Origin of the sequence: Guyparkeria hydrothermalis, from assembly GCF_023555375.1 — a bacterium.
Taxonomy (GTDB): Bacteria; Pseudomonadota; Gammaproteobacteria; order Halothiobacillales; family Halothiobacillaceae; genus Guyparkeria; species Guyparkeria hydrothermalis.
The window spans coordinates 265,001-378,648 of the sequence record NZ_JAJSEE010000002.1 but is presented as its reverse complement, the minus strand read 5'-3'; the positions used below and the strand labels follow the sequence as shown (position 1 = coordinate 378,648).

At 65.2% G+C, this 113,648-nt stretch carries 108 protein-coding genes, 8 tRNA genes and 2 rRNA genes (1 of these 118 cut by a window edge); 30 read left to right on the top strand and 88 right to left on the bottom strand.

The genetic code is table 11. The annotated features are described in order from the left end of the window. Positions 1 to 762: the 5' portion of a 23S rRNA pseudouridine(1911/1915/1917) synthase RluD gene (gene rluD / locus LV475_RS04385; RefSeq protein WP_250105818.1), read on the bottom strand. It extends 231 nt beyond the left edge of the window; the window shows 762 of its 993 coding nt (coding positions 1-762); its start codon is at positions 760 to 762; its stop codon lies beyond the left edge, outside the window. A gap of 220 nt (positions 763 to 982) precedes the next feature. Between rluD and LV475_RS04380 the strand changes: the two genes are divergently transcribed. Continuing rightward, positions 983 to 1,804 carry an outer membrane protein assembly factor BamD gene (locus tag LV475_RS04380; RefSeq protein WP_136867758.1) on the top strand — a complete coding sequence of 274 codons (822 nt, stop codon included), beginning with the start codon at positions 983 to 985 and terminating at the stop codon, positions 1,802 to 1,804. Between the two features lie 253 nt (positions 1,805 to 2,057). Further along, on the top strand, positions 2,058 to 3,344 hold the full coding sequence (locus tag LV475_RS04375; protein ID WP_250105817.1) for a peptidoglycan-binding protein: 1,287 nt from the start codon (positions 2,058 to 2,060) through the stop codon (positions 3,342 to 3,344). 253 nt (positions 3,345 to 3,597) lie between these two features. On the opposite strand, the gene rpsI is transcribed toward LV475_RS04375, so the two are convergent. Both rpsI and rplM read right to left on the bottom strand, forming a co-directional pair. Continuing rightward, on the bottom strand, positions 3,598 to 3,990 hold the full coding sequence (rpsI, locus tag LV475_RS04370) for a 30S ribosomal protein S9 (RefSeq protein ID WP_136867756.1): 393 nt from the start codon (positions 3,988 to 3,990) through the stop codon (positions 3,598 to 3,600). A gap of 12 nt (positions 3,991 to 4,002) precedes the next feature. Further along, positions 4,003 to 4,431, bottom strand: coding sequence for a 50S ribosomal protein L13 (gene rplM / locus LV475_RS04365; protein WP_136867755.1), 429 nt, complete (start codon positions 4,429 to 4,431; stop codon positions 4,003 to 4,005). 441 nt (positions 4,432 to 4,872) lie between these two features. Here rplM and LV475_RS04360 point away from each other — a divergent pair, with 441 nt between their 5' ends. Next, positions 4,873 to 6,117 (top strand): (Fe-S)-binding protein, encoded by a 1,245-nt coding sequence (locus LV475_RS04360; protein ID WP_250105816.1) that lies wholly within the window; start codon positions 4,873 to 4,875, stop codon positions 6,115 to 6,117. A gap of 11 nt (positions 6,118 to 6,128) precedes the next feature. On the opposite strand, the gene speD is transcribed toward LV475_RS04360, so the two are convergent. From speD to LV475_RS04335, 5 genes are all read right to left on the bottom strand, one after another. Beyond that, entirely contained in the window at positions 6,129 to 6,965 is an 837-nt protein-coding gene (gene speD, locus LV475_RS04355) for an adenosylmethionine decarboxylase (protein ID WP_250105815.1), read from the bottom strand. 231 nt (positions 6,966 to 7,196) lie between these two features. Next, on the bottom strand, positions 7,197 to 7,619 hold the full coding sequence (locus LV475_RS04350; RefSeq protein WP_136867524.1) for an OsmC family protein: 423 nt from the start codon (positions 7,617 to 7,619) through the stop codon (positions 7,197 to 7,199). A 10-nt stretch (positions 7,620 to 7,629) separates the two neighbouring features. After that, a complete protein-coding gene (gene trpC, locus LV475_RS04345) occupies positions 7,630 to 8,439 on the bottom strand; it encodes an indole-3-glycerol phosphate synthase TrpC (protein WP_136867523.1) in 810 nt (269 codons plus the stop codon). A gap of 78 nt (positions 8,440 to 8,517) precedes the next feature. Next, positions 8,518 to 9,540: an anthranilate phosphoribosyltransferase gene (trpD, locus tag LV475_RS04340; RefSeq protein ID WP_136867522.1), complete on the bottom strand. Its 1,023-nt coding sequence runs from the start codon at positions 9,538 to 9,540 to the stop codon at positions 8,518 to 8,520. 193 nt (positions 9,541 to 9,733) lie between these two features. After that, the gene (locus tag LV475_RS04335; protein ID WP_250105814.1) at positions 9,734 to 10,519 is read right to left on the bottom strand and encodes a DUF3427 domain-containing protein; all 786 of its coding nucleotides are present in this window, start codon (positions 10,517 to 10,519) and stop codon (positions 9,734 to 9,736) included. Positions 10,520 to 11,043: 524 nt separating this feature from the next. On the opposite strand from LV475_RS04335, the gene glyQ reads away from it, so the two are divergent. The 6 genes from glyQ to LV475_RS04305 all read left to right on the top strand — a co-directional run bounded on the left by glyQ (position 11,044) and on the right by LV475_RS04305 (position 17,903). After that, on the top strand, positions 11,044 to 11,970 hold the full coding sequence (glyQ, locus tag LV475_RS04330) for a glycine--tRNA ligase subunit alpha (RefSeq protein ID WP_250105813.1): 927 nt from the start codon (positions 11,044 to 11,046) through the stop codon (positions 11,968 to 11,970). Between the two features lie 73 nt (positions 11,971 to 12,043). Beyond that, positions 12,044 to 14,122 carry a glycine--tRNA ligase subunit beta gene (glyS, locus tag LV475_RS04325; RefSeq protein WP_250105812.1) on the top strand — a complete coding sequence of 693 codons (2,079 nt, stop codon included), beginning with the start codon at positions 12,044 to 12,046 and terminating at the stop codon, positions 14,120 to 14,122. 7 nt (positions 14,123 to 14,129) lie between these two features. Beyond that, positions 14,130 to 14,879, top strand: a complete 750-nt coding sequence (locus LV475_RS04320) for a lysophospholipid acyltransferase family protein (RefSeq protein ID WP_136867518.1) — start codon at positions 14,130 to 14,132, stop codon at positions 14,877 to 14,879. Further along, entirely contained in the window at positions 14,845 to 15,771 is a 927-nt protein-coding gene (locus LV475_RS04315) for a fructosamine kinase family protein (RefSeq protein WP_169303649.1), read from the top strand. Before LV475_RS04320 ends, LV475_RS04315 begins: the two co-directional genes overlap by 35 nt. A gap of 69 nt (positions 15,772 to 15,840) precedes the next feature. Further along, positions 15,841 to 17,142 (top strand): sensor domain-containing diguanylate cyclase, encoded by a 1,302-nt coding sequence (locus LV475_RS04310; protein WP_136867516.1) that lies wholly within the window; start codon positions 15,841 to 15,843, stop codon positions 17,140 to 17,142. Beyond that, the gene (locus tag LV475_RS04305; protein WP_136867515.1) at positions 17,139 to 17,903 is read left to right on the top strand and encodes an SDR family NAD(P)-dependent oxidoreductase; all 765 of its coding nucleotides are present in this window, start codon (positions 17,139 to 17,141) and stop codon (positions 17,901 to 17,903) included. Before LV475_RS04310 ends, LV475_RS04305 begins: the two co-directional genes overlap by 4 nt. Positions 17,904 to 17,962: 59 nt before the next feature. On the opposite strand, the gene LV475_RS04300 is transcribed toward LV475_RS04305, so the two are convergent. The 9 genes from LV475_RS04300 to rnr all read right to left on the bottom strand — a co-directional run bounded on the left by LV475_RS04300 (position 17,963) and on the right by rnr (position 28,765). Continuing rightward, positions 17,963 to 18,055: transfer RNA gene (locus tag LV475_RS04300), tRNA-Ser, on the bottom strand. A 184-nt stretch (positions 18,056 to 18,239) separates the two neighbouring features. Further along, positions 18,240 to 18,437, bottom strand: coding sequence for a carbon storage regulator CsrA (gene csrA / locus LV475_RS04295; protein ID WP_136867514.1), 198 nt, complete (start codon positions 18,435 to 18,437; stop codon positions 18,240 to 18,242). Between the two features lie 80 nt (positions 18,438 to 18,517). Continuing rightward, positions 18,518 to 19,750, bottom strand: a complete 1,233-nt coding sequence (locus LV475_RS04290; RefSeq protein ID WP_136867513.1) for an aspartate kinase — start codon at positions 19,748 to 19,750, stop codon at positions 18,518 to 18,520. 148 nt (positions 19,751 to 19,898) lie between these two features. Further along, positions 19,899 to 22,514, bottom strand: coding sequence for an alanine--tRNA ligase (alaS, locus tag LV475_RS04285; protein WP_136867512.1), 2,616 nt, complete (start codon positions 22,512 to 22,514; stop codon positions 19,899 to 19,901). An 80-nt stretch (positions 22,515 to 22,594) separates the two neighbouring features. Further along, complete coding sequence (locus LV475_RS04280) at positions 22,595 to 23,077, bottom strand: regulatory protein RecX (RefSeq protein WP_136867511.1); 483 nt, start codon at positions 23,075 to 23,077, stop codon at positions 22,595 to 22,597. Between the two features lie 15 nt (positions 23,078 to 23,092). Continuing rightward, on the bottom strand, positions 23,093 to 24,139 hold the full coding sequence (gene recA, locus LV475_RS04275) for a recombinase RecA (protein ID WP_136867510.1): 1,047 nt from the start codon (positions 24,137 to 24,139) through the stop codon (positions 23,093 to 23,095). Between the two features lie 89 nt (positions 24,140 to 24,228). Beyond that, positions 24,229 to 25,410: a pyridoxal phosphate-dependent aminotransferase gene (locus tag LV475_RS04270; RefSeq protein ID WP_136867509.1), complete on the bottom strand. Its 1,182-nt coding sequence runs from the start codon at positions 25,408 to 25,410 to the stop codon at positions 24,229 to 24,231. A gap of 152 nt (positions 25,411 to 25,562) precedes the next feature. Then, the gene (gene rlmB, locus LV475_RS04265; RefSeq protein WP_136867508.1) at positions 25,563 to 26,333 is read right to left on the bottom strand and encodes a 23S rRNA (guanosine(2251)-2'-O)-methyltransferase RlmB; all 771 of its coding nucleotides are present in this window, start codon (positions 26,331 to 26,333) and stop codon (positions 25,563 to 25,565) included. 11 nt (positions 26,334 to 26,344) lie between these two features. Next, on the bottom strand, positions 26,345 to 28,765 hold the full coding sequence (gene rnr, locus LV475_RS04260) for a ribonuclease R (RefSeq protein WP_136867507.1): 2,421 nt from the start codon (positions 28,763 to 28,765) through the stop codon (positions 26,345 to 26,347). A gap of 477 nt (positions 28,766 to 29,242) precedes the next feature. Between rnr and uvrB the strand changes: the two genes are divergently transcribed. Beyond that, positions 29,243 to 31,291: an excinuclease ABC subunit UvrB gene (uvrB, locus tag LV475_RS04255; protein ID WP_136867506.1), complete on the top strand. Its 2,049-nt coding sequence runs from the start codon at positions 29,243 to 29,245 to the stop codon at positions 31,289 to 31,291. Positions 31,292 to 31,380: 89 nt separating this feature from the next. Here the strand turns inward: uvrB and LV475_RS04250 are convergent, their stop codons facing one another. Beyond that, on the bottom strand, positions 31,381 to 32,007 hold the full coding sequence (locus LV475_RS04250) for a hypothetical protein (RefSeq protein ID WP_136867505.1): 627 nt from the start codon (positions 32,005 to 32,007) through the stop codon (positions 31,381 to 31,383). A 250-nt stretch (positions 32,008 to 32,257) separates the two neighbouring features. On the opposite strand from LV475_RS04250, the gene LV475_RS04245 reads away from it, so the two are divergent. After that, positions 32,258 to 32,647, top strand: coding sequence for a DUF302 domain-containing protein (locus LV475_RS04245; protein WP_136867504.1), 390 nt, complete (start codon positions 32,258 to 32,260; stop codon positions 32,645 to 32,647). A 97-nt stretch (positions 32,648 to 32,744) separates the two neighbouring features. Here the strand turns inward: LV475_RS04245 and rplQ are convergent, their stop codons facing one another. The 47 genes from rplQ to LV475_RS04010 form a co-directional block, all read right to left on the bottom strand. Then, entirely contained in the window at positions 32,745 to 33,143 is a 399-nt protein-coding gene (gene rplQ / locus LV475_RS04240) for a 50S ribosomal protein L17 (protein WP_136867503.1), read from the bottom strand. A 24-nt stretch (positions 33,144 to 33,167) separates the two neighbouring features. Beyond that, on the bottom strand, positions 33,168 to 34,163 hold the full coding sequence (locus LV475_RS04235) for a DNA-directed RNA polymerase subunit alpha (protein WP_136867502.1): 996 nt from the start codon (positions 34,161 to 34,163) through the stop codon (positions 33,168 to 33,170). A gap of 20 nt (positions 34,164 to 34,183) precedes the next feature. Next, complete coding sequence (gene rpsD / locus LV475_RS04230) at positions 34,184 to 34,807, bottom strand: 30S ribosomal protein S4 (protein ID WP_136867501.1); 624 nt, start codon at positions 34,805 to 34,807, stop codon at positions 34,184 to 34,186. A 28-nt stretch (positions 34,808 to 34,835) separates the two neighbouring features. After that, positions 34,836 to 35,225 (bottom strand): 30S ribosomal protein S11, encoded by a 390-nt coding sequence (gene rpsK, locus LV475_RS04225; RefSeq protein ID WP_136867500.1) that lies wholly within the window; start codon positions 35,223 to 35,225, stop codon positions 34,836 to 34,838. A 34-nt stretch (positions 35,226 to 35,259) separates the two neighbouring features. Further along, positions 35,260 to 35,616, bottom strand: coding sequence for a 30S ribosomal protein S13 (rpsM, locus tag LV475_RS04220; protein WP_136867499.1), 357 nt, complete (start codon positions 35,614 to 35,616; stop codon positions 35,260 to 35,262). Between the two features lie 79 nt (positions 35,617 to 35,695). Further along, positions 35,696 to 37,030, bottom strand: coding sequence for a preprotein translocase subunit SecY (gene secY / locus LV475_RS04215; RefSeq protein ID WP_136867498.1), 1,335 nt, complete (start codon positions 37,028 to 37,030; stop codon positions 35,696 to 35,698). A 3-nt stretch (positions 37,031 to 37,033) separates the two neighbouring features. Continuing rightward, a complete protein-coding gene (rplO, locus tag LV475_RS04210; protein ID WP_136867497.1) occupies positions 37,034 to 37,462 on the bottom strand; it encodes a 50S ribosomal protein L15 in 429 nt (142 codons plus the stop codon). Next, positions 37,462 to 37,659, bottom strand: coding sequence for a 50S ribosomal protein L30 (gene rpmD / locus LV475_RS04205; protein WP_136867496.1), 198 nt, complete (start codon positions 37,657 to 37,659; stop codon positions 37,462 to 37,464). Before rpmD ends, rplO begins: the two co-directional genes overlap by 1 nt. Continuing rightward, positions 37,656 to 38,171 (bottom strand): 30S ribosomal protein S5, encoded by a 516-nt coding sequence (gene rpsE, locus LV475_RS04200; protein ID WP_136867495.1) that lies wholly within the window; start codon positions 38,169 to 38,171, stop codon positions 37,656 to 37,658. The genes rpmD and rpsE overlap by 4 nt, the downstream gene beginning before the upstream one ends. 13 nt (positions 38,172 to 38,184) lie before the next feature. Then, positions 38,185 to 38,538, bottom strand: coding sequence for a 50S ribosomal protein L18 (rplR, locus tag LV475_RS04195; protein ID WP_136867494.1), 354 nt, complete (start codon positions 38,536 to 38,538; stop codon positions 38,185 to 38,187). A gap of 14 nt (positions 38,539 to 38,552) precedes the next feature. Next, positions 38,553 to 39,080: a 50S ribosomal protein L6 gene (gene rplF, locus LV475_RS04190; RefSeq protein ID WP_136867493.1), complete on the bottom strand. Its 528-nt coding sequence runs from the start codon at positions 39,078 to 39,080 to the stop codon at positions 38,553 to 38,555. 15 nt (positions 39,081 to 39,095) lie between these two features. Beyond that, positions 39,096 to 39,488: a 30S ribosomal protein S8 gene (gene rpsH / locus LV475_RS04185; protein ID WP_136867492.1), complete on the bottom strand. Its 393-nt coding sequence runs from the start codon at positions 39,486 to 39,488 to the stop codon at positions 39,096 to 39,098. Between the two features lie 12 nt (positions 39,489 to 39,500). Continuing rightward, complete coding sequence (rpsN, locus tag LV475_RS04180; RefSeq protein WP_136867491.1) at positions 39,501 to 39,806, bottom strand: 30S ribosomal protein S14; 306 nt, start codon at positions 39,804 to 39,806, stop codon at positions 39,501 to 39,503. Between the two features lie 18 nt (positions 39,807 to 39,824). Beyond that, positions 39,825 to 40,364, bottom strand: coding sequence for a 50S ribosomal protein L5 (gene rplE / locus LV475_RS04175; protein WP_136867490.1), 540 nt, complete (start codon positions 40,362 to 40,364; stop codon positions 39,825 to 39,827). A gap of 14 nt (positions 40,365 to 40,378) precedes the next feature. Continuing rightward, on the bottom strand, positions 40,379 to 40,699 hold the full coding sequence (rplX, locus tag LV475_RS04170) for a 50S ribosomal protein L24 (RefSeq protein WP_136867489.1): 321 nt from the start codon (positions 40,697 to 40,699) through the stop codon (positions 40,379 to 40,381). Positions 40,700 to 40,711: 12 nt separating this feature from the next. Then, complete coding sequence (gene rplN, locus LV475_RS04165) at positions 40,712 to 41,080, bottom strand: 50S ribosomal protein L14 (protein ID WP_058574709.1); 369 nt, start codon at positions 41,078 to 41,080, stop codon at positions 40,712 to 40,714. 11 nt (positions 41,081 to 41,091) lie between these two features. Then, the gene (rpsQ, locus tag LV475_RS04160) at positions 41,092 to 41,361 is read right to left on the bottom strand and encodes a 30S ribosomal protein S17 (RefSeq protein WP_136867488.1); all 270 of its coding nucleotides are present in this window, start codon (positions 41,359 to 41,361) and stop codon (positions 41,092 to 41,094) included. Between the two features lies 1 nt (position 41,362). Beyond that, entirely contained in the window at positions 41,363 to 41,554 is a 192-nt protein-coding gene (gene rpmC / locus LV475_RS04155; protein ID WP_136867487.1) for a 50S ribosomal protein L29, read from the bottom strand. Further along, the gene (gene rplP / locus LV475_RS04150; RefSeq protein WP_125199279.1) at positions 41,554 to 41,967 is read right to left on the bottom strand and encodes a 50S ribosomal protein L16; all 414 of its coding nucleotides are present in this window, start codon (positions 41,965 to 41,967) and stop codon (positions 41,554 to 41,556) included. The genes rpmC and rplP overlap by 1 nt, the downstream gene beginning before the upstream one ends. A 28-nt stretch (positions 41,968 to 41,995) precedes the next feature. Next, entirely contained in the window at positions 41,996 to 42,667 is a 672-nt protein-coding gene (gene rpsC, locus LV475_RS04145) for a 30S ribosomal protein S3 (protein ID WP_136867486.1), read from the bottom strand. A 9-nt stretch (positions 42,668 to 42,676) separates the two neighbouring features. Beyond that, positions 42,677 to 43,009, bottom strand: coding sequence for a 50S ribosomal protein L22 (gene rplV / locus LV475_RS04140; protein ID WP_136867485.1), 333 nt, complete (start codon positions 43,007 to 43,009; stop codon positions 42,677 to 42,679). Positions 43,010 to 43,021: 12 nt separating this feature from the next. Beyond that, entirely contained in the window at positions 43,022 to 43,297 is a 276-nt protein-coding gene (rpsS, locus tag LV475_RS04135) for a 30S ribosomal protein S19 (RefSeq protein WP_136867484.1), read from the bottom strand. A gap of 20 nt (positions 43,298 to 43,317) precedes the next feature. Continuing rightward, positions 43,318 to 44,145 carry a 50S ribosomal protein L2 gene (rplB, locus tag LV475_RS04130; protein ID WP_136867483.1) on the bottom strand — a complete coding sequence of 276 codons (828 nt, stop codon included), beginning with the start codon at positions 44,143 to 44,145 and terminating at the stop codon, positions 43,318 to 43,320. 19 nt (positions 44,146 to 44,164) lie between these two features. After that, entirely contained in the window at positions 44,165 to 44,458 is a 294-nt protein-coding gene (locus tag LV475_RS04125) for a 50S ribosomal protein L23 (RefSeq protein WP_136867482.1), read from the bottom strand. Then, on the bottom strand, positions 44,455 to 45,063 hold the full coding sequence (gene rplD, locus LV475_RS04120) for a 50S ribosomal protein L4 (RefSeq protein ID WP_136867481.1): 609 nt from the start codon (positions 45,061 to 45,063) through the stop codon (positions 44,455 to 44,457). Before rplD ends, LV475_RS04125 begins: the two co-directional genes overlap by 4 nt. Positions 45,064 to 45,074: 11 nt before the next feature. Then, positions 45,075 to 45,719: a 50S ribosomal protein L3 gene (gene rplC / locus LV475_RS04115; RefSeq protein ID WP_136867480.1), complete on the bottom strand. Its 645-nt coding sequence runs from the start codon at positions 45,717 to 45,719 to the stop codon at positions 45,075 to 45,077. A gap of 175 nt (positions 45,720 to 45,894) precedes the next feature. Beyond that, the gene (gene rpsJ, locus LV475_RS04110) at positions 45,895 to 46,206 is read right to left on the bottom strand and encodes a 30S ribosomal protein S10 (protein WP_125199271.1); all 312 of its coding nucleotides are present in this window, start codon (positions 46,204 to 46,206) and stop codon (positions 45,895 to 45,897) included. A 6-nt stretch (positions 46,207 to 46,212) separates the two neighbouring features. After that, positions 46,213 to 47,403, bottom strand: coding sequence for an elongation factor Tu (tuf, locus tag LV475_RS04105; RefSeq protein ID WP_156574942.1), 1,191 nt, complete (start codon positions 47,401 to 47,403; stop codon positions 46,213 to 46,215). 45 nt (positions 47,404 to 47,448) lie between these two features. Then, positions 47,449 to 49,545 carry an elongation factor G gene (gene fusA, locus LV475_RS04100; protein WP_136867911.1) on the bottom strand — a complete coding sequence of 699 codons (2,097 nt, stop codon included), beginning with the start codon at positions 49,543 to 49,545 and terminating at the stop codon, positions 47,449 to 47,451. Between the two features lie 29 nt (positions 49,546 to 49,574). After that, positions 49,575 to 50,045 carry a 30S ribosomal protein S7 gene (rpsG, locus tag LV475_RS04095; protein WP_136867910.1) on the bottom strand — a complete coding sequence of 157 codons (471 nt, stop codon included), beginning with the start codon at positions 50,043 to 50,045 and terminating at the stop codon, positions 49,575 to 49,577. Between the two features lie 18 nt (positions 50,046 to 50,063). Continuing rightward, positions 50,064 to 50,438: a 30S ribosomal protein S12 gene (rpsL, locus tag LV475_RS04090; protein ID WP_125199268.1), complete on the bottom strand. Its 375-nt coding sequence runs from the start codon at positions 50,436 to 50,438 to the stop codon at positions 50,064 to 50,066. A gap of 100 nt (positions 50,439 to 50,538) precedes the next feature. Beyond that, positions 50,539 to 54,753: a DNA-directed RNA polymerase subunit beta' gene (gene rpoC, locus LV475_RS04085; RefSeq protein ID WP_136867909.1), complete on the bottom strand. Its 4,215-nt coding sequence runs from the start codon at positions 54,751 to 54,753 to the stop codon at positions 50,539 to 50,541. A 75-nt stretch (positions 54,754 to 54,828) separates the two neighbouring features. Further along, positions 54,829 to 58,995 (bottom strand): DNA-directed RNA polymerase subunit beta, encoded by a 4,167-nt coding sequence (rpoB, locus tag LV475_RS04080; RefSeq protein WP_136867908.1) that lies wholly within the window; start codon positions 58,993 to 58,995, stop codon positions 54,829 to 54,831. Positions 58,996 to 59,232: 237 nt separating this feature from the next. Further along, the gene (gene rplL / locus LV475_RS04075) at positions 59,233 to 59,613 is read right to left on the bottom strand and encodes a 50S ribosomal protein L7/L12 (RefSeq protein ID WP_136867907.1); all 381 of its coding nucleotides are present in this window, start codon (positions 59,611 to 59,613) and stop codon (positions 59,233 to 59,235) included. A gap of 30 nt (positions 59,614 to 59,643) precedes the next feature. Then, positions 59,644 to 60,171 (bottom strand): 50S ribosomal protein L10, encoded by a 528-nt coding sequence (rplJ, locus tag LV475_RS04070; protein ID WP_136867906.1) that lies wholly within the window; start codon positions 60,169 to 60,171, stop codon positions 59,644 to 59,646. Positions 60,172 to 60,436: 265 nt separating this feature from the next. Further along, positions 60,437 to 61,132, bottom strand: coding sequence for a 50S ribosomal protein L1 (gene rplA / locus LV475_RS04065; protein WP_136867905.1), 696 nt, complete (start codon positions 61,130 to 61,132; stop codon positions 60,437 to 60,439). A 1-nt stretch (position 61,133) separates the two neighbouring features. Continuing rightward, the gene (rplK, locus tag LV475_RS04060) at positions 61,134 to 61,565 is read right to left on the bottom strand and encodes a 50S ribosomal protein L11 (RefSeq protein WP_136867904.1); all 432 of its coding nucleotides are present in this window, start codon (positions 61,563 to 61,565) and stop codon (positions 61,134 to 61,136) included. Positions 61,566 to 61,627: 62 nt separating this feature from the next. Then, complete coding sequence (gene nusG / locus LV475_RS04055) at positions 61,628 to 62,161, bottom strand: transcription termination/antitermination protein NusG (protein WP_156574952.1); 534 nt, start codon at positions 62,159 to 62,161, stop codon at positions 61,628 to 61,630. Positions 62,162 to 62,172: 11 nt separating this feature from the next. Then, entirely contained in the window at positions 62,173 to 62,544 is a 372-nt protein-coding gene (gene secE, locus LV475_RS04050; RefSeq protein ID WP_136867902.1) for a preprotein translocase subunit SecE, read from the bottom strand. Positions 62,545 to 62,619: 75 nt separating this feature from the next. After that, a tRNA-Trp gene (locus LV475_RS04045) sits at positions 62,620 to 62,695 on the bottom strand. A gap of 73 nt (positions 62,696 to 62,768) precedes the next feature. Next, positions 62,769 to 63,959, bottom strand: coding sequence for an elongation factor Tu (tuf, locus tag LV475_RS04040; RefSeq protein WP_156574942.1), 1,191 nt, complete (start codon positions 63,957 to 63,959; stop codon positions 62,769 to 62,771). Positions 63,960 to 63,996: 37 nt separating this feature from the next. Then, positions 63,997 to 64,072 (bottom strand) — tRNA-Thr (locus tag LV475_RS04035). Positions 64,073 to 64,185: 113 nt separating this feature from the next. Beyond that, positions 64,186 to 64,259 (bottom strand) — tRNA-Gly (locus LV475_RS04030). A 43-nt stretch (positions 64,260 to 64,302) separates the two neighbouring features. Next, positions 64,303 to 64,387, bottom strand: a tRNA-Tyr gene (locus LV475_RS04025). A 134-nt stretch (positions 64,388 to 64,521) separates the two neighbouring features. Further along, positions 64,522 to 64,597: transfer RNA gene (locus tag LV475_RS04020), tRNA-Thr, on the bottom strand. Positions 64,598 to 64,671: 74 nt separating this feature from the next. Then, positions 64,672 to 65,514, bottom strand: a complete 843-nt coding sequence (locus tag LV475_RS04015) for a type III pantothenate kinase (RefSeq protein ID WP_156574954.1) — start codon at positions 65,512 to 65,514, stop codon at positions 64,672 to 64,674. Positions 65,515 to 65,555: 41 nt separating this feature from the next. Continuing rightward, entirely contained in the window at positions 65,556 to 66,365 is an 810-nt protein-coding gene (locus LV475_RS04010) for a biotin--[acetyl-CoA-carboxylase] ligase (protein ID WP_169303643.1), read from the bottom strand. Between the two features lie 218 nt (positions 66,366 to 66,583). Here LV475_RS04010 and LV475_RS04005 point away from each other — a divergent pair, with 218 nt between their 5' ends. Together LV475_RS04005 and LV475_RS04000 are read left to right on the top strand one after the other, a co-directional pair. Then, positions 66,584 to 67,339 carry a MotA/TolQ/ExbB proton channel family protein gene (locus LV475_RS04005; RefSeq protein WP_136867374.1) on the top strand — a complete coding sequence of 252 codons (756 nt, stop codon included), beginning with the start codon at positions 66,584 to 66,586 and terminating at the stop codon, positions 67,337 to 67,339. Between the two features lie 3 nt (positions 67,340 to 67,342). Beyond that, positions 67,343 to 68,182: a flagellar motor protein MotB gene (locus tag LV475_RS04000; protein WP_136867373.1), complete on the top strand. Its 840-nt coding sequence runs from the start codon at positions 67,343 to 67,345 to the stop codon at positions 68,180 to 68,182. A gap of 8 nt (positions 68,183 to 68,190) precedes the next feature. Here the strand turns inward: LV475_RS04000 and LV475_RS03995 are convergent, their stop codons facing one another. The 11 genes from LV475_RS03995 to msrP all read right to left on the bottom strand — a co-directional run bounded on the left by LV475_RS03995 (position 68,191) and on the right by msrP (position 78,286). Further along, on the bottom strand, positions 68,191 to 69,996 hold the full coding sequence (locus tag LV475_RS03995; RefSeq protein ID WP_250105811.1) for a M61 family metallopeptidase: 1,806 nt from the start codon (positions 69,994 to 69,996) through the stop codon (positions 68,191 to 68,193). Then, positions 69,996 to 70,556 (bottom strand): FKBP-type peptidyl-prolyl cis-trans isomerase, encoded by a 561-nt coding sequence (locus LV475_RS03990; protein ID WP_156574961.1) that lies wholly within the window; start codon positions 70,554 to 70,556, stop codon positions 69,996 to 69,998. The genes LV475_RS03995 and LV475_RS03990 overlap by 1 nt, the downstream gene beginning before the upstream one ends. A gap of 190 nt (positions 70,557 to 70,746) precedes the next feature. Next, positions 70,747 to 71,661: an AEC family transporter gene (locus LV475_RS03985; protein WP_136867370.1), complete on the bottom strand. Its 915-nt coding sequence runs from the start codon at positions 71,659 to 71,661 to the stop codon at positions 70,747 to 70,749. A gap of 55 nt (positions 71,662 to 71,716) precedes the next feature. Further along, a complete protein-coding gene (gene trxA, locus LV475_RS03980) occupies positions 71,717 to 72,094 on the bottom strand; it encodes a thioredoxin (RefSeq protein WP_125199620.1) in 378 nt (125 codons plus the stop codon). Between the two features lie 103 nt (positions 72,095 to 72,197). Next, the gene (locus LV475_RS03975) at positions 72,198 to 72,815 is read right to left on the bottom strand and encodes an LON peptidase substrate-binding domain-containing protein (protein WP_250105810.1); all 618 of its coding nucleotides are present in this window, start codon (positions 72,813 to 72,815) and stop codon (positions 72,198 to 72,200) included. Beyond that, positions 72,805 to 73,434: a flavin prenyltransferase UbiX gene (locus tag LV475_RS03970; RefSeq protein WP_250105809.1), complete on the bottom strand. Its 630-nt coding sequence runs from the start codon at positions 73,432 to 73,434 to the stop codon at positions 72,805 to 72,807. The genes LV475_RS03975 and LV475_RS03970 overlap by 11 nt, the downstream gene beginning before the upstream one ends. Then, positions 73,431 to 74,795, bottom strand: coding sequence for a UDP-N-acetylmuramate:L-alanyl-gamma-D-glutamyl-meso-diaminopimelate ligase (gene mpl, locus LV475_RS03965; protein WP_347709472.1), 1,365 nt, complete (start codon positions 74,793 to 74,795; stop codon positions 73,431 to 73,433). The genes LV475_RS03970 and mpl overlap by 4 nt, the downstream gene beginning before the upstream one ends. Positions 74,796 to 74,802: 7 nt before the next feature. After that, entirely contained in the window at positions 74,803 to 75,375 is a 573-nt protein-coding gene (locus LV475_RS03960; protein ID WP_250105808.1) for a hypothetical protein, read from the bottom strand. 146 nt (positions 75,376 to 75,521) lie between these two features. Beyond that, complete coding sequence (locus LV475_RS03955; RefSeq protein WP_250105807.1) at positions 75,522 to 76,649, bottom strand: NAD(P)/FAD-dependent oxidoreductase; 1,128 nt, start codon at positions 76,647 to 76,649, stop codon at positions 75,522 to 75,524. A 78-nt stretch (positions 76,650 to 76,727) separates the two neighbouring features. Then, positions 76,728 to 77,345, bottom strand: a complete 618-nt coding sequence (gene msrQ, locus LV475_RS03950) for a protein-methionine-sulfoxide reductase heme-binding subunit MsrQ (protein WP_250105806.1) — start codon at positions 77,343 to 77,345, stop codon at positions 76,728 to 76,730. After that, positions 77,345 to 78,286 carry a protein-methionine-sulfoxide reductase catalytic subunit MsrP gene (gene msrP, locus LV475_RS03945; protein ID WP_250105805.1) on the bottom strand — a complete coding sequence of 314 codons (942 nt, stop codon included), beginning with the start codon at positions 78,284 to 78,286 and terminating at the stop codon, positions 77,345 to 77,347. Before msrP ends, msrQ begins: the two co-directional genes overlap by 1 nt. Before the next feature lie 164 nt (positions 78,287 to 78,450). Between msrP and LV475_RS03940 the strand changes: the two genes are divergently transcribed. Further along, positions 78,451 to 79,473, top strand: a complete 1,023-nt coding sequence (locus LV475_RS03940; RefSeq protein WP_250105804.1) for an aminoglycoside phosphotransferase family protein — start codon at positions 78,451 to 78,453, stop codon at positions 79,471 to 79,473. Next, complete coding sequence (murU, locus tag LV475_RS03935) at positions 79,470 to 80,186, top strand: N-acetylmuramate alpha-1-phosphate uridylyltransferase MurU (protein WP_231505766.1); 717 nt, start codon at positions 79,470 to 79,472, stop codon at positions 80,184 to 80,186. Before LV475_RS03940 ends, murU begins: the two co-directional genes overlap by 4 nt. Before the next feature lie 255 nt (positions 80,187 to 80,441). On the opposite strand, the gene LV475_RS03930 is transcribed toward murU, so the two are convergent. Beyond that, a complete protein-coding gene (locus LV475_RS03930) occupies positions 80,442 to 81,725 on the bottom strand; it encodes a TRAP transporter large permease (protein ID WP_136867361.1) in 1,284 nt (427 codons plus the stop codon). After that, positions 81,725 to 82,357, bottom strand: coding sequence for a TRAP transporter small permease (locus LV475_RS03925; protein ID WP_250105803.1), 633 nt, complete (start codon positions 82,355 to 82,357; stop codon positions 81,725 to 81,727). Before LV475_RS03925 ends, LV475_RS03930 begins: the two co-directional genes overlap by 1 nt. A 462-nt stretch (positions 82,358 to 82,819) precedes the next feature. On the opposite strand from LV475_RS03925, the gene dctP reads away from it, so the two are divergent. The 3 genes from dctP to LV475_RS03910 all read left to right on the top strand — a co-directional run bounded on the left by dctP (position 82,820) and on the right by LV475_RS03910 (position 87,679). Then, on the top strand, positions 82,820 to 83,887 hold the full coding sequence (dctP, locus tag LV475_RS03920; RefSeq protein WP_250105802.1) for a TRAP transporter substrate-binding protein DctP: 1,068 nt from the start codon (positions 82,820 to 82,822) through the stop codon (positions 83,885 to 83,887). Positions 83,888 to 84,069: 182 nt separating this feature from the next. Continuing rightward, positions 84,070 to 85,218: an acetate/propionate family kinase gene (locus LV475_RS03915; RefSeq protein WP_250105801.1), complete on the top strand. Its 1,149-nt coding sequence runs from the start codon at positions 84,070 to 84,072 to the stop codon at positions 85,216 to 85,218. 82 nt (positions 85,219 to 85,300) lie between these two features. Continuing rightward, complete coding sequence (locus LV475_RS03910; protein ID WP_250105800.1) at positions 85,301 to 87,679, top strand: phosphoketolase family protein; 2,379 nt, start codon at positions 85,301 to 85,303, stop codon at positions 87,677 to 87,679. A 63-nt stretch (positions 87,680 to 87,742) separates the two neighbouring features. Here the strand turns inward: LV475_RS03910 and LV475_RS03905 are convergent, their stop codons facing one another. The 3 genes from LV475_RS03905 to ppx form a co-directional block, all read right to left on the bottom strand. Next, complete coding sequence (locus LV475_RS03905; protein ID WP_250105799.1) at positions 87,743 to 88,273, bottom strand: DsrE family protein; 531 nt, start codon at positions 88,271 to 88,273, stop codon at positions 87,743 to 87,745. 66 nt (positions 88,274 to 88,339) lie between these two features. Beyond that, on the bottom strand, positions 88,340 to 88,747 hold the full coding sequence (locus LV475_RS03900; protein ID WP_250105798.1) for a hypothetical protein: 408 nt from the start codon (positions 88,745 to 88,747) through the stop codon (positions 88,340 to 88,342). 12 nt (positions 88,748 to 88,759) lie between these two features. After that, positions 88,760 to 90,271 carry an exopolyphosphatase gene (gene ppx, locus LV475_RS03895; protein ID WP_250105797.1) on the bottom strand — a complete coding sequence of 504 codons (1,512 nt, stop codon included), beginning with the start codon at positions 90,269 to 90,271 and terminating at the stop codon, positions 88,760 to 88,762. Between the two features lie 256 nt (positions 90,272 to 90,527). Between ppx and LV475_RS03890 the strand changes: the two genes are divergently transcribed. The 12 genes from LV475_RS03890 to LV475_RS03835 all read left to right on the top strand — a co-directional run bounded on the left by LV475_RS03890 (position 90,528) and on the right by LV475_RS03835 (position 106,634). Continuing rightward, positions 90,528 to 92,201, top strand: coding sequence for a ShlB/FhaC/HecB family hemolysin secretion/activation protein (locus LV475_RS03890; RefSeq protein ID WP_250105796.1), 1,674 nt, complete (start codon positions 90,528 to 90,530; stop codon positions 92,199 to 92,201). A gap of 32 nt (positions 92,202 to 92,233) precedes the next feature. Further along, a complete protein-coding gene (locus LV475_RS03885; RefSeq protein WP_250105795.1) occupies positions 92,234 to 98,386 on the top strand; it encodes a hemagglutinin repeat-containing protein in 6,153 nt (2,050 codons plus the stop codon). Between the two features lie 543 nt (positions 98,387 to 98,929). Then, entirely contained in the window at positions 98,930 to 99,199 is a 270-nt protein-coding gene (locus tag LV475_RS03880; RefSeq protein ID WP_250105794.1) for a hypothetical protein, read from the top strand. 38 nt (positions 99,200 to 99,237) lie between these two features. Next, a complete protein-coding gene (locus LV475_RS03875; protein WP_250105793.1) occupies positions 99,238 to 99,684 on the top strand; it encodes a hypothetical protein in 447 nt (148 codons plus the stop codon). A gap of 135 nt (positions 99,685 to 99,819) precedes the next feature. Continuing rightward, complete coding sequence (locus LV475_RS03870; protein WP_250105792.1) at positions 99,820 to 100,521, top strand: outer membrane protein; 702 nt, start codon at positions 99,820 to 99,822, stop codon at positions 100,519 to 100,521. 97 nt (positions 100,522 to 100,618) lie between these two features. Further along, on the top strand, positions 100,619 to 101,323 hold the full coding sequence (locus LV475_RS03865; RefSeq protein WP_156574993.1) for a hypothetical protein: 705 nt from the start codon (positions 100,619 to 100,621) through the stop codon (positions 101,321 to 101,323). Positions 101,324 to 101,384: 61 nt separating this feature from the next. After that, positions 101,385 to 101,966, top strand: coding sequence for a hypothetical protein (locus tag LV475_RS03860; RefSeq protein WP_231505767.1), 582 nt, complete (start codon positions 101,385 to 101,387; stop codon positions 101,964 to 101,966). Next, on the top strand, positions 101,963 to 103,198 hold the full coding sequence (locus LV475_RS03855; protein ID WP_250105791.1) for an AmpG family muropeptide MFS transporter: 1,236 nt from the start codon (positions 101,963 to 101,965) through the stop codon (positions 103,196 to 103,198). Before LV475_RS03860 ends, LV475_RS03855 begins: the two co-directional genes overlap by 4 nt. Before the next feature lie 88 nt (positions 103,199 to 103,286). After that, complete coding sequence (locus LV475_RS03850) at positions 103,287 to 103,769, top strand: hypothetical protein (protein WP_250105790.1); 483 nt, start codon at positions 103,287 to 103,289, stop codon at positions 103,767 to 103,769. A 225-nt stretch (positions 103,770 to 103,994) separates the two neighbouring features. Beyond that, positions 103,995 to 104,894 (top strand): ProQ/FINO family protein, encoded by a 900-nt coding sequence (locus tag LV475_RS03845; protein WP_250105789.1) that lies wholly within the window; start codon positions 103,995 to 103,997, stop codon positions 104,892 to 104,894. Between the two features lie 527 nt (positions 104,895 to 105,421). After that, positions 105,422 to 106,144 (top strand): monofunctional biosynthetic peptidoglycan transglycosylase, encoded by a 723-nt coding sequence (gene mtgA, locus LV475_RS03840; RefSeq protein ID WP_250105788.1) that lies wholly within the window; start codon positions 105,422 to 105,424, stop codon positions 106,142 to 106,144. 79 nt (positions 106,145 to 106,223) lie between these two features. Beyond that, a complete protein-coding gene (locus tag LV475_RS03835; protein ID WP_284047201.1) occupies positions 106,224 to 106,634 on the top strand; it encodes a transglycosylase domain-containing protein in 411 nt (136 codons plus the stop codon). Positions 106,635 to 106,762: 128 nt separating this feature from the next. Here the strand turns inward: LV475_RS03835 and LV475_RS03830 are convergent, their stop codons facing one another. From LV475_RS03830 to LV475_RS03795, 7 genes are all read right to left on the bottom strand, one after another. After that, positions 106,763 to 108,751: an O-antigen ligase family protein gene (locus tag LV475_RS03830; RefSeq protein WP_250105786.1), complete on the bottom strand. Its 1,989-nt coding sequence runs from the start codon at positions 108,749 to 108,751 to the stop codon at positions 106,763 to 106,765. Between the two features lie 36 nt (positions 108,752 to 108,787). After that, entirely contained in the window at positions 108,788 to 109,204 is a 417-nt protein-coding gene (locus tag LV475_RS11040; protein ID WP_430886862.1) for a pilin, read from the bottom strand. Between the two features lie 291 nt (positions 109,205 to 109,495). After that, a complete protein-coding gene (locus tag LV475_RS03815; protein WP_250105785.1) occupies positions 109,496 to 109,771 on the bottom strand; it encodes a ComEA family DNA-binding protein in 276 nt (91 codons plus the stop codon). A 338-nt stretch (positions 109,772 to 110,109) separates the two neighbouring features. Next, a 5S ribosomal RNA gene (rrf, locus tag LV475_RS03810) occupies positions 110,110 to 110,225 on the bottom strand. A gap of 93 nt (positions 110,226 to 110,318) precedes the next feature. Continuing rightward, positions 110,319 to 113,197: ribosomal RNA gene (locus LV475_RS03805) — 23S ribosomal RNA — on the bottom strand. 247 nt (positions 113,198 to 113,444) lie between these two features. After that, positions 113,445 to 113,520 (bottom strand) — tRNA-Ala (locus LV475_RS03800). A 6-nt stretch (positions 113,521 to 113,526) separates the two neighbouring features. Continuing rightward, a tRNA-Ile gene (locus LV475_RS03795) sits at positions 113,527 to 113,603 on the bottom strand. Between the last annotated feature and the right edge of the window lie 45 nt (positions 113,604 to 113,648).

Here is a 113,648-nt window from a genome sequence, read left to right as displayed (position 1 = left end):
CGGCCGACCACCATAGACGGGATCGCCCACGATCGGGTGGCGGATGTGCGCCATGTGCACCCGGATCTGGTGCGTGCGTCCGGTCTCCAGCTTGACGCGCAACCAGGTGTGCTCGCCGAACTGCTCGACCACCCGGTAATGCGTGACGGCCGGCTTGCCCTGGGGCACCACGGCCTGGCGCTGGCGATCGCGGGCGTGGCGCCCGATCGGCGCATCGACCGTACCGCCGGCGATCAGGTGGCCGATCACCACCGCATCGTACTCCCGACCGATGCGCCGTTCGGCCAGATCGGCCACCAGTGCCTGGTAGGCCGCCTGGGTCTTGCCCACCACCAGCAGGCCGCTGGTCTGCTTGTCCAGTCGATGCACCACGCCGGCGCGTGGCAGCAATGCCAGGTCCGGGTCGTGGTGGAGCAGCGCGTTGACCAGCGTACCATCGGGATTGCCGGCGCCGGGGTGCACCACCAGATCGACCGGCTTGCTGACCACCAGCAGGTGCTCGTCCTCGAAGACGATATCCAGCGGGATGGCCTGGGCCTGGTCCTCGCTCTGCTGCTCGAGCTCGGTGCTCAGGGATAGGGTCTCGCCACCCAGCACCGTGTCGCGCGGGCGCATCGAACGACCGTCCACCGTTACCTGCCCGCCCTTGATCCACGACTGGATCCGGCTGCGGGAGAAGTCCGGCCACAACTGGGCTGCCGCCTGGTCGAGACGCATGCCGGCAAGCTCGGCCGGAATCGACGCGTTACGTTCTACATCCATCGGTCGGAAATCAGCCTTTGAACCGGGGACGAACCGCAGTCTGCTGCCGTCCGTCGAGACATGAAAAAGACGGGTCGACACCCGTCATGAGATCGGTTGGTTTTTAGCATCTTATCTGCGAAGATTATCCGCTAACGCCCGCCCCATCAACGCGCCGCACGGTGCGGCCCGGGGCGGTCGGCATCCACTCACCATTGCCAGCGGCCCTTCACTCCTGACCATGACCCAGCATCGCGACCGTAACCGCCCGGCCACTCGCCGAACTCTTCCCCGGCACCTCGCCCGCGCGGCACTGATTGCCGGCATGGTCACCTTCGCCAGCGGCTGCTCCTGGTTCTCCAAGTCCGACGACGATCGCGTGGATCTTTCCGATCCCACCGCCTCGGCCAGCCAGCTCTACCAGGAGGCCAACGAGGCCATGCGGCGGGCGGACTACGAAACGGCGATCAAGAAGTACGAGACCCTCGAGGGCCGCTACCCGTTCGGTGCCTACACCGAGCAGGCCCAGCTGGAAGTGGCCTACGCCTACTACAAGTACGACGAGCCGGACTCGGCCATCGCCGCGGCGGATCGCTACATCCAGCTGCACCCGCGTGGTGACAATGTGGCCTACGCCCTCTATCTCAAGGGCCTGGCCAACATGAGCCGCGGCGACTCGCTGATCAACAAGATCGCCCCGCCGGACCTTTCCAAGCGTGACCAGTCGGTACTCGAGGAGGCCTACAAGTCCTTCTCCCGCCTGGTCGAGCAATACCCCGACAGCCAGTACGTCGATGACGCCAGCCGCCGCCTGATCGACGTGCGCAACTCGCTCGCCAAGCACGAGGTCGAGGTCGCCGAGTACTACATGCGCCGCGGCGCGTGGCTCGCCGCCGCCAACCGGGCCCAGTCGGCACTCGACAAGTACAACGGCTCGACCTCCACCATCCCGGCACTCAAGCTCCTGATCCGCGCCTACGACAAGCTCGGCCTGGAGCAGGAACGCCAGGACGCCGAGGCAATCCTCGAGGCGACGCGCCAGGCCAACGCCGGGGACTCCTGAGCCGGTCGACGCGTCCATGCCGGGACACCGGCATACCAACCCCGCAACGCAAGGGCCGATGGCGATGCCATCGGCCTCTTTTTTGCCTGCCCCTTTCGCCCCCGGCGCGCGGCGCGGGCCCCGACGCACCCCGCATCGCCCTCAACAGCTCGACACCTCACGCATCCCGCCACCCCCGGTGCTAGGCTCCAAGGACCGATCATCCCGACAACACGGACGACGACCGCCCTGTCAGTCCACTGGAGGTGCGACTGTGATCACCAAGACCCTCACCATCGGCCTCGTCCTCGCCGGCTCAATCGGCGTGGCCAGCGCCGACTTCACGCAGGCGATGCGCCATTACGACCAACAGCAATACCGGGAGGCCCTGCAGGAATTCCGCGAATCGGCCGACCGGGGTGATGCCTATTCCCAGTACATGCTCGGCCGCCTGCACGAGGCCGGCAACGGCACCACGCAGGACTTCGTGCAGGCCCACAAGTGGTACAACCTGGCCGCGGCAAACGGCCATCGCCACGCTGCCGAGGCGCGCGACCTGCTCGCCGAGCGCATGACCGCCCGGCAGGTTTCCCAGGCCCAGCAGGCCGCACGCGACTGGCAGGCGGACGGCTCCACGTCGTCGCCGACGCCATCGTCATCGCGCCCGCCGGTCGACAGCCTGTCCGAGCAGGAACGCGTGGCCGAGGTCCAGCGCGAACTCAACCGGCTGGGCTACGACGCCGGTCCGACCGACGGCATCATGGGCGACCGCAGCCGCAGCGCGATTCGTCAGTACCAGGCCGACATGGGGTTGTACCGGGACGGCCGTGCCACTGCCGACCTGCTCGAGCGCCTGCGCCAGACCAAGCCGGAGCAGGTCGAACACGACGACAGCCCCCGCGTGGTGCTGCAGGAAGACTTCAGCGATGGCAATTACCGCAACAATCCGTCCTGGACGGTGCTCAACGGCGAGTTCGAGGTCGACCGCAACGGGTTGCGCAGCATCGTGGATACCACCACGGCGAATGATCGCGCCATGGGCGGGCTGAATTCGGATCGCCCCGAGGACATCGGCCTGGCCGTACTCGGGATGATCCTCGAACAGCGCCGCGGCCGACAGGACGAACAGACCGCCCCCACCCAGCCGGCCAGGATTATCACCAACGCCCCGGTCGGCAACGACTTCGCCATGGAAATGGACCTCGCCTCACGCGAGCAACCCGGCCAACTCGAGGTGGGGCTTTTCCAGGGCGATCGCCCCGACGGCACCGGCTATCGACTGGTCTATTCCGCGGGCTCCGAGCCGGCGCTCGCCCTGCTGCGCCTGGTTTCCGGCCACGCCGAGGTGATCGCCCGCCACGACGGCCGGCTCGATCTCGAGGATGGCCGCTTTCACCGCATCCGCTGGACCCGCGACGAGAGCGGGCGGATGGAGGTCCACGTGGACGACCGGCACCTGCTGCGCGTTCAGGACAACGGGCTGCGCGACCCGTTCCAGGGCGTGACGCTGGTCAACCACGGCGGGGATTACAGCCTGCGTCGGATCAGGCTCGAGGAATAGCGGCTCGCCCGGCACGAGATGCCGCGTCGCGGGGATATCGCCTCCCCGCCAACCGCGCGTGTGAGCTGCGCATGACCCGTTGACCGGACCAGGAGGGGCTCGGCAATGCCGGAAGCCTGAGCCGGGCGCGGTCCCAGTTCCCCGCCACCAGCTCAGCGGGCCCGCAACGTTTCGACCGGGCAAAGCAAAAGCCCCGCTCGATGGCGGGGCTCTCGTCTCGCAGGCATCCGGCACGGGGCCGGACGGCGTCGGATCAGCGCTTGGAGAACTGAACCGAGCGACGTGCCTTGCGCAGACCGACCTTCTTACGCTCGACCTGACGCGCGTCACGGGTCACGAAGCCGGCTTCGCGCAGCTTCGGACGATGCGACTCGTCGTAGTCCATCAGCGCACGGGTCAGACCGTGACGAACGGCACCGGCCTGGCCGCTCGGGCCACCGCCAGCAACGGTCGCGACGACGTCGAACTTGTCGCTCAGCTCCAGCAGCTCCAGCGGCTGGCGCACGACCATCTGCGCGGTTTCGCGACCGAAGAAGTCTTCGATGCGCTTGCCGTTGATGGTGATGTTACCGGTGCCCGGACGCAGGAATACCCGTGCGGAGGATCTCTTGCGACGACCGGTTCCGTAATTCTGTGTCATTGCCATGGGTAGTCTCTCTTAGATCTCGAGCGGCTGCGGCTGTTGCGCCTGATGGTTGTGCTCGGCGTTGGCGTAGACCTTGAGCTTGGTGTACATCTGGCGACCGAGAGCGTTCTTCGGCAGCATCCCCTTGACGGCCAACTCGATGACGCGCTCCGGGGAACGCTCCATCAGCTTTTCGAAGGTGAAGTGCTTCATGTTGCCGATGAACCCGGTGTGGAAGTGATACATCTTGTCCTTGGCCTTGTTGCCAGTGACCTTGATGTCCTTCGCGTTGACGATAACGATGTAGTCACCGGTATCGACGTGCGGGGTGTACTCGGCCTTGTGCTTGCCACGCAGGCGACGAGCGACCTCGGTAGCCAGGCGACCCAGCGTCTTGCCGGATGCATCGATGACGTACCAGTCGCGTTTGACCTCGGCCGGCTTGGCGGAATAGGTTTTCATGGATCGACAGCTCCCAAACCAGAAGCGATACATTGATTTCAAGAGGGCGCGAAGTCTACCCGAAGGCAACGCACCCCGCAAGACCGATTTCACAACCGGCCCGAACGTGGAGAACCGCGGAGTATAAAACGCATCGGCGCCGAAAGCGAAGGACTTTCCGCACCGATGGGCGTCAGGTCGTCAACGCGTGTATCGCAGACAAAAAAAATGCCGGCAGGAGCCGGCAACAACAAGAACCACCAAAGGAGGATAAGCAATTCACGGTATCAAGATATACTAATACTCCACGGGCCGTCAAGCCCGACCGACACTTTTTTGTCGGGACCGCCCCGCGCTGGGCGCCCGCCGTCCACCCCAGGGCCTCACGACGCCCTCGCCCCCCTTACTTGACGCGCCACCGCCTGCCTTGACCGCCGCATCACGCCACTGCACTCTTTGCGCATGACTGCCACCGACCCGAGCGACCACCCGACGCGCCACCTCGACGAGGCCATCCGCTCGGATGCGCTCGACTGCGTCATGTGCGGCATCTGCGTACCGCACTGCCCCACCTTCGCGTTGAGCGACAACGAGGCCGACGGCCCACGCGGGCGGATCAGCCTGTTGCTCGGCATCAGCCAGGGCGAACTCGCGCCCGACGCCGACATCACCCGCCATCTGGATACCTGCCTGACCTGCCGTGCCTGCGAGATCGTCTGCCCATCGGGCGTCGCCTACGGCCGACTGATCGACAACGGCCGCGCGCGACTGGCGCAGGAGTCCAGCCACGCCGCGCACCCAAAGCCCGCGGCGCGGCAGTGGCGACTGCTGCGCGACCAGCTGCTCACCCGGCGCCGGCGCCTGGGCGCAGCCTGGCAACTGGTTCGACTGATGCAACGCCTGGGACTGGGCGGCCTGACCCGCCGGCTGGCCGGCCCGGTCGGCCGCGCCCTGCCCCGGCAGGTTGCCGGCCCCCTATCGCCACAACCCCGGCCGTCCGATACCCAACCCACGCGCGGTCGCGTCGGTTTGTTCGTCGGCTGCACGGGTGCGGCGATGAACGCGAACGCCGTCGCCGCCGCCCGCACCGCGATCGCTGCCTTCGGTTACGAGGTGGTCGAGCCGGCCGGCCAGGGCTGCTGCGGGGCGATGCATGCCCACGGCGGTGAGCCGGCGGAGGCGAGACGCCGCCGCGAGGCGAACGCCGCCGTCTTCCAGGCCGCGGGCGTCGAGGCGATCGTTGTCGTGGGCACGGCCTGCGCCGCCGAGCTGGGCCCGCTGACGGATTCGCACGAGATCACGGTGCGCGAGATCACCGACTGGCTGCTCGCGCGCGATCGAACCGAATGGCCGGACGTCGCGCGTCTCGATTACCGCGTCGCCGTGCACACGCCCTGCAGCCAGCGCAATCACCTGCGGCAACCCGAAGCGACCCGCCAGCTGCTGGCGTCCATCCCGGGGCTGGAATTGCTGGAGATCGACGGCAACGCGCGTTGCTGCGGTGCCGCCGGCATGCAGGTACTGCTCTACCCGGATCAGGCCGAACAGCTGCGCGAACCGAAGCTCGACTCGATCGAGCAACTGGCGCCGGACGTGGTGGTCAGCGCCAACGTCGGCTGCGCCACCCACCTGGCGGCGGGCGCGAACCTCACGGTCAGGCAACCCGTGGAACTGCTGGCCGAGTCGATCGCCGCCGCCAGCCGCTGATTAATCGCTAATCAACCTGAGGGCACGTCCGCGTCGGCCAGGTTCCGGCCATAGAAGATCTCGAACATCTCCTTCTTCAGCGCCTTCTCGATGCGGGTGCAAACCTGCGGGCTGTAATCGTCGGTGCCGTGGCCGAACAGGTAGTTGTCCAGATCGAAGTCCTTCAGGAGCATCTTGGTGTGGAAGATGTTCTCCTGGTAGACGTTGACGTCGATCAGCTGGTAGCGCTCGCGGGTGTCCTCGGCGAGGTAGTTCTGGATCGAGTTGATCTCGTGATCGATGAAGTGCTTCTTGCCGTGCACGTCGCGGGTAAAGCCGCGCACGCGGTAGTCGAGCGTGACGATGTCCGAGTCGAAACTGTGGATCAGGTAATTCAGCGCGCGTAGCGGCGAGATCCGCCCACAGGTGGACACGTCGATATCGACCCGGAAGGTGGAGATGCCGTTTTCCGGGTGACTCTCCGGGTAGGTGTGGACCGTGATGTGGCTCTTGTCCAGATGCGCGACCACCGAGTCGCGCTCGAGCTCGCCGTCGCCCGGCAGCGGACCCGGCTCCTCGTGGTAGTCGATGCCCTCGGCGATCACCGGCTCCTCGGAAATGAGGATGGTGACCGAGGCGCCCTGCGGCTCGTAGTCCTGGCGGGCGACATTGAGGATGTTCGCCCCGATCATCTCGGTGACATCGGTGAGGATCTGGGTCAGCCGGTCGGCGTCGTAGACCTCGTCGATGTAGGCGATGTACTCGTTTACCTGCGCACGGGTCTTGGCGTAACAGATGTCGAAGATCGACATGCTCAGCGTCTTGCTGAGGTTGTTGAACCCGTGCAAGGTGACCGACGGCTCACCCATGACTACCCCCTGAAACAAAGCGCCCGACCTCCCGGCCGGGCGTATCGATGCGTCGAACGAAAACGACGCGCTGTAATTGCCGCAAAGTGTAAACCGGCGCCGGGAATCGTGTCACCAACCGCGCACGCCATCGGCCGTTGGCCGAGGCACTGCTGTCGCACCATTGCCACGACCGGGCCCACCACCGCGACACATTGATGGGGCGGGTGCCCCGGAGATCCGCTGTGCCCGCTACTCGGGCTCGCGAACCTCGAAATCGTGCGTCAGCTCGACCGAGTCGCGCAGCATCGCCGACACCGAGCAATACTTCTCCGCCGACAGGTCCACCGCGCGCTCGACCTTCTTCGGGTCCAGCCCGCGGCCGACCACCACGTAATGGGTGTGGATGGTGGTGAACACCTTGGGCGCCTTCACGTCCGCCCGCTCGGCGGACAGTTCGATCCAGCAGTCCTCGACCGGCTGGCGCTGCTTGCCCAGGATCATCATCACGTCGATGGCGGTGCAGCCACCCAGGCCCATCAGCACCATCTCCATCGGACGCGGCCCGGCATTGCGACCGCCGATTTCCGGCGCGCCGTCCATGACGATGGCGTGCCCGCTGTCGGCCTCGGCCATGAACGCCATGCCGTCGACCCATTTCACTCGTGCCTTCATCACGACTACCTTACGACTGGTTGAGTTCGAACAGTTCCGCCAGCGCCTCGCCCGGGTCCTCGGCGCGCATGAACGCCTCGCCCACCAGGAAGGCATGCACGTCGTGTTCGCGCATGCGGCGCACGTCCTCGACGCCGAGGATGCCGCTCTCGGTGACCACGATCCGGTCGTCCGGAATGTCGTGCAGCAATTCCAGCGTGACGTCGAGACTGACATCGAAGCTGCGGAGATCACGGTTGTTGATGCCGATCAGGCGGGTATCCAGTTGGAGCGCCCGCAGCAGCTCGTCGTGGTCGTGGACCTCGACCAGCACGTCCATGCCCCAGTGGCGGGCGCGGTCGTGCAAGGTGCGCATCGTCTCGTCGTCGAGCGCGGCGGCAATCAGCAGCACGCAGTCGGCGCCCATCGCGCGCGCCTCGTCGACCTGGTAGGGGTCGATCAGGAAGTCCTTGCGCAGCACCGGCAAGCGGCAAGCGGCGCGGGCGGCCTTGAGGTACTCGGCATCGCCCTGGAAGAAGTCGCGGTCGGTCAGCACCGACAGGCAGGCCGCCCCGCCCTTCTGGTAGCTCTTGGCGATGGCGACCGGGTCGAACGGCTCGCGCAGCACGCCGCGGCTGGGCGAGGCCTTCTTGATCTCGGCGATCACCGCCGGGCGCTTGTCGGCCACGCGCGTCTCGATGGCGCGCTCGAAGCCGCGCGGACGATCGGCGGCCAGCGCCTGGTCCTCCATCACGGACGGCGGGGTCACCTGCCGGGCGGCGGCGACCTCGAGGCGCTTGCGCGCGATGATCTTCTTCAGGATATCGGGGGTATCAGTCACGGCAGTCACGACCGGGAAGTGTAATGGGTGGGTGGACCGGGGACGCATCCATCCCCGGCCGGACAATTCGGGCCGGTATCAGGCCTGGCAGGCGCGGGTCATGGCGACCAGCTGCTCGAGCTTGTCCAGCGCGCGCCCTTCGGCCAGCAGGCGCTGGGCGGTGGCCACGCCGGCGACCAGGTCCTCGGCCAGGTCCGCGGCATAGATGGCCGCCCCGGCATTCAGCGCGATCATGTCGGCGACCGGGCCGGGCTCGCCGCCCAGGGCGGCGCGCACGCAGGCCACGCTCTGCTCGGGGCCATCGACGATCAGCCGATCAAGCGGCTGGCGCGTGATGCCGAAGTCCTCGGGCTCGACGCGGAAGCGGCGCACCGTATTGTCTTTCAGCTCGGCCACCTCGGTCGCCTCGGCCAGCGAGATCTCGTCGAGACCGTCGTGGCTGTGCACCACCAGCACGTGACGCGCGCCCAGGCGCTGCATCACCTCGGCCAGCGGCTCGAGCCAGTCGCTACTGTAGACGCCCAGCAGCATCGCCGGCGCACCGGCCGGGTTGGTAAGCGGCCCGAGGACATTGAACAAAGTGCGCACCCCCAGCTCCTTGCGCGGCACGGCGGCGTGGCGCATCGAGCCGTGGTGGCGCGGGGCGAACATGAAGCCGATTCCCAGCTCGCGCACGCAGCGGGCGACGCAATCGCTGTCGACCTCCAGGTTCACGCCCGCCGTCTCGAGCATGTCGGCACTGCCCGAACGGCTCGTGACCGAGCGGTTGCCGTGCTTGGCCACGTGCCCGCCGGCCGCGGCGACCACGAAGCTCGAGGCGGTCGAGACATTGAACAGCGCGGAGCCGTCGCCACCGGTACCGACGATGTCGACCAGGTGCGGCACGTCCACCTGCACGCCCACCGCCAGCTCGCGCATTACCTCGGCGGCAGCCGTGATCTCGTCGATGGTCTCGCCCTTCATGCGCAGCGCGACCATCAGGCCGGCGACCTGCACCGGCGTGGCCTCGCCGGCCATGATCTGGTGCATGACCGCGTACATCTGTTCGCGGCTCAGGTCATGACGGTCGACGGTGCGGGCAATGGCTTCGCGAATGTCCATGGGGTGTTCGGGGTTCCGGCGTGGGTCAGGCGGGGAAAGGTAGCACGGCTGGGGGATGGTCCGCAGCACTGAGGCCTTACCTGAGGAGAGGCCAGCATATTAAGGGAGCCCCCCTTCTCGTTTTGCGCCCATGACCCGTCCGGGGCTGCGACCACATGTTGGCCGAACGTCTGACTTCGGCTTCTGCTTGCCCCTAGCCAATGTCATTTATGAGCTGTTTCAGCTCCGAGATCGACAACGCAGGCCGTTTACGATGGAGCATTGCGTGGCAATTGGGGCAGACAGGCCGTAGATCGGCAACCGGATTGAGTTCGTACTCCTCACCCACTTCGGCCAACGGCTTCAAGTGATGCACGTGAATGAAGCCGCGGCCGATTTCTCCGTACATGCTCTCAAAATCGAAATTGCAGACCGCGCATTTGACTCCCCAACGCTTCAAACACTGTCGACGTGCATTCGGATCACGCTCGTAAACGTTCACTGTTACCGTCTTTTTGGCACCTTCCGAAACGCTTTGTGGATCTAACACTTCTTCCGGCAGCACTTCGGGACGATTGAACTCAGTTCCTCCAAAGGTCCACGTGACCTGAACGGGGCTAGAGTTTTTGTAGCTTTTCGGATGTGCCAAGCCCGCAAAAGTGAACGCTTCACGGTTGTCCTCTCGGAAGAACAGGTAAACGTGCCCAGCAGGATGCAGCAAACTCTGGATTGAGGGTTGGTGCAGCCTTGATTGCGACTTTCCGAACCAAATCAGTTCGTCCCCCACAAACCTGTTCTGGTAATCGTGTCCAGTCCGACCGGCAGTACCCACACCACAAAAGATGAAATGATCATCTTCGTGTGAGGTGTAACCGGTATACCAACTCCCTCCTCCGGGATCCTCAATGCCGAGAGTTCGAAAAACGTCCTTTCTGGTGTACTGGCCACCGGCCTTAAATGGATACACGTTACTCAAAACCGCCCCAATCAAACCTAACAATTCAATGACCTGCGGGCTTTAACCCCTACGTGCCGTGGGTGCCTGTTTCGCCCGCCGATCAACGTTTACCAACCTTAGCGGACTCGGCGCCCGGCGGGCGAGCCCCTTTTCTTGCTTGTCCAAGAAAAGGGGCGAAAAGAAGGACACCCTGCGTCCTGGTCCTGCGGACCCGGTAGCCTCGAGACGAGGCTACCGGCCTCACGAGCGAAGGCCGGCTGTTCGGGGCCGGTTCGACGCGACCTCCTGTCGCGGCGAACCTCGAAGCGACGTCCGTGTCGCTTCGCCCCGGCCGCCCTTCCCTCGTGAGGCAGGACGCCAAGGGCCCGCCCTTCGATCTGCCTTCGCAACCACCTCCCGACTCATCGCCGCCATTTGATTTCGCCAACCGGCGGCGAGAATGCCCGTTAGTCAGCAGGACAACCTGTCCAGCCCGTGCAGAGCACGCGCCCATCGGTATACTATGGCCGCTTTGCGTATCCCCCCTCTCGGGGCCGCGTCCAGACACGATCTACACAAGAATTCTCATGAGTCAGCCTTCCATCGAAACGCGCTTCGACCTGTCGACCTTCCAGGGCCTGATCCTGGCCTTGCAGAGCTTCTGGGCCGAGCAGGGTTGCGCGGTCCTCCAGCCGCTGGATATCGAGGTGGGTGCCGGCACGTTCCACCCGGCCACCTTCCTGCGCTCGATCGGCCCGGAGCCGTGGCGCGCGGCCTACGTGCAGCCGTCGCGCCGGCCGACCGACGGCCGCTACGGCGACAACCCCAACCGCCTGCAGCACTACTACCAGTTCCAGGTGCTGTTGAAGCCCTCGCCGGACAATATCCAGGAGCTCTACCTCGAGTCCCTGACCCGGCTGGGCTTCGATCCGCTGACCCACGACATCCGCTTTGTCGAGGACAACTGGGAGTCGCCGACGCTGGGCGCCTGGGGCCTGGGCTGGGAGGTCTGGCTCAACGGCATGGAGGTGACCCAGTTCACCTACTTCCAGCAGGTCGGCGGGCTCAACTGCGATCCGGTCTCGGGCGAGATCACCTACGGTCTCGAGCGCCTGGCGATGTACCTGCAAGGGGTCGAGAACGTCTACGACCTGGTCTGGTCGCGCTCGGATGCCGGGGTGATTACCTACGGCGACGTCTACCACCAGAACGAGGTGGAGCAGTCGACCTACAACTTCGAGCAGGCCGACACCGCGTTCCTGTTCCAGCACTTCGACCACGCGGAAGGCGAGTGCCTGCGCCTGGTGAAGGCCGACCTGCCGTTGCCGGCCTACGAGCAGGTGCTCAAGGCCTCGCACGCCTTCAACCTGCTCGACGCGCGCCGCGCCATCTCTGTGACCGAGCGCCAGCGTTACATCCTGCGCGTGCGCACCATGGCCCGCGCCGTGGCCGAACGCTACTTTGCCGCCCGCGAGGCGCTGGGCTTCCCCATGGCGAACCCGACACAGGGCTGATCACGCACCGGGCGCACCCGGCCCATCGGGCCATGCCACGACGACCAAGCATTGCCAACAGGTACGGACTTTCATGACTGACACGGCGGACTTTCTTTTCGAACTGGGCACCGAGGAACTCCCGCCCAAGGCCCTGACCACCCTGCGCGACGCGCTCGAAGACGAGATCCGCGCCGGGCTGGACGAGGCGGGGCTGGCCCACGGCAAGCTCACGGCCTACGCCGCGCCGCGTCGACTGGCCCTGTTGGTCGACGACCTGGCCCGCGCCACCGAGCCCAAGCCGGTCGAGCGCCGCGGCCCGGCGGTCAAGGCCGCCTACGATGCCGACGGCAACCCGACCAAGGCCCTGACCGGCTTCGCCACCGGCTGCGGCGTGTCGCCCGACCAGCTCGAGACCATGACGACCGACAAGGGCGAGTGGCTGGTCCACCGCTACACCGAGCCGGGCCAGAGCGCCGCCGACCTGCTGCCCGCCATCGTCGAGCGCGCACTGGACAAGCTGCCCACCCCGAAGCGCATGCGCTGGGGCAGCTCGCGCGCCGAGTTCATCCGCCCGGTCCACTGGGTGCTCGCCCTGCACGGCGACCAGGTGGTCGACATGACCCTGTTCGGTCACGCCGCCGGCAACCAGACCTTTGGCCACCGCTTCCACCACCCGGAGGCGCTGACCGTTAGTGCCCCGGCCGACTACGCCGCCACCCTGCAGAAGCAGGGTTTCGTGCTGGCCGACTTCGCCGAGCGCCGGGCGCACATCGAGTCGCAAGTGAAGGCCAAGGCCGACGAGATCGGCGGGCGCGCCCATATCGATACCGACCTGCTCGACGAGGTGACCGCCCTGGTCGAGTGGCCGGTGGCCGTCGCCGGCGAGTTCGAGGCGCGTTTCCTCGACGTGCCGCACGAGGCACTGATGTACACCATGCAGGACGACCAGAAGTACTTCCCCGTCCTGGATGCGCACGGCGCGCTGATGCCGTGGTTCATCACCGTGGCGAACATCGAGAGCCGCGACATCGAGGCGGTGCGCCACGGCAACGAGCGTGTCATCCGCCCGCGCTTTTCCGATGCGATGTTCTTCTGGGAAGGCGATCTCAAGACCCCGCTGGAATCACACCTCGAGTCGCTCAAGCACCTGGTGTTCCAGAAGCGCCTGGGCAGCGTGTTCGACAAGGTGCTTCGCATCGAGCAACTGGCCGAGGCCATCGCCCGGCAGATCGAGGCCGACCCGCAGGCCGCCCGCCGGGCGGCGCGATTGAGCAAGTGCGACCTGCAGACCCAGATGGTAGGCGAGTTTGCCGGCCTGCAGGGCACCATCGGCCGCTACCTGGCGACGCACGAGGGCATGGACGAAGATGTCGCCATCGCCCTGGACGATCACTATCGCCCGCGCCGCGCCGGCGACGACCTGCCGCGTGGCGGGGTGGCCCAGGCCGTGGCCCTGGCCGATCGGCTCGACACGCTGATGGGCATCTTCGCCATCGGCCAGGCGCCCACCGGCGCCAAGGACCCGTTCGCCCTGCGTCGCGCGGCGCTGGGCGTGCTGCGCATCCTGGTCGAGCAGGAACTGGACCTCGACCTGGTCGAGCTGCTCGAGATGGCGGCCGCCGGTATCGCCGACAAGGTGCCGGAGGCCAACGATCACGTCATGGGCGTGTTCGAGTTCATCACCGAGCGCCAGCATCGTTACAGCCTCGATCGCGGCATCCGCAGCGACGTTTTCCAGGCCGTCTCGATGACCGGCACCCGCCGGCCGCTGGACTTCGAGCAGCGCATGCGGGCGGTCAACGCCTTTATCGAGCTGCCGGAGGCCGAGGCACTGGCCGCGGCCAACAAGCGCATCGGCAACATCCTCAAGAAGCATGACGGCCCGGTCCCGGAGTCGGTCATTGATGCCCGACTGGTCGAACCGGCCGAGCAGCGCCTGTGGGAGGCGGTCGACGCGATCGGCCCGCGCCTGGAGGGCCTGCTGGCCGAGGGCGACTACACCGAGGCCCTGACCGCGCTGGCCGCCCTGCGCGAGCCGGTGGACGCGTTCTTCGACTCGGTGATGGTGATGGCCGACGACACGGCCCTGCGCGACAACCGCTTGGCACTGCTGGCGCGGATCAACGCGCTGTTCCTCGCCATTGCCGACGTCTCCCAGTTGCAGGCGTAAGGCGGCAATGCTCACCTGGCTACGGACGGCCCTGTTTGCCCTGGCAGCGACCCTCTCGCTGCTCGCGCATACGCCGATCCTGCTCGCCGGGCGCTTTCTGCCGTTCGAGCGACGCTATCGCCTGCTGTTCTCCTTCGGCCGCTCGATCCTGTGGCTGGCGCGCGTGATCACCGGCATTCGCCACGAAGTCGAGGGGCTCGAGCACCTCGATCCGACGGGGGGCAACCTGGTGCTGGCCAAGCACCAATCCACCTGGGAGACGATGTTCCTGCCCAGCACGCTGCGCTTTCCCGCCTTCGTGCTCAAGCGGGAACTGCTGCGCATCCCGGTGTTCGGCCAGGGGCTCAAGGCGATCGAGCCGATCGCGATCGACCGGGCGGCCGGGCGCAAGGCGCTGGCCGAGATCCTGCGTCAGGGGTCGGCGGCCCTTGCCGACGGCCGCGACGTGGTGATCTTTCCCGAGGGCACCCGCCGGCTCCCCGGCACGCCACCCAACTACCGCATCGGCGGGGCCATGCTCGCCGAGCGCAGCGGCGCCCGGGTAATCCCCATGGCCGTCGATTCCGGCTGCCTGTGGCCCAAGAAGGGCTTTCGCATGCGCCCGGGCACCATCCATGTCGTGTTCGGCCCGCCGATCGAGACCGAGGGCCGGACGGCCAACGAGATCAACGACGCCACCCAGGAGTGGATCGAGGCAACACAGGAGGCTCTCTACAACCGCCATGGCTGCCCCAACCACGTATCAGGCACTTCTTGACGACGCCCTCGCCCGCATCCAGCAAGGCGAGACCCCCGAAAACGCGCTGACCGCGCGGCTGGCCGAGGCCGGCTCGCTCGAGGTTGCCGATCAGCGCGGCATCGGTGGCGGCTGCATCGCCGATGCCACCCAGCTCGAGACCGATAGCGGCCCGCTGTTCCTCAAGACCCACCCGGACCGCAACGACGGCATGTTTCCCGCCGAAGGGCGCGGGCTCGAGGCACTGGGCACGCGCATCCGCACCCCGCAGGTGGCCGCCGCGGGCAGCGTCGACGGCACGGCCTACCTGCTGCTCGAATGGCTCGACCTGGCCCCGGTGAACGACGCCGCCCTGGGCGAGGCGATGGCCGAGCTGCACGCCGAGCCGCAATCGGGCTTCGGCTGGCCGGAGGACAACTTCATCGGCGCAATGCCCCAGCTGGGTGGCGAGGACGACGACTGGGCGCGCTTCTACGGGCAACGCCGCCTCGCCCCGCAGCTCGACTGGGCCGCCGAACGCGGCCTGTCGGGGCGCAGCATCGACGCGGGCCGCGAACTGATCGACGCCCTGCCCGCCTTCTTCAGCGACTACCGGCCCTACCCCGCGCTGATCCACGGCGACATGTGGGGCGCGAACCACGGCGCGCTCACCGACGGCACCCCGGTGCTGTTCGACCCGGCCACCTACCGCGCCGACCGCGAGGCCGAAATCGCCATGACCGAGCTGTTCGGCGGGTTCGCCCCCGGCTTCTACCAGGCCTACCAGGCCCACTTGCCGCTGGATGCCGGCTACCGCACGCGCAAGACGCTCTACAACCTCTACCACGTCCTCAACCACTTCAACCTGTTCGGTGGTGGCTATGGCAGTCGCGCCGACGGCATGATCCGGCAACTCCTGGCGGAATTGCGCTGAAGGGCATTGGGGTTCGGCGCCAGACCTGCAAGAATACCCCCACCATCACCACCGGCATTCCGACCCGTCATGGACGACCTGCATCCGTCGCTGTTCCAGGCCCTGCCCGATGCCGTCTACGTGATCGACCCGGCCACCTCCCGGATCGTCGACTGCAATCGCGCCGCCCACGAGGACCTGTTGCTCGCGCGCGATGACGTGCTCGAGCACTCGGTGCTCTCCCTGCAGACGCGCGTGCATGGCATGCCGGCCTGGTCGGCGATCGCCGAGGTGATCCGTCGGAACTCGCCCTACCGATTCATCGGCGGGCACCGGCGCGCGGACGGCAGCGAACTGCCGGTCGAGGTGGTCACGTCGGTGGCCACCCTCAACGGCGAGGAACGCTTCATCTCCGTCGCCCGGGACATCAGCCGCCGCCCCGGTGTCGCGGCACCGCCGGACGAGCGCGCGACCGGCTGGCAGATCCTGCACGACCTCGCCGACGGCGTCTGGGACTGGTACCCGGCACAGGAGCGACTGGTCTTCAGTCCCCGATTGCATAGCCTGCTGGGCTACGGGCCGGAGGAGATGCCCGAGGTGATCGAGACCTGGAAGGACAACGTCCACCCCGACGACCTGCCCGTGGTGATCACCACGTTGCAGGATCATCTGGCCGGCGAGCGCCACCAGTTCGAGGCGGTCTACCGGCTGCGCAACCGCAACGGCCACTACCTCTGGGTGCACGACCGGGGCTCGGTGGTCGACTGGGACGACGAGGGCCGGCCGCTGCGGGTCACTGGGCTGGTCCACGACGTCACGGATGCCAAGGCGGTCGAGGCCCGGCTGCAACGGGAAGCCGACCGCGACATGCTCACGGGGCTGCTCAACCGACGCAAGGGCATGGGCCGGCTGGAGGAACTGCTCGCCCGGGCGCAACGCTCGGGTCGCCGGCTCGCGCTGATCGCCCTGGACGTGGACCACTTCAAGCCGGTCAACGATCGCTACGGCCACCTGGTGGGCGACTCCGTGCTCGAAGCGCTGGGAAGGCTCATCGCCCAGCACGCCCCGCCGGATGCGGTCGCCATGCGTTGGGGTGGCGAGGAGTTCCTGATCGGCCTGCCGCTCGACGACGGCGCCTCGGGTTGCCGCCTCGCCACCACGCTGCTCACGGCGATCGAGGCGCGTGACTGGCCGGAACCGCTGCAGGACGAGACCATCACCGCCAGCGCTGGCGTGACCCGCAGCGACCCGAGAATCGAGTCGATCAACGACCTGATCGCGGCGGCCGACCGGGCGCTGTACCTGGCCAAGCGGGAGGGCCGCAATCGCGTCGCCCAGAGCGAATATCACCCACCCTGCCACGCCGAACGGCAGCCGGAGGCAACGCCATGACACAACCGAACGCCCTGGTCACCGGCAACAGCAGCGGACTCGGCCTCGGGCTGAGCCACGCCCTGCTCGAGCGCGACTACCGCGTCCACGGCTGCAGTCGCCGCGGCTGCGCCGCACTGGCCGACCGGGTGGTCGACGTGCCCTGCGATCTGTCCGATCTCGACGCGATCGGACCGGCGCTCGACCAGCTGCTCGCCGGGGTCGACCGGCTCGACCTGGTGGTGCTCAACGCGGGCATCCTGGGCGAGATCGAGGACATGAGCCGGGTGTCGGTCGAGCGGCTGCGCGAGCTCATGGACATCAACGTATGGGCCAACAAGGTGATCCTCGACTGGCTGCTGGCATCAAACATCGCCATCGACCAGATCGTGGCGATTTCCTCGGGCGCGGCGGTACTCGGCAACCGCGGCTGGGGCGGCTACGCGCTGTCCAAGGCGACACTCAACATGCTCTGCCGACTGTATGCGCACGAGTTCCCGGACACGCATGTCGCCGCGATCGCACCGGGCCTGATCGACACGCGCATCATCGACACGCTCTGCGAGATCGACGACACCTCGCGCTTCCCGGCGCTCGAACGCATCCACGCCGCGCGTGGCACCGAGACGCTGCTGTCACCGGGGGCGGCGGCCGAACGGATACTCCATGCCCTGCCGGGGCTCAGGGAATTCGAGAGCGGCAGTTTCGTCGACCTGCGCCAGATCCTCGCGCCGGAGGAATACGAAGCACTGATGGCGGTGCGAAATCGCCCAGGGAGATAAGGAAGGCCCACACGGCAAAAAGCCCCGCCAGGCACGCCCGGCGGGGCTTTTTCTTCGTATGGCGGAGAGAGAGGGATTCGAACCCTCGAAGGGGCTATAAACCCCTTACTCCCTTAGCAGGGGAGCGCCTTCAGCCACTCGGCCACCTCTCCAACAAGCGCCGCATGGTAGCGGCTTTGGCGGCAGGAATCAATGCCACCGGGAGGCCGTCGACCGCCCCGTCACACCCGCACGACCGCTCTGCCCGGACGCGTCCCGAGGGGCGCGGGCAGGAACGGACAACTCGGATGGACCGTGGGCGACCACGGCGAGGCGAACGATCGCGAGGGGGAGGCCTCAGGTCGAGGCGTCGCCCTCACCGTCCTGTTCCGTCTCGCTCTTGATGCGCTGATAGATTTCCTCGCGATGCACGGCGACATCCTTGGGCGCATCAATACCGATTCGGACCTGGTTTCCCTTGATGCCGAGCACCGTGATGGCGACGTCGTCGCCGATGCGCAGCACCTCACCAATGCGGCGAGTCAAAATCAACATATCGGGTCACTCTCTGTGTTTAGCGGCCCCGCCTGTCTTCCGTCGGGGGCCATGCCGGATATTAGTCGGTCAGCCGCGGATCAGCTCAGCGACACTTCCGGGGTATCGAGCTCGAAGGCATCGTGCAGGGCACGCACCGCCAGCTCAAGGTACTTGTCGTCGATCACGACCGAGATCTTGATCTCGGAGGTGGCGATCATGCGGATGTTGATCTTCTCTTCGGCCAGCACCCGGAACATCTTCGAGGCGATGCCGGCGTGCGAGCGCATGCCCACGCCCACCAGCGAGATCTTGACGATGTTGTGGTTGCCGGAGACCTCGCGCGCGCCGAGCTCGTCGGCGGTCTTGCGCATCAGGTCCAGCGCCTTGTCGAAGTCGTTACGATGAACCGTGAAGGTGAAATCGGTGGTGTCGTCCGCACCGATGTTCTGCAGGATCATGTCGACTTCGATGTTGGCCTCGCCGATCGGGCCGAGGATCTTATAGGCAATCCCGGGGCTGTCCGGCACGCCCTTGATGGTCAGCTGGGCCTCGTCCTTGTGGAACGCGATCCCGGAAATTACTGGTTCTTCCACGCCGTCTTCCTCCAGGGTAATCAGGGTGCCGGGGCCGTCCTGGAACGAGGACAGCACCCGCAGGGGGACGTTGTACTTGCCGGCGAACTCCACCGAGCGAATCTGCAGGACCTTCGAGCCCAGGCTGGCCATCTCCAGCATTTCCTCGAAGGTGATCCGGTCGAGGCGACGGGCCTTGGGCACGACGCGCGGATCGGTCGTGTAGACGCCGTCGACGTCGGTGTAGATCTGGCACTCGTCGGCCTTGAGCGCCGCGGCCAGGGCCACGGCCGAGGTGTCCGAGCCGCCACGGCCCAGCGTGGTGATCTGGCCGTGCTCGTCCACGCCCTGGAAGCCGGCGACCACGACCACGCGACCGGCATCGAGATCGCCGCGAATGGTGTCGGTATCGATCGACTGGATACGCGCCTTGGTATGGGTGCTGTCGGTGAGGATGCGCACCTGCGCGCCGGTATAGGAACGCGCGTCCTGACCGCGCGCTTGCAGGGCCATCGACAGCAGCGCGATGGTGACCTGCTCGCCGGTGGCGACCAGGGTGTCGAGTTCACGCGGGGTCGGCTCGGCCTGGATCTCTTTGGCCATCCCGATCAGGCGGTTGGTCTCGCCGCTCATGGCCGAGACCACGACGACCACCGAGTCGCCGTTGTTCACGGCACGCTGGACGCGCTCGGCCACCGCCTGGATGCGCTCGACGCTGCCGACCGAGGTACCGCCGTATTTCTGTACGATTAACGCCATGTTGTCGTTTCCTTGGCACCCTCCGCGGGGTGCCAGCTCCTTGTCGCTGACGTGAGAAAGTCAAAGCAGCCGGGCAGTATAAACCGCCGGCCGGACTTTTTCACCCGCCGGGCCCATGGCCCCGTGTCAGGCGGGGGCGCCGCCGGGTTCAGCCAAGCTGCTCGGCCACCCAGGCACGCGCCGCGCTCAGTGCCTCGGCCAGGCGCTCCGGCTGGCTGCCGCCGGCCTGGGCCATGTCGGGACGACCGCCGCCCTTGCCGCCCACCTCGGCGGCAGCAACGTTGACCCAGTCGCCTGCCTTGAAGGTCTTGGTCAGGTCCTTGGACAATCCCGCCACCAGGCGCACCTTGCCGTCGTCGACGGTCCCCAGCAGGATCGCGGCGGTGCCGAGCTTGTCGCGCAGCTTGTCCATGCTCTCGCGCAGCGCGCCGGCATCCGCCCCGGGGAGTTCGGCGACCAGCACCTTGGCCGGACCGATGGTCTCGGCGCTGTCGGCCAGCTCGTCGCCACTGGCGGAGGCGAGCTCGGCCTTGAGCTTGGCCAGTTCGCGCTCGAGCTGGCGCGAGCGCTCCAGCATCTGCGCGACCCGCTCGGCCGCTTCGGTCTTCGGTCCGCGCAGCAGCTCGGCGATCTCGCCCACCGTCTGGTCGGCGCGCTCGGCCTCGGCCAACGCGGCCGCGCCGGTCACCGCCTCGATGCGGCGCACGCCCGAGGCGACGCCCGACTCGGCCACGATCTTGAACAGCCCGATGTCGCCACCGCGGCGGGCGTGCGTGCCGCCGCAGAGTTCCATGGAGAAGGGCCCCATGGTCACCACCCGCACGACGTCGCCGTACTTCTCGCCGAACAGCGCCATCGCGCCGGCCGCGCGTGCCTCGTCGATCGCCATCTCGCGGGTCTCGACCGCGTGGTTCTCGCGCACCTGGGCGTTGACCAGCCGCTCGATCTCGCGCAACTCCTCGCGGGTGACCGGCTTGTCGTGGGAAAAGTCGAAGCGCAGCGACTCGGGACCGACGCGCGAGCCCTTTTGGTGGACGTGGTCGCCCAGCACCTCGCGCAACGCGGCGTGCAACAGGTGGGTGGCCGAATGGTTCAGGCGGATCTCGGCGCGGCGCTCGCCGTCGATGCGCGCCGTCACGGTATCGCCTTGGGCGAGGTGCCCGTCGGTCAGCGTGCCGTGGTGGAGGAAGACCCCGCCCTGCTTCTGGGTGTCGTGCACGACGAAGCGACCGTTGGCCGACTCGATCACGCCGGTGTCGCCCACCTGGCCGCCCGACTCGGCGTAGAAGGGCGTGCGATCGAGGGCGATCACGCCGTCCTGGCCGCGCTCGAGCGACTCGGCCTGGCTGCCCTCGCGGGCGACCGCGACCACGGTCGCCGCGAGCGAATCCTGCTGGTAACCCTCGAACACCGTGGGCTCGTCCGTGCCGATCTTGATGGTCTCGGCGGTGAAGTGGCTGGCCGCGCGCGACTGGGCACGCCGCTCGGCCATCTCGCGCTCGAAGCCTTCCTCGTCGACGACAAGGCCACGCTCGCGGGCGATATCGGCGGTCAGGTCCAGCGGGAAGCCGTGGGTGTCGTAGAGCTTGAAGGCGGTCTCGCCGTCGATGGTGCCACCCGCGGGGAGATTGGCCACCGCCTGCTCGAGCACCTGCATGCCCGAGGCGAGCGTCTGCAAGAAACGCTCCTCCTCGGCGAGCAGCACGCGCTCGACCTCGTCGACCGCCTTGGCCAGCTCCGGGTAGGCATCGCCCATTTCCTTGACCAGCGGGCCGACCAGCTTGTGGAAGAACGGCGCGTCCTGACCGAGCTTGTGGCCGTGACGGGCGGCGCGGCGGATGATGCGGCGCAGGACGTAGTCGCGACCCTCGTTGCCGGGGCGCACGCCATCGACGACCAGGAACGCGCAGGAGCGGATGTGGTCGGCGATGACCTTGAGCGAGGCCGACTCGCGGTCGGTCGCCCCCGTGGCCTCGACGGCCGCGTCGATCAGGTGCCGGAACAGGTCGATCTGGTAGTTCGAATGCACGCCCTGCATCACCGCGGCCAGGCGCTCGAGGCCCATGCCGGTGTCGACCGAGGGCTTGGGCAGGTTGCTGAGCGTGCCGTCGGCCGCCCGGTCGTACTGCATGAAGACGATGTTCCAGATCTCGATGAAGCGATCGCCGTCCTCGTCGGGCGAACCCGGCGGGCCGCCCGGGATCTCGGGGCCGTGGTCGTAGAAGATCTCGGAGCAGGGACCGCAGGGGCCGGTGTCGCCCATCTGCCAGAAGTTGTCCGAGCCGCCGCCCGGCTTGTCGCCGATGCGCAGGATGCGGTCCTCGGGCAGGCCGATGTCGTCGCGCCAGTGGGCGTAGGCCTCGTCGTCGCTCTCGTAGACGGTGACCAGCAGGCGCTCGGCCGGCAGACCGAGGGTCTCGGTCAGGAAGTCCCAGCCGTAGCGGATCGCGTCGCGCTTGAAGTAGTCGCCGAAGCTGAAGTTGCCCAGCATCTCGAAGAAGGTGTGGTGCCGGGCGGTGTAGCCAACGTTCTCGAGATCGTTGTGCTTGCCGCCGGCGCGCACGCAGCGCTGCACCGAGACCGCGCGCGGATTGGCGCGCTTCTCCTGACCGAGAAAGGCCTCCTTGAAGGGCACCATCCCGGCATTGGTGAACAGAAGCGTCGGGTCATTGGCCGGAATCAGCGACGAGGAGGGCACGACCTCGTGCCCCCGCTCGGCAAAGAAATCCAGGAAGGCTTGACGAATTTCGGCGCTGGTCTTCATGCACGAACCATCTCGGAAAACGGGGAGGACAAAGCGCGGATTGTAGCGCAGTCTGCCGCCTTTTCCGATGGATGGGCGGGCTACGGGAAATCGGGGCCGACGTCCTCGTCGGGCCACCAGCCGGCCAGCTCGTGGGAGAGGTCGGGGGGAAAGCCGCGGCGCACCAGGTGACGGTGGCGCCGCGCGCGGTCGGGGAAGTCGGCGGGGGGCTCGCGAAACCGCGCGAGCAACTGCTCCCGGGCCAGCTCGGCCCAGTCCTGCGGCTCGGCGGCGAATGCCTCGCTGGCCACCCCCTCGTCGACGCCCTGCTGGGCCAGTTCGTTCGCGATCCGGTCGGGCCCGTAGCGCCGCGCGGCACGGGCACGGATCAGGCTCTCGGCGTAGCGACGATCCGACTGCCAGCCCTCCTCGACCAGGCGGTCGAGCACCGGGTCGACCTCGTCGGCCGCAAAGCCCCGATCCGCGAGCTTGCGGGCCAGTTCCAGCCGACTGTGCTCGCGCCGGGCCAACAGCCCCACCGCACGCTTCTCACAGTCGAGCCGGCGCCGCTTCTCGTCGTCCACGGGACGTGGATGGCCTTAGGAGGTCTCGTCGACCGGCGTCTCGTCGACTTCGCTCTTCTCGGGGATCGGGGCCGGCTTGGGCATCATGATCTCGCGCACCTGCGCCTCGATCTCCTCGGCAATCTCCGGGTTCTCCGCCAGGAACTGGCGCGCGTTGTCCTTGCCCTGGCCGATGCGAGTGTCGCCGTAGGAGTACCACGCACCGGCCTTCTGGATGATGCCGTGCTTGGCGCCCAGGTCCACCAGCTCGAGCAGGTGCGAGATGCCCTCGCCGTAGAGGATGTCGCAGTCGACCACCTTGAACGGCGGCGCCATCTTGTTCTTGACCACCTTGATGCGGGTCTGGTTGCCGATGACCTCTTCGCCCTTCTTCACCGCGCCGACGCGACGGATGTCGAGTCGCACGGAGGAGTAGAACTTGAGCGCGTTGCCGCCGGTGGTGGTCTCCGGGCTGCCGTAGGTGACGCCGATCTTCATCCGGATCTGGTTGATGAACATCACCATGCAGTTGGTGCGCTTGATGTTGCCGGTCAGCTTGCGCAGCGCCTGGCTCATCAGGCGGGCCTGCAGGCCGACGTGGCTGTCACCCATCTCGCCCTCGATCTCGGCCTTGGGCACCAGGGCGGCGACCGAGTCGACCACCACGGCGTCCACCGCACCGGAGCGCACCAGCATGTCGGCGATCTCGAGTGCCTGCTCGCCGGTGTCCGGCTGGGAGACCAGCAGGTCGTCGACGTTCACGCCCAGCTTCTCGGCGTAGGTCGGGTCGAGCGCGTGCTCGGCATCGATGAACGCGCAGGTGCCGCCGGCCTTCTGCGCCTGGGCCAGCACCTGCAGGGTGAGCGTGGTCTTGCCCGAGGACTCCGGGCCGTAGATCTCGACCACGCGGCCGCGCGGCAGGCCGCCGATGCCGAGTGCGGCATCCAACGAGATCGAGCCGGTGCTGATGGCCGGGACATTCCGTCGTCCCTCGTCGTTCATGCGCATCACCGCCCCCTTGCCGAACTGGCGTTCGATCTGCGACAGGGCGGCGCTCAGGGCCTTCTTGCGGTTCTCATCCATCAATCAACTCCCAACCCTTCGGGCTTGAAATGCAGGCAGTGAAATACGACCAGCCTCCCTGCCGGCCGCCATAGAAAAAACGGTGTCGGTCAGGCCGCCGACAGGACCGCGCGGATCCGGTCGATGGCCTCGCGCAGCGCATCCAGGCTGGTCGCGTAACTCAGGCGGACGTGACCCGGGGCGCCGAAGGCCGACCCCGGCACCACGGCGACGCCGGCTTGTTCGAGCAGGTGCTCGGAGAAGGCGACGTCGTCCTCGACGCCCAGGGCCTTCATGGCCGCGGAGACGTCCGGGAAACTGTAGAAGGCGCCCTGCCCGGGCAGGCAGGACACGCCCGGCAACTCGTTGAGCGCATCGACGATGAAGTCGTGGCGCTCGCGGAAGGCGCTCACCATCGCGTCGATCTCCGACTGGTCGCCGGCGATCGCCTCGCAGGCCGCCTTCTGGGCAATCGAGCAGGCACCCGAGGTGCTCTGCGACTGGATCACCTTCATCGCCTTGATCAGGTCGGCCGGGCCCGCCGCGTAGCCGATCCGCCAGCCGGTCATGGCGTAGGCCTTGCTCACGCCGTTCAGGACCACGGTGCGCGGCAGGAGATCCGGCGCCACCATCGCGATGTTCGAGAACGGCTCGTCGGCCCAGAGGATCTTCTCGTACATGTCGTCGGTGGCGATCACGATCTCGGGGTGATCGCGCAGGACGTCCGCCAGCTGGGCCCAGTCCTCGCGGGTGTAAGCCACGCCGGTGGGGTTGGAGGGGCTGTTGAGCATCACCAGCCGGGTCTTGTCGGTGATCGAGGCGGCCAGCTGGCGCGGGCTCATCTTGAAGCCCTGGTCCTGGCCGGCGGAGACGATCACCGGCTCGCCACCCGCCAGGCGCACCATGTCGGGGTAGGAGACCCAGTAGGGGGCCGTGATGATCGCCTCGTCGCCCGGATTGAGCAGCGCCTGGCAGAGGTTGAAGATGCTCTGCTTGCCGCCGGTGGAGACGATGACCTGGTCGAGGCCGTATTCGAGCCCCTGGTCGTTCTTGAGCTTGTCGACGATGGCCTGACGCAGCTCGACGATGCCCTCGACCGCGGTGTAGCGCGTGAAGCCGTCGCGGATCGCCTGGATACCCGCCTCACCGATGTGCTTCGGGGTGTCGAAGTCCGGCTCGCCGGCACCGAGGCTGATGATGTCGCGGCCGGCGGCACGCAGCTCGGCGGCCTTGGCGGTGACGGCAAGTGTCGGTGAGGGACGGACCCGGCGGACCCGGTCGGAAAGGTTCATGGCGGCTGCTGACTCCCTGGTGGGCGTTCGTCGGCGTGGACGAGAACACCGGACCACATTGAAATGATTCGGCCGGCATTTTACCGGAAACGCGGGGCGGTTTCGAAGGCAGCGGCGAGCCGCCCGTCGCGACACGAATCCCGGCGGTCGTGTCAGCCGGCCGCCGCCAGTCGCTGGCGACGGAACTCGAACAGGCAGACGGCCGACGCCACCGAGACATTGAGGCTCTCGACACTCGGCGCCATCGGGATATGGATCAGCTGGTCGCAGCGCTCGCGGGTCAGGCGGCGCAGGCCACCGCCCTCGGCCCCCATCACCAGGGCGACCGGCTCGCAGGCGAAGTCGCTCTCGTAGAGGGAGACCGGCCCCTCGCCGGCGGCCCCGACGATCCAGACATCGCGCGCCTTTAGGTCGGCGAGCGTGCGGGCGAGGTTGGTCACCTGGATGAACGGCAGTCGCTCGGCGGAACCGGCCGAAGTCTTGCGGGCGGCGGGGGTCAGTCCGCAGGCCCGATCCTTGGGCGCGACCACCGCGAGCACCCCGGCGGCCTCGGCGGCCCGCAGGCAGGCGCCGAGGTTGTGCGGGTCGGTCACGCCATCGAGGACCAGCAGCAGCGGCGGCTCGTCGGCCGCATCGAGCAAGGCCGACAGGTCGTGCTCGTCGCCGGCCTGGCCCAGCGCGACCCGGGCGACCACGCCCTGGTGACGCAATGGCTTGCCGTCGCTGCGCAGCGTGTCGAACCAGGCCTCGTCGCGCGACTCCACGGGGACCCCGGCCCGCTCGGCCAGCGCCTGCAGACGACGGGCGCGGCGGTCGTCCCGCCCGGACAGGGCCACCCGCTCGACCCGCTCGGGTCGCTCACGCAGCGCGGCCTCGACGGCGTGAAAGCCGCCGATCCAGTCGATTGCATCCGGGCGAGCCATCGGACAGCGGCTCAGTCGGTCGGGGTAGCGGCGGAGTCGTCACCCTTGCCCGGACGCTTGTCACCGGACTCGCCGCCCGATTGACCCTCGCCCTGCTCGGCGTTGCCATCGCCCTTGGGCTTGCGACGACGCCGACGCGGGCGGCGCTTCTTGCCGCCACCGTTGCCCTCGTCGGTCGAGGCGCCATCATCCGACTCACCGGCGCCCTTCGGGGACTTGCCCTCGTCGCGACCCGATTCGTCGTCGCCCGTGCCTTCCTCGTCCTCGGGCAGCATGAAGTCGATCTTGCGCTCGTCGAGGTCGACCCGCGCGACGCGCACGCGGATGGTGTCGTTGAGCGAGTAGGTCTTGCCACTGCGCTCGCCCTTGAGCGAGACGCTGACCGGATCGAAGTGGTAGAAGTCCCGCTTGAGGGCGGTGATGTGCAACAGGCCCTCGACGAAGAAGTCCTTGAGCTCGACGAACAGACCGAAGCCCAGCACGGAGGCCACGCGGCCCTCGTAGACGTTGCCGACCTTGTCGAGCATGAACTCGCACTTGAGCCAGTCGGTGGCATCGCGCGTGGCCTCGTCGGCGCGGCGCTCGTTGTTCGAGCAGTGCTCGCCGATCAGGACCATCTCTTCCTGGCTGTACGGGAAGTTCTCCGCGGCCCCGGTGCGCAGCACGTGCCGGATGGCGCGGTGCACCATCAGGTCCGGGTAGCGACGGATCGGCGAGGTGAAGTGGGCGTAGTGCTCGTGGGCCAGGCCGAAGTGACCGAGGTTGTCCGGCGCGTAGACCGCCTGCTGCAGCGAGCGCAGCAGCAGGGTCTGGACGGTGGCGAAGTCCGGGCGACCCTTGGCCTCCTCGATCAGGGCGTTGAAGTCCGCCGGGGTCGGCTTCTCGCCGCCACCGAGGGTCAGGCCCTTTTCCTTGAGCGCGGCGCGCAGGTCGTCGATCTTCTCGGCGCCTGGGCGGTCGTGGACGCGGTAGAGCGACGGGATCTTGCGCCGGGCGAGGAAGCGACCGGCGGCCACGTTCGCCGCGATCATGCATTCCTCGATGATCTTGTGCGCGTCGTTGCGCTCGTAGGGCACGATCGCCTCGATCTTGCGGTTATCGCCGAAGACGATCTTGGTCTCGATGGTGTCGAAGTCGATCGCCCCGCGCGATTCGCGCTCGGCGCGCAGCACCTTGTAGAGGTCGTGCAGCGCCTCGACCGGCTTGATGACGTGGTTGTACTTCTCGCGCTCGGCCTGGTCGTTGTCGAGCAGCATGGCCGCGACGCTGTCGTAGGTCAGGCGCGCGTGGCTCCGCATGACGCCCTCGAAGAAGCGCGAGCGGATGATCTGGCCCTGGCCGTTGATCAGCATCTCGGCGCAGAGGCAGAGGCGATCGACGTCCGGGTTCACCGAGCACAGGCCGTTGGAGAGGATCTCCGGGAGCATCGGCACCACGCGTCCCGGGAAGTACACGGAGGTCGCGCGGCGGAAGCCTTCCTCGTCGAGCGCCGAGCCGATGCGCACGTAATGCGAGACGTCGGCGATCGCCACCAACAGGCGGAAGCCCTTCGGGGTCGGCTCGCAGAAGACCGCGTCGTCGAGATCCTTGGAATCCGAGCCGTCGATGGTGACCAGCGGCACGTCACGCAGGTCGACGCGGCCGATCTTGTCTGCCTCGGCGACCTGGTCGCTCATGCCCTCGACGTGGCGCTGAACCGGCTCGGGCCACTCGTGGGGGATGCCGTGGGCGCGGATGGCGACGTCGATCTCCATGCCCGGCGACATGTGGGCGCCCAGCACCTCGACGACCTTGCCGACCGGCTTGTGCCGCTGGGTGGGCTGCTCGACCAGCGCGACGCGGACGATCTGGCCGTCGGTCGCCCCACCCAGTGCCTCCATCGGGATCAGCACGTCCTGGGTCATGCGCTTGTTGTCGGGGATGACGAAGGCCACGCCGGCCTCGATCACCAGCCGACCGACGACCTCGGCGTTGGCCCGCTCGATCACCTCGACCAGCGCGCCCTCGGGGCGACCGCGACGGTCCTCGCCGACCACCTGCACCACGGCACGGTCGCCGTGCAGCAGGGCACGCATGACGCGCGGCGAGAGGAACACGTCGTTGCCGCCCTCGTCCGGCACCAGGAAGCCGAAGCCGTCGCGATGGCCGATCACCCGGCCGCGCACCAGCTCGGCCTTGGTCACCGGCACGTAGCCGCCGCGGCGGTTGCGGATGGCCTGGCCGTCGCGCTCCATGGCCCGCAGGCGACGGCGCAGGCCTTCGATGCGCTCCTCGTCACCGTCGTAGCCGAGCTCGCTGATCAGCTTGTTGAGCGTGATCGGCCCGTCCTGCTTGCCCAAGAGCTCGAGCAGGAACTCGCGGCTGGCGACGGGGTTGTCGTATTTCTCGGCCTCGCGCGGGGCGTTCGGGTCTTCGAGGTTTGAATCGGTCATGGATACCTGAAAAGTGCGTCTGGAAAGTCGCTCGCGAAACACGGACTTAATCTGACGTGTCGGCGAGTGATATAGCCGGCCATCATAAAGGAAACCCGGCACGAATAGCCAATGACTCTGGCTTCCCGACCGAAGCGCCACACGCCCCCCGATTCGAAGGCGGGGTGATTGCCCGGCGAGAATCGGCAACCCCGCGGGCGGACACGCCGGCAAGCCCGGCAGCGCCGGCCGCCCGGCGACAATCCGCCGCATCGCCGCAATCGCCCCTGACCCGCGCCGTCCGGGCCGGTTCACACCGGCCAGTTCGGCTTGCCGCGGCCCCGGTTGAACGCCTGCCGGCGAGGCCAGCCAACGGGCGGTGTACGCACGCAGCGCCCCGGTTTGCGCGGCGCCCTGTCGGCACATCGTCCGCTCGGTCTGGGTTCGTCGGGCCGCGCCGCCGGAAAGGCGTGGCTCCAACCTATATACTCCCACCCCATGTCAGAACACCGTTTCCAGATCGCGACAGACTACCAGCCGGCCGGCGACCAGCCCCGCGCCATCGAGACCCTCGTCGAGGGCCTCAACGACGGGCTGATGCACCAGACCCTGCTCGGGGTGACCGGCTCGGGCAAGACCTTCACGATGGCCAACGTGATCAACGAGGTGCAGCGCCCGGCGATGGTGCTCGCGCCCAACAAGACACTGGCCGCGCAGCTGTACGGCGAGCTGAAGGGCTTCTTCCCGCACAACGCGGTGGAGTATTTCGTCTCCTACTACGACTACTACCAGCCCGAGGCCTACGTGCCGGCCTCGGACACCTTCATCGAGAAGGACGCCTCGGTGAACGAGCACATCGAGCAGATGCGCCTGTCGGCCACCAAGGCGCTGTTCGAGCGCCGCGACGTGATCATCGTCGCCACCGTCTCGTCGATCTACGGCCTGGGCGATCCCGAGGCCTATCTCAAGATGATCCTGCACCTGGTGCGCGGCGATCACGTCACCCAGCGCCAGATCGTCCGCCGGCTGGCCGAGATGCAGTACACCCGCAACGACATGGAATTCCGCCGCGGCACCTACCGCGTGCGCGGCGACGTGATCGACATCCACCCGGCCGAGGCCGACGACGAGGGCGTGCGCATCGAGCTGTTCGACGACGAGATCGAGCAGATCACGCTGTTCGACCCGCTCACCGGCCAGGTGCGCCGCCGGGTGCCGCGCTACACGGTCTACCCCTCCTCGCACTACGTCACGCCGCGCGAGCGGCTGCTGCACGCGATCGAGCAAATCAAGATCGAGCTGGGCGAGCGCCTCGAGGACCTCGAATCGCAGAACAAGCTGGTCGAGGCGCAGCGGCTGGCCCAACGCACCCGCTTCGACATCGAGATGATCCAGGAGCTCGGCTACTGCAACGGCATCGAGAACTACTCGCGCTATCTCTCCGGGCGCCAGCCGGGCGAGCCGCCGCCGTGTCTCTACGACTACCTGCCGTCCGATGCGCTGCTGATCATCGACGAGTCCCACGTGACCGTCCCGCAACTGGGCGGCATGTACAAGGGCGACCGTTCGCGCAAGGAAACGCTGGTCAACTTCGGTTTCCGCCTGCCCTCGGCGCTGGACAACCGGCCGCTGAAGTTCGAGGAGTTCGAGCGACTGATGCCGCAGACCGTCTACGTCTCGGCCACGCCCGGCCCCTACGAGGAGGCGCACGCCGACCAGGTCGCCGAGCAGGTGGTCCGCCCCACCGGGCTGGTCGATCCGCAGATCGAGGTTCGCCCGGTCGCGAGCCAGGTCGACGACCTGCTCTCCGAGATCCGCCTGCGGGCCGAGAAGAACCAGCGGGTGCTGGTCACCGTGCTCACCAAGCGCATGGCCGAGGACCTGACCGACTACCTGATGGAGCACGACGTGCGCGTGCGCTACCTGCACTCGGACATCGACACGGTCGAACGCGTCGAGATCATCCAGGACCTGCGCCTGGGCGAATTCGACGTGCTGGTGGGCATCAACCTGCTGCGCGAGGGGCTCGACATCCCCGAGGTGTCGCTGATCGGCATCCTCGATGCCGACAAGCAGGGGTTCCTGCGCTCGGAACGCTCGCTGATCCAGACCATCGGCCGGGCCGCGCGCAACCTAGAGGGCAAGGCGATCCTGTACGGCGACACCATCACGGATGCCATGCGCAAGGCGATCGACGAGACCGAGCGCCGCCGCGAGAAACAGCTGGCACACAACGAGGCGATGGGCATCACGCCGCGCGGCATCGAGAAAAGCGTCCAGGATATCCTCGAGGCCGGCGAATCCCGGATCCCCGGCGCCCGCCCGGGGCGCAAGCGTCGCGGGGCGGACAAGGCGGCCGAGGCGCCGGCCGACTACGCCACCCTGTCACCCGACCAGGCGGCCAAGCGGATCAAGCAGCTCGAGTCCGACATGCATCGGCATGCCCGCGACCTGGAGTTCGAGGCGGCCGCCCAGGCCCGAGACGAACTTCAGAAGCTCAAGGAAGCCTTCTTCGGCGCCACCGAACCGGGCTACAGCGACGATTGAGCCGACCCACCCGAGACGCAGTGGCAAGACAATAAAAAAGCCGACCCCGCCAGGGATCGGCCCTTATCGCCTCGACGTGCGACGGACGATTAACCGCCCTGACGCATCTCCATGGCCTTTTCGCGCAGCTGCTGCATTTCCTCGGCCTGGCGTTCCATCTTCGCGAACAGGTCCTTGGCCTGCGGGTTGTTCTCCTTCATCACCTGCTCGACCTCACCACGCAGGTCCTGCGCCATGCTCTGGACTTCCTCGTCCTGGAAGGCCTGCTGCTGACGCTGCTGGAACTCCTGCTGCTGCTGGCGGAATGCCTTGACCTCCTCCTCGGACGGCTGCTGCTCGCCACCCTGGTACTTGGCCATGGTGGCCTTCATCTCTTCGAATTCCTTCTCGGCATCGTAACCGCTGCTGGACATCTTCTCGGCGATCTTGGCCTGAAGCGCCTCGCGCTTCTCACCCAGCTCCGGGTTGTTCTCGTAGGCCTGCTGTTCCATTTCGCTCAGTTTTGCCTGCGTCTGCTGGAGCTCCTGTTGAACCGAGCGCATCTCTTCCATCAGCTGGCGCTGCTCGTCGGTCATTTCAGGCATCTGGCCCTGTTGACCACCATGCGGGGCAGCCTGACCGCCCTGCTGAGCCACGGCCGCGCCGCTGAAGGCGAGCGCAGCGGAGACGCCGGCAGCCATCATGGATTTGCGCAACTTCTGGTTCCAAACGGACATGCAATTACTCCTCGTTTAAATGATTCGGCTTTGCACCGGGGAGTGCCGGGTGCCGATCCCCGATAGAAACATGCGACAGGCCGATCGACGGGAAAGTTCCACAATCATGGGGACCCCCGTATATCGGCCGCCACGAAACCTTTTGCATCCTAGGAGACCCGGTGGCCGTGCGCAACCGGACCACCCGAGGAAGGCCAACCGCGGTTTGCTAAGCTAGCCTCGACCAAACCCGAATCGGAGACAACGATCCATGATCGACGAACACAAGAGCCCGCACGATTTCGAGACCACCTGCCAGCGCCTACACGACGCGGTACCGGCGAACGGCTTCGGACTGCTGCACACCCACGACATCCACGGCACCCTCAACGCCAAGGGCGTGGACTTTGCGCCGCAATGCCGTGTCTTCGAAGTGTGCAACCCCAAGCGCGCGGCCGAGGTATTGGCCGTGCGCATGGATCTCGCGAATGCCCTGCCCTGTCGGATTGCGGTCTACGAGCGTGACGGCGACGTGATCGTCTCCATGATCCGTCCCACCGCCATGCTCGCGATGCTTAGCGACGACGCCAACCTCGCCAAGGTCGCCGCCGAGGTCGAGAAGACGATGAACAACATGCTGACAGAGACCGTGGGCAGCTGACGGATCGACGGCCACTGCATACAAAAAGCCCGCCGGATGGCGGGCTTTTTTCATTGCCAGGCCTCGACGGCCCGGCGGCGCGGGGCACACCGTGCCCTTACTCGGCGGCAGCCTCTTCGGCCACTTCGGCCGGCTCGGCGCTACGCTCGACCAGTTCGACGTAGGCCATCGGGGCGGCGTCCCCGGCGCGGTAGCCGCACTTGAGGATGCGCAGGTAGCCACCGTTGCGCTCTTTGAAGCGCGGACCGACGTCGGTGAACAGCTTGCCGACGGTGGCCTTGTTGCCGACCTTCGCGAAGGCCTGACGGCGTGCATGGACGCTGTCTTCCTTCGCCAGGGTGATCAGCGGCTCGGCGACGCGACGCAGCTCTTTGGCCTTGGGAACCGTGGTCTTGATGACCTCGTGCTCGATCAGGGCGTTGGTGAGCGAACGCATCAGCGCCTTGCGCTGCGAGGCGTTGCGACCCAACTGCCGACCGGATTGACGATGACGCATGTCAAATACTCCAAAAAATTTCGTTCAAATCTTGGATTCGCTCAGATTCTGGAGCTCGGCCGGCGGCCAGTTCTCCAGTTTCTGCCCCAGGGACAGGCCCTGCTTGGCGAGCACGTCCTTGATCTCCGTCAGGGACTTCTTGCCAAGGTTCGGGGTCTTGAGCAATTCCATTTCCGACCGCTGGATCAGGTCGCCGATGTAGTAGATGTTCTCCGCCTTGAGGCAGTTGGCCGAACGCACGGTCAGCTCCAGGTCGTCTACCGGGCGCAGCAGCACCGGATCGACCGACGGGGCCTGCTCCTCGACCGGCTCGGCCTTCTCGGCCTTGAGATCGACCAGAACGGACAGCTGGTCAACCAGGATGCCGGCCGCCTGGCGGATCGCGTCCTCGGCGGAGATCGAACCGTTGGTCTCGATGTCGAGCACCAGCGAGTCAAGGTCAGTGCGCTGCTCAACACGCGCCCGCTCGACCGAGTAGGCCACGCGACGCAGCGGCGAGAACGACGCGTCGATCAGCAGGCGACCGACGGTCGTCTCCTCGTCTTCACGACGGGCGCTGGCCGGGACATAGCCCATGCCACGCTCGACCTTGAAGGTCATGTTCAGCTCGGCGTCGTCGCGCAGGGTGGCGATGACGTGATCCGGATTCATGATCTCGACCGAGTGATCCGCCTTGATGTCGGCGGCGGTCACGGTTCCCGGCCCGGTCTTCTTGATGCTCAGTACCGCTTCGTCGCGGCCGTGCATCGTGATCGACAGGCCCTTGAGGTTGAGCAGGATCTCGAGCACGTCCTCCTGGACACCCTCGAGGGCACTGTACTCGTGCAGGATGCCTTCGATTTCCGCCTCAGTGACGGCCACGCCCGGGATGGACGAGAGCAGGATACGCCGCAACGCATTGCCCAGCGTGTAGCCAAACCCACGCTCCAACGGCTCCAGTACGACGCGCGCATGGGTGTCGTCGATCGTTTCCACGTCGACCAGGCGCGGCTTGAGAAGCTCTGTAGAACCCAGTTGCATTACGTACCCCCGAAAACCGTTTACTTCGAATACAGCTCGACAACGAGCGATTCGTTGATGTCCGCCGGCAGTTCATCCCGAGTCGGGACGGCCTTGAAGACGCCTTCCATCTTGCTGGAATCGACCGAGACCCACGGCACGATTTCGCGCTGGGCGGCCAGCTCGAGGGCATCCTTGACGCGCTGCTGCTTCTTCGCCTTTTCGCGAACGGAAACCACGTCGTCAGCGGCCACCTGGTAGGACGGGATGTTAACCACCTCGCCGTTGACCAGCAGGCCGCGATGCGAGACCAGCTGACGCGCCTCGGCGCGGGTCGCGCCGAAGCCCATGCGGTACGCGACGTTGTCCAGGCGGCACTCGAGGATCTGCAGAAGGTTCTCGCCGGTGGAGCCCTTCATCTGCGCAGCGCGCTTGTAGTAGTTGCGGAACTGGCGCTCGAGAACGCCGTAGATGCGGCGCAGCTTCTGCTTTTCGCGCAGCTGCAGACCGTAGTCCGACACCTTCTGGCGACGGCCGGAGCCGTGCTGACCAGGGGCGCGGTCGTGGTGGCACTTGTCTTCCAGTGCGCGGACGCCGGACTTGAGGAAAAGATCCGTGCCCTCGCGACGGGCGAGTTTACAAGTAGGACCGAGATAACGAGCCATAAGTCAAATACTCCTTACGAACGCACCGTCAAACGCGACGCTTTTTGGGCGGACGGCAACCATTGTGCGGGATGGGGGTAACGTCGGTGATCACGCCCACCTTGAAGCCCACGGCGTTCAGCGCGCGGATGGTCGACTCGCGACCCGGGCCGGGGCCCTTCACTTCAACGTCGACGTTCTTGACCCCATACACCTTGGCCGCCTCGCCGGCACGTTCGGCCGCCACCTGGGCGGCGAACGGGGTCGACTTGCGGGAACCGCGGAAACCCGAGCCTCCGGAAGTCGCCCAGCTGAGGGTGTTGCCCTGACGGTCGGTGATCGTCACGATCGTGTTGTTGAACGACGCATGGATATGCGCGATCGCATCGGTGACGACGCGTTTTACCTTTTTACGGGTAGTTTGACTTGCTTTAGCCATTAAAATCCTACTCTCGAAAGAATATTAAGCCTGATTAGCGCTTGACCAGGCGACGCGGACCCTTGCGAGTCCGTGCGTTCGTGCGTGTGCGCTGACCACGCAGCGGCAGACCACGGCGATGACGCAGACCACGATAGCAACCAAGGTCCATCAGACGCTTGATGTTCATGGAGACGTCGCGACGCAGGTCGCCTTCGACTACATACTTGCCGACTTCCGCACGCAGGGCCTCAACCTCTGCCTCGGACAGGTCGCGCACCTTGCGATCCTCGGCCACGCCGGTGGCTTCGCAGATCTGCTTGGCGCGGGTCCGACCGATTCCGTAGATGGAAGTCAGGCCAATGACCACATGTTTCTGAACGGGAATGTTGATCCCAGCAATACGTGCCATCGATATATCACCCCAAAAAAGAGCGCGAGAGCTTAACGCAACGCGCCGTCAATAGCAAACGGAAACGACGGGCCGTCGATTACAGCCCGTTCTTGAAATGTGCCTTGCGAACCAGGCTGTCGTACTGGTGCGAAACCAGGTGCGACTGGACCTGCGACATGAAGTCCATCAGCACGATCACGATGATCAGCAGGGAGGTGCCGCCGAAGTAGAACGGCACGTTCCAGTACAGGATCAGGAATTCCGGCAACAGGCAGACCGCGGTGATGTAGATCGCGCCCCAGAACGTCAGGCGGGTCAACACCTTGTCCACGTAGCGGGCGGTCTGCTCACCCGGGCGAATACCCGGCACGAACGCGCCCGAACGCTTCAGGTTGTCCGCGGTTTCGCGGGCATTAAACACCAACGCGGTGTAGAAGAAGCAGAAGAAGATGATCGCCGCGGCATAGAACAGCACATACAGCGGCTGACCCGGCGAGAGGGTGTTCGACAGGTCGGCGAGCCAACCCATGCCTTCCTGCTGACCGAACCAGTTACCCACCGTCGCCGGGAACAGGATGATGCTCGAGGCGAAGATCGGCGGGATGACCCCGGCCATGTTCAACTTCAACGGCAGGTGGGACGACTGCTGTCCGGCCATGCCGCGACCCTGCTGGCGCCGCGCGTAGTTCACCGTGATGCGGCGCTGGCCACGCTCGACAAAGACCACGAAGGCGGTCACCGCGAGGATCAGCACGCCCAGGATCAGCATGGTGAAGACATGCAACTCACCGGTGCGCACCAGCTCGGCCGTGCCGCCGATCGCGCTGGGCAGGCCGGCCACGATCCCGGCGAAGATGATCAGGGAGATGCCGTTGCCCACACCGCGCTCGGTAATCTGCTCACCTAGCCAGACCAGCAGCATGGTGCCGCTCACCAGCGTCAGGGTGGCAATGAACACGAAACCGATGCCCGGCGCGAACACCAGCGGCGACCCACCGACCGACTGACCCTGCAACGCGATCGATACGCCCAACGCCTGGACCAGGCCCAGGCCGAGCGTGCCGTAGCGGGTGTACTGAGTGATCTTGCGCCGACCGGCCTCGCCTTCCTTCTTCAGCTTCTCCAGCGAGGGCACCACCGCGGTGAGCAGTTGGACGATGATCGCCGCCGAGATGTACGGCATCACACCCAGGGCAAACAGGGACATGCGCGAGAGCGCCCCGCCGGAGAACATGTTCACCATGCCCAGGATCCCGCCGGAGTTCTGCTCGAACAGCGCCTTCATGACGTCCACGTCGATGCCCGGCAGCGGGATGAACGTCCCGATGCGGTACACCACGAGCACCATGATGACGAAGAAAATACGTTGCCGGAGCTCGGTCAACCGACCGGCCCCGGCAAGTGCGCCTATCCCTGAGTTTGCCTGTGCCACACCTTACTCCGCTGAACCACCGGCGGCTTCAATCGCCTGGCGGGCACCCTTGGTGATCGCCAGACCCTTGACCTGCAGCTTCTTCTCCACGTCACCCTGCAGGATGATCTTGACGCTCTTGACGTCGTTGCGGATCAGGTTCGCGGCCTTGAGGGACTCGAGCGTGACCTCGCCGTCGAGCCGGTTGAGTTCCGCGGTGCGGATCTCGGCGCGATACAGCGACTTGGCCGCCTTGAAGCCCATCTTCGGCAGGCGACGCTGCAGCGGCATCTGACCGCCTTCGAAGCCGGTCTTGTGGAAGCCGCCGGAGCGGGACTTCTGGCCCTTGTGACCACGACCGCCAGTCTTGCCCAGCCCGGAACCGATGCCGCGACCGACGCGGTTGGCGTCCTTGCGGCTACCCTCGGCGGGGGAAAGTTTGTTCAAACGCATTACTTCGCTTCCTGTACGTCGAGCATGTAGTGGACGCGATTGATCATGCCCCGGTTCTCCGGGGTATCGGCCACTTCCACCTCTTGGTGCATACGGCGGATGCCCAGCCCGCGAACGCAGGCCTTGTGGGATTCGAGCCGATTGTTCATCGACCGAACCAGGCGCACCCGGATCTTGCCATTAGCCTTCTGACTCATGCCTCATCCCCCAGGATTTCCTCGACGCGCTTGCCGCGCTTGGCGGCGACCGCTTCCGGCGACTGGATCTGGGAGAGACCGTTGATGGTCGCCCGAATCACGTTCATGTGATTGCGGGTCCCGATGCACTTGGCCAGAACGTTGCGCACACCGGCTGCCTCGAACACGGCGCGCATCGCGCCACCGGCGATGACACCGGTACCTTCGGAGGCCGGCTTCATGAATACTCGACCGGCGCCGTGACGACCCTTGGTCTGGTAGTACAGGGTTCCGTCACGCAGGGGCACATCGATCATGCTGTTGCGAGCACGGTCCATGGCCTTCTGGATCGCAGCCGGGACTTCTTTGGCCTTGCCGTAGCCATAGCCAACCCGGCCTTCGCCGTCACCCACCACGGTCAGCGCGGTGAACGAGAACTGGCGACCACCCTTGACCACCTTGGACACGCGGTTGATCGTGACCAGCTTCTCGATCAGGCCTTCGTTCGAGACGTCGTTTGCATTACGGCTCATTGCTTACACCTCTTTAGAACTTCAGGCCGGCTTCGCGTGCCGCGTCGGCAACTGCCTTGACACGCCCGTGGTAAATGAAACCCGAGCGATCGAACGCCACGGACTCGATGCCCTTTTCCAGGGCGGCCTTGGCGATGGCCTCGCCCACCTTCTTGGCGGCGGCGACGTTGCCACCGTACTCGCCATCGGCGAGCACGCCCTTGCCGACCGTGGAGGCGGTCGCTACCACCTGGCCTTCCGGTGCGAAGACCTGGGCGTAGGTGTGGTTGCTGCTCCGGTGCACGCTCAGGCGATGCACGCCGAGCTGCTTGATCTTGGCCCGGGCGCGACGTGCGCGGCGCAGCCGCTGTTTGGTACTTTCGTTCATCGCGTCACCCTCGATTATTTCTTCTTGGCTTCCTTACGCAGGATGCGCTCATCCGCGTACTTCACGCCCTTACCCTTGTAAGGCTCCGGCGGACGCAGCGCCCGCACATTGGAAGCCACCTGGCCGACCTTCTGCTTGTCCGCGCCCTTGATGACGATTTCGGTCGCCGACGGGGTTTCCGCGGTGACACCGTCCGGCAGCGGGTAGTCGATCGGATGCGAGAAACCCAGCTGCAGATTCAGGGTACGGCCCTGGACCTGAGCGCGGTAACCGACGCCGACCAGTTGAAGCTTGATCTCGAACCCGTTGGCGACACCGTCAACGCTGCCCTGTGCCAGAGAGCGCATGGTACCCGCCATCGGGATGTTGTCTTCGCTGTTCGGAGTGAACCGGATCTGGTTGTCCTCGAAGGTCACGCCGACCGTCGGGTGTACGTTCAGGGTCAGCTCACCGTTCTTTCCCTTGAAGGACAGAACCTGGTCTTCGAGCTTGACCTCGACACCCTTGGGGACCGCGACCGGCTTTCGTGCTACTCGACTCATAAATCCCCCAACCGGTTACGATACAAAGCAGACGACTTCGCCACCGATGTTGCGGCGACGTGCTTCACGGTCCGGCATCACACCCTCGGAGGTGGAAACCACGGCAACGCCGAGGCCACCGATGACCTGCGGCAGGTTCTCGGCGCCGAAGAACTTGCGCGAACCCGGACGGGACACGCGGTTCAGCTTCTCGATGACCGGCTTGCCCTCGAAGTAACGCAGGCCGATGACCAGCGTCGGCTTCTTGTCGCCCTCGACGCGGACGTCGGCCACGTAGCCCTCGGCAAGCAGGGTCTCGGCAACCGCCTTCTTGAACTTGGAGGCCGGCATGCGGACCTCGGTCTTGCGCGCGGCCTGGCCGTTGCGGATGCGCGTCAGCATGTCCGCGATCGGATCGTTCATACTCATAACGCGTTCTCCTTACCAGCTCGACTTGCGCAGGCCCGGGATTTCCCCGGCCATTGCCAGTTGGCGCAGCTTGTTGCGACCCATGCCAAACTTCCGGTAGACGCCCTTCGGACGGCCGGTCAGCGCACAACGGCGCACCTGGCGGGTGTAAGAAGAATCACGCGGCAGCTTGGCCAGCGCGGCGGAGGCCGCCATCTTCTCGTCGAAATCCACCTCGGGATCGGCGACGATCGCGCGCAGCTTGGCGCGCTTGTCGGCGTACTGGCGAGCAAGCTTCTGGCGCTTGACCTCGCGAGCAATCATGCTTTTCTTAGCCATAGTCTCGTTTCGTCTCTGTTAACGACGGAAGGGGAAACCGAAGCCGTCGAGCAGTGCCCGGGCCTGGTCGTTGTCCTTCGCGGTCGTCGTGATCGTGATATCCATACCCCGGACCTGATCGACCTTGTCGAAATCAATTTCCGGGAAGATGATCTGTTCGCGAACCCCGAGGCTGTAGTTGCCACGGCCATCGAACGACTTCGGGGAAAGACCCCGGAAGTCGCGGATGCGGGGACTCGCCACATGGATCAACCGATCGAGGAATTCGTACATGGTACGTCCCCTGAGGGTGACCTTGACACCCAGCGGCATGCCTTCGCGAAGCTTGAAGCCCGCGATCGACTTGCGCGCATACGTCACCACCGGCTTTTGACCGGTGATCAGGCCGAGTTCTTCCACTGCGTTATCGATTACCTTCTTGTCACGAGCGGAATCACCCAGGCCCATGTTCAACGTAATCTTGGTCAGCTTCGGAACGGCCATTACGTTGTCGAGTTCGAGCTTCTTGGCGAGCTCGCCACGCAACGTCTTGGAGTAGTATTCCTGAAGTCGAGCCATTTCTCTGTTTCCTGTTAAGCGTCAACGACTTCGCCGTTGGATTTGAAATAACGAACCTTTCGACCGTCTTCAAGCGTCTTGAAGCCGACCCGGTCGCCTTTTTCGGAGGCCGGATTAAACAGCATCACGTTGGAGATATCAACTGGCTTCTCCATTTCGATGATGCCGCCAGTCCGACCGATCATCGGATTGGGCTTCTGGTGCTTCTTCACCATGTTGACCCCTTCGACGACCACTCGGGCTCCGTCTTCGACGACCCGCAGCACCGTGCCGCGACGCCCCTTGTCTTTACCGGTGACGACGACCACGTCGTCGCCTTGGCGAATCTTGCGCATCTCGACCCCCTCTTAAATCACTTCTGGCGCGAGCGAGACGATCTTCATGAACTTCTCGCCACGCAGCTCACGGGTGACCGGGCCAAAGATCCGGGTACCGATCGGCTGCAGCTGGGCGTTCAGAAGAACCGCCGCGTTGCCGTCGAACCGGATCAGCGACCCGTCCGGACGACGCACGCCCTTGGCCGTACGGACAACCACCGCGTTGTAGACCTCGCCCTTCTTGACGCGGCCACGCGGGATCGCGTCCTTCACGGACACCTTGATTACGTCGCCGATCTCGGCGTAACGACGATGCGAGCCACCCAGCACCTTGATGCACTGGACCTTGCGCGCGCCGCTGTTATCTGCCGAATTCAGCACTGTTTGCATCTGAATCATGACGAAACTCCTTACTCAGCAGAGCGTTCGACAACGCGGACCAGGGTCCAGCTCTTGTTTTTGGAGATCGGCCGCGTCTCGCGAACTTCAACGCGGTCGCCCTGGCGACAGGTGTTCTCTTCGTCGTGCACGCGCAGCTTGGTGGTGCGCGTCATGTACTTGCCGTACAGCGGGTGCTGCACGCGACGCTCGACCGCGACGGTGATGGACTTGTCGCCCTTGTCGCTGACCACCACACCTTCACGGGTGCGGACATTCTTTTCTTCGGATACCGTCGTCATCTCAGGCACGCTCCTTTTCCGCAATCACGGTCTTGATACGAGCAACGTTGCGACGCGCCTCGCGCGCCAGGTGAGTCTTCACTTCCTGGCCCGTGGCATGTTGCATGCGCAGGTTGAATTGCTCGCGCTTGACGGCCAGCAGCTCTTCGCGCAGCTCGTCGACGGATTTCTCACGCAATTCTGTTGCCTTCATCACATCACCAACCGTGTTACGAACGTGGTCTTCACGGGCAGCTTGGCGGAAGCGCGCTCGAAAGCCTCGCGCGCGACGTCCTCGCTGACCCCCTCGATTTCATACAGCATCTTGCCCGGCTGCACCTTGGCAACCCAGTGCTCGACGCTGCCCTTGCCCTTACCCATACGGACTTCCAGGGGCTTCTGGGTAATCGGGGTGTCCGGGAAGATCCGGATCCAGATCTTACCGCCCCGCTTCACGTGACGAGAGATGGCGCGACGGCCGGCCTCGATCTGACGGGAAGTAATGTTTCCGCGCTCAAGGGTCTTCAGGCCGAATTCGCCGAAGCTCACCTTGTTGCCGTTATTGGCAACGCCGCGATTCTTGCCCTTGAACTGCTTGCGGAATTTTGTACGTTTTGGCAGCAGCATTTTTCAAAGCTCCACTTCAATTCGTTGATCAGGCGGCCGACTTGCCGTCGTCGCTGCCCGGCACACCGAACACCTCGCCTTTGAAAATCCAGACCTTGACACCGATGATGCCGTAGGTGGTCTGGGCCTCTGCCATGCCGTAATCGATATCCGCACGCAGCGTGTGCAGCGGCACGCGGCCCTCGCGGTACCACTCGGTACGCGCGATCTCGGCGCCACCCAGGCGACCGGCCACGTTGACCTTCACGCCGCCCGCGCCGAGGCGCATGGTGGTCTGAACCGCGCGCTTCATCGCACGACGGAACATGACGCGACGCTCGAGCTGCTGAGCAATGGACTCGGCGACCAGTTGCGCGTCCAGCTCCGGCTTGCGGATCTCTTCGACCGAGACCTTCACCGCGCTGCGCTCCAGGCCCAGCATCGGGGCGATCTCGGTGCGCAGGCGCTCGATGTCCTCACCCTTGCGGCCGATGACGATGCCCGGGCGCGCGGTGTGGATGGTGACCGCGGCCGAACGGGCCGGGCGCTCGATCTGAACCCGCGAGACGGAAGCGTCCTTCAGGCGCTGACGAATGTACTTGCGCGTACGGACGTCCTGCTCGAGGTGCTCGGAAAAACTCTTGTTGTCGGCGTACCAGCGAGAGCTCCAGTCGGAGGAGATCCCAAGCCGGAAGCCTACCGGATGTACTTTGTGACCCATGACTGCTCCTTAGCGCTCGCTGACGACGACTTTGATGTGGCTGGTCCGCTTGAGGATCCGCACACCGCGGCCTTTCGCCCGCGCACGGAATCGCTTCAGGGTCGGGCCTTCGTCGACCATGATCTCGGAGATGCACAGACGGTCGACGTCCGCGCCCTCGTTGTTTTCGGCATTCGCGATCGCCGACTCGACGACCTTGCGAATGATCGCGGCACCCTTCTTGGTCGAGAACTGGAGCGACTCCAGTGCGTTGGCGACATTGACGCCACGCACCTGGTCGGCCACCAGGCGAGCCTTCTGCGGGGAGATCCGGGCAAACCGGTGTAGTGCTACTGCTTGCATCACGGAACCTCCTTAACGCTTGGCTTTCTTGTCGGCGGCATGACCACGGTAAGTGCGCGTGGGTGCGTACTCGCCGAGTTTCTGGCCAACCATGTTCTCGTTGATCAGCACCGGAACGTGCTGACGACCGTTGTGCACCGCGATGGTCAACCCGATCATGTCGGGAAGAATCATCGAGCGGCGCGACCAGGTCTTTATGGGCCGGCGGCTGTTGGCGGCCGCGGCCTCTTCCACTTTCTTCATCAGGTGATGGTCCACGAAGGGACCTTTCTTGAGTGAACGTGGCACCTTGAAGCCCTCTTATTGCGTTATTTCTTGTTACGACGGCGAACGATGTACTTGTCAGTACGCTTGTTCGTACGCGTCTTGTAACCCTTGGTCGGCACACCCCAGGGCGTGACCGGATGACGGCCGCCGGAGGTGCGACCTTCACCACCCCCGTGCGGGTGATCCACCGGGTTCATGACCACACCGCGAACGGTGGGACGAACCCCGCGCCAGCGCTTGGCGCCGGCCTTGCCGAGCTGGCGAAGGCTGTGCTCCTGGTTGGACACCTCGCCCACCGTCGCACGGCACTCGGAGAGCACCTTGCGCATCTCGCCGGAGCGCAGACGCAGGGTGGCGTAGTTGCCGTCACGAGCAACCAGCTGGACGGCGCCGCCGGCACTGCGTGCCAGCTGGGCGCCCTTGCCCGGCTTGAGCTCGATCGCGTGGATGGTGGTACCAACCGGGATCGAGTACAGCGGCAGGGCGTTGCCCGGACGGATCGGCGCGTCGACGCCGGAAACGATCGCCTGGCCCACCTCGACGCCACGCGGCGCGATGATGTAGCGACGCTCGCCGTCGGCGTACTTCAGCAGCGCGATGTGCGCCGAGCGGTTCGGATCGTGCTCGATGCGCTCAACCTGGGCGGGAACACCGTCCTTGTTGCGCTTGAAGTCGATCTTGCGGTAGTGCTGCTTGTGGCCACCGCCCACGTGACGGGTGGTGATGCGGCCGGCGTTGTTACGGCCGCCCGAACCATGCTTCTTCTCGAGCAGCGGCGCGTAGCCCTTGCCCTTGTAGAGCTTGGAACGATCTACCTCGACGACGCCACGGCGACCCGGAGAAGTCGGTTTTGCAACTTTCAAAGCCATGAGTTGAATCCCCTACTGTTTAGCCGGCCGCGCCGAAATCGATGGTCTGACCTTCGGCGAGCGTGACGTAGGCCTTCTTGGTGTCGGCGCGACGACCCGGCATGCCGCGGAAGCGGCGGGTCTTGCCCCGCTGGTTGACGACCTGAACGGCCTCGACGTTGACCTCGAACACCTTCTCGACGGCCGCCTTGATCTGCGGCTTGGAGGCGGAGGTCGCCACCTGGAAAACGTACTGGTTGAACTCGCCGGCGCGGGCGGTCTTTTCGGTGACCACCGGGGCGCGCAGCACGTCGTAAAGCATTTCCGAATTCATGACAGCCACTCCTCAACCATCTTCAGCGCGCCCTGGGTGATGACGACCTTGTCGGCGTCGACCAGGCTGACCGGGTCCAGCGTGCCGGCGGTGCGGTAACCCAGCTCGACCACGTTGCGGGAACCCAGCAGCAGTGCCTCGTCCATCGCCTCGGTGACGATCAGGCGCTTGCCCTTTTCCAGACCGAGATCGTTGAGTGCCTTGACGACCTGCTTGGTCTTCGGGGCATCCACGGTCAACGACTCGACCACGACCAGGCGATCCTGGCGCAGCAGCTCGGAGAAGATCGAACGCATTGCGGCGCGGTACGCCTTGCGGTTCATCTTCTGCGAAAAGTCACGCGGACGAGCGGCGAAGGTGACGCCACCGGTGCGCCAGATCGGCCCACGGGTGGTGCCCGCACGGGCGCGCCCGGTGCCCTTCTGACGCCACGGCTTGGTGTTGCCACCGGAAACTTCGGAGCGGCTCAGCTGCTTCTTGGTACCGGCGCGACCACCGGCGAGGAATGCGACAACGGCCTGGTGAACCAGCGCCTCGTTGTATTCCCGGCCGAAGACCTGCTCGGAGACGTTCAGCGCGGAACCGTTCTTGACTTGGATATCCATACCTGCCGACCTCACGCTTTGATCTTGACCGAGGGACGAACGAGCACGTCGCCACCGGTGGCGCCGGGAACGGCACCCTTGACCAGCAGCAGACCGTTCTCGACGTCAACGCGAACCACCTTGAGGTTCATCGCGGAGACGCGCTCGTCACCCATGTGACCGGCCATCTTCTTGCCCTTGAACACGCGACCCGGGGTCTGGTTCTGACCGATGGAACCCGGCACGCGGTGGGACAGCGAGTTACCGTGAGTGGCATCCTGCGTACGGAAGTTGTGACGCTTAACCGTACCCGCAAAGCCTTTACCCTTGCTGGTACCGGTGACGTCAACCGCCGGCACGTCGTTGAAGATCTCGACCGTGATTTCGTTGCCCGCCTCGTAGTTGGCAAGCACGTCCTCGTCCACGCGGAACTCGCGCACGGCACGACCGGCAGCGACGGACGCGTTGGCGAAGTGACCCGCCATCGGCTTAGTCACACGGCCCGGGCGGCGCTCGCCGACCGTTACCTGAAGCGCGGTGTACCCGTCGACATCATCAACCTTTTTCTGAGTCACACGGTTCGGCTCGACCTCGATGACGGTGACCGGCGTGGAAGCACCGGACTCGTCAAATACTCGGGTCATGCCGACCTTACGACCGACAACACCTAAAGCCATTGTTGTTTCCTCTTATGCACTTCGACGCCGATTTCGATTGACCGGATCGCCGGAAAAAACCAGCCCGACGCGGTTTGAGCACGCATCGGGCTGAACAAGAGCGCGGCACTATAACAGAAAACGCGCCGGGCCAAAAGGCTTTTGGCCGGCGCGTTTCGGGTGCCCTGGGGGCGGATCAGTTCAGACGGATCTGAACATCCACGCCTGCTGCCAGGTCAAGCTGCATCAACAGGTCGACCGTCTTGTCGGTCGGGTCGACGATGTCGAGTACGCGCTTGTGGGTGCGGATCTCGTACTGGTCACGCGCGTCCTTGTTGACGTGCGGCGAGGTCAGTACGGTGTACCGCTCCTTGCGGGTCGGCAGCGGGATCGGCCCCTTGATCCGCGCGCCACTGCGGCGCGCGGTCTCGACGATCTCCGCGGTCGAACGGTCGATCAGACGGTGATCGAAGCTCTTCAGCCGGATGCGAATCGTTTGTCCTGACATACTTAATTACTCGATGATCTTGGAAACGACGCCGGCGCCGACGGTGCGGCCGCCTTCGCGGACGGCAAAGCGCAGACCTTCTTCCATCGCGATCGGCGCGATCAGCGTAACGGTCATCGCCACGTTGTCACCCGGCATGACCATCTCGGTGCCTTCCGGCAGCTCGCAAGCGCCAGTCACGTCGGTGGTGCGGAAGTAGAACTGCGGGCGGTAGCCGTTGAAGAACGGGGTGTGACGACCACCCTCTTCCTTCGACAGTACGTAGACCTCGGCCTCGAACTGGGTGTGCGGCTTGATGGTGCCCGGCTTGCAGAGTACCTGACCACGCTCGACTTCGTCGCGCTTGGTGCCGCGCAGCAGAACGCCGATGTTGTCGCCCGCCTGACCCTGGTCGAGCAGCTTGCGGAACATCTCGACACCGGTAACGGTGGTCTTGATGGTGTCCTTCAGACCGACGATCTCGATCTCTTCGCCGACCTTGACGATGCCGCGCTCGACGCGACCGGTGACCACGGTGCCGCGACCGGAGATGGAGAACACGTCCTCGACCGGCATGATGAACGCACCGTCGATGGCACGCTCCGGCTCGGGGATGTAGTCGTCCATGGCCTCGACCAGCTTGACGATGGCCGGGGCACCGATCTCGGAGGTGTCACCTTCCAGCGCCTTGAGGGCCGAACCGGTGATGATCGGGGTGTCGTCGCCCGGGAAGTCGTACTGGGAGAGGAGGTCACGGACTTCCATCTCGACCAGCTCGAGCAGCTCCGGATCGTCAACCATGTCGGCCTTGTTCAGGAACACGACGATGAACGGGACGCCTACCTGACGCGAGAGCAGGATGTGCTCACGGGTCTGCGGCATCGGGCCGTCGGCGGCGGAAACCACCAGGATCGCGCCGTCCATCTGGGCGGCACCGGTGATCATGTTCTTGACGTAGTCGGCGTGACCCGGGCAGTCGACGTGGGCGTAGTGACGCTTGTCGGACTCGTACTCGACGTGAGAGGTCGAGATCGTGATGCCACGCGCCTTCTCTTCCGGCGCCTTGTCGATCTGGTCGAACGCCATGCCCTGGCCACCGTAGGTGGAGGACATCACGTGCGTGATCGCCGCGGTCAGCGTGGTCTTGCCGTGGTCTACGTGACCGATCGTGCCGACGTTTACGTGCGGCTTGGAACGTTCAAATTTTTCTTTGGACATGTCTTACATCCTCAACTGGAAACAAATTCTGTCGATCGCGTCCTATCAGGACGAACCCTTGATGACGTCCTCGACCACGCTCTTCGGGGCCTCGGCGTAACGACCGAACTCCATCGAGTAGGTCGCACGACCCTGGGTCGCCGAACGCAGGTCGGTGGCGTAACCGAACATCTCGGACAGCGGCACTTCGGCCTTGATCTGCTTGCTGCCGCCATGAACGTCTTCCATGCCCTGCACCATGCCGCGGCGACGGTTGACGTCACCGATGACGTCGCCCATGTACTCTTCCGGCGTCTCGATCTCGACTTTCATCATCGGCTCGAGCAGGACCGGGTTGGCCTTGGCGCAGCCTTCCTTCGTGGCCATGGAACCGGCCACCTTGAACGCCATTTCGTTCGAGTCGACCTCGTGGTACGAGCCGTCGTACAGCGTGACCTTGACGTCGACCATCGGGTAGCCGGCGATAACGCCATTCTGCAGCTGCTCTTCGGCACCGCGCTCGACCGCCGGGATGTATTCCTTGGGAACCACGCCACCGACGATCTGGTTGACGAACTCGAAGCCACCGCCTTCTTCCAGCGGCTCGATGCGCAGCTTGACGTGACCGTACTGACCACGACCACCGGACTGACGCACGAACTTGCCTTCCTGCTCGACGGTGCCGCGGATGGTTTCGCGGTATGCCACCTGCGGTTTGCCGATGTTCGCCTCGACCTTGAACTCGCGGCGCATGCGGTCGACCAGGATATCCAGGTGCAGCTCGCCCATGCCGGAGATGATGGTCTGGCCGGATTCCTCGTCGGTGCGAACGCGGAAGGACGGATCCTCCTGCGCCAGGCGACCGAGGGCCTGGGACATCTTTTCCTGGTCGGACTTGGTCTTCGGCTCGACGGCGACGGCGATTACCGGCTCCGGGAACTCCATGCGCTCCAGGATGATCGGGTTGCTCGGGTCGCAGAGCGTCTCACCGGTGGTGACGTTCTTCAGACCGACGGCCGCGGCGATGTCGCCGGAGTAGACCGACTTGATCTCCTCGCGGGAGTTGGAGTGCATCTGGAGAATACGGCCGATGCGCTCGCGGTTGCCGCGGGTGGAGTTCAGCACGGCGTCGCCGGCGTTGACGCTACCGGAGTAGACGCGGAAGAAGGCCAGCGAACCGACGAACGGGTCGGTCATGATCTTGAACGCCAGGGCGGAGAACGGCTGGTCGTCGCCAGTCTTCCGGTAGGCCTCGGTGCCGTCCGGCAGCTCGCCCTTGATGTCCGGAACCTCGGTCGGCGCCGGCAGGAACTCGATGACCGCGTCGAGCAGGCGCTGCACGCCCTTGTTCTTGAACGCGGTACCGCAGAGCGCCGGGATGATGTCGTTCTCGAGGGTGCGCTGACGCAGACCCTGCTTGATCTCGTCTTCGGTCAGCTCGCCGTTCTCGAGGTACTTCTCCATCAGCTCTTCCGACGACTCGGCGGCTGCCTCGACCATCTGCTCGCGGTAGGTCTCGGCGTCGTCCTGCAGTTCGGCCGGGATCTCGCGCTGGTCATAGGTCATGCCCATGTCGTCAGCGTTCCAGTAGATGGCCTTCATGCGGATCAGGTCGACCACGCCCTGGAACTCGTCCTCGGCGCCGATCGGGATGACGACCGGAACCGGAACCGCACCCAGGCGCTTCTTGAGCTGGTCCATGACGCGGAAGAAGTCGGCGCCCTGGCGGTCCATCTTGTTGACGAATGCCAGACGCGGGACACGGTACTTGTTCGCCTGCCGCCAGACCGTCTCGGACTGCGGCTGAACACCGCCGACCGCGCAGAGGACGAAGACCGCACCGTCGAGTACACGCAGGGAACGCTCCACCTCGATGGTGAAGTCGACGTGCCCCGGGGTGTCGATGATGTTCAGGCGGTGCTTCTGGAACTGCTGGTCCATGCCCTGCCAGAACGCGGTGGTGGCAGCGGAGGTGATGGTGATACCACGCTCCTGCTCCTGCTCCATCCAGTCCATCGTGGCGGCGCCTTCATGGACCTCGCCGATCTTGTGGGACACACCCGTGTAAAACAGGATGCGCTCGGAGGTCGTGGTCTTGCCGGCATCGATGTGAGCCATGATGCCGAAATTGCGATAGCGCTCGAGCGGGGTCGTACGGGACACGAAAAGTACCTCTTAAAAAAAGCGTCGGGTTACCAGCGGAAGTGGGCGAAGGCCTTGTTGGCCTCGGCCATGCGGTGCGTGTCTTCACGCTTCTTCACAGCGGAACCACGACCTTCGGCGGCATCCGACAGCTCACCGGCCATCTTCTGGGCCATGGTCTTCTCGCCGCGCTTGCGGGCGGCCTCGATCAGCCAGCGCATCGCCAGCGACGAACGACGCACCGGGCGCACTTCGACGGGCACCTGGTAGGTGGCACCACCCACACGGCGGGACTTGACCTCGACCGACGGGGCGACGTTTTCCAGCGCCTTCTCGACCACGTCGACCGGGTGACCCTTGCCCTTGGACTCGATCATGTCCATCGCGTCGTACAGCAGACGCTCGGCAACGGCCTTCTTGCCGCTGAGCATGATCATGTTGATGAATTTCGCGACGGTGACGTTGCCGAATTTCGGATCCGGCAGAATCTCGCGCTTGGGGACTTCTCTTCTACGGGGCATGTCAAATCCTACCGTTGATTAGCTCTTCGGACGCTTGGCGCCGTACTTGGAACGACCCTGACGGCGCTTCTCGACACCCTGGGTATCGAGGCTGCCGCGGACGACGTGGTAACGCACACCCGGGAGGTCCTTTACACGACCGCCGCGGATCAGCACGACCGAGTGCTCCTGCAGGTTGTGACCCTCACCACCGATGTAGCCGGTGACCTCGTAGCCAGACGTCAGGCGCACACGGGCGACCTTACGCAGGGCCGAGTTCGGCTTCTTCGGGGTGGTGGTGTAGACGCGGGTGCAGACGCCGCGTCGCTGGGGGCAGCGCTCCAGCGCCGGCACGCTGGTCTTTTCGACCATGCGCTTGCGCGGCTTGCGCACTAGCTGATTGATAGTAGCCATGTATCCGTATTCTCCGACCAAAAACTAGCACGACGGGCACAGTTGCCCGCCGTAAAGGGCAGTGATTCTATGCAGTTGGCGCGTTGCTGTCAACGCAACCTCATTCCTCGTTGCCGTTCTCCTCGGCAGTGGCCTCCACCTCGGCGGCCTCGGCCGGCGCACCGAACAGGTCGTTGGCCTGATCGAGCGCGGCGTGACGCCGACGGCGACGCTCCTCGTGGTGCGCCAGGCCCGTACCCGCCGGGATGAGACGACCGACGATGACGTTCTCCTTGAGGCCACGCAGCTCGTCGCGACCGCCGCGCGTGGCGGCGTCCGTGAGCACTCGGGTGGTCTCCTGGAACGACGCCGCGGAGATGAACGACTCGGTGACCAGCGATGCCTTGGTGATGCCCAGGAGCATCGGCTCGTACTTCGCCGGGAACTTGCCGTCCTTCTCCAGAGCCGCGTTCTCCTCGACCAGCCGCGCCTTGTCGACCTGATCGCCACGCAGGTAGCCGGAATCGCCCGACTCGGTGATCTCGACCTTGCGCAGCATCTGGCGAACGATCACCTCGATGTGTTTGTCGTCGATGCCCACGCCCTGCAGGCGGTACACGTCCTGAATCTCCTTGACGATGTAGTTCGCCAGCTCGGCGATCCCGCGCAGGCGCAGGATGTCGTGCGGAGCCAGTTCGCCGTCGGCAATGATCTCGCCCCGCTCGACGTGCTCGCCCTCGAAGACGTTGATCACGCGGTATTTCGGGATCAACTCCTCGTGCTGCTCGCCGTGCTCGTCGGTGATCACCAGGCGCTGCTTGCCCTTGGTCTCCTTGCCGAAGCTGACCGTACCGGTGTGCTCGGCGAGGATCGCCGGCTCCTTGGGCTTGCGGGCCTCGAACAGATCCGCCACACGCGGCAGACCGCCGGTGATGTCGCGGGTCTTCTGCGACTCCTGAGGGATGCGGGCGACCACGTCACCGACCTGCACCTCGGCGCCGTCGGTGATGCCGATGATCGCACCGGCCGGCAGGACGTAGATCGCGGGGATCTCGGTGCCCGGCAGGTTGACGGCATTGCCCTCGGCGTCGGTCAGGGCGATCGCCGGACGCAGATCCTTGGCCGTACCGGTACGCTGCGCCGGATCGATGATGATCTGCGAGGACAGGCCGGTGATCTCGTCCGTCTCGGTCTTGACCGACTGACCGTCGACGAAGTCCGAGAAGCGCGCGAAACCTTCCACCTCGGAGACGACCGGGTGCGTGTGCGGGTCCCAGTTGGCCAGCGTGGTGCCGGCATCGACCTTCTCGCCGTCCTTGACCCGGATGACCGAGCCGTAGGGCACCTTGTAGCGCTCACGCTCACGGCCCTGCTCGTCGAGCATGCCGAGCTCGCCCGAGCGGGTGACGGCAACCAGGTCGCCATCGCGGTTCTTGACGGTCTTGAGGTTGTGCAGGCGCACTGCACCGGCCGCCTTGTTCTCGACCGAACTCGCCGCGGCCGAACGGGAGGCGGCACCGCCGATGTGGAAGGTCCGCATGGTCAGCTGGGTGCCCGGCTCGCCGATCGACTGGGCCGCCATGACGCCGACCGCCTCGCCGAGGTTGACCGGCTCGCCGCGGGCCAGGTCGCGCCCGTAGCACTTGGCACAGACGCCGTGACGCGCCTCACAGGTGATCGCGGAACGGACCCAGACCTCGTCGATGCCCGACTGCTCGATGCGGGCGACCATCGCCTCGTCGATCAGGGTGCCGGCCGGCAGCAGGACTTCCTCAGTACCCGGCACGACCAGGTCCTTGGAGGTCACGCGACCCAGGATCCGGTTGCCCAGGCCCTCGACCACGTCGCCACCCTCGATCACGGCGGTCATCTTCAGACCGTCGGTGGTGGTGCCGCAGTCGTCGGAGGTCACGACCAGGTCCTGCGCCACGTCGACCAAGCGACGGGTCAGGTAACCGGAGTTCGCGGTCTTCAGGGCGGTATCCGCCAGACCCTTACGGGCGCCGTGGGTCGAGATGAAGTACTGGAGTACGTTCAGACCCTCGCGGAAGTTCGCGGTGATCGGCGTCTCGATGATCGAGCCGTCCGGCTTGGTCATCAGGCCGCGCATGCCGGCCAGCTGACGGATCTGCGCCGCACTACCCCGCGCGCCGGAGTCCGCCATCATGAAGATCGCGTTGAAGGAGTTCTGGGTGACGTCGTTGCCGTCCTTGTCCTTGACGGTGTGCGCGCCCAGCTGCTCCATCATCGAGCGGGAGATGGAGTCGTTGGCGCGCGACCAGATGTCGACCACCTTGTTGTAACGCTCCTTCTCGGTCACGAGACCCTGGCCGTACTGGTCCTGGATCTCCTTGACCTCGGCCTCGGCGGCGGCCAGCTCGGCATCCTTCGAGGCCGGGACGATCATGTCGTCCGAGCAGATCGAGATGCCCGAGCGGGTCGCGTAGCGGAAGCCCGTGTACATCAGCTGGTCGGCGAACACGACCGTGTCCTTCAGACCCAGGTGACGGTAGACGTAGTTGAGCAGCGCCGAGATCGGCTTCTTGCCCATGTCCTTGTTGATCTGCTCGAAGGGAATGCCCTCGGGCACGATCCGGTACAGCAGGGCGCGGCCGACGGTGGTCTCGACGATGGCGGTCTTGGATTCGACCGTGCCGTCTTCCTCGCGGGTCCAGTCACGGATGCGGACACGCACCAGCGCGCCCAGCTCCACCTGGCCGTTGTCGTAGGCGCGCTGCACCTCGTCGGTGTCGGCGAAGATCATGCCCTCGCCACGCGCGTTCACCTTGGAACGCGTCATGTAGTAGATGCCGAGCACGATGTCCTGCGACGGCACGATGACCGGCTCGCCGGAGGCGGGCGACAGGACGTTGTTGGTCGACATCATCAGCGCGCGGGCTTCCGACTGCGCCTCCAGCGACAGCGGCACGTGCACCGCCATCTGGTCACCGTCGAAGTCGGCGTTGTAGGCCGAGCAGACCAGCGGGTGCAGCTGGATCGCCTTGCCCTCGATCAGGGTCGGCTCGAACGCCTGGATGCCCAGACGGTGCAGGGTCGGGGCGCGGTTCAGCAGCACCGGGTGCTCGCGGATCACTTCCTCGAGCACGTCCCAGACCTCGGCGCCCTCGCGCTCGACCAGCTTCTTGGCCGCCTTGATGGTGGTGGCGAGACCACGGCGATGCAGCTTGCCGAAGATGAACGGCTTGAACAGCTCGAGCGCCATCTTCTTGGGCAGACCGCACTGGTGCAGGCGCAGGGTCGGGCCGACCACGATGACCGAACGGCCCGAGTAGTCGACGCGTTTGCCGAGCAGGTTCTGGCGGAAGCGGCCCTGCTTGCCCTTGATCATGTCGGCGAGCGACTTCAGGGGACGCTTGTTGGTGCCGGTGACGGCGCGGCCGCGACGACCATTGTCGAGCAGCGAGTCGACCGACTCCTGCAGCATCCGCTTCTCGTTGCGCAGGATGATGTCCGGCGCATTGATCTCGAGCAGGCGCTTGAGGCGGTTGTTGCGGTTGATGACCCGACGGTAGAGATCGTTGAGGTCACTGGTCGCGAACCGGCCGCCGTCCAGCGGGACGAGCGGACGCAGGTCCGGCGGAAGCACCGGCAGCTGGGTCATGACCAGCCACTCCGGGCGGTTGCCGGAGGCGCGGAACGATTCCAGGAGCTTCAGGCGTTTGGTGATGCGCTTGATCTTGGTCTCCGAGCCGGTCTCGGCTAGCTCGTCGCGCAGCTTGAGGATCTCGTCGTCGAGGTTGATCTCCTTCAAGAGCTTCTGGATGGACTCGGCGCCCATGCCCGCCTCGAACTCGTCGCCGAACTGCTCGAGGGCCTCGATGTACATCTCGTCGGTGAGCAGATCGCCCTTGTTCAGGGTGGTCATGCCCGGATCGGTGACGATGAACGCCTCGAAGTACAGGACGCGCTCGATGTCGCGCAGCGTCATGTCCAGCAGCAGACCGATGCGGCTCGGCAGCGACTTCAGGAACCAGATGTGCGCGACCGGGCACGCCAGCTCGATGTGGCCCATGCGCTCGCGGCGGACCTTCGAGAGGGTGACCTCGACGCCACACTTCTCGCACACGACACCGCGGTGCTTGAGGCGCTTGTACTTGCCGCAGAGGCACTCGTAATCCCGCACCGGGCCGAAGATCTTGGCGCAGAACAGGCCATCGCGCTCCGGCTTGAAGGTGCGGTAGTTGATGGTCTCCGGCTTCTTCACTTCGCCGAACGACCAGGAACGGATCATCTCCGGGGAGGCCAGCGAGATACGGATGTGGTCGAAGTCCTCTTCGCCGACCTCGTGGTTCATCAGATTAAGCAATTCTTTCATTGACTACCTGCCTAACGTGTTCTGTCACACGGCACCATGGGCCCGGGATTACCCGGCGGGCCCATGCCCCGGAAATCACTCGTCGTCTTGTTCCAGCTCGATGTTGATCCCGAGCGAGCGGATTTCCTTCAACAGCACGTTGAAGGACTCCGGCATGCCCGCGTCCATGCGGTGATCGCCATCGACGATGTGCTTGTACATCTTGTTCCGGCCGTCGACGTCGTCGGACTTGACCGTCAGCATTTCCTGCAGCGTATAGGCCGCACCGTACGCCTCGAGCGCCCAGACCTCCATCTCGCCGAAGCGCTGACCGCCGAACTGCGCCTTGCCGCCCAGCGGCTGCTGGGTGACCAGGCTGTACGGACCGGTCGAACGCGCGTGCATCTTGTCGTCGACCAGGTGGTTGAGCTTGAGGATGTACATGTAGCCGACGGTGGTCTTGCGCTCGAACGGCTCGCCGCTGCGGCCGTCGTAAAGCTGCACCTGACCGTTCTCCGGCATCTCGGCGAGCTTGAGCATGTGCTTGACCTCGTCCTCGACCGCACCGTCGAAGACCGGCGTGGCCATCGGCACGCCCTTCTTGAGGTTGCCGGCCATCTCGATCAGCTCGTCGTCGGTCAGGCTGTCGAGATCGACGGTCGGCTCCTCGCGGTGGTTGTACACCTTGTCGAGGAACGCGCGCAGCTCCTTGATCGCCTTCTCGCGCTCGAGCTTGAGGCGCTTCTCGATCTGGTGACCCAGGCCGCGGGCGGCCAGGCCCAGGTGGGTCTCGAGGATCTGACCGATGTTCATCCGCGACGGAACACCCAGCGGGTTGAGGCAGATGTCCATCGGCGTGCCGTCTTCCATGTACGGCATGTCTTCCTCGGGCACGATCATCGAGATGACGCCCTTGTTGCCGTGGCGGCCGGCGAGCTTGTCGCCCGGCTGGATGCGACGCTTCACGGCCACGTAGACCTTGACCATCTTGAGCACGCCCGGCTGCAGGTCGTCGCCCTGCTGGATCTTGCGCTTCTTGTCCTCGAACCGCGCCTCGGCGTCGGCCTTCTCGCGCTCGAGCTGGGCCTTGTACTCCTCCAGCGCGGAAGCGGCGGACTCGTCCTCGACGCGGATCTCGAACCACTTGGCCGGATCGATCTTGTTCAGCTGCGCGGCGGTGATCTTGCCGCCGGCCTTGACGCCAGTCGGGCCACCGACGGCGACCTTGCCCAGCAGCACGTCGCGAACGCGCGCCTGGATGTCGCCCTCGATGATGCGCATGCGATCCTTGAGATCCTTGCGCACCGCATCGAGGTCGGCCTCTTCGATGGCACGGGCACGGCTGTCCTTCTCGATGCCGTCACGGGTGAAGACACGGACGTCGATGACGGTGCCTTCGATGCCCTGCGGAACGCGCAGGGAGGTGTCCTTCACGTCGGACGCCTTCTCGCCGAAGATGGCTCTGAGGAGCTTTTCCTCCGGGGTGAGCTGGGTTTCGCCCTTCGGCGTGACCTTGCCCACCAGGATGTCGTTCGGCTTGACCTCGGCACCAATGTGCACCACGCCGGCCTCGTCGAGCTTGTTGAGCAGGTTCTCGGCGACGTTCGGGATGTCGGCCGTGATCTCCTCAGCGCCCAGCTTCGTGTCGCGGGCGACACAGTTGAGCTCCTCGATGTGGATGGTGGTGAAGCGGTCTTCACGCACCACCCGCTCGGACATGAGGATGGAATCCTCGAAGTTGTAGCCGTTCCAGGGCATGAAGGCACAGAGGATGTTCTGGCCCAGTGCCAACTCGCCCATGTCGACGGACGGGCCGTCGGCCAGCACGTCGCCCTTCTCGATCTGGTCACCGACCTTCACCAGCGGACGCTGGTTGATGCAGGTGTTCTGGTTCGAGCGGGTGTACTTGGTCAGGTTGTAGATGTCGACACCGACCTCGCCCTGGGTGGCCTCCTCGGCCTTGACCCGGACCACGACGCGCGAGGCGTCGACGCGGTCCACCACGCCGCCGCGCTTGGCGACCACGCAGGCGCCGGAATCGGTCGCGACCACGCGCTCCATGCCGGTACCGACCAGCGGCTTGTCCGCCTTCAGGGTCGGAACCGCCTGACGCTGCATGTTCGAGCCCATCAGGGCGCGGTTGGCGTCATCGTGCTCGAGGAACGGGATGATCGAGGCGGCCACCGACACGATCTGCTTCGGCGAGACGTCCATGTACTGGATCTCGGACGGGTCGGAGAGCATGAACTCGCCCGATTTCCGCGCGGAGATCAGCTCACCGGTCAAGCGACCGTCTTCGTCCAACGGCGCATTGGCCTGGGCGATGGTGTACTTCTCCTCCTCGTAGGCCGACAGCCAGTCGACGTCCGAGGTGACCTTGCCGTCGACCACCTTGCGGTACGGCGTCTCGAGGAAGCCGTAGGTGTTGGTCTGCGCGAACACGGCCAGGGAGTTGATCAGGCCGATGTTCGGGCCTTCCGGCGTCTCGATCGGGCAGACGCGGCCGTAGTGCGTGGTGTGCACGTCGCGCACCTCGAAGCCGGCACGCTCGCGGGTCAGACCGCCCGGGCCGAGGGCCGAGATACGACGCTTGTGCGTGACCTCGGACAGCGGGTTGTTCTGGTCCATGAACTGCGACAGCTGCGAGGAGCCGAAGAACTCCTTGACCGCGGCCGCGACCGGCTTGGCGTTGATCAGGTCTTGCGGGGTCAGGCCCTCGCTCTCGGCCTGGGTCAGGCGCTCCTTGACGGCGCGCTCGACCCGCACCAGACCGATGCGGAAGACGTTCTCGGCCATCTCGCCCACCGAGCGGATGCGACGGTTGCCAAGGTGGTCGATGTCGTCGGTCTTGCCGTTGCCGTTGCGGATGGCGATCAGTTCCATCAGCACGTCGAGGATGTCGGACAGCTCGCCGCTCTCCTCGAAGCGCTTCTTGGCGATCTCGTCACCGGCCTCGGCCAGGCGACCGAAGTACTTGGCGTCGTAGAGGATGCCCGGACCGGAATCGCCCTCGCGTTCGAGGCGACGGTTGAACTTCATGCGGCCGACCTCGGAGAGATCGTAGCGCTCCTCGGAGAAGAACAGGCCGTGGAACAGGCCTTCGGCCGCGTCCTTGGTCGGCGGCTCGCCCGGGCGCATCATCTTGTAGATCTCGACCATCGCCTCGAGCGGCGTGGTGGACGGATCGTTGCGCAGGGTCAGCGACATGTACGGGCCGCGGTCGACCTCGTTGTAGTACAGGGTCTTGAACGACTCGATGCCGGCCTTCTGGAAGCTCGCCAGCATCTCCTCGGTGATCTCGTCGTTGGCGTTGGCGATCACTTCGCCGCTGTCGGTGTCGACCACGTCCTTGGCGAGCGTGCGGCCGACCACGAACTCCGCCGGAACCGGCAGGTTGTCGATCTTGGCGTTGTTGAGATCACGCACGTGCTTGGCGGTGATGCGCTTGCCCGCCTTGACGATGGTCTCGCCGTCGACCTCGATGTCGAAGGCCGCGTCGGTGCCCTTGAGACGCTCGGGAACCAGGGTGAGCGCGAGGTTCTCGCCGTCGACGCGGAACTCGTCGTGCTCGAAGAAGATGTCGAGCATCTCCTCGTTGTTGTAGCCCAGCGCACGCAGCAGGATCGACGCCGGGATCTTGCGACGACGGTCGATGCGGACGTAGACGAGGTCCTTCTGGTCGAACTCGAAGTCGAGCCAGGAGCCGCGGTACGGGATCACCCGCGCGGAGAACAGCATGCGCTTGGAGCTGGTGCTCTTGCCCTTGTCGTGGTCGAAGAACACGCCCGGCGAGCGGTGCAGCTGGGAGACGATGACACGCTCGGTGCCGTTGACGACGAAGGTGCCGCTCTCGGTCTGCAGCGGGATCTCGCCCATGTAGACATCCTGCTCGCGGATGTCCTTGACGACCTTGGAGCCCGCCGGGGCGTCCTTGTCGTAGATGACCAGGCGCAGCTTGACGCGCAGCGGTGCCGAGTAGGTCAGGCCGCGGATCTGGCATTCGCGGACATCGAACGCCGGCTCGCCGAAGTGGTAGTCGACGTAATCGATTTCAGCATTGCCCGAATGGCTCGCGATCGGAAACACCGAGCCCAGCGCCGCGTGCAGCCCGATGTTGCGACGCTCCTTCTGCGCCACACCCTGCTGCAGGAAACCCTCGTAGGATTTGACCTGCGTGGTCAACAGATAGGGGACCGGCAGGACCTCGGCACGCTTGCCGAAGTCCTTGCGGATTCGCTTCTTCTCAGTGAATGAATAGCTCATCTACTTTCCTCGTCGGGACAATCTGAGTGTGATCGCCAGCGGACTGGCGATGCACGCCGTGGCGCGCGGGGATCCGTTCCCCCTGGGTGGAGCCGCAATCGGCGGCCCCGGGCAACCTTTCGCGATCAGACCGTCGATCCGATCGCGAAAGGACGCCCAACAAGCGCGTAAAGGCCGGCGACCCGAAGGCCACCAGCCCGTACCTGGGTGCTGTGGTTAAGCGACCCTTGCACTCGTTTACTTGAGCTCGACGGAAGCGCCTGCCTCTTCGAGCTTGGCCTTCATGGACTCGGCCTCGTCCTTCTCGACGCCTTCCTTGATGGCGCTCGGAGCACCTTCGACCAGTTCCTTGGCTTCCTTGAGGCCCAGGCCGGTCAGCTCGCGGGTCGCCTTGATGACGGCAACCTTGTTGGAACCGAACGAGCTCAGGACCACGTCGAACTCGGTCTTCTCTTCTGCAGCGGCGGCGCCTTCGCCACCACCAGCTGCCGGAGCGGCGGCAACGGCGGCCGCGGCGCTTACGCCGAACTTCTCTTCCATGTCGGAGATCAGTTCAACGACCTCCATGACGGACATGTTGGAGATCGCTTCGAGGATATCGTCTTTTGTAACTGCCATGATTGAGTACCTGAAAAGTGATGAAAAAGGTTAAGCCGCTTGTTTCTGGTCGCGAACGGCTGCCACGGTGCGAACCAGCTTGCCCGGTACCTCGTTGAAGGTACGGGCCAGCTTGGTGACCGGCGCCTGCATGGTCGCCATGAGTTGCGCAAGCGCTTCCTCACGGGTCGGCAGGCTGGCAACGCGATCGATAGCGGAAGCCGGGAGGAGTTCGCCACCCAAGGACACGAACTGGACCTCAAGCGCTTCCATCTCCTTGGCAGCGTCCTTCATCAGACGCGCCGCGGAGCCCAGGTCGTCCAGCGAGAACGCGAGGATGAGCGGGCCGCGCAGGGCGTCGCTCATGCATTCGTACTCGGTGCCTTCCAGGGCGCGCTTGGCCAGAGTGTTCTTGACGACACGCAGGTAAACACCGGCTTCGCGTGCCTTGACGCGAAGTTCGGTAACCTGTGAGACCGTCAAGCCTCGATACTCGACGCCAACCGCCGAGTAGGCCTTGGATGCAACCTCGGCGACTTCAGCGACAACCAACTTCTTGCGATCGAAGGTTAATGCCACGTCTCTTACCTACGGTTACAAAGGGACAAGCCCTTTTCGTTTGAAACCGATTCGCGCGGTGCACGAATCGCCCTTCGTAACGGCCACCCAGACATGAAATCATCGGGACTCTGACCGTCTGCGCAGGCTTTCTCGATTAAGCGGGAGGGCGAACCCGCCCGCGCCTGCGGTCTTTGACGCCACCGGTATCAATACCGGCAGTCCAAAGAACGTGACCGGCCTCGACACGCGGGTCGAGGCCGGTTATTCGGGGGTTGCGCCGCGGTTATTCCGCGAGCGAACCCTGGTCGACCACCAGGCCGGGGCCCATCGTGGTCGAGACGGATACACGCTTCATGTACACGCCTTTTGCCGCCGACGGCTTGGCCTTGTTCAGGTCGCCGATCAGGGCATTGAGGTTGTCGATCAGCGCCGCCGGATCGAAGTCCACCTTGCCGATGGTGCAGTGGATGATGCCGTTCTTGTCGGTGCGGTAACGAACCTGGCCGGCCTTGGCGTTCTTGACCGCCGTGCCCACGTCGGTGGAAACCGTGCCCACCTTCGGGTTCGGCATCAGGCCACGCGGGCCGAGGATCTGACCCAGCTGGCCGACCACGCGCATCGCGTCCGGGGAGGCGATGACGACGTCGAAGTCCATGCGACCCTGCTTGATCTCGTCGGCGAGGTCGTCCATGCCGACGATGTCGGCACCGGCTTCCTTGGCCGCCTCGGCGTTGGCACCCTGGGCAAAGACAGCAACGCGCACGTCCTGACCGGTGCCGCGCGGCAGCACGGTGGAACCGCGAACCATCTGGTCCGAGCGGCGCGGGTCGACGCCCAGGTTGACGGCGACGTCAACGGACTCGTTGAACTTCACCTTGGAGACTTCCTTCAGCAGGGCGAAGGCCTCTTCGGCACCGTACTGACGGTTGCGATCGATCTTCTCGGCGATCAGCTTCTGACGCTTGCTCAGCTTGGCCATCTCACACACCCTCCACGTTCAGGCCCATGCTGCGGGCGCTACCGGCAATGGTGCGCACACGGGCGTCGAGATCCTTCGCCGTCAGGTCCGGCTCCTTGGTCTTGGCAATCTCTTCGAGCTGCTCGCGGGTGACCGTGCCAACCTTGGTCTTGTTCGGCTCGGCGGAACCGCTCTTGATGCCGACGGCCTTCTTCAGAAGGATCGCGGCCGGCGGGGTCTTCATGATGAAGGTGAACGACTTGTCCTGATAGACAGTGATCACCACCGGAACGGGAAGACCCGGCTCGATGTTGCCCGACGCGGCGTTGAACTCCTTGCAGAAGCCCATGATGTTGACGCCGTGCTGACCCAGGGCAGGACCGATGGGGGGCGACGGGTTGGCCTGACCGGCAGGCACCTGAAGCTTGATGTAAGCGGAGACTTTCTTAGCCATGATGACCTCTCAAGTGGGTAGTAGCGCCCGACGCCGGGCCGGGCTCCCCGTGTGCCGACAAATCAGGTCTTCTCGACCTGGTCGAAATTCAGTTCCACCGGGGTGGAACGTCCGAAAATGCTCACCGCGACACGCAGGCGGCTCTTCTCGTAGTTGACTTCCTCGACCGTGCCGGTGAAGTCGTTGAACGGACCGTCGCAGACGCGGACCATCTCGCCGACGTCGAACAGCGTCTTCGGCTTCGGCTTCTCGGTCGAATCCTTCATCCGGTTGAGGATCTGGTCGGCCTCGCGCTCGGTGATCGGCGTCGGCTTGCCACCCGAGTTGCCGATAAAGCCCAGCACGCGCGGCACCGACTTGATTAGGTGCCACGCCTCGTCGGTCATGTCCACCTGGACCAGCACGTAACCCGGGAAGAACTTGCGCTCGGAACGGCGCTTGACGCCGTCGCGCATCTCGACCACCTCCTCGGACGGAACGAGGATCTCGCCGAACAGATGCTGCAGACCGGCGCGCTCGATGCGCTCCTGCAACGCCTTCTTGACGCTGTTTTCGTACTGTGAGAACGCCTGGACGACGTACCAGCGCATCGCCATGCTTAAGCCTCCTAACCGGTAATGCTGCGAACGATCCAACCCAGCAGCGAGTCGACGCCCCAGAGGAACAGGCCGATCAGGATGACGAGCAGGATGACCACGAGGGTCGTCTGCGTCGCTTCCTGGCGCGTCGGCCAGACCATCTTCTTGACCTCGAGACGCGAGTCGAAGGTGAACTGCCAGATCGACCGCCCGACAGCCGTGGTGTACGCCACGGCGATCGCGAGCCCCGCACCTGCCACGACGGCCAGGATGCGCAGGAACAGCGGCTGGTCATCAAGCAGGTAATAACCCACGATGCCGGCCAGGATCAGGGCGATCGCGAGCGCGATCTTGGCTGAATCCAGACCAGACGACGTGGGCTGCACGGACTTTTCCGACATGTTAGGAACTCACGCTTCAAAGACAGTACCCGCCGGCCGGCGAACCGGGCCCGGCGGGCACCCCCTGCACGGAAGTGGCAGGGCAGGAGGGACTCGAACCCCCAACCTACGGTTTTGGAGACCGTTGCTCTGCCAGTTGAGCTACTGCCCTAGTGTTTTCGCCTACCGCGAAAAAAGAGCGCGAAGTCTATCCGACTCCGCGCCTTGACGCAACCCGTTGCGGGTTACTCGATGATCTTGGAAACGACGCCGGCGCCGACGGTGCGGCCGCCTTCGCGGACGGCAAAGCGCAGACCTTCTTCCATCGCGATCGGCGCGATCAGCGTGACGGTCATCGCCACGTTGTCACCCGGCATGACCATCTCGGTGCCTTCCGGCAGCTCGCAAGCGCCAGTCACGTCGGTGGTGCGGAAGTAGAACTGCGGGCGGTAGCCGTTGAAGAACGGGGTGTGACGACCACCCTCTTCCTTCGACAGTACGTAGACCTCGGCCTCGAACTGGGTGTGCGGCTTGATGGTGCCCGGCTTGCAGAGTACCTGACCACGCTCGACTTCGTCGCGCTTGGTGCCGCGCAGCAGAACGCCGATGTTGTCGCCCGCCTGACCCTGGTCGAGCAGCTTGCGGAACATCTCGACACCGGTAACGGTGGTCTTGATGGTGTCCTTCAGACCGACGATCTCGATCTCTTCGCCGACCTTGACGATGCCGCGCTCGACGCGACCGGTGACCACGGTGCCGCGACCGGAGATGGAGAACACGTCCTCGACCGGCATGATGAACGCACCGTCGATGGCACGCTCCGGCTCGGGGATGTAGTCGTCCATGGCCTCGACCAGCTTGACGATGGCCGGGGCACCGATCTCGGAGGTGTCACCTTCCAGCGCCTTGAGGGCCGAACCGGTGATGATCGGGGTGTCGTCGCCCGGGAAGTCGTACTGGGAGAGGAGGTCACGGACTTCCATCTCGACCAGCTCGAGCAGCTCCGGATCGTCAACCATGTCGGCCTTGTTCAGGAACACGACGATGAACGGGACGCCTACCTGACGCGAGAGCAGGATGTGCTCACGGGTCTGCGGCATCGGGCCGTCGGCGGCGGAAACCACCAGGATCGCGCCGTCCATCTGGGCGGCACCGGTGATCATGTTCTTGACGTAGTCGGCGTGACCCGGGCAGTCGACGTGGGCGTAGTGACGCTTGTCGGACTCGTACTCGACGTGAGAGGTCGAGATCGTGATGCCACGCGCCTTCTCTTCCGGCGCCTTGTCGATCTGGTCGAACGCCATGCCCTGGCCACCGTAGGTGGAGGACATCACGTGCGTGATCGCCGCGGTCAGCGTGGTCTTGCCGTGGTCTACGTGACCGATCGTGCCGACGTTTACGTGCGGCTTGCTACGTTCGAACTTTTCCTTAGACATCGCATCCTCCGCCAACCGGGACAAGCAAATGGGAATGTGGAGCTCATGACCGGATTTGAACCGGTGACCTCGTCCTTACCAAGGACGTGCTCTACCAACTGAGCTACATGAGCAAAGCATGAGTCGACGGCGTGCCGCCGACGCAATCTCTAACAACAGATGCGACCCGCGAACGGGTCGCGTCGGTCCGTTCCGGACCCCGGTCTGACGACCCGGGTCACAGGACTGGAGCGGGTGATGGGAATCGAACCCACGTCATCAGCTTGGAAGGCTGAGGTTCTACCATTGAACTACACCCGCAGACCGTTTGAATCCCGCAAGCGGTTGCGAGATTCGTCTTGTCTGGTGGTGGGGGCAGGATTCGAACCTGCGAAGGCTGAGCCGGCAGATTTACAGTCTGCTCCCGTTGACCGCTTGGGTACCCCACCCGGGAAGCGCGCCATTCTTCACAAAAAGGACCGGGCTGTCAACACCCGGCCCAGGACTTGGGCATCACGACTTGGGCGCGCATCGTGATGCCTGCCAACGCCCGCGAAACGGGGTTTCACGGGCGTCCTTCCTCTGGTGCCGGCTGTGGGACTCGAACTCACGACCTACCGCTTACAAGGCGGTTGCTCTACCAACTGAGCTAAGCCGGCAATGGGCGCGCATTTTACGCACAGCGGTGGTGCTTTGCCAAGCCGTGCATCGCACGCCCCGTCGCTTCGTCGCCTTAGCGACGCGCCCGCGCCAACCGCACCACGCCCGACAGCACCAGGTCGTCCTCGACCCGTTGCTCGATCGCCGGATCGATGAGATCGACCAGGCGTCCGGCATCGCCCCCCGACAGCACGGCCAACAGTTCGCCCTCGTCGGCAAGCCGTTCTTGCCACACCGCGAGCATCTGGTTGACCCCGGAGGCCAGCAGCCAGTGACGCCCCAGTTCGATGGCGGTGGCGGTATCGGCACCCAGACCGAGGCGCCGCGTTGCCTCGGGGATCTCTGCGGATACGGCACCCCCCTCGCCCGTCTCGAGCGACTCGACCGCCGCCCCCAGGGCGGGCGTGGTCACGCGCAGGGCCTCGAGCTGGGCGCGCCACCCCGGCAGGATCAGGCCGCCGAGGTGCTGGCCGTCGGCGCCGAGCACGTCCAGCGTGATGGCCGTGCCCGCGTTGATGACCGCCAGCGGCCGGTCGCCATGGCGGGCGTGGGCCTCGATCATTGCGCAGAAGCGATCGATGCCAAGCCCCTCGGGCGATTCGTAGGCCACGCGCACGTGGCAGCACTTGCGCGGCACGGTCAGCCAACGGCATTGCGCCTGGGGACAGATCTCGGCAATCGCGGTCTCCAGCCATTCCCGCCGTCGGTCCTCGACCACGGAGGCGAGCACGATCTGCTTCGGCGAGCGCCCCTTCTCGTCGACCAGCAAAGGCTCGAGCCGGGTGGCCAACGCGCCGACGGCGTCTGGCTCGGTCGCCGGTGGCCAGTCGATCATCGCCGGCTCGACGTCCTTCTGGCTCCGACGCGCGAGATGGGCCTTGATCCGGCTGTTGCCCGCATCGATATAACAGTTCACAGGGTCAAGCCTTCCTTACAGTCAATCGTGAATCTCTGCTCTCAGGCGCGCCCGGCAAGCAATCGCACCCGGTCGTGTGCGCCGGCGCGGATCACGCTGCCGTCGGCCCGCGTGACCGCCAGGTTGCCGTTCGAGCCGATGGCGCCGGCGGTACCGATCTCGCGCCCGCCGTCGGCTCGCTCCACCACCACCGTCTGGCCGAAGGCGTGGTGCGCTCGCGACAGGCGCGCCAGTTCGGCCGGCCAGTCGACAGGGCGCCGCATGAGGCCCACGGCCGCCTCGACCAGGGCGCTTGCCAGCGCGATCGAATCCCCACCCCAGCGATCGCCCAGGTCCGCAAGGGCCGCAGGGGGGTACGCCGCCTCGATCGCCCCGGGCGGTTGGCGCCAGTTGATTCCCACGCCCGCCAGCCAATAGAGCTCGCCGCCGAAGCGGCCGCGTTCGATCATCAGCCCACCGAGCTTGCCCTCGCCGAGATACAGGTCGTTGGGCCACTTGACCGTCGCCGGCACCTCGTGGCGAACCAGCACCCCCGCGAGACATCCGGCCAACGCGAGCCCCGGCGGGGCCGCGGATAACCTGGTCTCGGCCGGCACCGCCAGCGAGAACCACAGCCCGTCGCCCGGGGTGCTCAGCCAGCGCGCCCCGCGCCGGCCGACCCCGGCAGTCTGCTCGGCCGCGATGGCAACGACCGGCCGGCTCGCGCCGTCGTCCGACTCGAGCAGCGCGCGGACGCGCTGGTTGGTGGAATCGACCCGCGCCTCGGCCGCCAGGAGCCAGCCACGCCGCGCGGCCAAACGCTGGAGGCGCGGGACGAGCGAACCGAAATCGAGCACGACGTCGCAATGCATGACGGGCCCCGGGAAGGCGGGCGGAGGATGGATCGTGTCTGGACCGACGCACCCGGGCTGGACCCCGGGAACGCTCAAGTTTTGCGAATCGGGCCCGATTATACTGGCTCGGGCCGGGAGAACGAGGCCACCGCGCCAATCCGAAACACCCCGGAGCAACGGCCCGCCGGCGCGCATCCTATCCCGTTGATCTTCGGAACGAATCCCTGAGGAGCCCCTTGGACAAAGCAACCATCATCGGCATCGTCTCGGCACTGGGCGTCGTGATCATCGCGATCGCCCTGGGCCAGTACCCGCTGGGTTTCATCAGCATTCCCGGCGCGCTGATCGTGATCGGCGGGACCCTGTCGATCACGCTGGCGATGATCACCTTCCGCCAGTTCATCCATTCGTTCGGCGTGATCAAGCAGGCCTTCCTCGACCGGCAGCATAGCCTGACCGGGCTGATCGACGAGATCGAGGAGCTGTCCCAGATCGCGCGACATGACGGCGCCCTGGCACTCGAAGACCAGGAGATCAGCCATCCCTTCATGGAAAAGGGCGTGCGCATGATCGTCGACGGCCAGCCGATGGAGGTGATCGAGCGCACCCTCGACCGCGACATCGAGCTTTCCGAGGAACGCCACGACGGCGGGGTGCAGATGTTCAAGAGCATCTACGACGTCGCCCCGGCGATGGGGATGATCGGCACCCTGGTGGGCCTGGTGCAGATGCTGAGCTCGCTCGATGACCCGTCGACCATCGGCCCGGCCATGGCCACTGCCCTGCTGACCACCTTCTACGGCGCGGTGATTGCCCAGGCAATCGCCCTGCCGATCATGACCAAACTGCAGATGCGCGCCACGCAGGAGTCCCGCGAGCAGCGCCTGATCCTGGAAGGCATCCGCGGCATCCAGGACGGCGTCAACCCGCGCATCCTGCGCGGCCTGCTGGAGACCTTCCTGCCCAGCCGCGAACGCCAGGAGGACGACTGAGCCATGGCACGCGCCCGTCGACGCAAGGTGGGGAGTTCCGGCGGCTGGCTGACCACCTACGCCGACATGGTCACGCTGCTGCTGACCTTCTTCGTGCTGATGCTGTCGATCTCGGTGGTCGACGTCGAGCGTTACAAGGCGGTCGCCGAGACACTGCGCAACTCGTTTGGCAGCTTGCCCACCGAGCGCACCGCCGCCCCTGGCGAATCGGCGGTGGAACTCGCCCCCGGGGCCGCCGACCCCGACAGCACGATCGAGGGGCCGCCCCCCACCCAGCTGATCGAGCTCGACGCCCCGCCCACCGCGGATACCCACCAACAAAGCGCACGAGCACTCGAGGACCTGCGCCGCCAGCAGCTCGACGAGCGCGCCGCCGAGCTGCGCTCGACCATGAGCGATGCGATCGCCGCCGGCGACATCGAGATCGAGACCACCGACGACACGGTCATCATCCGCATCAAGGAAAATGCCTCGTTCCCATCAGGCAGCGCGGACATGCAACGGGCCTTCGAGCCGGTGGTCGACCGGATCGCCGACGACCTGGTCGACAGCGACGACCGCATCGTGGTCACCGGCTACACCGACGACGTGCCGATCCGCTCGGGTCGGTTCCGTTCCAACTGGGACCTGTCGGCCGCCCGGGCCGTGAGCGTGCTGATGTCGCTACGCGACCAGGGCATCGATGCCGATCGCCTCTCGGCGCGCGGCATGGGGGAGAACAACCCCATCGCGCCCAATGACAGCGACGCCAACCGCGCGCTCAACCGACGCGTCGAAATTGCCCTGATCCCGGCCTGGGCGGACGTGGACAAGCCGCAGCTCGACGGCCAGCCGATCGACTAGGGCCGATTTCAGGCCGTCGTGGCACGGGGCGCCAGCCAGTCGGCGAAACGCGCCTCGGTCTTTATGTCCCCCGCGGCGCGCTCGAGCCGGTGCTGATTGAGGCATTCCGGCGCCAGGGTCAGCGTCATCGTCAGCAGCCGCCCCTGGCGGAAGACGTGCAGGGCCAGTCGATCGCCGGCGCGATGACGCGCGATGCGCTCGGCCCAGTTGGCGCCGTTCACCGCAAAGCCGTCGATGGCGATGATGCGATCGTCGACCGCCAGACCCGCCGCCGCGCCCGGGCGATCCTCGAACACCAGCGCGACGCGCGCGGCCTGCGGGTCGCGCTGGTCGACCCGGACACCCGCGTCCGGCCCGGCCTGCTCGGCGCGCGGGACCATGGCCACGCCGACGCGCGCCAGCAGCCCGGCGACATCGAGCGTTTCCGTCGAGCGCAACGCCCGGTCGAAGAACGCAGCCATCGGCTCGCCCATGGCCTCCTCGATCAGCGCCTCGACCCGCTCGCCTTCGGCCAGCGGCTCCTCGCCGTGGTGCTCCCACAGGCGCCGCATCACGTCCATCAGGCTCGCGCCGCGCTCGCGCAGCATCAGATCCAGCATCAGCGCCACGATCGCCCCGCGCGTGTAATAGCTGACGATCGCGTTCACCGCGTTGGCGTCCTGCTGGTAGAAGCGCGTCCAGGCGTAGAAACTCGACTCCTCCAGCGTCTGACGCGACCAGCCCTTGCCGCGCATGGCGCGGTTGATCGTCTCCTCGAGCGCGGCGAGGTATTGGGTCTCGTCGATCAACCCGACGTGGCGCACCAGCCAGTCGTCGAAGTAGCTGGTGAAGCCCTCGAACACCCACAGCAGGCGCGTGTGTGCCGGACGATCAAGCGGCAGGCCGGCAAAGGCCGCCGGTCGAATCCGCTTGACGTTCCAGTTGTGGAAGTACTCGTGCGCGCAGAGGCTCAGGAAACGCTGATATTCCTTGCTCACCCCGCCGGCGGTCACCGACGGCAGGTGGCCGCGAGGGAAAATCAGGGCAGTCGAGTCGCGGTGCTCGAGCCCGCCAAACCCCGACTCGTCGAGCGCGACCAAGAACAGGTACTCGTCGAACGGCGCGCCGTCGAACAGCTCGATCTCGGTCTCGCAGATGCGCGCGACATCGCTGGCGATCCGGTCGAAGTCGGTTTCGGGTAAGGCGTTGGTGAACACCATCCGATGCAGCACGCCGCCGGCCGTGAACTGGCGCTCGACGAAGTCGGCGATCTCGACCGGGTGATCGATCAGGGCCTCGTAGCCGGCCGCGGCGAAATCGCCGAAGCCACGCTCGTCGACGGCGATCGCCGGCAGGGTGGTCGCCACGCACCAGTCCCCGGGCAGATCGCGGCCGTCGATCACCACCTCGTGGCGCGCCTGTTCGGCGCCGTGCACCCGCAGGAAGACGCTGGTGCCGTTGAAGAACACGTGACTCGAATCCACGTGCGCGCTGCGCACCGAGAAATCCGCGCAGTAGACCCGGTAGTGGACCGCGACCGCCGCGTCACTGGGCGCAAGATCCCAGGTCTGCTGATCGACCGGGGTGATCGTCACCGGGCGGCCATGGACATCCTCGGCGTGCTTGCCCACCAGGTGCCGGGCGAAGTCACGCACCAGGTAACTGCCCGGGATCCACGCCGGCAGGCTCAGGCGATAGCGCTGGTCGCTGGCCGGCAGGCGCAGGGTCACATCGAGATAGCGGCTGTGATAGCCGGAAAACTCGATCCGGTAGAACGGCTCGACCCCGGAGACGTTCCGGGGGGCGACGTCGGCGACGGCAGCGGACTGGCTCATCAGGACTCCTGGCTCGACTCGTGGCCCGGCAGATCGGGCACCGAGGAATCACTGGTCATTAGGTGGTGACCACCGGGATGGACCCGGCCGTGCTTGATCTCGTCCGCGTGCGCATCCCGGATGGCACCGACCCGGGCGGTGAAGTGCAGGCGAAAGCCGGCCAGCGGGTGGTTGAGGTCGACCTTAACGGTCTGGTCGCCCACCTCGAGGATCAGCATCTCGATGCGCCCCTCGGGGCCATGGGCCTGGACCATGTTGCCCGGCGCGAGCTCGGCCTGCGCCTCGATGCGCTCGCGCGGCACCTCGACCACGCCCTCGGGGTCATGCAACCCGTAGGCCTGCTCCGGCTCGACGGTCACCTCGATCTCGTCGCCCTCGACGTGCCCCTCGAGCGCCGCCTCCAGCCCCGGGATCAGGTTGCCGTGACCGTGGATGTACTCGAAGCCGTCGACGCGGCTGTCGGCGAGGATGGCGCCATCGTCATCGCGCATGACGTGGTACACGCGCACCACGCGATCCTTTTCCACCGCGGGGGTGGCCGCTTGCTGTTCGTCACTCATCTCGTCAGTCCTCCGTTAGGGAAACTCTGCACGAATGCCATGTCACTCTGGCTTGGCGAGTCGTTCGTGATCAAGGCGCGATGTCGCCGGCGTGCCGGTGGCCACGTCAAGGCATCGCAACGCGGAGCACGGGCGACTCGCCAAGCCCCGCAGGGCGCGCAGAGCGGTATGGCATTCGTGCAGAGTTTCCTTAGATCGCCACGCCATGCCAGAAGGGAATGGTCAGCAGCGCCAGCAGGGTCGAGGCGCTTGCCGTGGTGGCGTAGAGGCCGGTATCCAGACCGAAGCGGTCACAGAGCACCAGCCCGAGCACCATCACCGGCATCGCGCCCTCCAGCACCACGGCGGTGAGCGTCTGCCCGCTGGTGCCGACCGCCAGCGCGAATCCCAGCGCGACCAGCGGCATCCACAGCAGCTGGATGGCCACCGCCGGGCTGACGGTCAGCAGTTGTCGGCCGGTCAGTGTCTCCAGCCGCAGGCTCATGCCGAGCGCGACCAGCATGATCGGCACCACGGCCGCACCGAGACGGTCGAGCCACTCGGCCGCCCAGTCGGGCTGCGGCACGCCGGCCAAGTTGAGCCCGGCACCGGCGACCGCCGCCCACAGCGGCGGCACCTTGAGCAGGGTCTTGACCGGGTGGACCTCCTCGTCGCTGTCGCCGAAGCGCGCGGCGAGCAGGATGCCCACCGACAGCAGCAGCGGCGTGCAGGCGAACAGGTCGTACTGGATCGCGACCGCCTGGCCGGCATCGCCGAACAGGCTGTCGAGCAACGGCAGCCCCATGTAGGTCGCGTTGGGAAAGCTCGCTGCCAGCAGCAGCGCGCCGAACTGCGGCCGGGTCAGCGGCATCACCCGCCCGACGGCATACATCAGCATCAGCGAGCCGATCACCGCCACGGCCGCCGTGCCGGCGATGCGCAGGGTGTCCACGCCCAGCGGCGCGCGCCACAGCACCGCGAACACCAGCGCCGGCAGGAACAGGTAGTAGACCGAGGAGGTTAGGGCCCCGCGGGCGCGGTCGGCGCTCCACCCGCCCAACGGCAGGTAGCGCCAGATGTGGCCCAGGGCGATGGTCCCGGCCATCTGCAGGATGACCGAGATCATCGCCGCCCGACCTCGCCGGGCCGGTCAGCGGACCGACGGATCGGCCGCGCGGGGATCACTCGCCCTTGGCCTCGGCTTCGGCCTTCTCCACCTCGGCGCGCACCTCGTTCATATCGAGGTCCTTGACCTTGGTGATCAGCTCGTCGAGCGCGTTGCGCGGCAAGGCACCGGCCTGGTTGAACAGCAGGATCTGCTCGCGAAACACCATCAGCGTCGGAATCGAGCGGATCTGGAAGTGACCGGCGATCGCCTGCTCTTCCTCGGTGTTCACCTTGGCAAAGCCGACCTCCGGGTTGGCCTCGGCCGCCTGCTCGAAGATCGGGCCGAACGACTGGCACGGACCGCACCAGGGCGCCCAGAAATCCAGCAGCAGGATGTCGTTGTCCTTGAGAAGGCCTTCGAGGTTGTCCGCGGTCGCGGTATGAACGGTCATAAAGACACCTTTGGATCATGCCAGCCCAAGGGCCGGCCGCATGTCGACCCGGTCGCACCGGGTCACGAAATCGTGTTGTTCGGGTTGCCCGCCGGGCGCCCCGTCAGCGCTCTTTGCCAAGCCAGGCCTCGACGCGCTCGAGCATCGCCCGGGGATTGTCGCATTCAAGCAGCGACTGGCGGGCGGCAAGGCCCACTGGCAGGCGTTCGGCCAGCCGATGACACAGCCAGGCGACACCCGGCACGCCTCGCTCACCCTCGAGCAGCTCGGGGTCGAGACGCGCCAGGGCGTCGACCAGGACGTCAACCCGGACCTCGCGACGGTCGCCGAGGCCGGATTCACCCGGCATCGAGTCGCCCGAGTTGGGGGCGTCCTCAAGGAATTCAACCCGGGCGCGGACCACGCCGCGCGCATCCACCGCGTGCTCGAGGACGCGAAAGCGCCGCTCGCCCAGCACCCGCACCCCCAACAGGCCGCCGGGCAGCGCCGTGGTGTCCACGACGCGCGCGGTGGTACCGACGGTGGCGATCGACGGCGGCCCGTCTTCCAGTCCCACCTCGCTGCCGGCGGTGATCCGCACCACGCCGAAGGGGTGATCTTCGCGCAGGCACTCGCGCAGGAGATCCAGGTAGCGCGCCTCGAACAGGCGCAGCGGCAGGTGGCCGGCGGGAAACAGCACCGTCCGCAACGGGAACAGCGCGAGGCGTTGTTCAGCCGCCATCCCGCTCGCCCCAACGGGCATGCAGCTCGTGCGGCACGTCGATCTGGTCGAGGATGCGCGCGACGGTGAAATCGATCAGGTCCTGGATCGTCCGAGGGCGATGATAGAAGGCCGGCGACGGCGGCAGGATCACGGCGCCCAGCTCGGCCAGTCGCGTCATCTGCGCGAGCGCGATCGCCGTCAGCGGCGCCTCGCGCGGCACGATCACCAGATCGCGGCGCTCCTTGAGACAGACGTCGGCGGTGCGCTCGATCAGGGAATCCGACAAGCCATTGGCGATCGCCCCGAGCGTGCCGGTGGTGCAGGGGCAGACCACCATCGCGTCCGGCGGGTTCGAACCCGAGGCGAACGGCGCGGTCCAGTCCTGGCGGGCGAAGCCGGTCACCTGCCCCTCGGCGGCGCCAAAGCGCCCGCCCAGCTCGGCGGCCAGCGCGTCGTGGCGTGCCGGGAACGGCTCGTCGAGCTCGAGCGCCGCCACGGCGTGGGCGGCCTTCGAGGCGATCAGGCTTACACGGCAATTCGCCGCGATCAGGCAGTCGAGCAGACGCAGCGCATAGGGCAGCCCCGAGGCCCCGGTCATCGCCAGCACCACGTGCTCGGTCTTCCCACGACGCCTCATGCCGCCACCTCGCGCAGCGCGTCGACCAGCCGGGCCGGGAAACCGCCGAAGCCACCGTTGCTCATCGAGATCACCCAGTCGCCGGGGCGGGCCTCGGTCATCACGATCTCGAGCAGCGTCTCGACCGAGTCGGCCACGGCGAGCCGGTCGCCCAGGTCGGCGAGGGCCTCGGCCGGGTCGAAGGCGAGATCGCGCGGCGCGTGCACGTAGACCCGATCGGCGGCGGCCAGGGCGCCGGCCAGGCGTCCGGCGTGCACCCCGGCACGCATCGTGTTCGAGCGTGGGTCGAGCACCGCGATCAATCGGGCGCCGGCCGGCATCTGTTCGCGCACGGCGGCAAGCGTCGCCTCGATGGCGGTCGGGTGGTGGGCGAAATCGTCGATCACGCGCACCCCGCCGACCTCGCCCTTGAGCTCAAGGCGCCGAGCGACCCCGCCGAAGCCCGCCAGCGCGGCCAGCCCCTCGGCGGCCGGCACCCCGGCGAAACGCGCCAACGCCACGGCGGCCATGGCATTACGGCGGTTGTGCGCGCCCTGGATCGAGTCGGGCAGCCGCCCGAGCGACTTGCCTTCACAGAACAGCTCGCCGCCCTCCTGCCACCAGTCGGCGCCGGGAGCAGGCTGCTCGGCGAGCCGCTCGACCGGCGACCAGACACCCTGCCCGATTACCCGGTCGATGGCCGGCTCGCCCAGCGGGGCGATCACCTTGCCCTGCCCCGGTACCAGCCGCAGCAGGTGCGCGAACTGGCGCTCGATTGCGGCAAGATCATCGAAGATGTCGGCGTGATCGAACTCGAGGTTGTTGATCACCAGACCGCGCGGGCGGTAGTGGAGGAACTTCGAGCGCTTGTCGAAGAAGGCCGTGTCGTATTCGTCGGCCTCGATGACGAAGAACGGCGTCTCGCCCAGCCGGGCACTGACACCGAACCCGCCCGGCACGCCGCCGATCAGGAACCCCGGCGCCATGCCGACGGCATCGAGGATGTGCGCGACCATCGAGCTGGTGGTGGTCTTGCCGTGGGTGCCGGAGACGGCCAGCACGAACCGCTGCGACAACACCTCCTCGCCGAGCCACTGCGGCCCGGAGCGAAAGCGGTAAAAGCCGTTCAGGAGCTGATCGATCACCGGCATGTCGCGGCGCATCACGTTGCCGACGATGATCTCGGCATCCTCGGGCAGCGGCGCCTCCATGTCGGTTTCCACCGCGATGCCCGCGCGGGCGAGCTGGTCGCTCATCGGCGGGTAGATGGCGTGGTCGCGCCCGGACACCTGGTAACCCATCTCGCGCGCCAGCAGGGCCAACGACCCCATGAAGGTGCCGGCGATGCCGAGGATGTGCAGTCGTTTTTCAGTTAAGTCCACAAGCACCTCATGACGGCAACCCCGCCTCGCCGGGCAGCAACTGCACCGCGAGGGTCATGTAAACCAGCGAGCTGAGGATGAAATAGCCCAGCGCGGTGAGCACGCCGATCGCCGCGCCGAACTCCAGCGTGCGTCGGTAGATCTGCCCGAGCACCACCAGGTTCCAGGCGAACAGGGCGATCATCAGCATCGACCACAGACCCAGTTGCGTGTCGATGTCCGCGGCCTCGGCCCCGGTCGGCTGCATCACCACCAGCGGCCAGGCCACCAGGCCGAGCATGGCCGTGGCGCCGAACAGGGCGGTGAGCATCTGCGGGATGCGGGCGCGATGGTCGCGCAGCATCGCCAGCCCCGCCGAGTAGGCGACCAGCACCGCCGCGTCGGCGGCAAGCAGCAACAGGCCGCCGCCCAAGCCACCGCCCAGGCCGCTCTGCCCCTCGCCCGTGACCGCGATGTCGAGCAGCACACCCACGACGAGGTAGAACCCCACCGCGATCAGCAGGGGCTGATGGCCCGCGGGCATGTCCTCGGGGCCGGCACGCAGGAACAACAACTGGAAGAACAGGCGGATCAGTGACAAGGCGGCGCCCCCGTTGGAATCACTCCGACCGCCGCCGGGCGGTCGGGAAACGGCTGCAAGCCTAGCGCAAAACGGGCGGTCGCGTCTGCGCCCGCCCGCCACGCGCTCGCCAAGCCGGAGTGGCATCGGATTCGTGCAGACCTTCCTTAGCGACGCAGGTCGCGCAGGTACCACCACTCGAAGAATCGCTTCGCCCAGTGCAGCAAGCGGCACGGCGGGGTGACGAACTGACGCTTCTCGTTGCGGAACACCAGGGTCGCCCGATCGAGCATGTCCATCACGCAGACCAGTTCCCACTTGAAGGTGCGTTCGGCCGGCTGGCCGTCGAGCTCGGCCACCAGGTTCTCGGCGGCGGCCACCGCCTGGAGATCGGCCATGTGCGCCTGTTTGGGCGCCCAGTCGGGCGCCGGGTAGCTGCCGGAATCGCCGGCCACATAGACCTTGTCCGCGCCCTTGACCCGCGCGTGCTCGTCGGCCTCGATCATGCCGCCCGGCGAGGTCGGGAACGGCGCGTTCTCGAGCCACGCCGGCCCGGTCATGCCCGGCATGAACAGGATCAGGTCGGCGGCGAACTCGCCCTTCTCGGTGACCACGCGATCGGCCTCGAAGCGCTGCGGCTTGGCGCCGATGTGGGTCTCGATGTCGAATTTCTTCATCCGGTCGAGCAGGCGGTCGACCGCCGACTCGCCCAGGCGGTTGCCCGGTCGCGGCGACGGGTTGAAGAACACCAGCTTGAACTGGTCGCGACGCCCCTGCTGGCGCAGCAGGCGGTCGATGCCGAACAGCAGCTCGAACATGGGTCCGCCGCGCACGGCCGCCGGCTCCTTGGGGTTGCCACCAAAGCCGATGGCGATGGTGCCGCCGTTCATCTCGCCGAGCCGGTCGTGGATCGCCTCGGCGGCATCGATGCCCTCGCACAGCGTGATGGCGTGCTCGATGCCGGGCAGCTTCTTGATGAAACGACCGCCGCTGGCGACGATCAGGCCGTCGTTCTCGACCTCGCCCGCGTCGGTGATCACCCGTCGACCGTCGTCGCTCACCCCGGTGACCCGCCCGGCGTGGAACCGCACGTCGAGGCGCTCGAGCAGCGGGCCGATGTCGAACAGGATGTCCTCGCGCCGACGAATCCCCGCAGGCACCCAGATCAGGCTGGGGTAGTACTGGAAGGTGGGCTCGGGGGCGATCAGGGTGATTTCCGCCTGCGGACGCAGGCGACGCAGGCGACGTACCGCCGTCAACGCCCCGAACCCCGCACCGATGACCGTCAATTTCATGCCTTGTCCTCCCACGATGGCTCGATTCCTGGCGCACCAGTCACTGGGGCTTATCTTGGCATAAGAAGTTTCTAATACTCAATCCGCCCGCCGGCGCCGGCCCGCCAGCCACCGGGTGACGGGGCGGGCCAGGAACAGCAGCAGCAACACGCCGGCCAGCACGAGCGGCGTACGGGTATCGAACTTCACCGAGAGGAAGTAATGCAGCACCACGAGCGCCGCGGCCGGATAGACCAGCCGATGCAGTTGCTTCCAGCGCCGGCCCAGGCGCCGCATCCAGCCGCGCGTCGAGGTAATCGCCAATGGCACCAGCAGCAGGAAGGCGATCACCCCGAAGGTGATGTGCTCGCGTTCGACCACGTCTTCCCAGATCGCGGCGAGATCGAGTTGCCGATCGACGACCAGCCAGAGCAGGACGTGCAGACTCGCGTAGACGAAGGCATACAACCCGACCATCCGTCGGTAGTCGATCAGGCCGAGGCGCGGCCACAGGCGCTGAATCGGCGTGACCGCCAGGCCGATCAACAGCAGGTAGAGCGCGGTATCGCCCAGAAAGCGCAGGCTGTCGACCACCGGCTCGTAACCGAGTTGATGCGTCGGGACCGCCCAGGCGAGATACCCCAACGGCGCCAGCTGGGCGAGAAAGAGCAGCCACCACGCCGGACGATTCGCCAACCAGGGACGACGCGCGGCCATCAGTAATGCTTCTTGAGGTCCATGCCCTGGTAGAGGTGGGCGACCTCCTCGGCATAGCCGTTGAACATCAACGTGTCGCGCCGCCCCCACTCGCCGATACGCCGCTCGGTCGCCTGCGACCAGCGCGGGTGGTCGACGTTCGGATTCACGTTGGCGTAGAAGCCGTACTCGCGCGGGGCCGCCGCCGTCCAGCTCGAGGTGGGCTGCTCGTGCACGAGGCTGATCCGCACCAGCGACTTGCCGCCCTTGAAACCGTACTTCCAGGGCACGACCAGCCGCACCGGCGCGCCGTTCTGCGGCGTGAGCGGCTCGCCGTAGATGCCGGTGGCCAGCAAGGTCAGCGGGTGCATGGCCTCATCGAGGCGCAGCCCCTCGACGTAGGGCCAGTCGAGCACCGCGCGCGTCTGGCCGGGCAGCGGGTCGTCCCGGCGATAGACCGTCTCGAACCGCACGAAACGAGCATCGGCCATCGGCTCGACCCGATCGAGCAGCGCCTTCAAGGGGACGCCCTCCCAGGGAATCACCATCGACCAGCCCTCCACGCAGCGCATCCGGTAAATCCGCTCCTCCGGGGCCTGCAGGCCGACCAGGTCGTCCATGCTGAATCGCCCGGGGCGGGCGACCAGCCCGTCGACCTCGAACTCCCAGGGCGAAAGCCGGTCGATCAGGGCGGCCAGCGCGTCGGCGTTGCGTCTCGGGTCGGTCTTGCCGGTGCCCAGCTCGTAGTAGTTGTTGTAGCCGGTGATGGCCTCCTTCTCGGTCAGCTGCTCGGCCAATGGCTTGCCCTCGTCGGCACGACCGCAGCCGGGCAGGGCCAGTGCCGCGCCGGCACCGACCATCGAACGCAGGAACGTCCGCCGCGCTCGGCGGTCCATGGCCAGGCGCGGGTCGGTGACCTCCCATTCACGGGGTTGGTGCGGGGATCGAATACGGTGTCGCATAACGGACCTCTCGGGTGGCAGATGCGGATGGACGACCCGGGCAGGTAGAATCTCGGGCGTTGTCAGCATGGGTAGGGTCACAGTATTGACGCAACGAGGGCGTCTTGCAGGGACGATCCGACCACGTGCCCGACCATTCACGAATGACACAGGAAACGCCACCGATGCCCGACATCGCCGCCGACCCCAGACGCGATCTCGCCCGCCGCTTTCTCGACCGGTCGGTGACGGGCTTCGGCGATCTGCACGCCGCATCCAGCGATGCCAGCAATCGTCGTTACTGGCGCGCGAGCGGGCCCGACGGCCAGAGTCTGATCGTGATGGACTCGCCGCCGGACAAGGAGCCGCTGGATGCGTTTCTCGACGTGCAGGCACGCCTGGAAGAAGCGGGCCTGCCGGTGCCGCGCATTCACGCCCGCGATCTCGAGGGCGGTTTCCTGCTGCTCGACGACCTCGGCCACGAGACGCTGTTCTCCTGGCAAGCCGACGCCCGCAGCGTCGATCGCGCGCAGGCCCTGACCGACTGCCGGGTCCAGCTGATCCCGCTGGCGAGCGTCGCACGCGACGGCCTGCCCGCCTTCGACACCGGGCGGCTGACCACCGAGATGCAATTGTTCGACGAGTGGTACCGCGCCGGGCACCTGGCCGCCAACTGGTCGCCCGCCCAGCACGCCCGGTGGCAGGGGCTGCGCGACACGATCGCCGAGCGGCTTGCCGCCATGCCGCCGGTGTTCGTCCACCGGGATTACCACAGCCGCAACCTGATGTGTCGCGACGGGGCGTGGGCGATCATCGATTTCCAGGACGCGGTCGCCGGCCCCCTGGCCTACGACCTGGTCTCGCTGCTGCGCGATTCGTACATCGACTGGCCGGGCGACTGGGTGGAGACCGAGATCGACGCCTTCTGGGCGCAGGCGCGCCAGGCCGGCCTGACGGACATCGACCGGGCGGCGTTTGTCGAGGATTTCGCCTGGGTGGCCGTGCAGCGCCACCTCAAGGTATTGGGCATCTTCGCCCGCCTGAGCCGCCGCGACGGCAAGCATGGCTACCTCGACGACCTGCCGCTGACCTGGCGCCACCTGCAGTGGGCGCTCGACCGGGCCCCGGGGCTTGAGCCGCTGCGCGAGCTCATCCATGGCCTGGAACCGGAGAACGCCCCGGCGAGTGCCCCCAGAGAATGCCCATGAGTGACCCCACGACCACCACGACGGCCATGATCCTCGCCGCCGGGCGCGGCGAGCGGCTGCGTCCGCTGACCGATCACACGCCCAAGCCGTTGATCGAGGTGGGCGGCAAGCCCTTGATCGAGCATCACCTCGAGCGCCTGGCCGCCGCCGGCATCGACCGGGTGGTGATCAACCTCGCTCATCTCGGCCACCGCATTCGCGAGCACCTGGGCTCGGGTGAACACTGGGGATTGAGCATCGAGTACTCGGTGGAAGGCGAACGGGCCGATCAGGCCCTGGAGACCGCCGGCGGCATCCGCGCCGCGCTCGACCGACTGGGTGAACGCTTCGTGCTGATCAACGGCGACGTGCTCTCGGATATCGACTACGCCGCGCTCGCCGCACTCGCGCTGCCGGATGATTGCCGCTTTCACCTGGTGCTGGTCGACAACCCGGAGCACAACCCGGCAGGCGACTTCGGCATCGACCCGACCGGTCGGCTGGTGGAGGCCTCGGGCCAGGCGCTGACCTATGCCGGCATTGGCCTGTTCGACAGCGCGCTGTTCACCCACCTGGCACCTGGGCGACGGGCACTGGGCCCGCTGCTGCGCGAGGCGATCGCGCAGGGACAGGGCTGTGCGCAGCATCATCGCGGCGACTGGCTCGACGTGGGCACCCCCGAGCGGCTGGCCGAGGCCGACCGCCGGTTAGGGAATCTCTGCACGAATCGATAGTGTCTCTGCGGGACCGCCAAGGGTCTAGATGCAAGGCGCGGTGCGCCGTGAATGGCCGTCACCATTCGCAAGCGCCGCAACGCCGCAGATGGGCCCTTGGCGGCCCGCCCGTGCGGGGCTCGCGGGGTTGCCCGCACTCGTCGTTCCCGGCCCTCGACGGGCAATGAGCCCGCCTTCGGCCCGGCGCCTCGATTGCGAACAAACCCGCGAGCCAGAGGCACCATCGATTCGTGCAGAGATTCCTTTTTCCGGCGATCAGTAGAAGGCGAGATCGCGCAGGAACAGCGCGATCTGCGGGAAGGAGATCAGGAGCACCGTCATCGTGATCAGCATGATGATGAACGGCGGGGTGCCCCGGACGATGTCCATGTACGGTCGTCGGAACACCGCCATGGCGGTGAAGATGTCATAGCCGAACGGCGGGGTGGCCGAGCCGATCGCCGACTGCAACACCACCAGCGTGCCCACCAGCACCGGGTCAACGCCCGAGGCCTGGATCGCCGGCATGAAGATCGGCGTGAGCACGAAGATCGCCACGATCGGGTCGACGAACATGCAGGCGACGAAGTAGGACACCGCGATCAGGATCAGGAGGTAGGTCGGGTTGGCGGCGACCTGGTCGAGGATCGGGCCGAGGATTTCCGAGGGAATCTGCGCCAGCGAGATGACCCAAGAGAATGCCTGGCCCGCGCCGACCAGGATGAACACCACCGCGGTGATCAGACCGGTCGAGAGCGCAATGCCCGGCAGGTCGGAGAGTTTGATCGAGCGGTAGATGATCATCTCCAGGATTACCGCGTAGAGCACCGACATCGCCGCGGCCTCGGTGGGACTGAACAGCCCCGAGTAGATGCCGCCGAGCACGACCACCGGAAAGCCCATCGGCAGGATCGCCCCGCGCATCGCCTTGAACCGCCCGGCCCAGCCGACCCGCTCCTCCGGCGGGATACCCCACCGCCGCGCGACGTACCAGCTGTAGAGCGAGAACATCAGCATGATCGCCACGCCGGGGCCGATGCCGGCGATGAACAGCTCGCCCACCGACACGTTCGCCGCCACCCCGTAGATGATCGCCGCGATCGACGGCGGGATCAGCAGGGCGATGTCCGAGGAATTGACCAGCAACGCCAGCGTGAAACTGTCCTTGTACCCCGCCTTGAGCATCTTCGGGCGCAGTGCGCTACCGATCGCCACCACGGTGGCCTGCGTGGAGCCGGAGACTGCCCCGAACAGCGTGCAGGTCACGGCGGTGGTGATCGGCAGGCCGCCTCGACGGTGGCCGATGAACGCCCGGACCAGGTCGAGCAGCCGATTGGCCGTGTGTCCCTTGGTCATGATGTCGGCGGCGAGGATGAACATCGGCACGGCCACCAGCACCGACGGGCGCACCCCGCCGATCATCTGCTGGACGATCTGGTTGGGCCCCACGTCCGGGAACGAGACCAGCAACAGCGCCAGGGCGCCCACGACCAGCGGCACCATCATGGGAAAGCCCATCAGGAGCAGCAGGAACATCAGGATGAACATGAGGGTGAGCATCAGCGGGCCTCCTTGCTCGGATCGATGCTCGAGTCGTCGCGCTGCTCGGCACCCTCGGCGGCATTGAGATCGGCTTCCTCGTAGACCTCACGCTCCATGAACGAGCGGTACAGCTCCTTCGAGATGAGGTTGCGCACGGTGGTCAGCAGGTACTGCAGACCGGCGAGAAACAACCCGATCGGCACCAGGAGATAGAGGATCCAGATGGGGATGCCCAGCGACGGGGTGGCCTGGCCGATCGAGCGCACCTGCGCCTCGTAGATCACCGCGTAGTAGGCGAGATAGAACATCACCGCCGCCGAGCCGGTGGTGATGATCAGGTTCGCGCCCTTGCGCCAGCGTCCGCGGAGCTGGTCGTAGATCGCCGACATGCGGATGTTGCGCCCGTGGCGCGCGGCCTTGGCCACTCCGACGAAGGTGATGATCACCAGCAGGGCCTGGTTGATCTCGCCGGCGAACGGCAACCCCTGTTTCAGCAGATTGTCGCCCAGGACGTTGGCGATGTTGATGGTGGCCATCAGCAGGATGGCGCCGGAGAGGATGATGTTCTCGATCCAGCCGATCAGCCAGTCGAGGCGGATCAGCGCCCGCCCCGGCCACGACCGGGACAGCTTTCCCTGCGCTTGCGGCATTGGTGTTCCCCTGATCAAGCGAGACGCGCACGCCCCGGGATGTCGTCGATTAACGCGGTCCGGACGACCGCTCGACGCCGCCCGGCTTGAGGGAACCCTGCACGATTCGATGACGTCTCTGCGGGACCTCCAAGGGCCCAGAGCAAGGCGGGGCCCGCCGTGAATGGCATCCGCGCTTTGCAAGGGCCGCAACGCTGCAGATGGGTCCTTGGAGGACCGCCCGGTCGGGCTTGCGGGTTTGTCCGCCGCCTTCGGTCCGGCGCATCGATTGCGAACAACCCCGTAAGCCTAACGACACCATCGACTCGTGCCGGGTTTCCCTACGCTTGCAGTGTAGTCGCGCCCGTCTTTGCCTGTCCAACGGGCAGGCCGGCGGACGTGCTAAGGTCTTGGGGACTGATTCGCCGGCGCCCGGTCGGCAGTACCGTGAACGACAAGCAACACCCAGGGAGAGAGAACGGTATGCAAAGCACACGATTCCTTCACAAGGGCACGCTCTGGATGGGTGCGCTGGCGATCGCCGCCGGCATGGCACTGTCCGGCTGCGGCCAATCCGAGGACGGCGCCGAGAGCGCCGAGGGCGAACAGGTCTGGCGCTTCGCGCTGGAAGAGACCAAGGGCGGCGTGCAGTGGCAGTACGCCGAGAAGTTCAAGGAGGAGATCGAGGCCGCGCACGACAACGTCGAGGTCAAGATCTACCCCTATGGCACGCTGGGCAGCTCGCAGGACATCACCCAGCAGATCCAGAACAACACCATGCAGTTCGCCTTCGCCTCGGCGGGGCACGTCGGCTCGACCATCCCCGAGGCGCAGGTGTTCACCCTGCACTTCCTGTTCTCGCAGGACGACGCGGTCAACGAGGAGATCTTCGCCTCCAACCCGGTCGTCTACGAGGAGCTGGGCGCCGCCTACAACGAAAAGGGCCTCGAGCTCTTGTCGATCGTCCCCGAGGGCTGGATGGTCTGGAGTGCCAACAAGGCCATCACCAAGCCCGAGGACTTCGAGGGCGTGAAGATCCGCGTCAAGCCCTCCGACCTGCTGCTGGCCACCTACGAGGACGGCTACGGCGCCAACCCGAAGCCGATGGCCTACTCGGAGATCTACGGCGGCCTGCAGCGCGGCCAGATCGATGCGCAGACCCAGCCGATGTTCGCCATCCGCGACATGAGCTTCTACGAGGTCCAGGACTACCTGATCGAGGCGCGTAACGCCCAGTTCGTCTCCACCGTGATCACGAGTCCGGGCTTCCTCGAAAGCCTGCCGGAAGACATGCAGGCAAGCGTCAAGGAGACCGTGAAGGAGCTCGATCCATTCATCTGGGACGTGCAGAAGACCCTCAACCGCGAAGCGGCCGAGGAAATCAAGTCCAAGAGCGACATCGAGTTCATCGAGCTGACCCCCGAGCAGGTCGATGCCTTCCGCGAGAACGTCGAGCCGGTATTCGACCAGTACGTCGAGATGGCCGGTCCGCGCGGCGAGAAGATCCTCAAGGCAATCCAGGACGCCGTGGCCGAGGGCAACGCGGAGTAACCGCAGCCTCGACCGCAGGTGTCATTGACCCCAAAGGCGCGCCGCCCGGCGCGCCTTTTTTCGTGCCCGATCACCGAAATTCACCCCCAAGACACTGACAAGGCGAGACTTTTCCGACTAGGATTGAGTCAGCCGCCCCGAGCACGCGGGGCGTCCACACGCTCACGGAGAGGGCCGAAACGATGACGACAGACGGGCCGGACAACGCGCGCTGGCTGGCAATCAATGCCGGCTCGTCTTCGCTCAAGCTGGCGATCTTCGATGCGAGCGGCAACCGAACCCACGCGGTCACGGCCGAAGACCTCGGTGATGGCGGTGGACCGCCCGGCGTCGCGCATTCACACGCGCTCGACGAGTTGCTCACTGCCCTGCCGCCCGGCGAGACCGGGCCGTTTCGCGGCATCGCCCACCGCGTCGTGCACGGCGGCGATCGCTTCGCTGCCCCGACGCGGATCGACCCCACGGTGATCGACGCACTCCACGAGATCGAACCGCTCGCCCCGCTACACAACCCCATCGCCGCCGCCTGCATCGAGCGCACCGGGCAACGCTTCCCGGACACGCCCCAGTACGCCCTGTTCGACACCGCCTTTCATCGCGACATGCCCCCGGAGGCACGCGACTACGCCCTGCCCGCCTGGTGCCGAGACGAACTCGGCATCCGCCGCTACGGGTTTCACGGCCTGTCCGTTGCGCATGCCCTGCGCCGCCTGGCCGAGGCGACCGGTCACCCGCCGGCGCGACTCAACCTGATCGTGCTCCACCTGGGCAACGGCGCAAGCGTTACCGCCATCCGCGGCGGGCGGAGCGTGGCGACCTCGATGGGCATGACCCCGCTGGAGGGGCTGGTCATGGGCACGCGGGCCGGCGACATCGACCCGGCCATCCCCGGCGTACTCGAACGCCGGGGCGGCCTGTCGAGCGACGAGGTCGACCATCTGCTCAACCACGAATCCGGCCTGCTCGGGCTGTGCGGCTCGCGCGACATGCGCGAGATCCACGACGCCATCGACCGAGGCAGCGACGAGGCCAGCACCGCACTGGCCATGTACATCCATCGCATCCGCCACTACCTCGGCGGCTACCTGGTCAACCTCGGTCGACTCGACGCCCTGGTGTTCACCGGCGGGGTCGGCGAGCACGACGTCGTGGTGCGCGAGTCGGTCTGCGAGGGCCTGGGGGTGATGGGGCTGGCGCTGGACGTGAACGCCAACCGTCGCGACGACACCGGGGTACGTGCCCTGCACCAACCGCACAGCCCGGCCGGCATCTGGGTGGTCCCCGCCGACGAAGAGCGCGAGATGATCCGGCAGATACAAGAGATCGACTGACACACGCTGGATATATCCGGCTGCTCTGATGTCGAGCCGGGGAGGCCCTTCCCTCGAACCCGATTCCCGGAGAGGCACGGTCATGCAGCAAAACGACATCAAGGCGATCGACGGTTTCTGGCGCGCGGCCAACTACCTGTCCGTGGGCCAGATCTATCTGCTCGACAATCCACTCCTGCGCGAGCCCCTGGCGCCGGCGCACATCAAGCCGCGCCTGCTGGGCCACTGGGGCACCACCCCGGGGCTCAATTTCATCTATGCGCACATGAACCACCAGATCGCGGCACGGGATCTCGACGCGATCTTTCTCACCGGCCCCGGCCACGGCGGGCCGGGCCTGGTGGCCAGCGCTTGGCTCGACGGCACCTACTCCGAGGTCTACCCCCACGTCAGCCGCGACGAGCCGGGCATGCAGCGCCTGTTCCGGCAGTTTTCCTTCCCCGGTGGCATTCCCTCCCACGTCGCGCCGGAGACGCCCGGCTCGATCCACGAGGGCGGCGAGCTGGGCTACGTGCTCTCGCATGCCTTCGGTGCGGCCTTCGACAACCCCGACCTGATCGTCTGCGCGGTGGTGGGCGACGGCGAGGCCGAAACCGGCCCGCTGGCCACCTCCTGGCACTCGAACAAGTTCCTCGACCCGGTGCATGACGGCGCCGTGTTGCCGATCCTGCACCTCAACGGCTACAAGATCGCCAACCCGACGGTGCTCGCCCGCATCCCGGAAGAGGAACTCGAGGCGCTGCTGCGCGGCTACGGCTACCAGCCGTATTTCGTCAGCGGCGAGGACCCCGGGCACATGCACCCGGCGATGATCGAAACGCTCGATCGGGCCCTGGACCAGATCCACGCCATCCAGCGACGCGCCCGCGAGGAGGGCGCCACCACCCGCCCACGCTGGCCGATGATCGTGCTGCGCACGCCCAAGGGCTGGACCGGCCCCGAGGCGGTCGACGGCAAGCCGGTGGAGAATACCTGGCGCTCCCACCAGGTCCCGATGAAGGATGTGCGCGAACACGCGTCCTACCGCGAGCTCCTCGAATCCTGGATGAAGAGCTACCGCCCGGAGGAACTGTTCGACGAAAACGGCCAGCCGTTCGACTGGCTGACCGCCCGCACCCCGACCGGGGCCCGGCGCCTGTCGGCCAACCCGCACGCCAACGGCGGGCTCCTGTGCCGGCCGCTCGACCTGCCCGACTTCCGCGACTACGCGATCGCCGTCGAGTCACCGGGCCAGACCCAGGCCGAATCGACCCGCGCCATGGGCCGCTTCCTGCGCGACGTGATCGAACGCAGCCAGGATTCGCGCAACTTCCGCCTGTTCGGCCCGGACGAAACGTCATCCAACCGGCTCGACGACGTTTTCTCCGTCACCGACCGGGCCTGGAACGCCGAGACACTGCCCACCGACGAGCATCTCGCCCGCGGCGGGCGCGTCATGGAGATCCTCTCGGAACACACCTGCCAGGGCTGGCTCGAGGGCTATCTGCTGACCGGCCGCCATGGCCTGTTCGCCTGCTACGAGGCCTTCATCCACATCGTCGACTCGATGTTCAACCAGCACGCCAAGTGGCTGGATACCAGCCGCGACATCCCGTGGCGCGCGCCGGTGCCGTCACTCAACTACCTCCTGACCAGCCACGTCTGGCGCCAGGACCACAACGGCTTCTCGCATCAGGACCCCGGCTTCATCGATCTGGTGGTCAACAAGAAGGCGAGCGTGGTCCGGGTCTACTTCCCACCCGATGCGAACTGCCTGCTGTCGGTGACCGACCACTGCCTGAAGAGCCGCGATTACGTCAACGTGATCGTCGCCGGCAAACAGCCCCAACCCCAGTACCTCGACATGGACGCCGCCATCAAACACTGCACAGCCGGGGTGTCCATCTGGGAATGGGCCAGCAGCGACGACGGCCTGGAGCCCGACCTGGTCATGGCCTGCGCCGGCGACGTACCCACCGAGGAGACCCTCGCCGCCACCGACCTGCTGCGTCGCCACCTGCCCGAACTGCGCGTGCGGGTGGTCAACGTGGTCGACCTGATGAAACTCCAGCCCGAGAGCGAGCACCCGCACGGTCTGTCGGACAGCGCCTTCGATTCGCTCTTCACCCTCGATCGGCCGGTGGTCTTCGCCTATCACGGCTACCCGTGGCTGATTCACCGCCTGACCTACCGGCGCACCAACCACCACAACCTGCACGTGCGCGGCTACAAGGAAGAAGGCACGACCACCACGCCGTTCGACATGGCGGTGAAGAACGAGATCGATCGCTTTCATCTCGTCATCGACGCGATCGAGCGCGTGCCCGGCCTCAAGGTCCGCGGCGCGCATCTGCGTCAGCAGATGGAGCAGCGGCTGATCGAGCACGAGCAATACATCCGCGAACACGGCGAGGACATGCCGGAGATTCGCGATTGGCGCTGGCCGTCGCTACCGGGAAACGGCACCAACAACGGCGTCTGATCCGAAAACAAAGAAGCCCCGGCATGGCCGGGGCTTCTCACATCAGCAGGGCGCAGCCTGCCTTTACTGGATCTTCAGATAGGCGTAGCCGTCACGCTGCAGGTCGGCGATCTTGGCCACCCCCGAGCCCACCAGCTCGATGCCCTCGTAGAGCTTGTCCTTGGACAGACCGATCTCGTTGCGGGTCACGTCGCAGAGGTGCACCTTGACCTCGCGCACGTCGATCAGCGTCTGCAGACGCCCCTTGAGCTCGGCCCGGCGTTCGTTGAGGTCCTCGTCGGCGGCGTACGGGGTGCCCTCGAGCGGATCATCGGTGGCAAACCGGATGCCGTACCCGACCAGCACCAGGTGGACGTCCCAGGGCAACAGTTTCTGCTCGGCGTCGTTGATCAGGTTGTTGATCGAGGTGAGCGTCGCCGAGTAGCGGGTCGGGTCGGCGAAGTCGACGTGGTAGACGACGCGCTGGGTATCGTCCTGCGCGACGACCGGCATCGAGACGGCGAGCGCCAGGGCGGCGATCGGCATGGCGATCAGGCGGGCGGCCCGGCGGACCATGGTGGCGGCCTGAGACAGAAAAGAGGCGATTGCGGTCATTCCCTTGCTCCCTGTTGCGAGGTGGACAGGGAGCATAGCCGATCATCGAGGCTCGACTTGGGGAAATCAGCGCGGCACGCTCTGCCGGTCCGGGTATTGCCGCTGCGTGTGCACCGCAAGCGCGTTGGCGAGATTGACCCCCGGGTGCTCGGCGCAGAATGCGAGTACCGCCGTCCGGGCCGACGAGACCGACTCGCCGGCCTGGATGTCGTAGGTGTTTTTCAGGATCACATTACTCGCGGTGAGATAGCCGGCGATGAAGCCGTCGAGCTTCCCCTGGCTACCCGGGTGGTTGCCCTCGGCGACCGCCACGGCATCCGCGCAGGACCAGTTGCCCGGGCCGAAGGCGACGAAGCGCCCCTCGACACTCTTGGCGGTCGCCGGCGATGGCATCAGCGCCACCGCCACCGCGGCCACCCAGGCCGTGATCAGCAGGAAGTGAACCCCGGCTTGCGTTCGATCCGTCTGCGCCATGTCTCGCCCCGCCTACCCGAATTGCAGCTGAAAGCCGCAGTTGGCGATATAGGCCTGCTCGCGCTCGAGGTCGGCCGCCGTCAGCGGGTGATCGTCGAGCCAGCCGGAGGCGAACGTCAGCGCGAGTTGATCGCCGTCGGCCCTGGCGCTCACCTGGGCGGGGGCAATGCCCTCGCCCCGGTCGCGGTGGAACAGCACGGCCAGGCGCAGGATGACCGCCAGGCGCATCCCCAGTGGGCGCATATCCTCGTCGAGCGACTCGAAGCGCGACGGCTTGAACTTGCGTCGGTGGGCATGCACCAGGGCCGCGACCGCCGCCTGGGCCGTGCGGGTCAGGCCGGGCATGTCGGCATGCTGGAGCACGTAGGCACCATGGTGGTGGTAGCCGGAATGGGAAATCGCCAGGCCGACCTCGTGGACACGCGCGGCGACGTCCAGCCAGGTCGACAGCGGCAAGGCCTCGCTGGTCTCGTCGCTGGTCGCGCCCCAGTTTCCCTCGACCTGGCGCCATAAGGCCGCGGTGGTCGACGCCACGCGCTCGGCATGAGCCGCATCGACGTTGAACATGCGTTGCAACCGCCCGACGGTCAGGTCGCGCACGTCGTCGAAGTCCTCGCGCTCGACCCAGTCGTAGATCAGTCCCTCTCGCAGCGCGCCATCGGAGATCGCCATGCGCTCGATGCCAAGTGCCTCGAACACCGCGCGCATCGCCACCAAGCCGCCGACGAACACCGGCTTGCGATCGTCGGAGAGACCATTCAATGAAAGCTTGTCGAGACTGCCCGCCTTGAGCACGGCCTTGCGGATCTCGTCCAGCCCCGCGAGCGTGAGACTGCCATCGCCCCAACCGTTCGCCTCGGCCACCGTGGCCAGCGAGCGCGCCGTGCCGCTGCTGCCCACGGCCCTCGCCCAGCCCATCTCGCGATAGGCACGCTGGTAGCTCATCAGCTCCAGCTCGGCCCGGCGTTCGGCCTTGAGCATGCGGGTTTTGTCGTACTTGCCGTCGCTGAAGTGGTCCGTGGTCAGGCGCACGCAGCCCAGCGGCACGCTCTCCATGCGCACCGGCTCGAATCCCTCGCCAATGATCAGTTCGGTCGAGCCGCCGCCGATGTCGATCACCAGCCGTCGGCCGTCGGCCGGCACGTCGCTGTGGGCGACACCGAGGTAGACCAGTCGCGCCTCCTCGCGCCCGCCGATGATCTCGATCGGGTGGCCGATGGCGTGCTGGGCGCGGCGAATGAAGGTCGAACCGTTCTTCGCCGCGCGCAGGGTGTTCGTGCCCACGATGCGGACCCGCCCGCGGCGCATGCCCGCCAGCCGCTGGCCGAAGCGCCGCAGGCAGTCCAGGCCCCGCTCGATCGCCGCCTGCGACAGATACCCGTGCTCGTCGAGCCCGCCGGCCAGACGCACCATCTCCTTCATCCGGTCGATGACCTGCAACTGTCCCGCCTCGACCCGGGCGACCAGCATGTGAAAACTGTTGGACCCCAGGTCCACCGAGGCGATGACTTCTCCGTCCTGCATAGGATTTCTGCTTCCGGTTGCCTTTTGCTGCCTTTTTGGCGGGCATGAATGGGCTGGCACGACAACGTCGCTATCAACGGCTCATCGCATTATGTCCATTTTGCCGGTGGCCAGAAACCCCGCTCGATGGACCGACGGCCTTGCGGGCGTCCCGCCGATCCTTTAGCGTAAAAAACACAATTCGATACCCCCCATCATCTCAAGGACGAGAGACGTGGAACTCAACCGATGCCGTCGCGGCGGTCTCGGTCGGTGCATGGCATGGATCGCCGTGTCGCTGGCCGGGAGCGTTGCGACGCCTGCCGCCGCGCAGGCGACCAATCCAAGCGACGAATCGCTCCGCCAGCTCGAGCGCCAGCAAGAACTGCGCGACCGACTCGAATCCTCACCCGACGTGCGTCTGCCGCGCCCGTCGCGCCCCGCGCCGGCTATCCCCGCCAACGAGACGCCCTGCGTCGACATCGACCGTATCCGCCTGGTCGGTGAGCCCCGCCCGCGGTTAGAGCGCGCCCTTCGGCGGGCGCTCGGGGCACTCGGTTGGCAGGCCGGACAATGCCTGGGCAAGCACGGCATCCGCGCCATCCTGCGCGAGACCCAGCAACAGCTCATCGACCTCGGCCTGATCACCACCCGCGTGAGCGCCCCGCCCCAGGATCTCGACACCCGCGAGCTGCACCTGTCGATCCTGCCAGGGCGGGTCGGCGTGTTGCGATCGAGCGATGCCTCCAGCCCCCGCGCCCGTCTTGACACCCCCTTCCCGACCCATTCCGGCGATCTGCTCGATCTCCGTGACCTCGAGCAGGGGCTGGAAAACCTCGAACGCCTTCCCAGCGTCACCGCCGAGATCGACATCCAGCCCGGCACGGCGCCCGGCGAAAGCGACGTGGTGGTCAATTGGCAGCAGGACTTCCCGTTGCGGGTGTCGCTCTCCATCGACGACTCGGGCAGCCGAGAGACGGGGCGTTTTCTCGGCACGGCCACCGTATTCGGCGATCACCTTGTCGGCCTCAACGGCCTGTTGTACGCCAGCCTCACCCGCAATCTCGGGCTGGATGAAAGCACGCGCCCCGGGCGCACTCGGTCGTACACGCTGCACTACTCCGCGCCGTTCGGTTACTGGCGATTCGGCGCCACGGCAAGCCGTTTCGAGTACGACCAGACGATCGCAGGCCTCAACCGCGACTACCGCTACAGCGGCAAGGGCGAGCGACGCGAAGCCGAAATATCCCGGGTGGTCCACCGCTCCGATGTCGGCCGCACCCGACTCAAGGCGACCGCGTGGCTGCAGACCTATTCCAACGCCATCGACGAAACACGCATTGCCGTGCAGGACCGTCGCATGGCCGGGTACACAGCGGGCATCGAGCACCGACATTTCCTCGGTCGGGCGACACTCGACCTCGCGCTCAGCCATCGCTGGGGTACCGGCATGCTGGGCGCAACGACGGCCCCCGAGGAGGCATTCGGCGAAGGCACCGCCCGACCGCACATCACCTCGTTCCACGCCCGGCTCGACGCACCGTGCGTCCTCGCCGAGCAGCCCCTGCGCTATCGCGGCCAGATCCGCGGCCAGTTCAACCACACCCGTCTGATCCCGCAGGACCGCTTCGCGATCGGCAGCCGTCATTCCGTACGTGGCTTTGGTGGCAACCTCCTGCTCAGCGGGGAACGTGGCGTCTACTGGCGCAACGAAGTGCACCTGGAACTCCCCGGCCCGCTGCACCCCTACCTCGCCCTGGACACCGGGCGCGTCGACGGCCCGTCGACCGACGACCTGCCGGGGCGCCACCTGGTCGGTGCGGCCGTCGGCCTGCAATGGCGCTGGAAAAACACCTGGATCGACGCCTGGGCGGCACGGGCCATGGACCGGCCCGCCGCCTATCCCGACCCCGGGCTGCAGGCCGGCTTTCAGGCCGGCATCCATTTCTGAATTCGACGACACGCGCAGGACAGGGACACGTCATGACGCACTCACGATCCATCCCCACCCGCCGATCACTGGCGGTATGGGTTACCGCCGCACTCGCCACCCCGTCGGTTGGCGCGAGCGAGATCCACTCGCACCCGGATGCGCGCGGCAAACACCGCCCCAGCATCCACGAATCCGGCAATGGCACGCCGGTGGTCGACATCACCACGCCCGGCGCCGACGGCGTCTCGCACAATGTCTACCGGCAGCTCGACGTCGACAAAAAGGGCGTGGTATTCAACAACGGTCGGACGACCAGTGCGACCGCACTGGCCGGGCAGATCGGTGCCAATCCGGCGCTCGCCAGCGGCACGGCCGATCTGATTCTCAACGAGGTGCGCAGCGCCACGCCCAGTCAGCTCGCCGGCTACCTGGAGATCGGCGGCGACCCGGCCGACCTGGTGGTTGCCAACCCCGCCGGCATCACCTGCGACGGCTGCGGATTTATCAATGCCGAACGGGCCATGCTGACCACCGGCCGCCCGTTGTTCGACGGTGACCGCTGGACCGGACTGGACGTGCGCGGTGGGCGCATCCGCATCGAGGGCGAGGGCATGGACGCCAGCCGCACCGCCGAGGCCGACCTGTTGGCCCGCGCGGTCGAGATCAACGCCGGGCTATGGGCCGACCGGCTCGAGATCACGACCGGCACCGGTCGTTTCGACCGCAGCGGCACGCTCACGGAATCGCTCGCTGCCAACACGCCATCTCCCGAATGGGGCATCGACACCGCTCGCCTGGGCGGCATGTACGCCAACAAGATCCGCCTGGTCGCCAATGAACACGGCGTGGGCGTTCGAAATGCCGGCACCATCGCCGCCGGCGAGGCGGGCCTTGCCGTCACGGTCGACGGCAAGCTGGTCAATCACGGCACCGCGACCACGGCGGGCAACGCCCGTCTGCAGGCCGACAGGATCACGAACACCGGGGAAATCCACGTGCAGGCCGATCTCGGACTGGATGTCGGGGGCATGCTGGACAACCGGGCCGGACGCATCACTGGCCAGGCGGACGTGACGGCCAACGCCGCCGCGCTCGATAACCGCGACGGGGCGATCCTGGCCGGAGAGGCACTGACCCTGACGCTTGCCACGGGCCTCGAGAACAAGGCGGGACTTGTCTTCGGCCAAGACGAGCTGCAGCTCGCCACATCGACAATGAGCGGTGATGGCCAATGGCTGTCGGATGGCGACATCGGCATCACGATCGGCAGCGACCACCAGCAGCGCGGCGAGGTGGTCGCAGGCAAGGACCTCTCCTTGCAGGTCGACGGCCAGCTGACGAATCACGGCCGGTTGGCGGCAACGGGGGCGGCGGATGTCGAGGCCATGACAATTGCCAACCTCGCCAGTGCCGAGATGGTGGCCGGCACGTTGACGGTCACCGCCGACGACCACCTGCGCAACCGCGGGCTGATCGACGGTGGCGAGGTCGATCTCGCGGCCACCACCATCGACAACACCCCCGGTGCGCGGATTTACGGCGACCTTCTCTCGGTCACCGCTCACGCGTTGCGCAATCTGGGAGACGACGCATCAGCGGCCACGCTGGCCGCACGCGACCGGCTCGAGCTGGGTGTCGACCACACCGAAAACCGCAACGGCGCCCTGATCCTGAGTGCGGGCGACATGCAGCTCGCAGGGCGCCACGAGGCAACGGCCGACCATCTCCTCAACGAGAACGCGAGCATCGAGGCATTCGGCGACCTCTCGATCACCGCCGATCGGATCGACAACCTCAATGCCGGGGTAGTCACGACTCAGGTCGACGAGCCACCGGTCCGGGAGTCCTGGATCCAGTTGCGCGGCAGCCAGCGCACCTTCGATGCCGCCGACTGCTCGAACCTCTACCACGAAAACGTCTGGTGCCAGGGCTATCCGCACGAGATTTCCGATTTCACCTGGTTCCAGGCTACCGCCGTCACGTCGCACACCGAGGTCGTCGAAAGCCGGCCCGCGACCTTGCAGGCCGGCGGGAACATGAGTCTCGAGGGCGGCACGTTACGCAACGTCGACAGCCAGATCATCGCCGGCGACAAGCTGCAGGCCGATCTCGACCACCTCGACAACCACGCCACCCAGGGGCAGGACATCACCCGCCGCGAGGGCACGGCACGCTTTACCACGGTGGAGTCCTGCGGCTTGTTCGGCTCGGACCACTGCCGCGAATGGCACGGCACCAGTCCCTATCGCCCGGCGCCGGAATACGGCACGCCCTACGACCTGCCAACCGTCACCTTTACCGGACAGGCCGATCCCGACCCCTCTGCGCCAACCATCCCGGGCATCGCCGAGGCTGACCCATCGACATCCCCGGCCCTCCCCTCGGCCAGCCTGTTCCGCCTGACGGCAGACAACCCCAACGCCCCGCTGATCGAGACCGACCCACGTTTCACCGCGTACCGACAGTGGTACGGCTCCGAGGCCATGCTCGAGGCCCTGGCCCGCGACCCCGCCCACACCCAGAAACGACTCGGTGACGGTTTTTACGAACAAGCGCTCGTCCGCCAGCAGGTGATCGAGCAGACCGGGCAACGCCGCCTCGACGGGTTTGCCGATGACGACGCGCAATTCCGGGCACTGATCGATGCCGGTATCGCGTTCGGTCGTGATCTCGATCTGACACCCGGCGTGCGCCTGACCGCCGAGCAACTCGCGCGATTGACCACCGATATCGTTTGGCTCGAGAGCGAGACCGTGACAACCGGTGGAGAACCAACACGGGTGCTCGTGCCACGCCTGCATCTTGCCGACGGCGCGACCCGACAACCGGGAACATCCGGGCTAATCGCGGCCAAGGAACTCGACCTCTCGGTTGCCGGCACCGCCGTCAACCGCGGCACGCTGGCGGCGAGCGATGCGCTCACCCTGGCCGCCGACCGCATCGAGAACCTCGGTGGCTCAATCACCGCCGCGAGCACACGGCTGGCGGCGGCCACCGACATCCATCAACGTGGTGGCGAGATACGCGGCGACCACACCCTGTCGTTAAGTGCCGCCCGGGACATCGTCGTCGAGGCCGACACCCGCCTTGGAGAATCCCGGGCCGGCGCCAGTCTCTTTTCGCGGGATCAGCTGGTCGACCGCGGTCAGCTTCGGGTAAACGGCGACGGCGAGATGACAGTCAAAGCGGGACGCGACCTCACGCTGCAAGCCGCCCAGGTCACCCATACCGGCGATGGCGCCACCCGCCTTGCCGCCGGGCGAAACCTGCTACTGCAAGCCACCTCAGTGGGTCAGGACGAGCAGATCACCTGGGACGCGGACAACCGACTCGTCCAGGACACTCGTCGCGACATTGGAACCACCATCGACACGCAGGGCGACATCGACCTCCTCGCCAGTCGAGATATCGCGATCCGCGCCGGCGAAATCGACAGCCAGTCGGGACAGGTGGCGCTGGCCGCCGGGAACGATATCCGGTTGCTGGCTGGTCGCGCGACCAGCCATTGGGAAGAGGCACATCGCATTGAGAGCGGCGGTTTGCTGTCCGGAAAGGTCAGCACTCGCATCGACTCGACAACCACCGACCGGAGCAGCGCGGCCTCGCTCGGCGGTGAGCGTGTCAACGTGACGGCAGGCCGCGATGTGACTGTCACCGGCAGTCAGGTGATATCCGACCGCGGCACACGTTTCGAAGCGGGTCGTAACATTGAATTGCTTGCTGATCGGGACGAGCAGACGCGCCACCATTTCGACGAGACGACCCGCTCCGGCCTGTTCTCCAACGGTGGCCTATCGGTCACCTACGGCACACAGCGCCTCACCCGCGAGAACGATCTAGGCCAAACCAGCACAACCCCCACTCAAGTGGCAAGTATCAATGGCGATGTCGAGCTCCGGGCCGGCGACACCTTCCGCCAGGTCGGAAGCGACATGCTGGCGCCGGGTGGCGACATCGACATCGAGGCCGGCCGAGTCGAGATCGTCGAGGGCCGCGATGCTTCTTCGAGCACGCACCTGCGCGAGATGGAGCAAAGCGGACTGACTCTCGCCGTGACCAGCCCCGTTATCGAGACCGGCGCACGCCTGCAGAACCTCGCTCGCGCCACGGAGGATACCGACGACAGCCGCATGAAACGCCTTGCAATCGCCAGCGCGGGACTGGCCGGTTTTGACTCGTACAGCCAGATCAAAAGTGGCCTGGCCAAGGCTGATGCGAGCGTTGCCGAGCGTGCTGGCGGGATCGGCATCAATATCAGCGTCGGTCAAAGCAAGAGCCGACATACCGCCAAGCGCCGAGCTGACGTGGCCCGCGGGTCGCGCATCACCGCCCGTGGCGATATCCACATCCGCGCCGCCGACCAAGGGGATGAGAGTGACATCCTAGTGCGCGGCAGTGACATTCACGCGGCTGCCAATACAACACTGGCCGCCGATGACGAGATCGCCCTTCTGGCCGCCGAATCACGACGCGAAGAGGGCAGCCAGAACGACAGTCAATCGGCCAGTATCGGCGTGGGGATCAATGTCAGCGGCGACAGCGTCGGTTTCTCGATCACTGCCTCCGCCGCCCGCGGGGAAGGCGAGACCCATGCCCGAGAGCTCACTCATCAGCTCAGTCGAGTCACCGCGGGCCAGACCGCCAGCCTGCAATCCGGGGGCGATACCTCGCTAGTCGGCGCGGTAGTGAGCGGCAATGCGGTCGCAGCGCGCGTCGGCGGGGATCTGCACATCGAAAGCGTGCAGGACCGAATGACCTACCGGTCAGAACAAGAGAATGAAAGCATTGGCGTAAGTATCCCGATCGGTGGCGCGGGCTTCTCGGCCTCCTACTCGAGCGACAAATCCGAAGCCACCGGCAACTATCGATCGGTCACTGAACAAAGCGCGATTCGGGCCGGGAGTGGCGGATTTGATCTCACGATCGACGACAACACCAGCCTTGTTGGCAGCGTGATTACCAGCGATGGCGACCCGAGTCACAACCAGCTGGTCACTGGCACACTGACCACGAGCGATCTGAGAAACACCTCGTCCGCCAGCGCCGAAGCCAGTGGCATCTCGCTCTCCAGCGAGATGGTCACGCAGGGAAAATATGGCGTAACAAAGGGAATAGTCGCGAACACCTCCCTCGGCGCCGACCGTGACGGTGAATCGCAAGGCTATAGCCGGTCCGCGATCGCCGAGGGGAACGTGATCATCACGGATAGCCAGGCACAGTTGGAGAGAACCGGGGCGACAGCTGATCAAGCGGTCGCCTCGCTCGATCGAAACACCACCGGCACTCACAAGGCGGCCGTTCGACAAGATGCCGAAGCGATGCGACGCACGGTCGAGGCAGAGCGCACCATCAAAAAGGCCATCCACGCCGAGGCGGTCAAATTCACCGACGAGTCGTACCGGACCATGTTCCTGCGTGAACACCCCATGTATCAGGTGGTCACGGACGAAAATGGCAAGCCACGAACGGACCCCGAAACCGGAAAGCCAGTGCTTCGCAGACTCAGCGAGGAAGAAAAACGAAATCTTAAGGCGGGGCCAGACGGTAAGGTCGCCGTTTTCACGAACGGCATCTTCAACGACGAGACGGCTGCGACGCGGTACTCAGCGCAGATGTCCGAGGTTCCCGCCGGCCAACCAATCTATGTCATCCATTTTCCTGAAGCCAATAACGGACTTTCGGAAATGCTGGTGGCCGGCTACCAGAAATTCATGGAAAACGATTTCTGGGGACTGGCCAACGCCACGCAGCAAACGCGAGACGTAATGGCGCAATATGGCAACGATGGCCTCTATTTATCGGCACATAGCCGCGGCGCCATGACCATCGGCAACGCCATCACCTCCCTGTCCCGCGACAACTCCCTGACAGACAAGCTCACCGATACCCGATTCCGTCTGGTCGGCCCGGCATATAACGCCAATCAGTTCGCGACGAAGGTGGACGCCATCAACGGTGATTCGCCCACTCGAGTCGAGCTGCAGAATCACGCCGACGACTTCGTTGGCTCCTTCATCGGTGGCAACCAGGCGACATATGACAAGCGCCCTGAAGACAGTAGCCGGTTATCTGAATGGGCAAGAATGTTCGACGAGGCGCCAACCGTGCATAGCTGTTACGGGAATATGGCCGTGAACTCGAAGGGTTGTTTCGACAACTATGGACCTCCGGAAACCATCCACGTGAAGCCAAATCAAGAGTGATCAATCGGAAATGAGAAACGCGCCACTCATAATCGCACTACTGCTTCTATCCGCCACTCAGTCGGCGTGCACCACAAAACCTTTCCAGCCACCCCCGCCAGAGCACGAGATGTGGGAAAGACCTGGAACCAGCGAGTTGAGAACAAAGAAAAAAATGCTTGAGTGTGGCTCCCCCGCGCCTGATCCAAACATTTCAAGTTACAAACATGCGTTTGACCTCGAAGAGCGGGACGCGCTATTGAACAAGTTCTTGCTTGAAGACTCTTGCATGGAAGCGGCAGGGTTTTCTCACAAAGACCGTTCGGTTAGTGAACGCTGCGGCTGGTCGAGCAGATCGTCACTAGCAGCGTGCCGAGAAGGCGTAGAGATTCCAAAACCGTCGGCCGAGCGCCGGCTTACCAGCTGGTGGTGCCGCATCAAGATTGATTACAAGTACTGCCTAGAGAATGCCGTCAATCCCTCGGCATGCCAGCCGTCGGGCCACAAGAATCCGCCACCGGAGTGTTTGCCCTGATTCCCCAGTCGTTCAAGGAGCGAACGACCATGCCAAAACGACTACTGATCTTTGCCCTACTGGTGAGCGGCGGGGCCCTGCTTCCCGGCTGCCTGACCATGTCGGGCAACTACGAAATCCAGGCCTATGACCCTGCCGGCAAACGACTGGATCCGAACATCGTCTGGTACGCGGAAGGTCGTCACGTCTACACCGTGCGCAATGCCCTGTGCATGTCCCATCCGGACGCCACGCTTATCACCATCGATCTCGAGACCGGGGAACAGCATCCCTCGGAGAGCCCGCATCGCTGTCGTTGATCGACAGAAACAAGCCATTGTTCAAAGGAGTGAACCTAATGAAGAAACCCCTTGCTTTCCTCGCACTCGCCGCACTCGTGAGCGGCTGCTCCACGGCCGGAACCACTCACCCCGGCCACTCGATGAAAGACGACCTGTCGGCCTGCTTGGACCAGGTAGATAGCAAGAAAGACCTATTGCTGGTCGAGGCCCCGGTGGCCAACAACCCGCTATCCAACGCGATCGTCAGCGGCCTCGCCGGCCAGTCCCCGGCGGCGGAACAACTCACCGCGGCGTTGAGCAATCGCGACGGGCGCCCCGTGCTCGTCTTCGGCCGGAACGAAGCCAACAACGCGGCCCTGCTGCGAGCGGCACTGACGCCCCTTCCCGAAGCGACGGATGGGCGAGAGGTCTGTCTCGCCGCGAGTGGCGCGAAGGCGGACGATCTGCACACCCTGGCCGCATCGCGCGGATTCGAGCTTATCCCCACGCGCTCAGGCGGCTGACGCCGCCGCGCACCGCGTCCGACAGGCGACACAACCCCCTTCTTCACGGGCACGAACCCGGCGCCAAGGCATGCCTGCGGCAACTCGGCGTCCGACACGCGTGTTCCCCTCAAGCAGTCGATCAAGGAGTGATTGATGAACAAACTGCCACTGTCTCTAGTGACGGCGATTGGATTCGCCATCGCCAACCCCGCCTTAGCTGCAAGCGACGCCTACCTCAAGGGCGGCATCGGCTGGGCACATAGCGAAAAACAGACATCCACCATTGGCGACCTCGCCGATCCGCCCGACCGGGTGACGTCCGATGCCGAGGGCTCACTCGCCTATCAGCTCGGTGTCGGCTATCGACTGACCAAGTGGCTGGATGCAGAGCTTTCCCTGAGCCATATCGATGGATACGAGTTGAGCGGTCCCTATGAGAATGACGGCAGTCCCACCGGCGAGGTTGGGCGCACCGAGGTGGACACGACCTCGATCATGGTTCTCGGACTCGTGGACCTGGCCGCCGTGCTGGATGCTTCCTGGCCACTCAAGCCGTACGTTGGCGTCGGTGTGGGGTATGCGAGGCACGACATGGGAAGATTCACCATCACCAATTTCAGCTCGAGAATCGACAGCCACACCAGCAGCGGATTTGCCTGGAAGGCGGTTTTTGGAGCCACTTACCCACTGGGAGAAAACGTCTCTTTGGATGCCTCTTATGCCTACGCCGACTATGGCGAAGCGGAATCCAGCCTTGATGCATACGAAGGCGGCGGCAATCTCCAGTTGAACTCGCCTCTGACGCTCGACATTCGCTCTCACGAACTCTCGCTTTCGCTGCGATACCGGATCTAACCCCGGAACGAGACACAGCAAGGGCTCTCGCTCGCCTATCGACCGGGTGGCTCCTTGCCGATGGCAACACAACTTCCTCAACCTGGACGAGGACAGCATGAACACACGGAACGTCTTACCCATTCCTCTGGCAGCGGTGTACCTGACTGCCTGCTCCACGATCCCGGAGCAACAACAAGCCACCACCGACGAGGTCCGATCGGCCTTGCTTGCCCAACCCGTTGTCGTGAGACCTGTTGGGCAGCCGGTCGTACTCGCCGAACGCACCAAGGGGCGAGCGGTGGCTAACACGGTCATCGCCAGCATGGCGGCGACCGCTACCGCCAACATGGGCGGCGCCAGCACGACGCGGGGCATGCAGGCCAATCACAGCATCGCATCCGAATTCGGTACGCAGATGGCACGCACCCTGCCCGAGGCAGAGCTGATCCAGGCGGGCACCGGCCTCGATCGGGCCCTGGCCCACCGGCTGGCGCGGCACTTCCAGCCGGACGAATCTGCGCCCAAGGGCGATGGCATCGTGATCGAGGTAAATGCCGCGAAATGGGAGCTGGGCTACGAGTCGTTCCTCACCAGCAGCGACTATCGTCTGGACTACGACATCGACATTCACGTGACCGGATCGGCAAAAGCGGACCAGCAAGACCACCTCCTGAAGAGGATCGATTGCTCCGGCACGTTCGACCGCAAGATGCCGATCGACCGGTGGCGCGCGGACGATTACGAACAGGTCGACCAGGCCGCTCATGACATCGTCGATCGCTGCTACGAGCTGGTACTGACAGAGGTGGGGCTAAGTTGACGACGGGACGAGGCCCATAACGCCAAAGTCCACGGCGGCACTCATGGCACAATGCCCGCCCATGTCCGCCAGCCATTCCATCAAGCCCGGTTTCACGCCGCCGCCCGACGATGTCGTCATCGACGAGGCGGCGGTGTTGCGTTTGTCGGCGTTGCCGTCGGGCGCGCTCGATCGGCTCGTGGCGCGTTACGGGTTGCCGCTTGCTTGGGTGACGCCGGGTGAGCCGATCCCGGGCAGCTTCTGGGGCGACGACGAGGCCGGCATCATCGGCTCGACGTTGTACGTGCGGCCGGACACGGCGGTGCATTCGGCACTGCACGAGTTCGCGCACATCGTCTGCATGGACGAGACGCGGCGGGCGGCGGCGCACACGGATGCCGGCAGCGATGACGTCGAGGAAGAGGCGGTCTGCTACCTGCAGATCCTGCTGGCCGAGCACGTGGAAGGCTTCGGTCGCGAGCGGGCGCTCGCGGACATGCAGGCCTGGGGCTACACCTTCCGGGTGGGTTCGCCGGCAGCGTGGTTCGAAGGCGATGCCGACCGGGCGACCGATTGGTTGTTGAACCTTGGACTGGTCGAACGGACCAACGACGCTGTCACCGGTGCCACTCAACCCACCTTCCGTCCACGAGGCAGTGCATGACCCGTCTCGAGCGCATGCGCGCGGTCGCCACCTCGCCCAAGCAGATGGCCGTGCTGTTCCTGGGCTTCGCCTCCGGCCTGCCCCTGCTGCTCACCTCCGGCACGCTGCAGGCCTGGCTGACGATGGAGGACATCGACCTCAAGACCATCGGTCTGTTCGCGCTGGTCGGCCTGCCCTACACGCTCAAGTTCCTCTGGGCGCCCATCCTCGACCGTTTCGCCGTGGGCCATTTCGCCCGCCGACGGGGCTGGATGCTGTTGACCCAGTCGCTGATCGCGCTCGGGCTGCTGGGCCTGGCGATCAGCGATGCCCAGACACAGATCTGGCAAATCGCGATCTTCGCCCTGATGGTGGCCTTCCTTTCGGCCACCCAGGACATCGCCATCGATGCCTGGCGCACCGATACGCTCGACGCCCCCGAGCGGGGTCTGGGTGCCGCGGTGTTCGTCATGGCCTACCGCATCGGCATGCTGGTCGCCGGCTCGGCCGCGCTGGTGATGGGCGATCACATCGGCTGGCCGCTGACCTACGCCATCATGGCGGCACTGATGGGCGTGGGCATGGTCACGGCCTGGTTCGCCCCGGAGAAGGACACGCGCGACCTGGCCCCGAAGACCATGCGCGAGGCGGTCGTCGGGCCGATGAAGGCGTTCTTCTCGCGCCCAGAGGCCTGGACGCTGATCCTGCTGGTCATCCTCTACAAGTTCGGCGATGCCTTTGCCGGCACGCTGACCACCGCCTTCCTCATCCGCGGCGCGGGCTTCACCGCCACCGACGTCGGGCTGATCAACAACGGCGCCGGGCTGATCGTGACCATCATCGGTGGTTTGTTTGGCGGGCTGTGGATGGTCAAGCTGGGCCTGTATCGCGCGCTGATGCTGTTCGGCGTGCTCCAGGCGATCACGAACCTCGGCTATGCCTGGCTGTACGAATGGAACAGCTACGGGCTGATGGTGGCGGTGGTCTCGCTGGAGAACTTCGCCGGCGGGCTGGGGACGGCGGCCTTCGTCGCGCTCCTGATGTCGCTGTGCGACAAGGAATACTCCGCCACCCAGTACGCCCTGCTCTCGGCGATCGCCGCGCTCGGGCGCATCTATCTGGGGCCGACCGCCGGCTTCATCGTCGAGGCGGTCGACTGGACGATCTTCTTCATCCTCACCTTCCTCGCCGCCCTGCCGGGCCTGTGGCTGCTGTGGCGCGCGCGACACACCATTCATCGTCTGGATCAATAGTGATCAGGGTCGCTGGGAACCCGGCAAGAGACGGATTGTCTCGCCATCTATACTGGAATCGACGCCGGCAACCACGGGAGGTAACGGCATGAAGGCACAAATCGGACGGATTCTGCTCGCGACGGGCGCGGCGCTCGTGATCGGCCAGGCCAACGCCATGGCCCAGCCACCGGAGCATGCCGGCAAACCGCAACAGGCCCAGGGACAGGGCGCGGCGGAACGACACAGCATGGCCAATCCGCCGGAGCGCCACGCCGAACGCGAGCGCAACACCTCGCGCTACCACATCTCCACGCGCGAGCGGATGACTATCCAGGACTGGTATAGCCGCAACCTGCCGCCGGGCCTGGCCAAGCAAGGCAAGATCCCGCCGGGGCACGCCAAGCGCCTGCAACGCGGCTCACCGTGGCCGCCGCGTGACGTGGAATACGAACGCCTGCCGCACGAGCTGGTCCGCCAGCTCTCCCCGCTGCCGGATCACATGCGCTACTACCGGGTGGGTCCCGACGTGGTGATCGCCGACACCGCCGGCAACGTGGTGAGCGACATCGTCTACGACATCCTCAATTGAAGGCGGCATGGCCTGCCCCCGCGGCCGATCGAACACCGCCGCCTGACGGCCGAGTCGACGCGTGGCCGGCAAGGTGGTCAGTGATGTGGTTTACGGCGTGCTAAACCGTTAACATTTCGACTTTCGGGGTGTTCCCCTCGCCAAGGCGAGCGGGTCGACGCCCTGCCCCGACCGGCGAGGAACCCTGCGCCGGTCTTGTTTTATTTGAGCCAGACCGATCGAGACATGAGCGCAGACGACCAGAACGCGAACCGGGCCGACAAGGCGACCGTGGAAGACAAGGCCACCGACGGGGCCCCGCGGGCCGACGAGGCGGCAACCGAGTCCACGCAAACGACCGGCGCCACATCGGTCAAGGGCGATGACGAGACCAGCGCGACACCGGCGGCCAGCGGCAACGACGACGCGGGCGAAGCCGCCCAGGAGGGTGCCGCGGAGGCCGACGAGAAATCGGCAACGGAGTCGACCGGCGAGCCGAGCCCGGAAACGGCTACCGAGGCAGCGCCCGCCCAAGCTAACCAGCCGAAGAAGCCGCGCGTTCATCCGCGTGAAGCGGTCAAGCAGTTCGAGGCTGCCTGGCCGGAGGCCTTTTCCTCCGACCCGAAGCAGGTCAAGCCGCTGGCCATCGGCATCCTGCAGCAGATCCTCGCTGACCGACCCGCCGAACTCGACGGTCTGAACTCCAAGGCCATCCGCGCGGCGATGAAGTTCTACACCTCGCGGCTGTCGTACCACATCGCCATGAAGAACGCGGAGCATCGCGTCGATCTCAAGGGCGAGCCGGCCGAACCGGTCGATGACAAGGCCCGCGGCCACGCCGAGGAACAGATCAAGGCCATCCACGCCGCCCGCGACGCGAAGCGCGCCGAGCAAGGCGAAACGGAAGACGGCGGCGAGAAGAAGCCGCGCCGCCCGCGTAAGGCCGCCGGCAGGCCGAGCGGGCCTCGCAAGGACGCCAAATCGGCCCCACGCGGTGACGGCGGCAAACGTCGCAGCGAAGGCCGCCCCAGCAAGGGCGACAAGCCGCGCAAGGAAAACCAGCCGGACCCGGCATTGAAGAACATGAGCATGGAAGAAAAGCTCGACCGCCTCGCCCAGCGCTTCGGTCAGGATGGCGTCAAGTAAACCCAAGCGTGGCAGCGGGCGGCCGCCCGCGAAAGCCTCCGTGGCGGCTGCCCTGCTCTCAGCCCTTTAAGCGGCTGATTTCCACCACACCGTCCAAAGTCGGCACCCCGGGGCCCCTGCGCCTTGCCTCGTCACCGATGAATTGCCGGGTCGGAGCGACAGGGACGTTGCTCCGAGGTTCGCGCGACACGACGTCGCGTCGAACCGGGCCCGACAGCAAGTCAACGGTGACGAGGGAAGCCCGAAGGGCCAAGGCGCCGGGGTGTCCTTGTCTTTGGGCACTTTCTATTGGACAAGCAATAGAAAGTGCCTCGGGCGTTGCCACCGTCGCCAAACCGGGGGCGAGCGACATCACAAACGCCCGAAACCGATACCACTTTCACAACAAGGTGTCGCCACTCGGCGAGTACAACTCGCCGCTCCAAGGGAAAACGCGCGCCATCAGCCAGATCTAAGCCTGACAGCATCTGACCTCTGAATTCTGATCCCTTTGGCCACCTGCCGCTATCTTTACTGCGCTGAGACCGATGAGCCAACGCAAGAAAACCGCAAGCAACCGCCCCATCCGCCGATGGATCTGGCGCTTGATCCTGCTGGCCCTGCTCGCCTTCCTGCTGATGCAGCTGTGGTTCTTCGTGCAGGTCTGGCACCTGCGGGACAACAACCCCCAAACCACCGCCTTCATGCGCGAGCGCCTCGAACTCCTGCGCGGCATCCGCCCGGACATTCGCGCCCAGCAGATCTACGTGCCCTACGAAGCCATCAGTCCAGCCGCCCGCCGAGCCGTGGTCGCCTCCGAGGACGACCGCTTCATGGACCACTGGGGCATCGACGTCGTGGGCCTGCGCCACGCCATGGAACGCAACCTCGAAGCCGGCGAGATCGTCGCCGGCGGCTCGACCATCACCCAGCAACTGGCCAAGAATCTCTTCCTCTCCGCCGACCAATCACTTTGGCGCAAGGGCCAGGAAGCCCTGATCGCCTTGATGCTGGAAGGCGTACTGGGCAAGCGTCGGATTCTCGAGCTCTATCTCAACTACGCCGAATGGGGCAACCTGCTCTACGGCATCGAGGTCGCCGCCCGCGCCTACTACGGCAAGTCCGCCAGCGGCCTGACCCGACACGAATCCGCCCGTCTGGCCGCCATGCTGCCCAACCCGCGCTTTTACCAGGACAACCGCAATGCGCGTGGATTGCAGGTCAGGACCGATGCGGTACTCGGCCGGATGGAATACTCGAAGACGCCTTGATTCCGAAACACCCGGCTCACTTCACCGGCCCGGATGCCCACACAGAGAGGCGAACTAATTACTTCTGACCCCTTTTCCGATGGTGCGCCACGCCATGGAACGCAACCTCGAGGCCGGCCAAATCGTCGCCGGCGGCTCGACCATCACCCAGCAACTCGCCAAGAACCTCTTCCTCTCTGCGGACCAATCACTCTGGCGCAAGGGCCAGGAAGCCCTCATCGCCCTGATGCTGGAAGGCGTGCTGGGCAAGCGCCGGATCCTAGAGCTCTATCTCAACTACGCCGAATGGGGAAACATGCTCTACGGATTCGAGGCCGCCGCCCGGCATTACTACGGCAAGCCCGCCGGCCAATTGGCCCGCCACGAGGCCGCCCGCCTGGCTGCCATGCTGCCTAACCCGCGCTTCTACCAGGACAACCGCAACGCACGCGGATTGCAGGTCAGGACCAACGCGGTGCTGGGCAGAATGGGATACTCGAAGACGCCTTGATCCCGGTACAACCGGGGTTATCTCATCGATTCGGATACTCGCCACCAACACGTGAACGAGCCCCTTCCCCGCTTTCAGCAGAATTACCTCTGACCCCTTTTCCCGGGTACATACACTCCGCTCACTATCTATTGGGTCACCGGTCGGCGGAGCTCACCGTGCTCCTCCAAAAACTCAAGTGCCCACTCACTGCGCGCCTCGTTTTCAATAAGAGACACTGCCATTCTCAAGGCCACCTGCGCCTCGCCAAGTTCTTCCGCCAATTGTCCCGCACGCTCCAGCACTTCGAGGCGGTTAGGTTGGTCCTCATCGCGTATGGCAAACACCTTGGTCGCGTCGAGAAGGACATCCAATGCATCGGCTTTCTGATCCACAAGAACCAACAAGTCGGACAGTTCAAGATACGCCGGCATGCAAAGCGGCAACTGCCGATTCGCGACCCGCAAGCTACCGATCGCCTCTGAATAGGTTTCCGGGTCGGTCACGCCATTCCTCTGAGCCACCCGGGTGGGGAACTCCGCGACAACCGTCTGGGCCATGCAGTCCCTCTCCTTGTACCGCAACAACCGTTTGGCATTGTCGACAGCCAGCTTCTCGGCCATTTCCTTGATTGGAGGAATGGGCATGTTCGCCGCCTCGTTGAACTCAGCGGCCATCGCATACTCTGTAGCCTTGGTGTTCAGCGGGTAAAGCGTACTCACCAGTTGAGCCATACGGTAGCGATCTGAATCGACGCCACCCGGCTGTTCAACGTGCGGGCTCTCGAGCGCCAAGAAGGTGGCGATCAAGGCATCGCACACTAAACCAAACGAAAGCAAACCTGCGAACAGCCAAGGCAACGCACTGGCCTTTCTACGTGGGCCATCGACGGCTCGGAAAGCATCGACATCATGAAACTTACCCGAATACAAACGCCGCAGCCCGACCGAGAGGGCAATGCCAATTAATATTGTAATCGCGGCCTCGTAAAAGACAAAGTTCACGAGGGCATGGGCGAATGCGGTCAGCACCGCAATCAGCATCACCGAACCGGAGAGACGAGAAATGGCTTCTCGTGGCTTTTGCATCTTCCGTGCAAAGACGCCCCTCCGCAGAAATGTCAAAAAGACCAAGACAACGACAGAGGCAAACATCATTGCACCCGGCAGTCCCGTCTCGAGAGCCAATTGCAGGTAATCGTTGTGCGCCATGTCACCTGCAGTACCCGTCTCTTCGAGATAACGAAATTCCGGGTAATAGAGCTTAAAGGTGCCTAGGCCGGTTCCTACCCAGCCATGCTCGTCAATCGCCTGAAGCGTCGAGTCCCATATCAACAATCGCGCAGTCTGATCCGACGTGACGACGGATTCGGCCCTATCAAAAAAGCTCACCCCCAGTGCTCCCGCGCCCAAGATAAATCCCAAGCCAACGGCAGCTGGCCCCTTGAGCACAGCTGGGCGAGGCAGTATGTGCCAAAATCGCCACGTCACGAACAGATACAAGCAAGCGCCGCCAACAAACGCCAGCCATGCCCCGCGCGACTGGGTCAAAATCAAGGTCAGCGCGAGGATTGCCACTGCCATCCATATCAACCTTGTTTTCAGGCCAGAAAGCGACCGTCGCAGGTATTCACTCAAGGCTACAAAGATTGCTACGTTGATCAGCGCGGCAAAGGAGTTCGGGTCGATAAACGGGCCACTCGCTCTGGGGCTAAACCAGGCGTAATCGACGATCGCAGCGACGGCCGTAAGCACCACTATGCCTAGTGACGCACTCAAAACCAGGTCCCTATGGCGCTCCGGCAGCCTCTCCATCAAACCGAACGACGTAAGCAGCCAAGCGAATGTGAGCCAATACCAGTAGGAGACAGCCGGCCAGCCGCCCAACAGCGCAGAACCAAGCCCCCAAGCCAAGAAGCCTGTGAGGCAAAGCCCCACCCATTTCACAACCATTGGAGATGTCTTCCAAGCTTGGGCGGGCTGATCAGTCAATAGCATTACCATGATGAAGACGAGTGGGATGCCCACAACTGGAAGCCAAAGCGCATCAGACGGCCCGTGGTAAAAAATGCCACCCACGAACGCCAAAAGACACAGGAGCACGATATTCAAAATATGCATAATAAAAAGGCGCGCCATTGGCGCGCCTCATTTCCCTCAATAGTCTTTACCCGTTTACTGACAGGAGCTCGGCGCCCACTTTTCATAGCCCGAGTTCGTCGAGCATTCCCATTGAACCTGAGAATCACCCGAATTGAAGTCAGGATCCAGGCTAATAATCATGCCATTAAGCGGGCTCGTAGTGGTCGCAGTCACATCGATCGTGGCCCCATCCCATGCAACTGACTGAACATGAGTTGAAGACGACGAGCTGAAACTGACAGAATTTTGGGCCGGCAGAGTGTCATACGTGATTGCATACTCTGAAACGGCCACCTTCGCCGGAGCTGCAGCGGTGATCAATTCCGTAGCCTGAGCTCGTTTGGTGTAATCCTGATAAGCCGGAATAGCAATCGCAGCGAGAATACCGATGATCGCCACAACGATCATCAGCTCGATCAGGGTGAAACCCTTCTGAGCTTGCTTCTTCATATTCATCATCTTGGGGTTCTCCTTTGGAGAGTTGATCAACTGGGCCTCCTGGCCCCTCTGGCATCTTACATCAAGCACACCTCGTGCCAGCATGCTTGACGGCTTACTGATGCCGTCGAACCGAACAGGGCGGTCACCAACAGATCGATTTGCGTCAAATCCAGACCGAGGGATACCGCCCCGATGTCATGAATTGACACCCGCTCTCCGCCAAAAACTCAAACCCGCGGCCAAGCCAAAAAAAGCCCCGACAAACGTCGGGGCCTCGTTCGCACATCAGCGTACGTCTGGTTATTTACCTACCGCGACCTCGTCCTTGATTGTCGCGATGGTTTTCGCGCCGATGCCCTTGACCTCGGCGAGCTGGTCGACCGACTCGAAGCGTCCATGCTCGGAGCGGTAGTCGACGATGCGCTCGGCGTAAACCGGGCCAATGCCGTTAAGGGTAACCAGTTCCGCCTCGGATGCCTCGTTGATATTCAATGGCTCCGCGGCGAATGCCGGTGGGGCGAGTAGCAACGCGGCACCAATGGTTGCCGCGCGTACGGAATGGGTGAGTCCCTTCATCATCCTACCTCCTTGTACACGTGGGATGGTTGTACCTTACGCGGGCGGTTCCCTCGTGAACATCAGCATATTCCGAATATGCTGTAGGAGTTTTCGGTTTGATTTGTAGGAATTTGCCTACATGTCTGCCGATCTCCGCTTTCCGCTTGGGATGGCGTGCGTCTGTCGGCCTGACGTGTTGGGGTGAAGCCCAACCTACGGGGCCTTCGGGTAGCCGGGTGGTCCGACTTTCGTGACCGAAGGAGCGAGACAGCCGCCACGATTAAAGGAAGAAAGGCACGCCGCGAAAGAGAAACCCCGTCGAGCATGAGCTGCGACGGGGTTTCTCTAAATGGGGAGCCTGGCGTTGACCTACTTTCACATGGGGAAGCCCCACACTATCATCGGCGATGCGGCGTTTCACTGCTGTGTTCGGGATGGGAACAGGTGGTTCCACCGCTCTATGGACGCCAGGCGAAGGGGTAGCCGACCGGCCCAGGGTTAGCTGAGGCCGATCGGCGGTAAAGTGAATGCGTGTTGTATCTAGTGCGTGTTGCTTTGGCGTTATATGGTCAAGCCGCACGGGTAATTAGTACGGGTTAGCTGCATGCATTACTGCACTTCCACATCCCGCCTATCAACGTGGTGGTCTTCCACGGCCCTTCAGGGGGCTCGAAGCCCCGGGGAGATCTCATCTTGGGGTTGGCTTCCCGCTTAGATGCTTTCAGCGGTTATCCAATCCGAACTTAGCTACCCGGCAGTGCCACTGGCGTGACAACCGGAACACCAGAGGTTCGTCCATCCCGGTCCTCTCGTACTAAGGACAGATTCCCTCAAATCTCCAACGCCCACGGCAGATAGGGACCGAACTGTCTCACGACGTTCTGAACCCAGCTCGCGTACCACTTTAAATGGCGAACAGCCATACCCTTGGGACCTGCTTCAGCCCCAGGATGTGATGAGCCGACATCGAGGTGCCAAACACTGCCGTCGATATGGACTCTTGGGCAGTATCAGCCTGTTATCCCCGGAGTACCTTTTATCCGTTGAGCGATGGCCCTTCCATACAGAACCACCGGATCACTAGAACCGTCTTTCGACCCTGTTCGACGTGTCTGTCTCACAGTCAAGCTGGCTTATGCTCTTGCACTAACCGCACGATTTCCGACCGTGCTTAGCCAACCTTCGTGCTCCTCTGTTACGCTTTCGGAGGAGACCGCCCCAGTCAAACTACCCACCATGCACGGTCCCCGACCCGGATAACGGGCCTGGGTTAGAACACCAAACATACCAGGGTGGTATTTCAAGGTTGGCTCCACCAGAACTGGCGTCCTGGTTTCAAAGCCTCCCACCTATCCTACACAAGTAGGTTCAGTATTCAGTGCAAAGCTGTAGTAAAGGTTCACGGGGTCTTTCCGTCTTGCCGCGGGTACACTGCATCTTCACAGCGATTTCAATTTCACTGAGTCTCGGGTGGAGACAGCGCCGCCATCGTTACGCCATTCGTGCAGGTCGGAACTTACCCGACAAGGAATTTCGCTACCTTAGGACCGTTATAGTTACGGCCGCCGTTTACCGGGGCTTCGATCAAGGGCTTCTCCGAAGATAACCCCATCAATTAACCTTCCGGCACCGGGCAGGCGTCACACCCTATACGTCCTCTTTCGAGTTTGCAGAGTGCTGTGTTTTTGATAAACAGTCGCAGCGGCCTGGTCACTGCAACCCCCTTCAGCTTACGGAGCAAGTCCGATCACCTAACGGGGGCGCACCTTCTCCCGAAGTTACGGTGCTATTTTGCCTAGTTCCTTCACCCGAGTTCTCTCAACGCCTTGGAATTCTCATCCAGTCCACCTGTGTCGGTTTCGGGTACGGTCAACCGTTATCTGAAGCTTAGAGGCTTTTCCTGGAAGCATGGCATCAACCACTTCGTTCCCGTGGGAACTCGTCGTCACCTCTCGGTGTTGATCTCCCGGATTTGCCTAAGAGATCCACCTACGGGCTTAAACCGGACACCAACTGCCGGCTGGCCTAGCCTTCTCCGTCCCCCCATCGCAATAACGGTCGGTGCAGGAATATTAACCTGCTTCCCATCGACTACGCTTCTCAGCCTCGCCTTAGGGGCCGACTCACCCTGCGCCGATTGACGTTGCGCAGGAAACCTTGGACTTTCGGCGTACGAGGTTTTCACTCGTATTATCGTTACTCATGTCAGCATTCGCACTTCCGATACCTCCAGCAAACCTCACAGTTCACCTTCGCAGGCCTACGGAACGCTCCTCTACCATGCCTTACGGCATCCGCAGCTTCGGCGGTGTGCTTGAGCCCCGGTAAATCTTCCGCGCAGGCCGACTTGACCAGTGAGCTATTACGCTTTCTTTAAAGGATGGCTGCTTCTAAGCCAACCTCCTGGCTGTCTCTGCCTTCCCACATCGTTTCCCACTTAGCACACACTTGGGGGCCTTAGCTGGCGGTCTGGGTTGTTTCCCTCTCCACGACGGACGTTAGCACCCGCCGTGTGTCTCCCGTGATTGCACTTCTCGGTATTCGGAGTTTGCCATGGTTTGGTAAGTCGGGATGACCCCCTAGCCATAACAGTGCTCTACCCCCGAGAGTGAGACACGAGGCGCTACCTAAATAGCTTTCGAGGAGAACCAGCTATCTCCGGGCTTGATTAGCCTTTCACTCCGACCCACAGCTCATCCCCTAATTTTTCAACATTAGTGGGTTCGGGCCTCCAGTCAGTATTACCTGACCTTCACCCTGGCCATGGGTAGATCGCGCCGGTTTCGGGTCTACTGACCGCGACTGAACGCCCTGTTCAGACTCGCTTTCGCTACGCCTCCCCTACTCGGTTAAGCTTGCCACGATCAGTAAGTCGCTGACCCATTATACAAAAGGTACGCAGTCACAGAACAAGTCTGCTCCTACTGCTTGTACGCACACGGTTTCAGGTTCTATTTCACTCCCCTCGCCGGGGTTCTTTTCGCCTTTCCCTCACGGTACTGGTTCACTATCGGTCGGTAAGGAGTATTTAGCCTTGGAGGATGGTCCCCCCATGTTCAGACAGGATTCCACGTGTCCCGCCCTACTCGACATCACGCTAAAAGAGCTTTCGTGTACGGGGCTATCACCCGCTATGGCCAGACTTTCCAGACTGTTCCACTAACTCTAAAAGCGCTTGATGGGCTGCTCCCCGTTCGCTCGCCGCTACTAGGGGAATCTCGGTTGATTTCTTTTCCTCGAGCTACTTAGATGTTTCAGTTCGCTCGGTTCGCCTCCATGACCTATGTATTCAGTCATGGATACCTCCTAAGAGGTGGGTTTCCCCATTCGGACATCTCCGGATCAACGCGTATTGCCAACTCCCCGGAGCTTTTCGCAGGCTGTCACGTCCTTCATCGCCTCTTACCGCCTAGGCATCCACCGTGTGCGCTTGGTCACTTGACCATATAACCCAAAGCAACACACCAACTTGGTGTGTCACGAGTTATGTCTCGCTGACACAAGATACAACGTACAAACATGAATCTTTCGATTCATGCCGCATTCACTTTACCTTGTTAAAGATCGGTTGCTTCTGACCGTGTCAGAACCCAAAACACCACCGTTCGGTGATGCTCTCGGTTATGACTCGATTTCGACGAGCCGTGACCAATCGGCCAGGGCGTTCCCCAGGGCCGTCCGGTCGGGCGTTTGGTGGAGCCAGGGAGGATCGAACTCCCGACCTCCTGCGTGCAAAGCAGGCGCTCTCCCAGCTGAGCTATGGCCCCGAGGTTTGGTGGGTCTGGGTGGATTTGAACCACCGACCTCACCCTTATCAGGGGTGCGCTCTAACCAACTGAGCTACAGACCCGAGCTCGTGCAACCTTTTTCAAGAGCGAGAGATAATTTGTGCTGG

Excerpts from the sequence above, each read along its gene's own strand:
- LV475_RS04380 (WP_136867758.1), top strand. The coding sequence starts at position 983 with ATGACCCAGCATCGCGACCGTAACCGCCCGGCCACTCGCCGAACTCTT.
- rpsI (WP_136867756.1), bottom strand. The coding sequence starts at position 3,990 with ATGGCAATGACACAGAATTACGGAACCGGTCGTCGCAAGAGATCCTCC.
- rplM (WP_136867755.1), bottom strand. The coding sequence starts at position 4,431 with ATGAAAACCTATTCCGCCAAGCCGGCCGAGGTCAAACGCGACTGGTAC.
- LV475_RS04360 (WP_250105816.1), top strand. The coding sequence starts at position 4,873 with ATGACTGCCACCGACCCGAGCGACCACCCGACGCGCCACCTCGACGAG.
- speD (WP_250105815.1), bottom strand. The coding sequence starts at position 6,965 with ATGGGTGAGCCGTCGGTCACCTTGCACGGGTTCAACAACCTCAGCAAG.
- LV475_RS04350 (WP_136867524.1), bottom strand. The coding sequence starts at position 7,619 with ATGAAGGCACGAGTGAAATGGGTCGACGGCATGGCGTTCATGGCCGAG.
- trpD (WP_136867522.1), bottom strand. The coding sequence starts at position 9,540 with ATGGACATTCGCGAAGCCATTGCCCGCACCGTCGACCGTCATGACCTG.
- glyQ (WP_250105813.1), top strand. The coding sequence starts at position 11,044 with ATGAGTCAGCCTTCCATCGAAACGCGCTTCGACCTGTCGACCTTCCAG.
- glyS (WP_250105812.1), top strand. The coding sequence starts at position 12,044 with ATGACTGACACGGCGGACTTTCTTTTCGAACTGGGCACCGAGGAACTC.
- LV475_RS04320 (WP_136867518.1), top strand. The coding sequence starts at position 14,130 with ATGCTCACCTGGCTACGGACGGCCCTGTTTGCCCTGGCAGCGACCCTC.
- LV475_RS04315 (WP_169303649.1), top strand. The coding sequence starts at position 14,845 with ATGGCTGCCCCAACCACGTATCAGGCACTTCTTGACGACGCCCTCGCC.
- LV475_RS04310 (WP_136867516.1), top strand. The coding sequence starts at position 15,841 with ATGGACGACCTGCATCCGTCGCTGTTCCAGGCCCTGCCCGATGCCGTC.
- LV475_RS04305 (WP_136867515.1), top strand. The coding sequence starts at position 17,139 with ATGACACAACCGAACGCCCTGGTCACCGGCAACAGCAGCGGACTCGGC.
- csrA (WP_136867514.1), bottom strand. The coding sequence starts at position 18,437 with ATGTTGATTTTGACTCGCCGCATTGGTGAGGTGCTGCGCATCGGCGAC.
- LV475_RS04290 (WP_136867513.1), bottom strand. The coding sequence starts at position 19,750 with ATGGCGTTAATCGTACAGAAATACGGCGGTACCTCGGTCGGCAGCGTC.
- alaS (WP_136867512.1), bottom strand. The coding sequence starts at position 22,514 with ATGAAGACCAGCGCCGAAATTCGTCAAGCCTTCCTGGATTTCTTTGCC.
- recA (WP_136867510.1), bottom strand. The coding sequence starts at position 24,139 with ATGGATGAGAACCGCAAGAAGGCCCTGAGCGCCGCCCTGTCGCAGATC.
- LV475_RS04270 (WP_136867509.1), bottom strand. The coding sequence starts at position 25,410 with ATGAACCTTTCCGACCGGGTCCGCCGGGTCCGTCCCTCACCGACACTT.
- rlmB (WP_136867508.1), bottom strand. The coding sequence starts at position 26,333 with ATGGCTCGCCCGGATGCAATCGACTGGATCGGCGGCTTTCACGCCGTC.
- rnr (WP_136867507.1), bottom strand. The coding sequence starts at position 28,765 with ATGACCGATTCAAACCTCGAAGACCCGAACGCCCCGCGCGAGGCCGAG.
- uvrB (WP_136867506.1), top strand. The coding sequence starts at position 29,243 with ATGTCAGAACACCGTTTCCAGATCGCGACAGACTACCAGCCGGCCGGC.
- LV475_RS04250 (WP_136867505.1), bottom strand. The coding sequence starts at position 32,007 with ATGTCCGTTTGGAACCAGAAGTTGCGCAAATCCATGATGGCTGCCGGC.
- LV475_RS04245 (WP_136867504.1), top strand. The coding sequence starts at position 32,258 with ATGATCGACGAACACAAGAGCCCGCACGATTTCGAGACCACCTGCCAG.
- rplQ (WP_136867503.1), bottom strand. The coding sequence starts at position 33,143 with ATGCGTCATCGTCAATCCGGTCGGCAGTTGGGTCGCAACGCCTCGCAG.
- LV475_RS04235 (WP_136867502.1), bottom strand. The coding sequence starts at position 34,163 with ATGCAACTGGGTTCTACAGAGCTTCTCAAGCCGCGCCTGGTCGACGTG.
- rpsD (WP_136867501.1), bottom strand. The coding sequence starts at position 34,807 with ATGGCTCGTTATCTCGGTCCTACTTGTAAACTCGCCCGTCGCGAGGGC.
- rpsK (WP_136867500.1), bottom strand. The coding sequence starts at position 35,225 with ATGGCTAAAGCAAGTCAAACTACCCGTAAAAAGGTAAAACGCGTCGTC.
- rpsM (WP_136867499.1), bottom strand. The coding sequence starts at position 35,616 with ATGGCACGTATTGCTGGGATCAACATTCCCGTTCAGAAACATGTGGTC.
- rplO (WP_136867497.1), bottom strand. The coding sequence starts at position 37,462 with ATGCGTTTGAACAAACTTTCCCCCGCCGAGGGTAGCCGCAAGGACGCC.
- rpmD (WP_136867496.1), bottom strand. The coding sequence starts at position 37,659 with ATGAGTCAGAAGGCTAATGGCAAGATCCGGGTGCGCCTGGTTCGGTCG.
- rpsE (WP_136867495.1), bottom strand. The coding sequence starts at position 38,171 with ATGAGCCGTAATGCAAACGACGTCTCGAACGAAGGCCTGATCGAGAAG.
- rplR (WP_136867494.1), bottom strand. The coding sequence starts at position 38,538 with ATGAACGAAAGTACCAAACAGCGGCTGCGCCGCGCACGTCGCGCCCGG.
- rplF (WP_136867493.1), bottom strand. The coding sequence starts at position 39,080 with ATGAGTCGAGTAGCACGAAAGCCGGTCGCGGTCCCCAAGGGTGTCGAG.
- rpsH (WP_136867492.1), bottom strand. The coding sequence starts at position 39,488 with ATGAGTATGAACGATCCGATCGCGGACATGCTGACGCGCATCCGCAAC.
- rpsN (WP_136867491.1), bottom strand. The coding sequence starts at position 39,806 with ATGGCTAAGAAAAGCATGATTGCTCGCGAGGTCAAGCGCCAGAAGCTT.
- rplE (WP_136867490.1), bottom strand. The coding sequence starts at position 40,364 with ATGGCTCGACTTCAGGAATACTACTCCAAGACGTTGCGTGGCGAGCTC.
- rplX (WP_136867489.1), bottom strand. The coding sequence starts at position 40,699 with ATGCGCAAGATTCGCCAAGGCGACGACGTGGTCGTCGTCACCGGTAAA.
- rplN (WP_058574709.1), bottom strand. The coding sequence starts at position 41,080 with ATGATTCAGATGCAAACAGTGCTGAATTCGGCAGATAACAGCGGCGCG.
- rpsQ (WP_136867488.1), bottom strand. The coding sequence starts at position 41,361 with ATGACGACGGTATCCGAAGAAAAGAATGTCCGCACCCGTGAAGGTGTG.
- rpmC (WP_136867487.1), bottom strand. The coding sequence starts at position 41,554 with ATGAAGGCAACAGAATTGCGTGAGAAATCCGTCGACGAGCTGCGCGAA.
- rplP (WP_125199279.1), bottom strand. The coding sequence starts at position 41,967 with ATGCTGCTGCCAAAACGTACAAAATTCCGCAAGCAGTTCAAGGGCAAG.
- rpsC (WP_136867486.1), bottom strand. The coding sequence starts at position 42,667 with ATGGGTCACAAAGTACATCCGGTAGGCTTCCGGCTTGGGATCTCCTCC.
- rplV (WP_136867485.1), bottom strand. The coding sequence starts at position 43,009 with ATGCAAGCAGTAGCACTACACCGGTTTGCCCGGATCTCCCCGCAGAAG.
- rplB (WP_136867483.1), bottom strand. The coding sequence starts at position 44,145 with ATGGCTTTGAAAGTTGCAAAACCGACTTCTCCGGGTCGCCGTGGCGTC.
- LV475_RS04125 (WP_136867482.1), bottom strand. The coding sequence starts at position 44,458 with ATGAATTCGGAAATGCTTTACGACGTGCTGCGCGCCCCGGTGGTCACC.
- rplD (WP_136867481.1), bottom strand. The coding sequence starts at position 45,063 with ATGGATATCCAAGTCAAGAACGGTTCCGCGCTGAACGTCTCCGAGCAG.
- rplC (WP_136867480.1), bottom strand. The coding sequence starts at position 45,719 with ATGGCTTTAGGTGTTGTCGGTCGTAAGGTCGGCATGACCCGAGTATTT.
- rpsJ (WP_125199271.1), bottom strand. The coding sequence starts at position 46,206 with ATGTCAGGACAAACGATTCGCATCCGGCTGAAGAGCTTCGATCACCGT.
- tuf (WP_156574942.1), bottom strand. The coding sequence starts at position 47,403 with ATGTCCAAAGAAAAATTTGAACGTTCCAAGCCGCACGTAAACGTCGGC.
- rpsG (WP_136867910.1), bottom strand. The coding sequence starts at position 50,045 with ATGCCCCGTAGAAGAGAAGTCCCCAAGCGCGAGATTCTGCCGGATCCG.
- rpsL (WP_125199268.1), bottom strand. The coding sequence starts at position 50,438 with ATGGCTACTATCAATCAGCTAGTGCGCAAGCCGCGCAAGCGCATGGTC.
- rpoC (WP_136867909.1), bottom strand. The coding sequence starts at position 54,753 with ATGAAAGAATTGCTTAATCTGATGAACCACGAGGTCGGCGAAGAGGAC.
- rpoB (WP_136867908.1), bottom strand. The coding sequence starts at position 58,995 with ATGAGCTATTCATTCACTGAGAAGAAGCGAATCCGCAAGGACTTCGGC.
- rplL (WP_136867907.1), bottom strand. The coding sequence starts at position 59,613 with ATGGCAGTTACAAAAGACGATATCCTCGAAGCGATCTCCAACATGTCC.
- rplA (WP_136867905.1), bottom strand. The coding sequence starts at position 61,132 with ATGGCCAAGCTGAGCAAGCGTCAGAAGCTGATCGCCGAGAAGATCGAT.
- rplK (WP_136867904.1), bottom strand. The coding sequence starts at position 61,565 with ATGGCTAAGAAAGTCTCCGCTTACATCAAGCTTCAGGTGCCTGCCGGT.
- nusG (WP_156574952.1), bottom strand. The coding sequence starts at position 62,161 with ATGGCGATGCGCTGGTACGTCGTCCAGGCGTTCTCACAGTACGAAAAC.
- secE (WP_136867902.1), bottom strand. The coding sequence starts at position 62,544 with ATGTCGGAAAAGTCCGTGCAGCCCACGTCGTCTGGTCTGGATTCAGCC.
- tuf (WP_156574942.1), bottom strand. The coding sequence starts at position 63,959 with ATGTCTAAGGAAAAGTTCGAACGTAGCAAGCCGCACGTAAACGTCGGC.
- LV475_RS04010 (WP_169303643.1), bottom strand. The coding sequence starts at position 66,365 with ATGCATTGCGACGTCGTGCTCGATTTCGGTTCGCTCGTCCCGCGCCTC.
- LV475_RS04000 (WP_136867373.1), top strand. The coding sequence starts at position 67,343 with ATGGCACGCGCCCGTCGACGCAAGGTGGGGAGTTCCGGCGGCTGGCTG.
- LV475_RS03995 (WP_250105811.1), bottom strand. The coding sequence starts at position 69,996 with ATGAGCCAGTCCGCTGCCGTCGCCGACGTCGCCCCCCGGAACGTCTCC.
- LV475_RS03990 (WP_156574961.1), bottom strand. The coding sequence starts at position 70,556 with ATGAGTGACGAACAGCAAGCGGCCACCCCCGCGGTGGAAAAGGATCGC.
- LV475_RS03985 (WP_136867370.1), bottom strand. The coding sequence starts at position 71,661 with ATGATCTCGGTCATCCTGCAGATGGCCGGGACCATCGCCCTGGGCCAC.
- trxA (WP_125199620.1), bottom strand. The coding sequence starts at position 72,094 with ATGACCGTTCATACCGCGACCGCGGACAACCTCGAAGGCCTTCTCAAG.
- LV475_RS03975 (WP_250105810.1), bottom strand. The coding sequence starts at position 72,815 with ATGGCGGCTGAACAACGCCTCGCGCTGTTCCCGTTGCGGACGGTGCTG.
- LV475_RS03970 (WP_250105809.1), bottom strand. The coding sequence starts at position 73,434 with ATGAGGCGTCGTGGGAAGACCGAGCACGTGGTGCTGGCGATGACCGGG.
- LV475_RS03955 (WP_250105807.1), bottom strand. The coding sequence starts at position 76,649 with ATGAAATTGACGGTCATCGGTGCGGGGTTCGGGGCGTTGACGGCGGTA.
- msrQ (WP_250105806.1), bottom strand. The coding sequence starts at position 77,345 with ATGGCCGCGCGTCGTCCCTGGTTGGCGAATCGTCCGGCGTGGTGGCTG.
- msrP (WP_250105805.1), bottom strand. The coding sequence starts at position 78,286 with ATGCGACACCGTATTCGATCCCCGCACCAACCCCGTGAATGGGAGGTC.
- LV475_RS03940 (WP_250105804.1), top strand. The coding sequence starts at position 78,451 with ATGCCCGACATCGCCGCCGACCCCAGACGCGATCTCGCCCGCCGCTTT.
- murU (WP_231505766.1), top strand. The coding sequence starts at position 79,470 with ATGAGTGACCCCACGACCACCACGACGGCCATGATCCTCGCCGCCGGG.
- LV475_RS03930 (WP_136867361.1), bottom strand. The coding sequence starts at position 81,725 with ATGCTCACCCTCATGTTCATCCTGATGTTCCTGCTGCTCCTGATGGGC.
- LV475_RS03925 (WP_250105803.1), bottom strand. The coding sequence starts at position 82,357 with ATGCCGCAAGCGCAGGGAAAGCTGTCCCGGTCGTGGCCGGGGCGGGCG.
- dctP (WP_250105802.1), top strand. The coding sequence starts at position 82,820 with ATGCAAAGCACACGATTCCTTCACAAGGGCACGCTCTGGATGGGTGCG.
- LV475_RS03915 (WP_250105801.1), top strand. The coding sequence starts at position 84,070 with ATGACGACAGACGGGCCGGACAACGCGCGCTGGCTGGCAATCAATGCC.
- LV475_RS03910 (WP_250105800.1), top strand. The coding sequence starts at position 85,301 with ATGCAGCAAAACGACATCAAGGCGATCGACGGTTTCTGGCGCGCGGCC.
- LV475_RS03905 (WP_250105799.1), bottom strand. The coding sequence starts at position 88,273 with ATGACCGCAATCGCCTCTTTTCTGTCTCAGGCCGCCACCATGGTCCGC.
- LV475_RS03900 (WP_250105798.1), bottom strand. The coding sequence starts at position 88,747 with ATGGCGCAGACGGATCGAACGCAAGCCGGGGTTCACTTCCTGCTGATC.
- ppx (WP_250105797.1), bottom strand. The coding sequence starts at position 90,271 with ATGCAGGACGGAGAAGTCATCGCCTCGGTGGACCTGGGGTCCAACAGT.
- LV475_RS03890 (WP_250105796.1), top strand. The coding sequence starts at position 90,528 with ATGGCATGGATCGCCGTGTCGCTGGCCGGGAGCGTTGCGACGCCTGCC.
- LV475_RS03885 (WP_250105795.1), top strand. The coding sequence starts at position 92,234 with ATGACGCACTCACGATCCATCCCCACCCGCCGATCACTGGCGGTATGG.
- LV475_RS03880 (WP_250105794.1), top strand. The coding sequence starts at position 98,930 with ATGCCAAAACGACTACTGATCTTTGCCCTACTGGTGAGCGGCGGGGCC.
- LV475_RS03875 (WP_250105793.1), top strand. The coding sequence starts at position 99,238 with ATGAAGAAACCCCTTGCTTTCCTCGCACTCGCCGCACTCGTGAGCGGC.
- LV475_RS03870 (WP_250105792.1), top strand. The coding sequence starts at position 99,820 with ATGAACAAACTGCCACTGTCTCTAGTGACGGCGATTGGATTCGCCATC.
- LV475_RS03865 (WP_156574993.1), top strand. The coding sequence starts at position 100,619 with ATGAACACACGGAACGTCTTACCCATTCCTCTGGCAGCGGTGTACCTG.
- LV475_RS03860 (WP_231505767.1), top strand. The coding sequence starts at position 101,385 with ATGTCCGCCAGCCATTCCATCAAGCCCGGTTTCACGCCGCCGCCCGAC.
- LV475_RS03855 (WP_250105791.1), top strand. The coding sequence starts at position 101,963 with ATGACCCGTCTCGAGCGCATGCGCGCGGTCGCCACCTCGCCCAAGCAG.
- LV475_RS03850 (WP_250105790.1), top strand. The coding sequence starts at position 103,287 with ATGAAGGCACAAATCGGACGGATTCTGCTCGCGACGGGCGCGGCGCTC.
- LV475_RS03845 (WP_250105789.1), top strand. The coding sequence starts at position 103,995 with ATGAGCGCAGACGACCAGAACGCGAACCGGGCCGACAAGGCGACCGTG.
- mtgA (WP_250105788.1), top strand. The coding sequence starts at position 105,422 with ATGAGCCAACGCAAGAAAACCGCAAGCAACCGCCCCATCCGCCGATGG.
- LV475_RS03835 (WP_284047201.1), top strand. The coding sequence starts at position 106,224 with ATGGTGCGCCACGCCATGGAACGCAACCTCGAGGCCGGCCAAATCGTC.
- LV475_RS03830 (WP_250105786.1), bottom strand. The coding sequence starts at position 108,751 with ATGGCGCGCCTTTTTATTATGCATATTTTGAATATCGTGCTCCTGTGT.
- LV475_RS11040 (WP_430886862.1), bottom strand. The coding sequence starts at position 109,204 with ATGAAGAAGCAAGCTCAGAAGGGTTTCACCCTGATCGAGCTGATGATC.
- LV475_RS03815 (WP_250105785.1), bottom strand. The coding sequence starts at position 109,771 with ATGAAGGGACTCACCCATTCCGTACGCGCGGCAACCATTGGTGCCGCG.